We start from the raw sequence: 111,887 nt of genomic DNA, 5'->3' as shown, positions 1-111,887 counted from the left end.
TCGGCGGCGCGGCTGTTGCCTCTGCCGCCGTATCCGGGCTGAAACGCGGGCTGGAGGAAATGTTCGTGGGCGATGTCGCCAAGGACATTCAGGCCCGGCTGGCTGCCAACCCCAAGGCGGTCGAACGCGAAATGCGGCAGGGATGAGGAGCATCGCATGACCAATCCGTTGACCTTGCTTGTCTCGGCGCTCGGTTCCGGCGTGGTGGAGGTGGTGGACCTGACGCAGACCCTGCGCGAGGACAGCCCCACCATCGTGCTGCCGCCGGAATTTGGCGCCTCGGCCCCGGTGCGGATCGAACGCATCTCGCGTTACGATGCCAATGGCCCGGCGTGGTATTGGAACAATCTCAGCTTCGGCGAACATACCGGCACACATTTTGATGCGCCTGTGCATTGGTTCACCGGCCGCGACCTGCCGCTGAACACGGTCGATACCCTGCCGGTGGCGGATATGATTGCCCCGGCCTGTGTGATCGACTGCTCGGTGGAAAGCGCCGACCCGGATTTCCTGCTGACCATCGCCCATGTCGAGGCATGGGAGGCGAAACACGGTCGCATCCCGGCGCGCGCCTGGGTGCTGATGCGGAGCGACTGGTCGAAACGGCAGGGCGCGGCTTATGCCAACCTGCGCGACGATGGCGCCCATACCCCCGGCCCCGATGCCGCGGTGATGCGCTGGCTGGTCGAGGAGCGCGGCATCCTTGGCTTCGGCACCGAAACCATCGGCACCGATGCCGGGCAGGGCGGGCATCTGACGCCGCCCTATCCCGCGCATCACTATCTGCATGGCGCGGGGCGCTACGGGCTGCAATGCCTTGCCGCGCTGGACCGCCTGCCGCCGACCGGGGCGGTGATCCTCGCCGCGCCGCTGAAGGTTCATGAAGGTTCGGGCAGCCCGCTGCGGGTGCTGGCCCTGATCCCGAAGGAGGGATGAATGCGCATCTACTGGCAAAGTTTCATCGACGCCACGGCCAGCGCGGCCTATCTGGCGAAGCTCTCGTCCTATCTGAACGAGATCGCCAGCCCCGGCACCACGGTCGAGGTGCATGGCATCTCGCCCCCCGACCGCGGCTTCGGTCGACTGTCAGAGTTCCGCTGCGCCGTGCAGGCGGTGGATCAGGGCATTCAGGCCGAGGCCGACGGCTATGACGCCATCGTCATGGGGCATTTTCAGGACCCCGGCCTTTACGAGCTGAAATCGGCGGTGGGCATCCCGGTCATCGGCACCGGCGAGGCGACGCTGCATCTGGCGGCGCAGCTGGGGCGGATGATCGCGCTGGTCTCGCTGGACGACGTTTACCGCAACATGCACCGCGAACAGGCCGATCTTTACGGCCTTGGCCACCGGATCAGCCATATCGCCGGGTTGAACATTCTGCCGTCGGATTTCTCGGCCGCCTTCGCGGGCGACGAGGTGGCGAAGGCGCGGATGATCGACGGCTTCCGCAAGGTGGCCGAACCGATGGTGGAAGGTGGCGCCGATGTCATCGTGCCGGCGGGCGTGTTGCCGGGGCTGCTGATCGGCGGTGAATACGGGCTGAAAGTCGGCGCCGCGCCGGTGGTGAACTGCGCTGCCGTCGCGCTGATGCAGGCGGAAATGCAGGTGCGGCTACACCGGCTGAACGGGCTGGAGCCGAACCGAGGACCGCATTGCTGCCGCGCGCCGGAACAGGCGATGGGCGATTTCCGCCAGCTTGCGGCGCAGGGCTTCCGGCGCGGCTGATAAACCGCTGTGGTCATGTATTTCATACTTGAAATATTGACCACAGTCTCTAGTCTGATCCCGACGCGCGCCTCCATTCCCCCTGACCGACTGACCTATGGTCAGCCGCCTTTTTAACGAGGCTCCGATGACGCGACTGCATCCCTTGAAAGGCCCCAACAAGCTGAAGCTCGGTATCTTTGCGGCCAATGCCGACGGCGGGCTGGCGATAACCGATGTGCCCGAACGCTGGCGCGCGCTGTGGAATGACAACCTGTCGGCTGCGCAGATCGCTGACCGCGCGGGGATTGATTTCTTCCTGCCTATCGCCCGCTGGGCCGGGTTCGGCGGCAAGAACAAGGTGCGCGAATGGTCGTATGAGACCTTCACCTGGGCGGCGGGGCTTGCGGCGGCGACGCAGCGGATCGGGCTGTTCATGACGGTGCATGTGCCGATCGTGCATCCGCTTTACGCCGCCAAGGCGCTGGCGACGGTAGACCATATCTCGGGCGGGCGGGCCGGGCTGAACATCGTCTGCGGCTGGAACCCGAAGGAATTCGGGATGTTCAACATCCCGCTGGTGGAAAAGGGCTATGATCAGGCCTCGGAATGGCTGCAGATAATCGAGCAGGTCTATGCCGCCGAGGGGCCGATTGATTTCAACGGTGATTTCTACCAGCTGAAACAGGCGGTCAGTCGCCCCGCTAGCCTGCAATCTCCGCGTCCGGTGACGATGAACGCGGCTTTCGGTGGCCCCGGCCGCGACTTCGCGGCGGCGCATTGTGAATATCTGTTCACAACATTCACCGAGATTGCCGAGGCAGGCAAGCATGTCGCGGATATTCGCGGCCGCGCCGAAAAGGTAGGCCGTGATGTTGGCTGTTATACCGTCTGTCATGTGGTCTGCCGCGAAACGCAGGCCGAAGCGGAAGAGTATTACGAACGCTATGCCGTGACACTGGCGGATAAGGAGGCCGTCGATCAGCATATGGCCGGCAAGAAGGAATTCTCGCATTCCCACGACGCCGATGCCTATGACCGCTATCGCAAGCGTTTTGCCGGTGGGGCGGGCAGCTATCCGCTGGTCGGCACGCCGGAAAAGATCGTCGAGGAAATGAAGGCGATTTCCGAACAGGGCTATGCCGGGATTGCGCTGTCCTTCGCCAACTACCTGTATGAACTGCCCTATTTCTGCGACAGGGTTCTGCCGCTTCTGCAAAAGGCGGGTCTGCGCACATGACGACGATTGCCGCGCTGCTGGCTGAAAAGGCCGCCGAACGCCCCGATGCACCGCTGTTCCTGCTGCCTGCCTCGGTTCAGGCGCTGTGGGGCGCGAAAGCGTGCTGGAGCTATGGCGAGGTTCAGGCCGAAGTGGCGCGGCTGGCCTCTGCCTTCGCGGCGGCGGGCTATGGGCCGGGACATCGGGTGGCGCTGCTGCTGGAAAACCGGCCCGAGCATTTCCTGCACTGGCTGGCGCTGAACAGCCTTGGCATCAGCGCGGTGCCGCTGAACCCCGATGGCAGCGCCGAGGAGTTCGGCTATGTGCTGGGCCATAGTGGTGCGGTTCTGGCGATTGCGCTGGAAGCGCGGGCGGGTCATGTCCGCACCGCCGCCGCGCCGCTGGGCCTGCCGGTGATCGGGCCCGGCGAGGTGCCGCCCCCGGCCCCGGCTGCCCCCGGCGGCCAGACGGGCGAGGAAGCCGAGGCGGCGCTGGTCTATACCTCTGGCACGACGGGCAAGCCCAAGGGCTGCATCCTGTCGAACCTTTACTTCCTGAACTGGGGACGATGGTATGCCGCGCAGGGCGGCGCGATCTCGCTGCGTCCTTGGGCCGAGCGGTTGATGACGCCGCTGCCGGCGTTTCACGTCAATGCCTCGGGCCATTCCTTCATGGGGATGCTGACCACCGGCGGGGCGCAGGTGATCGTGGATCGCTTTCATCCCCGCAACTGGTGGTACGAGGCGGCAGAGACGGGGGCGACCTGCTTCCACTATCTTGGCGTCATGCCCGCCATCCTGCTGGAACTGCCGGAAGGCCCCGAGGATCGCGCGCATGGGATGCGGTTTGGTCTGGGTGGCGGTGTGCATCCCGATCACCATGCGGTGTTCGAAGCGCGCTATGGTGTGCCGCTGCTGGAAGGCTGGGCAATGACGGAAACCGGCGGTGCCTGCGTGCTGTGCGCATGGGAGGAGCCGCGCGTTCTGGGCAGCCGTTGCATCGGCAACCCTGCGCGCCCCGGCCCGGCGATGGAGGCGCGCGTGGTCGATGACATGGGCGCCGATGTGCCCGACGGAACGCCGGGCGAGCTTTGGGTGCGGGCGGCGGGGGACGATCCGCGCCGGGGGCTGTTCTCGGGCTATCTGAAGAACGCCGAGGCCACGGCGGAGGCATGGGCGGGCGGCTGGTTCCATACCGGAGATGTGGTGATCCGCGACGCCGGGGGGCGGCTTTACTTCAACGACCGCAAGAAGAACATCATCCGCCGCTCGGGCGAGAATATTGCGGCCATCGAGGTTGAGGGCGCGGTGGCCTCTTGCGCCGGTGTCGCACAGGTTGCCGTGGTCGCCATGCCCGAGCCGCTGCGCGGCGAGGAGGTTCTGGCCGTCATCGTGCCCAAGACCGGGCAGGACGAGGCGGCGCTGGCGCAGGCTGTGTTCGACCGGTGCGCGACGCAGCTCAGCTATTTCAAGGTGCCGGGGGTGGTCGTGTTCGTGGACAGCCTGCCCACGACCTCGACCCAGAAGCTGCGGCGCGCCGATCTGGGCGCGCTGGCCGAGGCGCCCTTGGCGGCGCCCCGCAGTCATGACCTGCGGGCGCGCAAGCAGGGCCTGCGCGCCCGGTCGGATCAGTAGCGTTTCGCCATGACTTCGACCGGCATGACGCGGATCTTGTCGGCGTTGCCAGCGGTGCCGAAAGCCTCGAACCGCTGCTTGCAGACCTCGGTCATCATGCCCATCGCCGCCTTCAGATATTTGCGCGGGTCGAACTCGGCCGGATCTTCCGCAAAAGATTTGCGGATCGCGGCGGTCGCGGCAAGGCGGTTGTCGGTGTCGATGTTGATCTTGCGCACGCCCGATTTGATGCCGCGCTGGATTTCCTCGACCGGCACGCCCCATGTCGGCTTGATGTCGCCGCCATAGGCATTGATGATCTTTTGCAGATCCTCGGGCACCGAGGACGAGCCGTGCATCACCAGATGGGTGTTCGGCAGGCGGCGGTGAATTTCCTCGATGACGTGCATCGCAAGGATGTCGCCGTCGGGTTTGCGGGTGAACTTGTAAGCGCCATGCGAGGTGCCCATGGCGATGGCCAGCGCATCGACGCCGGTTTCGGCCACGAATTTCTCGGCTTCGGCCGGGTCGGTCAGAAGCTGATCATGGCTCAGCTTCTCGGTCGCGCCATGGCCGTCTTCCTGATCGCCCATCCCGGTTTCAAGGCTGCCCAGAACGCCCAGCTCGCCCTCGACCGACACGCCGCAGGCATGGGCCATATCGACCACCGCCTTGGTGATGTTGCGGTTATAGGCGTAGTCGGCAGGGGTCTTGCCGTCCTCTTTCAGCGACCCGTCCATCATCACCGAGGTGAAGCCGTTCTGGATGGCGGTCGCGCAGGTGGCAAGGTTGTTGCCGTGGTCAAGGTGCATGCAGACCGGGATGTTCGGGTAGGTTTCGGTCAGGCCGTCGATCAGGCGGGCCAGAACGCGGTCACCGGCGTAAGAGCGGGCGCCGCGGCTCGCCTGAATGATGACCGGCGAATTGGTCGCCTTCGCGGCGGCCATGATGGCCAGCCCCTGTTCCATGTTCGAGATGTTGAAGGCGGGAACGCCGTAGCCGTTTTCGGCGGCGTGGTCGAGCAGTTGGCGAAGCGTGATCCGGGCCATGGAATCATCCTTGTCGGGGGTTGGGGGCGCCGAGGTAGGTGCCGATTGTATCGACCTCTTCCGCGGCGCCGAAGATCAAAGCGGTATTTTCGTGCAAGGCTTGCGGCTGCCGGTCGAGGATCGGCATCGCGCCATCGGTGGCCTTGCCGCCGGCCTGTTCCATCAGGAAAGCGATGGGCGCGGCTTCATAGACCAGCCGCAGGCGGCCGTTTTCATATCCCTTGCGGCGGTCGGCGGGATAGAGGAACACGCCGCCCTGCAGCAGGATGCGGTGTAGTTCGCCCACCGCCGCCGCCAGCCAGCGCATGTTGAAATCCTTGCCGCGCGGGCCTTCCTTGCCGGCGCGCAGGTCGCGCGCCCAGGCTTGCAGCCCCTCGGGCCAGTGCCGTTCGTTCGAGGCGTTATAGGCGATGCTTTTCGTTTCCGGCTTCAGCGTCACGCCCTCGCGGGCAATGCGAAAGCCGTTCAGCTCGCGGTCGAAGGTGGCGATGATCACGCCTTCGCCCAACGAGAAGCCGAAGTCGCAGCTATGCCCGAAAGAGGCATAGCCCGCCGCCACGATGGCGCGGCCGGTCCGCAGAAAGCCCTCGGGCGCGGCGGGCAGGATGGAAAACAGCATCCCCAGCGGCGCGCCGATTCCGATAGAGCCGGAGCCGTCGATCGGGTCGATGGCCACGTCGAAGGTGCCCTCGGGCGCAAGGTCGATCACCGCCTCGGCTTCTTCCGACAGCACCTTGCGCACACCGGCGGCGGCAAGGGCCGCCAGCATGTGATCATGCGCGGCAACGTCCAGCGCCTTCTGCTTGTCGCCGGAATCGTTGGTGCCGACGATGGTCTCGGGGTCGCCATGCAGGCGCCCGGCGGCCAGCCGGTCGGCCAGCGGTGGCAAGGCATGGGCGAGTGCCGCGACGATAGCCGCCGCCCCGCCGCGCGCGCGCAGGTATTCGTCCAGCGGCGTGCCGGTGGCAGCGCCGTCATTGGGCAGGCGAAGCATCATTGCCCCTTTCGGATTTGCAGGGGTGCGGGCCAACGCACCCCGTCAAGCTCTCTCATCAAGCGATTACCGCTTGTTGTACTTCGCGTCCACCTCATCAATGGCGCAAACATTGCTGGCGGACCGGCCATTCGCGTCAAAATTCATCGTTTCGGCCAACCATGCATCCGCAATAGCCTTCGCAAGCTCCGTTCCGATGACGCGGGCGCCCATAGTGATGATCTGCGCATTATTCGACAGCGCGGCGCGTTCGGCGGAATAGGTGTCATGCGTCAGCGCGGCGCGGATGCCCGGCACCTTGTTCGCCGCGATGCAGACGCCGATGCCGGTGCCACAGACAAGGATCGCCCGGTCATAGGTGCCGGCCAGAACCGCGCTCGCCACGCGGTCCGAGAGGTTGGCGTAGAAGGTATCGGGGCCGGCATCGGTGCGGCTGATCTCGGCCACATCGTGCTTGCCTTTCAGGTAGTCGGCCAGAACCTTGGCCAGACCTTCACCCGCGCTGTCGCCTGCAATTGCCAGTTTCATGTCGTGATCCTTCACAGTTTGGCGGCGCAGCGGGCCAGAATGTCGAGGTAACCTTCGACATTCCACGCCGAGCGCCCGATGAACAGCCCGTCGATATGCGGGCAGGAAATGAGTTCCTCGCAGTTGCCCGGATTGACCGAGCCGCCGTAGAGGCAGGGGATGCGGCGGCCGAGCACGTCTTCGGCCACCGCGATGATCTCGGCCTGACGCGCATCGGCGTAATCGGAGGTCGCGGGGATGCCGTTCACCCCGATGGCCCAGACGGGTTCATACGCCAGCAGGATCTGCGCCTGTTTCTGCGCCCCCGAAAGCTTGCCCAGGGCGCCACGCACCTGCGTCTCCAGCACCTCTTGCGCGCGACCTGATTCGCGCTCAGCCAGCGTTTCGCCGATGCAGATCAGCGGGATCAGCCCGTGACGCACCGCCGCCTCGGTCTTGAGGCCGACGGTCTTGTCGGTCTCGCCGAAATGTTCGCGCCGTTCGCTGTGGCCCAGTTCCACGATGTCCAGCCCGCAATCCTTCAGCATCAGGGGCGAAACCTCGCCGGTCCAGGCACCGTCATCGGCCCAATGCATGTTCTGCGCACCGACCTTGACGCTGGTATCGGCCAGCGCCGCCTTGACTTCGCGCACAAGGGTGAAGGGCGGTATGACAAAGCGCTGGATGCGCGGGTCGCGTGCGGCGTCGGCAGCGCGCAGCCCTTCGGCGAAGGCGCGGCCATCGGTCAGCAGCTTGTTCATCTTCCAGCTTGTGCCGATCCAGACTTGCGGTTCCATGTGTCAATCCTTGGCGATGGTCAGGGCGATCCCCGCGCGGTCCAGCGCGGCGCGATCCTCGGGCGCGGGGGCATCGTCGGTGATGATGGTGTCGAATTCCGTCAGGTCGGCCAGCACATGCAGCGCCGAGCGGCCGAAACGGGTGTGGTTTACCAGCAGGCAGCAGCGGGCCGAAGCCGCCATCATGGCGCGCTTAGCGCGCACCACGGCGTCATCCATGTGAAAGGCTTGCAGGCCCGAGACGGCAGGGGAGGAGATGAAGGCGATGTCGGCGCGCAGCCGCGCCAGCGCGCCCTCGGTCACCACGCCGAAAAAGCCGTTGAACTTGGCGCTGAACACGCCGCCCAGCGCGATGAGGGTGATCCCGGCTTCATTGCGCAGCCGGTCGATGATGGCGGCGTTGTTGGTAATGACGGTCAGCGGCCGCTTTTCCACCAGCGAGGCACCCAGCAGTGCGGCCATGGAGCCATCGTTGATCATCACTGTCATGCCCGGTTCGATCAGCTCCAGTGCTGCGCGGGCCATGCGGGCCTTGGCGGCGCCGTCCTGCAATTCGCGGATGCGGAAATCGCTTTCGAACTGGGTTCCCGCCTCGATGGTGGCGCCGCCGCGCACCTTGCGCAGCAGGCCCGCCTGTTCCAGATCGTCCAGATCGCGGTGAATGGTCATTTTCGACACGGCAAAGCGGTCGGCCAGGTCATCCAGATCGACGGCGCGCGCCTCGACCAGCAGATCCATGATCGCCTGTCTGCGTTCCTCGCGCTTCACGATTCCCTCCTGCTGCTGATGGCTTTCTAACATGGGCGCGGCATATCACAACATGATTATTGTTATTTTGTGATTTATGATGTGATTTTTGTTGTGAAATCACAGAGCGGAAGTTACGTTAGCGCAAACAGGAGGACGCCCATGCCGATGGACAACGCCATCGCGGCCAAGGCCGCGCTTGACCCGCAGAACTTTGCGCTTGCCAACTGCCTGCGCGCGCTGGCCATCGACGCGGTGGAGGCGGCGAAATCCGGTCATCCCGGCGCACCGATGGGGATGGCGGATGCGGCTGCCGTGCTGTTCCGCAAGCACCTGAAATTTGACGCGAAGAATCCCGGATGGCCGGATCGCGATCGTTTCGTGCTGTCGAACGGCCATGCCTCGATGCTGCTTTACGGGCTGCTGCATCTGACCGGCTATGAGGATATGACGCTGGATCAGATCCGCAATTTCCGGCAATGGGGCGCGATTACGGCGGGCCACCCGGAATATGGCCATGCGCAAGGGATCGAGGTCACGACCGGGCCGCTGGGGCAGGGCATAGCCACCGCCGTTGGCATGGCGCTGGCGGAACAGCGGCTGGCGGCCGAGTTCGGCGCCGATCTGGTGGACCACCATACCTATGTGTTTCTGGGCGATGGCTGCCTGCAAGAGGGCATCGGGCAAGAAGCGATCAGCCTTGCCGGACATCTAGGGCTGGGCAAGCTGATCGTGCTTTACGATGACAATGCCATCACCATTGATGGGCCAACGTCAGTCAGTTTCTCCGAGGATGTGCCTGCGCGTCTGCGGGCCTGTGGATGGCATGTGCAAAGCTGCGATGGCCATGACGGGCAGGCGCTGGATGCAGCCATCGCGGCGGCCAAGGCGGAAACCGCGAAGCCCTCGCTGATCGCCCTGAAAACCGTGATCGGCTTCGGTTCGCCCGGCAAGGCAGGCACCTATGCGGTGCATGGCGCCCCGCTGGGCACGGCGGAGGCAGAGGCGACCAAGGCGGCGCTGGGCTGGACTGCTGCGCCGTTTGAAATTCCCGCCGAATTGGGCGCCGAATGGCGGGCCATCGGGGTGCGCGGGGCTGCGGACCGTGCGGCATGGGAGGCACGCCTTGCCGCCCGCCCCGAGTCGGAACGCACCGAATTTCTGCGCCGCCTGTCGTGCGATCTGCCTGCCGGTTATGAGGCGGCACTGGCCAAAGCGCGTGCGACACTTTTTGCCCAGCCGAAGAAAGCCGCCACCCGCAAGGCCAGCCAGATGGCGCTGGAGGCACTGACCCCGGCGCTGCCTGAAATGATCGGCGGCTCGGCTGATCTGACCGGGTCGAACCTCACGCGCGTTCCGGCGGTGGACAGCCAGTATACGCGCGAGGCGCCGGGCCGTTACATCGGCTATGGCGTGCGCGAATTCGGGATGGCTGCGGCGATGAACGGCTTCGCCCTGCATGGCGGGTTCCTCCCTTATGGTGGCACGTTCCTTGTGTTTTCCGACTATTGCCGCAATGCGATCCGGCTTTCGGCGCTGATGGGGCTGGGGGTCGTCTATGTGATGACGCATGACAGCATCGGTCTGGGCGAGGACGGTCCGACCCACCAGCCGATCGAACACATGGCCTCGTTGCGCGCCATTCCGGGGCTGACGGTGTTCCGCCCCGCCGATGTGGTGGAAACGCTGGAAGCCTGGGATATCGCCATTCGCAACCGCCATGTGCCCTCGCTGATGGCGCTGTCGCGTCAGGACGTGCCGCAACTGCGTCTGGAGGCGGGAGCCGAAAACCTGACCGCGAAGGGCGCCTATGTGATCCGCCAGTTCGGCGAAGGGCGGGATGTGACGCTGATCGCCACCGGCACCGAGGTCGCGTTGGCGGTCGAGGCGGCCGAGGCGCTGCATGGCGAAGGCATGGCGGTCGCTGTCGTCTCGATGCCGTCGTGGGAACTGTTCGAGGCGCAGAGCGCCGAATACCGTGCCATTGTGATGGGCGATGCCCCCCGCATCGCGGTCGAGGCTGCGGGCAAGTTCGGCTGGACCCGCTATGTCGCATCGGAGGATGACGTGATCGGTATGCCCGGCTTCGGCGCCTCTGCCCCGGCAGAGCGGCTGTATCAGGAGTTTGGCATCACCAAAGAGGCGATCATGGCGCGGGCGAAGCTTTTGGCGCGGGGCTAGCCCGCGTCCGCCATCAATGCCATGGCGGTGGCCTCGTCGGTGATGAGGCCCCGCAACCGCCCGCTGTTCAATACCGCCCGCACAGCCGCCACCTTGCCCGGACCGCCTGCGATGGCGACGACATGGCTGCCCTCTGGCCCGTCCAGATCCACGGCCAAGGTCCGTGCCGTCAGCGTGGTTTCCAGCACATGCCCGGTGGCGTCGAAGAAATGGCCCAGCATCTCGCCCGCGCCGCCCGCCGCATTGATCTCGGCGATCTCGCGCGGCTCGATCATGCCCGAGGCAACAAGCTGTGCATCGGCGTCGGCGGTGCCGATGCCCACCACCTTCAGCCCGGCGCCGTTTGACATGTCGAACACCTCGCGCACGCCGGGTTGTGCCAGCAGGATCGCCCGGTCCTCGGCCGAATTGGCGAAGAAGGGCACCGGCATGACATAGGATTGCGCGCCGGTCTTTTCGGCCATGCGGTGCATCACGTCATGCGGGTTGGCGGCGTAGTTCCGCGTCAACCCGCCCAGAAGCGAGACGAAGCGCGTGCCCCCGGCGTCAAAGCGCGGCAGTTGCTGAACGGCGGCGGCGAGCGTTCGGCCATGGCCAAGGCCGATCACCGCATGTTCACCGCTTTCAATGACCCGCCGCAGGAAGCCCGCGCCCGCCAGGCCCAGCGCGCGCAGCGGCAGCCCTTCTTCCCCCAGATCGGGGGCAACCTCGCAGCTTTCCAGCCCGTAGCGGGTGGCCAACTGTTGCTCCAGTTCCACGCATTCGACAATCGCGCCGTCGATGGACACCTTGACCGCACCGTCCGCCACCGCCCGCGCGATCAGCCGGTGGGTTTTCACCGAGGGCAGGCCCAGCCGTTTCGCCACGGCGGCCTGTGTCAGCCCGCCCGCGTAATGCAGCCAGGCCGCGCGGATGGCGAGGCTTTCCTCGGGGTCAAGCGGGCTGCGGCGGGCCATGGGCTTCCTTTCAGGCGGCGGCGTCTTGGACGGCGACAAGATCGGCTTCCGACAGAGCCGCCGGATTGGCCTTCATCGAGGACGAAGTGGCGGCGGCCTGTGCCGCTGCGGCGCGGGCCTTTGGACCGATGCCTTGCGCGGCCAGGCCGGGCAGACCGGCGCTTTGCGACCATACAGACAGAGCCTGTGCGGCACTGTCCATGTCGGGCGCCGTGTCGAAGGCTGCGGCAAGCCAGCCTGCCACCCGGTCCAGCCGCGCCGGATCGGTCACCGCACGGCGATTGGCGCGCAGCACATGCGGCAGAAGCGCGCCGCAGATCGCGCCATGCGCGGCGCCGGTCAGCCCGCCAAGCGGGCCGGCCAGCCCGTGCACGGCGCCCAGCCCGGCATTGGCCAGCGCGAGGCCGCCGCACAGGCTTACCCAAGCCATTTCGTCGCGCGCCGGTGCGTCCTCGCCCTGCATCAGCCGTTGCAGCGCCGCCAGACCGCGCGGGATGGCATCGGCGCAAAGCGCATCGGTCAGCGGGTTGGCGCGGGTGCTGGTGAAAGGCTCGATTACCTGCGTGATCGCATCCAGCCCCGAGGCGAGCGTTATGGCGCGCGGGCAGCCATCGGTCAGCGCCGGATCGACCAGCGCCAGACGCGGCAGCATCCGCGCGTCGCGCAGGCTGACCTTGCGGGCGTGATCCGGCACGCCGATCACAGCGTTGCGCGTGACCTCGGCCCCGGTGCCGGCCGTGGTGGGGATGGCAACGAAGGGCAGGGGGGGCACATCCAGCGGCAGGCCAAGGCCCACGACCTCCAGATGGTCCAGCATCGGGCGCGGGGCGGGCACCATGGCGGCGATGGCCTTGCCCGCGTCGATCACCGCCCCGCCGCCGAGGGCCACGACGACTTCGGCGCCCGTGGTGCGGGCCAGTGCCACCCCGGCCTCGATCAGCGGCACATCGGGTTCACGCGGCACGGCGATATGCGTGACCGTGCAACCTGCTGCTGCCAGCGCGGAGGCCAGTGGCGCCGCACGGGCAGGTGTCGCCCCGCCAACCAGCAGGACACGCCGCCCCAAGGCCGCGATGCGGCCCGGTGCCTCGACCAGCTTTCCGCGTCCGAACAGGATTTCGGTTGCGGTGGCGAAGGCGAAGGCTTGGGTCATCGGCGGGCTCCGGGGTTATGCGACCTCAGATATTCAGGTTTTGCGCGCCGCTGTCGATATGCGGCGCCCAGAAAGCCACGCTTTCGGCGATCTGCGCGATCACCTGCCGGTCATTCGGCTCGCGTTCCTTGAAGCTGAGTTCAAGGCAGATCTCGTTATCCATCGCGCCGCCTTCGGCAAAGGCGGCCAGCAGCGGTTCGGGCTGGATCGAGCCTTTGGCGTTGAAGGCGGCCGTAAAGGGGCGGTGGCCCGATTTGTCCATCATCGACTGCTTGATATGGATGATCGGGCTGACCTTCGGCACCGCCCGCGCCCAGGCGTAAGGGTCGGTATCGGCGGGGTTGGGGCTGGTCACATCGCCATGGTCAATGTCGGCCATCATCCACATCGGCACGGCCATATGCGCCGCCGTCAGCCGGTCTTGCAGCGCCAGCGCGGCGGCGATGGTTTCGCCAAATTCGCGGCCCACGCTCATCGGTTCCCAGAACACATAGCGCAGCCCGGCGGATTTGGCGTGTTCCGCCACCTCGGCCCAGCAGTCGATCGCGGTCTGGATCAGCGCCTCGCGCCGCGCCGGATCGTCGTAATCCTGATAGGTGAAGATGGCGAATTGTGTGCCGACCGAAGTGCCGCCCAAATCGGCGGTGATGTCGGCGAAGGTCTTGAACCAGTCCATATAATAGCGCCGCACGTCGCGGTCGGGATGGCCGAAATGGTTGAGCCGCCCATAAGGCCCGGTCATGCCGCTGGTCACCCGCACCCCGGTGCGCGCCAGCGCGGCGCCCATCTGCCGGGTCAGGCGGCGGATCACCGGGGCGGGCCAGCTCGGGTTGATGAACTCATGCGTCAGTTGCAGGTCGCGGATGCGCAGGTCGCGCGCCACGGTGTCGATCAGGTCATCGGGATCGGCGAAGCGGTTTACCAGCGGATTGGTATTGAGCGAAAGCGTCAGGGCCATGGGAACCTCAGGCGGCAAGGCGGGCGGCGTCGAACCAGTCGGCAAAGGCGGCGCGCTGGTCGGCGGTCAGGTGCAGGTAATGCTTGGTGCGGCGATAAAGGATGTCCTCGGCCGTGCGGGCCCATTCCTTGGTGGTCAGGTAACGCACTTCGGCCTCGTAAAGGTTGCCGCCGAAATGACGGCCCAGCCCGGCCAGTCCAGTCGCCGCGCCCACCACATCATGGGTCCGCGCGCCGTAAAGCCGACCGTAATGCTGCACCAGATTGCGCGGCATCCAAGGGTAGCTGTCGCGCAGGCCGTTGGCGAAGGTCTCGTAATCCGCGCCGGGCATCTCGCCGCCGGGCAAGGGGGCATGCTGCGTCCAGTCATCACCCATTTTCGGGAAGATATGGCGCAGCCGGTGCAACCCACGCTCCGCCAGTTCGCGGAAAGTGGTGATCTTGCCACCGAAGACGTTCAGAAGTGGCGCGCCGCCGGTTTCGTCCAGATCAAAGACATAATCCCGCGTCACGGCCGAGGGGTTGCCCTTGCCATCGTCGAACAGCGGCCGCACGCCGGAAAAGCTGTGCAACACGTCGGAACGGCGCAGCTTTTCCTTGAAATAGCGGTTCACGGCGGCCAGCAGATAGTCGATTTCGGATTCGTCTGCCGCCACATCCTCGGCCCGGCCCTCATAGGCAATGTCGGTGGTGCCGATCAGCGCCTTGTCGCCCTCGTAGGGGTTGATGAAGATGACGCGCTTGTCGTGGTTCTGCACCAGATAGGCGTTCGATCCGGCCCACCATTTTGGCACGATGATATGGCTACCCTTCACCAGCCGGACATTGCGCGCCGAATTTGACCCGGCGACATTGTTGATCACTTCACTGACCCAGGGACCGGCGCAGTTCACAAGACATTTCGCGCGGAAGGTCCGGGTTTCGCCGGTGGCGCTGTCGCGGGTGATGATGGTCCAGCCGCCGTTTTCGCGCCGGGCCGAAATGGCAGGTGAGCGGGTCAGCACCTCGGCCCCCTTTTCCGCCGCGCCAAGCGCATTCAGTACCACAAGCCGCGCGTCATCCACCCAGCAATCGGAATATTCGAAACCGCGGGTGAACTGGTCGAGGATCGGCGTGCCCTCGGGGTCGCGGCGCAGGTCCAGCGTGCGGGTGCCGGGCAGTTTCTTGCGGCCGCCAAGGTGGTCGTAAAGAAAGAGGCCCAGCCGCACCAGCCATGCGGGCCGATCTTCGGGGCTGTGCGGCAGGACAAAGCGCATGGGCCAGATGATGTGCGGGGCTGCGTTCAGCAGCACCTCACGTTCGATCAGTGCCTCGCGCACCAGCCGGAATTCGTAATATTCCAGATAGCGCAAGCCGCCATGCACCAGCTTGCCGGAACGGGACGAGGTGCCCTCGGCCAGATCGTCCTTTTCGCACAGCACGACCGACAGGCCACGCCCGGCGGCATCGCGCGCGATACCGGCGCCGTTGATCCCGCCGCCGATGACGAACAGGTCGATCATTCCGGGTTCGGTGGTCATGTCAGTCTCCTTCATGGAACGACCGGGCGGCGGCCAGCGCGTCCCAGGCGGGGACAAGGCCACGCCGCGCGGCGGCAAAAGCGGGAAAGATGCGGCCATAGGCGGCGACCAGCCCGGGGTCGGGGGTCTCGGGCGCGCCCAGAAGCGGTGTGACCCAGTCGGCGATGCAGGCGTGCATGTCCGGGTAGGCGCCGATGGCGACGGCGGCCATCATGGCAGCGCCCGCCGCCCCGGCCTCTTCGCGGGCCGACACGCGCACCGGCGCGTCGATGGCAGCGGAGAGGATGCCACGCAGCCCGTGCGAGCGCGCGGCGCCGCCGGTCAGGCGCAACTCACCGGGCAGGCTGCCCATTGCGGCGTAACAGTCGCGCATGGCATGGCCCAGCCCCTCGGCCACGGCGCGCAGGATGTCGGGGTAACGGTGGTTCAGAGACAGGCCGGTGAAGCCCGCACGGGCATCGGCGTTGACGAAGGGACCGCGTTCGCCCGCGGCCGAGATATAGGGCATATAGACGATCTGCCCCGGCGCGCTTTGCGCCAGCCAACCGTCGATCCGGGCGACCAGATCGCGCGGGGCGGTGTCGTGGCCGAAGTCACGCAACACATCGGCGGCAAGACCCAGCGCCCAGTCGATGTTCAGCGTGGCGGCCATGTTGGTCTGCACCTGCGTGACCAGACCGGGCACCGGCAGACAGATCACATAGCCGGTGCCCTCGGCGTTCAGATGCACATTGCCTGCCGCAACCGCGCGCATGTGCACGCCGGTGGAGCCGACGGTGGAACAGGCTACATCGCCCGCCCCGCCCACGACGCCGGCGCCCAGTGCTGTCATCACCATGTCCACATAGCCAAGGCTGACCGGCGTGCCGGCCAGAAGCCCGGTCTGCGCGGCGGCCTCAGGTGTCAACAGATGGGTGACCTGCGTGCCGTCAATGATTTCGGGCAGCAGGTGGCGTTGCGCGGTCAGGCCCAGCGCGTCAATCACCGCATCGTCATAGGCGCGGTTGCGGAAATTGCCGAAGGTGAAGCTGGCCTCCGACGGATCGGTGGCGCGCACCCCGGTCAGGTTGAGATAAAGCCAGTCCTTGCAATGCAGCGCGACCTCGGCCTGTGCCAGAAGCTCGGGATGATGCGTCTGCATATGGGCAAGCTGGCTGCCCTGCTGGCAGGTGTTCAGCCCGGTGCCCGTCGCCTCGAATCTTGCGCGGTTCGCCGGGGTGGCGGCCAGTCGCGCAACAGTTGGTGCCGCGCGGGCATCCAGCCAGAGCCAGGCATCGCCTGCTGGCAGGTTGTGCGCCCCGACAAGCCATGTGCCATCGCCCTGCCCGGTGACGGCCAGCGCAGCGGTGCGGAAGGCCAGCCCTTCGACCTTCGCGCCCAGACCGCGCAGCGCGGCGGTGCAATCAGCCCAGGTATTGGCCAGCGATTGCGTCACCGCCCCGCCCGCGCCGTTGGCATAGCGATTCGGAACGGCCGCCGAATCGATCTGCCGTCCGGTCAGATCGAAGGCCACGGCCTTGATGACCGACGTGCCCGCATCAATGCCGATCAGCAGATCGCGCCCGGACCCTGACGATGCCCCGGAGTCTTCTGATGCCATACCCCTTGTCTCCCAGCTTCCACGCAGCACCAGAACGCCGCACGGTCGTTTCCCTTGCGCCCCCTCCGGCGCCGGTCATCCGTTTCATAGCACAGGTTTGCAGTGAATGTGTATTTTTTTGCGGACAGAGAAATTTATTTCAGTTAGGGTTGGAACTGTCAAGAATGGGCTGGCCGGGTTTCGCATTGCCGAAGGATGCGGCGCATCCGGGGGGAGACAGCCAGAACGACAGGTGCCGGGGAGGGGTGCATGCCGTTGAAAATGAAAGAAATCATGTCATATCAGGCAGGCCGCCGCACGGTTGGCGCCGGGCTGTATGTATCGGCCGGGTGCGCAGTTGCCGCGCGATTCGGTGGCTCGGGCCACCTGCATTCCGCTTGCCGCACCTCGATCAGGGAGAGCCGCTGATGAGCACCGTAAACACCCCCGCCCCCAAGGCGCCCGCCCCTTCACGCCGTGGTCTGATGATTGCTGTCGGGCTGGGCGTCGCGCTTCTGGCTGCCATGGCGCTGGATACCAAGGTGGTGCATCTGGGGTCTGATCTGGATGTCCGCCAGCAGGCATTTTCGCCCGACAGCTTTGGCGAGGCGGAATTCCCCCGCATTCAGGCCAATATCGAGGAGCGTGCGGTCGATGCGCTTCTGGTGGCGCCCGAGGCGCTGGCAGACAAGGCGGCGGCGGGTCAGAAATACGGCACCGTGTCTTCGACAGGGGCCATCATTCCGGTGAAGCTTTCGGGTGTGGTGGGCGAAGGCAAGTCAGGCGTCTACCAGCTTGCAGTCGAGGGTATGCCAGCGGAAATCAAGGTCCGGCTGCAAACCGGCCCGGCGATCAATGGCACCGATCTGCGCGATGCGCCGGGAGACATCGCTTTCGGGAATTTCAAGAACCAGATCGAATATCAGGACGCTGGTTCGGGCATAAACCGCGCCATGAAGAAGGCGGTGCTGGACGGGCTGGATACCGCATCGTTGCAAGGCAGGACGGTCGAGGTCATCGGCGCGTTCCGGCTGGTGAATCCGAAAAACTGGATGATCACTCCTGTTAGGATCACCGTGAAATGACCGATGTTCCGCAGCAGAAGCCGGATCTGGCCGAGGTCGTTCTGGCGGCCCGCAACGTGGCGAAATCCTACGGCAATGTGCACGCTCTGAAGGGCGTGAACTTCGACATCCATCGCGGGCAGGTGACCACGCTTTTCGGTGAGAATGGCGCGGGCAAATCGACGCTGATGAAGATCCTGTCGGGGGTGATCCAGCCGACCAGCGGCGAGATCATTCTGGATGGCAAGCCGGTTGCCTTCAACAATTCGACCGAGGCGCGGGATCGCGGCATTTCCATCATCCACCAGGAACTCAGCCTCGCCCCGAACCTGAGCGTGCGCGACAATATCTTCATGGGGCGCGAGATCATGGGCCCGACCGGCGTCGATTTCGCCGAGGAAGAACGTCAGGCCCGCCGCCTGATGGCAGAGCTTGAGGAAGACATCGACCCGCTGACCCCGGTGGAGGAGTTGCGCCTTGGCCAGCAGCAGATCGTGGAAATCGCCCGCGCCCTGTCGGTGGACAGCCGCATCCTGATCATGGACGAACCGACCAGCGCGCTTTCGGCCTCCGAGGTCGAGGTGCTGTTCAAGGTCATCCGCGACCTGACGGCCAAGGGCGTCAGCATCGTCTATATTTCGCACCATCTGGAAGAGGCGTTGCAGATCACCGATCATGCCGTGGTGCTGCGCGACGGCACCATGACCGCCTATGCGCCGCGCGCCGAGATCGACCTTGAGTGGATCGTCCGCAATATGGTGGGCGACAATTACGATCTGGGCAGCCCGCCCGAGGGGCATGTCTTTGGCGAAGTGGCCTTGTCGGTGCGTGACCTGACGGTGGCCGATCCCAAGGGCGGCGCCTTCAACGTGGTGGACCGGCTGTCGCTGGATCTGCGCGCGGGCGAGGTGGTCTGCATCTACGGGCTGATGGGCGCCGGGCGGACGGAGCTTCTGGAAACTGTGGCGGGCCGTCTGCGCGCCAGCAGCGGCGAAGTGGTGCTGGAGGGGCGCGAAATCTCGCATCTGTCCATCGCCGAACGCATTGCGCGCGGTCTTGCGCTGGTGCCCGAGGATCGGCAGCGCGACGGGCTGGTGCAGACCATGAGCGTGGGGGAAAACCTGTCGCTTGCCTCCATCGCCAGCTTTACCAAAGGGCTGTTCACCCAGAAGAAGGCCGAACGCGCGCTGATCGACGCCTCTATCCGAGAGGTGACGGTCAAGACTTCCGGCCCGGCCGCCGCCATCGGTTCACTCTCTGGCGGAAACCAGCAGAAGGTCGTCATCGGCAAGATGCTGGCCACGAAACCCCGCGTCATCATGCTGGACGAACCCTCGCGCGGCATCGACATCGGCGCCAAGGCCGAGGTGTTCAAGCTGCTGGCCGAAGAGGCGAAGCGCGGCCTTGCCGTGATCTATTCGACCTCGGAAGTCGGTGAATGCCTGTCGATCGCGCATCGGATCATCGTCATGCACAAGGGCCGCATCTCGGCCGAATTCGATTCCAACGTCAGCAAGGAAAAGATCATGGCCGCCTCGGGCGAGTCCGTGGCGGCCTGACGGCCGATCCTCAGCGACCAAGTAACGGAGCCATCCCATGTCGGATACCACACTCGCCCGCACGGCCGCCGCGAAACCCGCCTTCAGCCTTGGCCGGCTGCTGCTGGAAGGTCGCGCCTTCTTTGCGCTGATCCTGATCGTCGCCGTGTTTTCCTTTCTGTCGCCGAACTATTTCACGGTGTCGAACTTCCTCATCATGGCCAGCCATGTGGCGATTTACGGCATCTTGGCCGTGGGCATGCTGCTGGTGATCCTGAACGGCGGGATCGACCTGTCGGTCGGTTCGGTGCTGGCGCTTTCCGGCGTGATCGCCGGGGCGCTGATGCAGGGGGTGGAGATGCAGGCGCTGGGCGTCATCCTCTACCCGCCGGTCTGGGCGGTCGTGGTGCTGACCTGCGCGCTGGGCGCGGCGGTGGGCGCGGTGAACGGCGTGCTGATTGCCTGGTTCAAGGTGCCCGCCTTTGTCGCCACGCTGGGGGTGATGTATGTGGCGCGCGGCATCGCCCTGCTGATGACCAACGGCCTGACCTACAACAATCTTTCGGGGCGCCCGGAACTGGGCAACACCGGCTTCGACTGGCTGGGCTTCAACCGGCTGGCGGGCATTCCGATCTCGGTTCTGGTGCTGGCGGGAATTGCGGTTCTGGCGGGGCTGATGCTCAGCCGGTCGGCTTTCGGGCGCTGGCTCTACGCCTCGGGCGGCAATGAACGTGCGGCCGATCTGTCGGGCGTGCCGGTCAAGCGGGTGAAGATCACCGTCTACACCCTGTCGGGCATGCTGGCGGCGGTGGCGGGGCTGGTGCTGTCGTCGCAGCTCACCTCGGCCGGGCCGACCGCGGGCACCACCTATGAACTGACCGCCATCGCGGCGGTGGTCATCGGCGGCGCCGCGCTGACCGGCGGGCGCGGCACGGTGCGCGGCACCATGCTGGGCGCCTTCGTCATCGGCTTCCTGTCCGACGGGCTCGTGATCATCGGGGTCTCGTCCTACTGGCAGACCGTGTTCACCGGCGCGGTGATCGTGCTCGCGGTGCTGATGAACTCCATCCAATACGGCAAAGGGGCCCGCAAGGGCTGAGCCGGACCGACCTTCCCGACCGGGCCGGACCCAACCGGCCCGCGCGGAAAGCCTTGCCAAGACGGCAAACGACCAAACCAAGGGAGAGAGAACCATGCTGAAACTGACCCGCCGCGCCCTGATGGCCGCCGTGGCCGTGACCCCGCTGATGAGCTATGCCGCTGCAGCCGAGGGTCTGATCTCGATCATCGTCACCGACCCGGCGAACCCCTACTGGTTCACCGAGGGCGAAGTGGCCAAGGCCACCGCCGAAAGCATGGGCTACACGGCCAATGTTTCGGCCCACAAGGGCGACACGAACACCGAAAGCACGCTGATCGACACCGCGATCACCAACAAGTCGGCCGCCATCATCCTTGACCCGGCAAATGCCGATGGCTCCATCGGGGCCGTGAAGAAGGCCGTGGATGCGGGCATCCCGGTGATCCTCGTGAATGCCGAGATCAACCAGGAAGGCCTCGCCAAGGCGCAGCTCGTGTCGAACAACGCGCAAGGCGCCGCGCTGGGGGCGGAACAGTGGGTGGCCGATGTGGGCGACGCCGGCAAATATGTCGAGCTGTTCGGCAATCCGTCGGACAACAATGCCGCGACCCGTTCCAACGGCTATGAGACCGTCATCACCCAATACCCGGATCTGGAAAAGGTCGGCAAGGAAGTGGCGAACTGGGACCGCACCCAAGGGTATCAGAAGATGCAGTCGCTGCTGCAAGCCAACCCCGACATCATCGGTGTGATTTCGGGCAATGACGAGATGGCGCTGGGTGCGATTGCTGCGCTGAAAGAGGCGGGCAAGCTGGATCAGGTGAAGGTCGGCGGCTTTGACGGTTCGCCCGATGCGGTCGCGGCGGTGAAGGCGGGCGAGATGCAATATACCGTCCTGCAACCCGTCGCCGTGTTCTCGGCCGAAGCCGTGCGTCAGGCCGACAACGTGATCAAGACCGGCTCCACCGGCGCGGCGACCGAAAAGCAGCTTTTCGACTGCCTGCTGATCACCAAGGACAACGTGGACAAATACACTGCGGCCTTCACCCTGTCCGAGTGATTGATGGTCGGGGCGCTGCCGTGCGCCCCGACGTTCAGGCGGGGCCGGGTGCATCTGCATCCGGCCCCGATCTTTCCGAAAGGGATCTGCCATGGCTTGCCTGCTGGGTATCGACAACGGGTTGACCGTCAGCAAGGCGGTGATCTTTGACGAGGACGGACGCGAGATTGCCGCCGCGCTACGCCGCGTGCCACAACAGATACCGCAGCCCCGGCATGTGGAACGCGACATGGCCGGTCTCTGGCGCGCGACCGCCGCGGCGGTGGCCGAGGCGCTGGCGCGATCTGGCCGCGCACCGGGCGACATCGCGGCGGTGGCGGCGACGGCGCATGGCGACGGGGTTTATCTGCTGGATCAGGCGGCGCAACCGCTGGGCGCGGGTATCCTGTCGCTCGACAGTCGCGCGGCGGGGGTGGTCGCCGGCTGGCAGGCCGATGGCACCGCTGCAAGGGCGCTGGCGCGCACGGGGCAGGAACCGCATGCCTCTGCCCCTTCGGCGCTGCTGGCGTGGATCGCGCGGCATCAGCCCGAACGCTTTGCCCGGATCGGGCATGTTCTGGCCTGCAAGGACTGGATTCGTTACTGCCTGACCGGCAGCATCGGCACCGATCTGACCGAGGCCAGCACCTCTTTCACCGATGTCACGACACAGGGCCATGCGGCGGACATCTCCGCGATTTTCGGGTTGGGCGGCCTCAACCTACCGCAGATCGACCGCCCCGATCAGGTGGTGGGCCATGTAACCGAAGCCGCCGCGGCTTTGACGGGGCTGCGCATCGGCACGCCGGTGGTGGCGGGGCTGCATGATGTGACGGCCTCGGGTCTTGGCATCAGTGGCTATGGCGAGGGGATCGTGGCCATCGTCGCCGGCACCTATTCGATCAACGAAACCGTGACGCGGCAACCGCTTTGCGATGCGCGCTGGTTCTGCCGTAACGGCATCGCGCCGGGCGAGTGGAACGCGATGGCGATCTCGCCCGCCTCGGCCACCAATTACGACTGGCTGCTGGATCGCACCTTCGGGGCCGAGCGGCAGGCGGCCGAGGCTGCCGGTGACTCGATCCATCCGCAGGCGGCGGCCGAGCTGCAAGCCGCGCTGGCCCGGCAATCGACGCTGATGTTCCACCCCTACCTGTTCGGCTCGCCCCATGGGGCGGGGGCCAGCGCGGGTTTCCTCGGTCTGCGCGGTTGGCATGACCGGGGCGACATGCTGCGCGCCGTGGTCGAAGGTATCGCCTTCAACCATCGCCTGCATGTCGATGCGCTGCGCGAAGGTTTTGCCCCGCGCGAGGTGCGGTTGACAGGCGGCATTTCCCGCAATCCCGCCATCGCGCAACTCTTTGCCGATGTGCTGAACCTGCCGGTCACCGTGCCCGGCACCGGCGAGGCCGCCGCCTGGGGCGCCGCGCTTTGTGCCGGTGCGGGGGTGGGGCTTTACATCAGCCCGCACCACGGCCCGCCCGCCCCGGAAGGCGCCACCTTTGACCCGCAGCCCGCCCGCGCGGCCGAGATGGCCCACCGCTATGCGCTGCATACCGAGATTGCTGCGCGGCTTGCCCCGATCTGGCCTGCGCTGGAGGCCCTGGCCTCCGAGGAGACCGCCTGAGATGACTGCAACCCCCATCGACGTGCTGATCCTCGGCGCCGGGATCAACGGGGCCGGGTTATTCCGTGACCTGTGCGAACAGGGGCTGACCTGCGTGATCGCCGACAAGGGCGATTACGGCTCGGGCACCTCGGCCGCGCCCTCGCGGTTGATCCATGGCGGCATCAAGTATCTGGAAACCGGCGAGTTTCGCCTTGTCGCGCAATCGACGCTGGAACGGAACCTTCTCTTGCGCAACGCCCCGCATTGCGTGCATCCACTGCCGACCGTGATCCCGATCTTTTCGTGGCTCAAGGGCATCGGCGCGGCGCTGCGCACGCTGATGGGATCGACCACCGCGCCACGGGCACGCGGGGCGGTGCTGATGAAGATCGGCCTCGCGCTTTATGATTTCTATGGCGCGCGGGCGCAGGTCATGCCGCGCCATGCGCTGTGGGGCCGGGCGAAGGCGTTGGCCGAGATTCCGCCGCTGACGCCGCGTATCGTGGCGGCGGGGCGCTACTTTGACGCGACGGTGGCGCATCCCGAACGGCTGGTGCTGGAACTGGTGCAGGACGGGTTGCGAGCCAGCTCGGCCTCGCGCGCCTTCAACCATTGCGCGCTGCTGGGGGCGGAGGGCGCCACGGTGCGGCTGCGCACCGTCGATGGCGCCGAACTGGCGCTGCGCCCGCGCGTGGTGGTCAATGCAGCCGGGCCGTGGATCGACAGCGTGAACGCTACGCTGGGGCTGCAAACCCGGCTGATCGGCGGCACCAAGGGTTCGCATATCCTGCTGGATCACCCGGCGCTTCTGGCGGCGCTGAAGGGGCGGATGATCTATTTCGAGGCCGATGACGGGCGCATCTGTCTGGTGTTCGATTATCTGGGCCGTGCGCTGGTCGGATCGACCGACACCCGCGCCGACGACCCCGATACCGTGCGCTGCGAGGAGCCGGAGATCGACTATTTCCTGCAAAGCCTGCGCAGCCTGCTGCCGGGGCTGCATTTCGACCGCAGCCAGATCGTCTATGCCTATTCCGGCATCCGGCCGCTGCCGGCCTCGGACGGGACGGCGGCGGGGCTGATCAGCCGCGACCATTCCGCCCCGGTGATCGAGGCGGCGGGCGCGCGCGACTGGCCGGTGATCTCGCTGGTCGGCGGCAAGTGGACAACCTTCCGGGGCTTTGCCGAGGAGGTGGCGGATACGGTTCTGTCGCGCCTTGGTCGGGCGCGGCAGGTCAGCACGCGCGATCTGCCCATCGGAGGCGGGCGGGATTATCCGGCTGACCCGGCGGCTTGGGCGGCACAGGCGGGCGGGGCGCCCGGACGTGCCGCCACGCTGCTGGCGCGTTATGGCACCACGGCACGCGCCGTTCTGGCGGCAGAAGGCGCTTCACCCACCCCGCTGCAGGATGCGCCTGATTACACGCTGGAAGAATTGGGTTGGCTGACCCGGCACGAACAGGTGCAATGTCTGGAGGATCTGGTGATGCGTCGCACGGCGCTGGCGGTCACCGGCCAGCTGAGCGCGCGCGATCTGGAGCGGATCGCCGGGTTTGTGGCTGAAATCCTGGGCTGGGACGCCCCGCGACGCGATACCGAACTGGCGCAGGTGGTCGCCCGGCTGACCGGGCGCCACTATTCGCGGCTGTAGGCTCAGCCCGCCAGCCGCGTCTCAAGGTCCAGAAGCTGCCGCACCGCGCTGGCGGCCTCGGCGCCCTTCTTGACGAAATGGTCGCGGTAGAAATCGGTCAGCACATCGACCGGCTGGTAATTGTGCGGCGTCAGCGAGACCGACAGGCAAGGCACGCCGGTTTCAAGGCCCACGTTCATCAGTCCGGTCACCACGGCACCGGCGACGAAATCGTGGCGATAGATACCGCCATCCACCACGAAGGCGGCGGCGACCACAGCGTCGAAACGCCCGGTCTGCGCCAGTTTCTTCGCGGCAAGCGGCATCTCGAATGCGCCGGGCACGTCAAAGGTTTCCACCTCGGCACCGGGGATCAGCCGGGTGGCCTCGGTCAGAAAGCCCTCATGCGCGCGGTCCACGATGTCATCGTGCCAGCGCGCGCGGATAAAGGCGATGCGGGGGGTCTTGGTCGTCATGTTTTCGGAACCTTCCGTTCAATTGCGTCAGGTCCCAGAGCACGAGTCACACCCGGCCCGCGGGATGCAGGCCGTGCGCGATTCTCTTCCATCCGGACTATACCGTCGGCCCCGGAATTACACCGGATCTGCTGACCCTTCGTTGCCGAAGGCGCTCGCGGGCTATACCGCCGGTGGGGAATTGCACCCCGCCCTGAGAACACCTTTGCCTAGCCCGAACAATGTGGAAAAACCAGCCCGCAACCGGCATCGGCATGTCGGAAACCGGCGCCAGTTTCGGGGTGGTTCCGGCATTTCGCCTGCGAAACTGTCAAAGCGCCGGTCCCAAAGCGGTTGCATTTGACCATTTGGTCGGTCTTACTGGGGCGATCAAGGGCGCGTGATGAACGGCGCCCTCTTTGCCAAGGGGAGATGTTGGGTATGATTCATCAGAAATTCTTCGCGGGTCTCGCGCTGACGGCGGGCCTTCTGGCGGGCGCCGCGCAGGCGCAGGACATGGCGTTTTTCCGCATCGGCACCGGCGGCACCGCTGGCACCTACTATCCGATCGGCGGCTTGCTGGCCAATGCGATCTCGAACCCGCCGGGCTCGCGCCCCTGTGAAGAGGGCGGCTCCTGTGGTGTTCCGGGCCTGATCGCCTCGGCGCTGTCGGCCAACGGATCGGTCGCCAATATCAACGCCATCGCGGGTGGCACGCTGGAATCGGGCTTCTCGCAATCCGACGTGGCAACCTGGGCCTATACCGGCACCGGCATCTGGGAAGGCAAGCCCGCAGTCGAAAAACTGCGCGCCATCGCCAACCTTTACCCGGAAAGCATCCATCTGGTTGCCAGCGCGGAATCGGGTATCAATGGCGTGGCCGATCTGAAGGGCAAAACCGTGTCGCTGGACGAACCGGGCTCGGGCACGCTGGTCGATGCGCGGATCATCCTTGAAGGCTATGGCCTGTCGGAAGGCGATGTGAAGGCCGAGTTCCTGAAGCCCGATCAGGCCGCCGACCGGATGCGCGACGGCGCGATGGATGCCTTCTTCTTCGTGGGCGGCTATCCTGCCGGTGCGATTGCCGAACTGGCCAGCCAGCACGCCGTGAAGATCGTCCCGATCACCTGTGACGAGGCACCCGCGATCTGCGAAAAATATGGGTTCTTCGCGGCTGACACCATTCCGGGTGGCACCTATGAAGGCAATGCCGACGATGTGAAGACCCTTTCGGTTGGTGCGCAATGGATCACCAGCGCCGACCAGCCCGAAGAACTGGTTTACCAGATCACCAAGGCGCTGTGGAACGACAATACCCGCAAGCTGCTGGATTCGGGCCATGCCAAGGGCAAGATGATCACCGCCGACACCGCGCTGAACGGCGTTGGTATTCCGCTGCATCCGGGCGCCGAGCGCTTCTACAAGGAAGCGGGTCTGCTGAAGTAAAGGACCGGCACAAGACCGGCCAGAAGAAGGGGCCGCGCCGCGATGCGCGGCCCTCTCGCGCTTTGTAACAGTCAGAACAGGGGGCAAGTGACCTATGGCGAAGGTAGAGGAAGACGAGGTTCCGCGGCATCTGACCGCGGGCGAGCTTCAGGCGCTGGAAGAAAAGTTCGACCCGGAAATGCGGTTCCGCGAGGTTGCGCGGCCGCTGGCTATCCTGACTGCGGCCATTCTGTTCCTGCTGTCATGTTATCATTATTATACCGCCGGGTTCGGCATCCCGCAGGCGACGGTGCATCGCGGGCTGCATATGGGCGTCACGCTGGCGCTGGTGTTCCTGAGCTTTTCGGCCTTTGGTGCCAAGCGCACCGAGCCGGGCATTCTTGCCCCTTGGGGCCTGCCGCTGATTGACTGGCTTCTGGCCATCGCCGGGACCGTGGCGGCGCTTTATGTGCCATGGATCTATTCGGAACTCGCGTTCCGCGTCGGCAATCCGCTGCCCATCGACGTGGCGATGGGGACCGTCCTCATCGTCGTTCTGCTGGAGGCTGTGCGGCGGTCGATGGGCTGGCCGCTGCCGGTCATTGCGATCCTGTTCATCGGCTACGCCTATTTCGGGCAGTCTATGCCGGGTATCCTTGTCCATCCGGGGGCAAGCTGGTCGAACATCGTCAACCACCTTTATCTGACCTCGCAGGGCATTTACGGCACCGCGCTGGGGGTAATCGCCACCTATGTGTTCCACTTCGTGCTGTTCGGCGTGATGGCGACGCGGATCGGGCTGGGGCAGTTGTTCATCGACGTGGCTTCGGCGCTGGCCGGGCGTTATGCGGGGGGGCCTGCCAAGGTTTCGGTGCTGTCGTCGGCGCTGCTGGGGTCGATCTCGGGTTCCTCCATCGCCAATACGGTGACGACCGGATCACTGACCATCCCGGCGATGATCCGCATCGGCTATCCCCGCCATTTCGCGGCGGCCGTCGAGGCGGCATCCTCCACCGGCGGGCAGATCACACCGCCAGTCATGGGGGCCGTGGCCTTCCTGATGATCGAATATCTGGGCGTGCCGCTGACCACCATCCTGACCGCCGCTCTGGTCCCGGCCTTCATGCACTTCTTCGGCGTGCTGGTGCAGGTGCATCTTGAAGCGCGGCGTCTGGGCCTGCGCGGCCTGTCGGCCGAAGAGCTGCCAAATGCGTGGAAGGTGCTGAAGGCTGGCTGGCTGTCGGTCTTCCCGCTGATCCTGCTGGTGGCGGTGCTGCTGTCGGGCCGCACGCCCTTCGCTGCCGCCTTCTGGTCGATCACCGCCTGTATCGTGGTTCTGGCGATTCAGGAGTTCATGAAGGGCGGCGTGACGCAGGCCATCCGTGGTACCGCCCATGGCGTTTGGGAGGGTTTCTGCCTTGGCGCGCGCCAATCGCTGTCGGTGACCGCCGCCGCTGCGTTGGTGGGTGTGGTGATCGGCGTCGTCACCCTGACCGGCGTCGGCTTCAAGATCGCCTATATGGTGACGGGCGTTGCGGCGGGCTGGGCGGCCTCGGTCTCGGGCTGGCTGTCGGTGCTGCCGTTCGAGATCATGACGGTGCCGACGCTGACCCTGCTGTTCACCCTGCTGCTGACGGCGGTGGTTTGCATCCTGATGGGCTGCGGCATCCCGACGACCGCCAATTACATCATCATGGTGGCGGTGGCGGCGCCCATCCTCGGCATGCTGGGGATGGAACAGATCGTCGCCCATTTCTTCGTGTTCTACTACGGGGTGCTGGCCGACATCACGCCCCCTGTGGCCATGGCCGCCTATGCGGCGGCGGGGATCGCCGGGGCGAACGCCTTCAAGGCGGGGAACACGGCGTTCCGGCTGGGCATGGGCAAAGTGCTGGTGCCCTTCGTCTTTGCCTTCCAACCTGCGCTTCTCTTGGTGACCGAGGGCTTTACCTGGGGCGCCTTCTTCCTCGCGTTCTTCGGCGCGGTGATGGGCATCTATGTGCTGGCAGCGGCTGTCACCGGCTGGCTGTTCGCCCCCCTGAAAGGGTGGGAGCGGCTGGCGCTGACCGTGGCCGCGCTGCTGCTGGTGGCGCCGTCGATGACGCCTACGATCATCGGCCTCATCCTGATCCTGCCCGTGGCGCTGAGGCAATTGATGGGGCGCGGCGGGGTGGCTGCCTGATGGCCAGAAGTTTCGGTAAAGCCAGAAGTTTCGGTAAAGAGTGACAGGGCGCGGGGAAACCCGCGCCCCTTTTCAATCCAGTGTGCGGCGGAAGCGCGCCAGCGCCAGCAGGCCATAGACCAGCACGAAGGCCAGCAACGCCGCCATCGGCTGTGCAATGTCGGGCTGGCTCGCCCCTTTCAACATCACTGCCCGGATCAGCCGCAGGAAATGCGTCAGCGGGAAGACCTCGCCCAGCGTCTGCGCCCAGCCGGGCATGCCGCGGAACGGGAACATGAAGCCCGACAGCATCAAGGACGGCAGGAAGAAGAAGAACGTGAGCTGCATTGCCTGCATCTGCGTGCGCGCGAGGGTGGAAATCAGGTAGCCAAGGATCACCAGCGCCAGCACGAAGGTGAAGATGCCCGCGGCCAGCACGCTGAAACTGCCGACGAAAGGCACGCCGAACAACAGCCGTGCCGCCAGCAGAACCACCGCCACCTGCACCGCGCCGACGCCCATATAGGGCACCACCTTGCCGAGCATGATCTCGACCGGCGTGGCGGGCAGGGCCAGCAGGTTCTCCATCGTGCCGCGCTCGATCTCGCGGGTCAGTGCCATGGACGTCATCATCACGAGGATCATCTGAAGGATTACGCCCAGAAGCCCCGGCACGATGTTGTATTGCGTGATCCCCTCGGGGTTATAGCGCTTGTGAACGACGATCCCGACAGGCGGCTGCGTCGGGCTGGCCCCTGTTTCGCGTTGCAGGGCCTCTGCCGCGACAGTGCCAAGGGTGGAAATGGCCCCCGAAGCGACGGAAGGATCAGTCGCATCCGCCTCGATCAGGATTTGCGGCGCGTCGCCACGTTCGACCCGCCGTCCGAAATCCGAAGGCAGGGTGACGACGAAAGCCACAGCTCCGCGGGTAATCAGCGCCTCTGCCTCTGTCGCGGAAATGCCGACATGGGTGAAATCGTAATATCCCGTCAACTCCAGCGCCGAAACCATGGCGCGGCTGAACCGATCCTGCGTCGGTGCCACCAGCGCGGCAGGCAGGTGTTTGGGGTCGCTGTTGATGGCATAGCCGAACAGCACAAGCTGCATCAGCGGCACCAGCAGCATCATGGCGAAGGTGATCCGGTCGCGCCGCATCTGGATCAGCTCTTTGCGCAGCAGGGCGCCGAGGCGGCGAAGGGAAATGCCGGTCATGCCATGTTGTCCCTGCTCTGGCCCATCAGGCGGATGAAGACGTCCTCAAGGCTGGTTTCGCCGGGCTGGAAGCTTGCACCGGCCTCGGTCAGCGCGCGTTCCAGCGCGGCGCGGTCAGTGCCGGTGACGTGCAGAGTGGTGCCGAACGGGGCAACCTGTTCCACCCCCGGCGCGGCCCGCAGCCGTGCCGCCACCTCGCCCGGACGGTCGGCGGTGACCAGAAAGGTGGTCAACCCGGCCGAGGCGATGACCTCGGGCACCGTGCCGCGGGCAATCAACCGGCCGTAAGCGATATAGTTGATGCGATGGCAGCGTTCTGCCTCGTCCATGTAATGCGTGGATACCAGAACCGTCAGCCCGTCGGCGGCAAGACCGTGAATTTCATCCCAGAACTCGCGCCGCGCCTTGGGGTCCACCCCGGCGGTGGGTTCGTCCAGCAGCAGGAGCTTTGGTTTGTGCATGATGCAGGCCGCGAGTGCGAGCCGTTGCTTCCAGCCACCCGAAAGGCTGCCTGCAAGCTGACTGCGGCGCGAAGTCAGGCCCAGCCCCGCCAGCGTGTCGCGCACCGCCTGCGCCGGTAGCGCGTAAAGCCCGGCGACGAAGGCAAGGTTTTCCTCGATGGTCAGATCCTCGTAATAGGAAAACTTCTGCGTCATGTAGCCGACCTGCCGCTTGATGGCGCGGGCTTCGCGGCGGATGTCATGGCCCAGCACTTGCCCGTTGCCCGCATCGGGCGTCAGCAGCCCGCACATCATGCGGATGCAGGTGGTCTTGCCGGACCCGTTCGGCCCCAGAAACCCCGCGATCTCGCCCCGCGCGACGCTGAGCGAGACGTCATCCACCACCTTGCGACCATGGAAGGCTTTCGTCAGTCCGGTGACCTCGATCGCGTTCATGGCGCCGACAGGTCCACATCGACGATCTGGCCGGGCTTCAGCCGATCCGATCCGGGATCTGGGCGGGCCTCGACCAGAAACACCAGTTTCTGCCGGTTTTGCAGCGAATAAATCACCGGGGGCGTGAATTCCGGCGCATCCGACACATAGCTGACGGTCGCGCCTTGCCCGGTGCAGCCATCGCAATTGACCACCAGCCGCGTGCCGGGGCGGATATGGGCCACCGCTGGTTCGGGGACGTAAAGCCGCAGCTTAACTGCGCCGTCGGGCAGGAAGGACAGGACCGGGGCTGACGGTCCGGCAATCTCGCCGGGTTCACGCACGACATCGTAGATCGTGCCGGGCGCGGGGGCAGCAAGGGCGCGTTGCGACACCTGCCATTCCGCCGCCTCGCGTGCCGCCTGTGCCTGCGCCAACCCGGCGCGGGCGGCCTCGATCTCTTGCGCACGGGCGGGCAGGCGGGCAACGGCCAGATTGGCCTCTGCCTCGGCCACGCGGGCGGCGGCAACCTCGGCGGCAGTGCGGGCCTGATCCAGTTGCGCCTCGGGGCTGACGTTGCGGGCGTTCAGGCTTTGCTGGCGCGCAACCTCTTTCGCCGCCTCATTCGATTGTGCGCGGGCCGAGGTCAGCGTCGCCTCCAGCACACGGATTTCCTCAGGTCGGCGGCCTTCCTGAAGGTTGGCCAACTGGCTTGCGGCCCGCGCTTCTGCCGCGCGCGCTTCGGCCAGCGCGATTTCGGCATCGCGCTTTTCCATCGCCACCAGCGGCGCCCCCGCTTCCACATGATCGCCCCGCGTCACGGTGACAGCCGACACCTGCGCCACGGCAATCGGTGCGATCAGCACGAAATCCCCCTCGACATAGCCCGTCGCAAAGGGTGGTGGCGTATCGCAGGCCGAAAACAGGGCGGACAGCAGCGGAACGGCGCAGATCAGGCTCATGGCAGGCTCCTGTGAAGGATGGCGCGCAGATTGGCGGCCAGACGGTCGGCGATGGCCTTGGTTTCGGCGGCGGAATAGCCGGTCCAGCCCATGCGGCGGCAGATGACTGGTTGACCGATGCGGAAATAGACCGCCTGTCCCAGCAGCGAGAATACCAAAAGCCGGGTTTCGTCGGCCTCTGCGGGTTGGCCGGTGGCCATGCCGGTCAGGGCGCAAAGCTCGCGGTGCTTGGGCAGGAAAAATGCGTCATAAACCAGATCGAAGGTCGGGCCGCCTTCGGAAAGTTCGCGCAGGATGAAAGCCACGGTGTCCTGCGCCTGCGGGCCCTGGGTCAGGAAAACCACCATGGCGCGCAGCATCGCCTCCAGCCGGTCCAGCGCTTCGCCTTGTGTGGCTGGGAGTTGCGTTGCAGGTGGTCCGGTGACCTGCCCGATGCGCCGCGCGACCTCGGCCCCGCAGGCAAGGCGCAGGCCTTCCTTGCTGCCGAAGTGATAGGCGATCGAGGCGACATTGGTTTTGGCCAGCGCCGCCAGCGCCCGTGTTGGTGTGGCGGCAAAGCCCTGCTTGCCGAACAGGTGCAGCCCGGCGGCGATCAGATCGGCACGGGTGCCGGTGGGGGGATCATCCTGTGTCATGCGATAATTTAATCAAACGATTGATTTAATCGCAAGTCCGAAAAAAGCCCGCCCCGGAAAGGGCGGGCCTTGCCGTGAAACGGCGTTTACTTGGCGACGCGGGCGTTGCGCGTGGCGATCAGTTTCAGCCGCAAGGCGTTCAGCCGGATGAAGCCCGCCGCGTCTTTCTGATCGTAGGCGCCGGCGTCTTCCTCGAATGTCACATGCTTTTCGGAATAAAGCGAATGTTCCGACCAGCGGCCGACGCAGGTTGCCGACCCTTTGTAGAGCTTCAGCCGCACCGTGCCGGTGACGTGTTCCTGCGACTTGTCGATCAGGGCTTGCAGCATTTCACGCTCGGGCGAGAACCAGAAGCCGTTGTAGATCAGCTCCGCATAGCGCGGCATGATCGAATCCTTCAGGTGGCCCGCACCGGCGTCGAGCGTGATCTGCTCGATCCCGCGATGCGCCTCCAGCAGCACGGTGCCGCCGGGGGTTTCATAGATGCCGCGCGACTTCATGCCAACGAAGCGGTTTTCCACGAAATCCAGTCGGCCGATGCCATGCTTGCCACCCAGTTCGTTCAGGCGGGTCAGGATGGTGGCGGGCGACAGCGCCTCGCCGTTGATCGCGACCGCATCGCCCTTCTCGAAGGTGACTTCGATATATTCGGGCTCGTTCGGGGCATCCTCGGGTGCAACGGTGCGCTGATAGACGTAATCGGGCGCCTCGTCGGCCGGGTTTTCCAGTGCCTTGCCCTCGGAGGAGGTGTGCAGCAGGTTCGCATCCACGCTGAACGGCGCTTCGCCGCGCTTGTCCTTGGCGATCGGAATCTGGTTCGCCTCGGCAAATTCGATCAGCTTGGTGCGGCTGGTCAGATCCCATTCCCGCCAAGGCGCGATGACCTTGATCGACGGGTCGAGCGCATAAGCCGACAGTTCGAACCGGACCTGATCGTTGCCCTTGCCGGTGGCGCCATGGGCCACGGCATCGGCGCCATGGGCATGGGCGATTTCCACCAGATGCTTGGAAATCAGCGGCCGCGCGATCGAGGTGCCCAGCAGATAGAGCCCTTCGTAAACCGCATTGGCGCGGAACATCGGGAAGACGAAATCGCGCACGAATTCCTCGCGCACATCGACGATATGGATGTTCTCGGGCTTGATGCCCAGCAGTTCCGCCTTGGCGCGGGCGGGTTCAAGTTCTTCGCCCTGACCCAGATCGGCGGTGAAAGTGATGACCTCGCAGCCGTATTCGGTTTGCAGCCATTTCAGGATGATCGAGGTGTCGAGGCCGCCGGAATAGGCCAGCACGACTTTCTTGGGCTTGGACATGGAACGCTCCCTCGGGGTTTGGCCAGCGATTAAAGGCAAATGACCGCAAGGGCAAGCGCGGGCTGGGCCGCTTGACTCTGGCGGGGCAAGCTGACTCAATCGCCGCGTGCAAATGGCGAGGACCAAGATGAAGGCGTGGCAGATTTTCACCCATTCGGTGCGGCAGGTGTTCGGCAACCTGACCGACGCGCTGCGCATATCGGGCCTGCTTTACATTGTGCAGATGATGATTGTCGTGGCGATGGGGGTGACCTCGGGCGATGTCATGCAGATCAACCCCGCGAAAATGCTGCTGGTCGTCGCTGTGGCGCTGGTGTTTTCGCTGTGGATCGCCGTTGCCTGGCACCGTTTCGTGCTGCGGGGTGAGGGCGGCACCAGCCTGCTGCCGCCGTTTCATGGCCCGGAGGCTCTCCGTTATCTGGGTCGATCCCTGCTGATCGGGTTGGTCATCGCAGCGGTTGCCGCGGTTCTGGGCATGGCCATCATGCCGCTTGGGCTGATGCTGGCTGGCCCCCTGTTGGGCGCGATGATCGGTTCGCTGCTGCTCATGGTTCCCGTTTTCATGGTGATGCTGCGGCTCAGCATCCCGCTCCCGGCCATTGCCATGGGGGAAAGCATCGGTTTTAACGAAGGCTGGAAGGCAACCTATGGGGAAACCGGGGTCTTTTTCGGGCTGGCGCTGCTGCTGGCTGTCTTCAGCATCCTGCTGGGCGTGCCGGAATCGCTGTTCCGGCCGGATTCCATCCCTGCGCTGCTGTGGACGCTGACCTCCGGCTGGGTGCAGATGATGGTCGGCGTGTCGATCCTGACCACGCTTTACGGCCATTACATCGAAAAGCGCCCGCTGGTCTGAGCTTGCCAATCCCGGCGGGACGGGTCTAATCGGCGCATGAGTGATTTCACCAGCCGAGCCCGCCTGACCACCGAAGCCCTGCGTGACCTGTTTCCGGCCACGCCGTTGCAGCGCAATGACCACCTGTCAAATCGCTATGGGGCGGAAATCTACCTCAAGCGCGAGGATCTGACGCCGGTGCGCAGCTACAAGCTGCGCGGGGCGTTCAATGCCATGCGCAAAGTGCGGGCGACAAACCCGGATCAGGGGCATTTCGTCTGTGCCAGCGCCGGGAACCATGCGCAGGGCATGGCCTATGCCTGCCGCCATTTTGGCGTGCGCGGCACGATCTTCATGCCGGTGACCACGCCACAACAGAAGATCGACAAGACCCGCACCTTCGGCGGCGATGCGGTGCGCATTGTGCTGACTGGCGACTATTTCGACCAGACGCTTGCCGCCTCGCAAAAGTATTGCGCCGAGGAAGGCGCGCATTTCCTGTCGCCCTTCGACGACCCCGATGTGATTGAGGGGCAGGCGAGCGTGGGGGTGGAATTGCTGGACCAGCTTGGTGCTGCGCCCGATCTGGTGATCCTGCCGGTCGGCGGGGGCGGTCTGGCCTCGGGCGTGACCACCTATCTGCGCGATGCCGCGCCGGGCGTTGCCTTCCGCTTTGTGGAGCCGCTCGGCGGTGCCAGCCTCAGCGCGGCACTGGAGGCAGGTGGGCCGGTCACCTTGCCGCGCGTCAACAGCTTTGTGGACGGGGCCGCGGTGGCGCGGTTGGGGGCGCATACCTACGACTGCCTGAAATGGGTCGATCCGGCACAGGTGCTGCTGGCGCCAGAGGATCGCATCTGCATCACCATGCTGGAGATGCTGAACGTTGAGGGCATTGTGCTGGAACCCGCCGGTGCCTTGTCGGTGGATGTGCTGCCAGTGTTGGCAGAGGAGATTCGCGGCAAGACGGTGGTTTGCGTGACATCTGGAGGCAACTTTGATTTCGAGCGTCTGCCAGAGGTGAAGGAGCGTGCGCAGCGCTATGCGGGCAAGAAGAAATACTTCATCCTGCGCATGCCGCAACGACCCGGAGCCCTGCGCGAATTCCTGATGATGCTGGGCCCGGATGATGACATCACGCGGTTTGAATATCTGAAGAAATCGGCACGCAACTTCGGATCGGTGCTGATCGGGATCGAAACCAGCAGCGCGGAGAATTTTGACGCGCTGGCGGCGCGCATTGATGCCGCGGGGTTTTCCTACCGCGACATTACCGGCGACGACGCGCTGGCCGAATTTCTGGTCTGAGGTTTCAGGCTGCGGAATTCCGCTGCAATCCGTTTGTGAAAGCCGCCTTGGATTCGGTGTAAAGCCGGATCAGTGCCGCTATGTCTACAGCCGCGCCTGCCCCGGCGTTGCACATCCTTTCGCCTTCCTGACACCGCAGGGCCAGATCGCGGAACCCGAGGTTCAGTGCGCTGCCTTTCAGGAAATGCAGGTCGCGCGGCAAATGCGTAACCGCGCCCGTCCGCAGCCGCGTGACCACCTCGTCGGTTTCTTCCAGAAACAGCGCCGCCACTTCGGCAAAGCCGTCCTCACCCACTTCGGATTGCAGTTCTGCAACCCTGCTCCAGTCAATCATATCACACCCCGTCTGCGGCCGGATTGGCCGTCGGCTCCACGTCCCACACAGAAGCAGGATCATGGCTGGCGCTTAACAAGCGGTTAGGAAAACCTGCGAGTTCTCGTGCATTTTATGTTTCACATCATCTTAAGACAGGGTGCCGAATCTGCTGCTATATTCGTGCGGAGACAGCGGCGTGAGCCAGAACAGCCCGGTATTTATTAGTGACAGGCCCGGCGCTGCGGCGCGCGGACGGGTGCTTGTGGTTGATGACAGCCGGGCGCAGCGACGCATCCTGGCGATGTCGCTGCAACGCTGGGGCTATCTGGTGACAGAGGCCGCGACGGGGGAGGAGGCACTGCGCCTTGCGCGGGAGGCTCCGTTCGATATCGTCTTGTCCGACTGGGTGATGCCGGGCATGTCGGGGTTGGAATTCTGCAAGGCTTTCAGGGCCTTGCCGCATGAAAGCTATGGCTATTTCATCATGCTGACCTCGAAGTCCGAAAAGGGCGAGGTGGCGGACGGGCTGGACGGCGGGGCCGATGACTTTCTGACCAAGCCGGTCAGTGCGGATGAATTGCATGCGCGGCTGCGGGCGGGGCAGCGCATTCTGGGCATGCAGGCCGAACTGGTGGAAAAGAACCGGCTGATCCGTTCGACGCTGGATGAATTGCAGAAGCTGTATGATTCGCTCGACCGTGACCTGATCGAGGCACGCAGACTGCAACAGACGCTGGTGCGCGACCGGCACCACGATTTCGGGCGGGGGGCGGCGGCGATCCTGATGAAACCTTCCGGCCATGTCGGGGGCGATCTGGCGGGGTTCTTTGAAATCAGTGCCCGTCGCGTGGCGCTGTATTCGGTCGATGTGTCGGGGCATGGTGTGGCCTCGGCATTGATGACCGCGCGGCTGGCGGGGGTGCTGTCGGGGGCGTCACCCGATCAGAATATCGCGCTGACCGGCGGGCTGGACGGGCAGCGTGATGCCTGGCCGCCGGAAATGGTCGCGGCGCGCTTCAACCGGATGATGCTGGAGGAAATTCAGGTCGATCAGTATTTTACAATGGCCTATGCCGAGGTTGATCTGGTCAGCGGCCGGGTGCAGCTTGTGCAGGCCGGGCACCCCCATCCGCTTATCCTGCGCGCGGGCGGCCCGATTGAACGACTGGGCGCCGGGGGGCTGCCCATCGGGCTTTTACCCAATGTGGCGTTTCAGCGGATCGAGGCGCAGCTTGCGCCGGGCGACCGGCTGTTTCTGGTTTCGGATGGCGTTACCGAATGCCCCACACCCGAGGGCGAGGAGCTGGGCGATGACGGCTTGACCCGCATCTTGCAGGCCAATGCGGCGCTGGACAGCCCTGCGCTGCTGGAGGCGCTGGTCTGGAACCTCAACGCCCATGCCGGGGGCGGCGATTTCCCCGATTATGTGTCTGGGGTATTGTTCGATTACCGGGGGAATGTCGATTGAATGGCGCGCGCAAGAAACGCCCGGTCCCCAGCATTGCCCAGCAGATCCAGCGCCTCAACCGCCGGTAGCCAGGCCGCGCTGTGCCCTGCCTCTGTCGGCGGGCAAATGGAGCGCACGGGCCGGGCCAGATAGATGGTGCAGAGCTTTTCGGCCCAGAGGTCGTAATCCGGCATGTAGCAGAACCGCCGGAACGCGCCAAGGCGGCGGGTGACGCGGATGCTCCACCCGGTTTCCTCCATCACCTCGCGGTGCAGGGCCGCGATGGGCTGTTCGCCGGGGTCGATGCCGCCACCGGGCAACTGGAACTCGGGCTTCGGTTTTTCCTGAAAGGTGGTCAGGATCTGGTCGCCCTCCAGCAGCACGGCATAGACGCCCGGGCGCCGCCGATAGTGTTGACCTGCCTTCACCGCTTCGCCATACCGCCTGATCATGCCTTTGGTCCTGTGCTTGCCGCGCCTATATGATCGCGGTATGCCAAGACTGGCGCCTTCAGGAAACCCCCATGACCATCGGATCACAGATCGCCTGGGACGATACCGTCCTGCCCTTTCAACTCGACCTGTCGGACATCCGCGGCCGCATCGCGCGGCTGGATGGTGTTCTGGATCAGGTTCTGAAGCAACATGCCTACCCGCCGCAGATCGAAGCGCTGGTCAGCGAAGCGACGCTGCTGACCGCGCTGATCGGGCAGACGATCAAGCTGCGCTGGCGGCTGTCGCTGCAAATCCGCGGCACCGGCGCGGTGAAGATGGTCGCAACCGATTACTACGGCCCGACCGAGGGGGGCGAACCCGCGCGGCTGCGCGCCTATGCCGATTTCGACCCCGATCACCTGCCCGAGGTCGAACGCCCCTTCGATCTGCTGGGAGAGGGCTATTTCGTCATCGTGATCGACCAGGGGCAGGGGATGACCCCCTATCAGGGCATCACGCCGCTGACCGGCAATTCGCTGGCCGATTGTGCGCAGACCTATTTCGCGCAGTCCGAACAGCTGCCGACGCGGTTCGCACTGACTTACGGTCAGGTGCAGATGCCGGGTAGCGCGCCGCATTGGCGCGCGGGCGGTGTTATGATCCAGCATATGCCCAAAGCCTCGCCCTTCGCGGCGGATCAGGGCGGTTCGGGCGAGGGCGGTCTGCTGACCGCCAATGACATTGTTGACGGTGAGGACGGTGAGAACTGGACCCGCGCCAATCGCCTGCTGGAAACGGTGGAGGAGATGGAGCTGATCGGCCCTGCCGTCTCGCCCACCGAACTGCTGGTGCGGTTGTTCCACGAGGAAGGCCCGCGTGTTTTCGATGCGCAGCCCGTGCGGTTCGGCTGTTCCTGCTCGGCCGAGAAGGTGCGGTCCTCGCTGGGGATCTATTCGCAAAAGGATCTGCGGCACATGACGACGCCGGAAGGCATCGTGACGGCGGATTGCCAGTTTTGCGGCGCGCATTACGAGTTTGACCCGCTGACGCTGGGCTTCGACGCGCCGAAGGCGGCCCCGGATGGGGCCTGAGGCGCTGCTGGCGGCGCTGGCGCGGCGCACGGGGGAAAGCTCGGATTTCGATCTGAATCCGGGCACCGTGCTGCCGCCCGGACGCAAGCTGCGGCCCGCTGCCGTGCTGATCGCCGTGTGCGACGGGGCGGGCGGGCCGTCGGTCCTTCTGACCAAACGAGCGTCGGGACTGAAGCATCATCCCGGCCAGATCGCCTTCCCCGGGGGGAAGATCGACGCGGGCGATGCCTCGGCCGAGGCGGCGGCGCTGCGTGAGGCGCGCGAGGAGGTGGGGCTGGACCCCGCGCTGGTGCGCGTGCTGGGGTCTTTGCCTGCCCATGAAACGGTGACGGGCTACACCGTGGTGCCGATCCTTGCCCATGTCACCGCCCCTTTCATCCCGCGCCCCGAGGCTGGTGAGGTGGAAGAGGTGTTCCGCGTGCCATTGGCGCATCTGGCCGATCCGGGGAATTTCCGGGTGGAGCGCCGGATGTGGCGTGGCGACTGGCGGCGCTATTACGCCGTCCCCTATGGCCCCTATTACATCTGGGGCGCCACGGCGCGGATGCTGCGTGGTCTGGCCGAGAGGCTGGTATGAGGGTTTCCGGTCTCTGGATCGACGCAGCCGAAACGCAAGCAGTTTGCGCGGCGCTGACCGGGGCAGGCGCACAGGCGCTGTTTGTCGGCGGTTGCGTGCGCAATGCGCTGCTGGGGGCGGCGGTAAATGACATCGACATCGCCACCGATGCGCGGCCAGAAACCGTGGCCCGCGTGTGCACGGCGGCGGGGTTCCGGGTGGTGCCGACCGGGATCGACCATGGCACTGTCACGGTGGTTGCCAAGGGCGTGCCGCATGAGGTGACGACCTTCCGTCGTGACGTGGAAACCGATGGCCGCCGCGCCACGGTCGCCTTTTCTTCCGATGTGGCCGAGGATGCCGCGCGGCGCGATTTCACCATGAATGCGCTTTATGCGGCGCCTGACGGTCAGGTGATAGATCCGCTGGGTGGCTTGCCCGACTTGCTGGCACGGCGACTGCGTTTCGTGGGCGAGCCGGAGCAACGCATCCGCGAGGATTACCTGCGCATTCTTCGCTTCTTCCGGTTCCATGCCTGGTATGGCGACCCCGCACAGGGGATCGACGCGGATGGTCTGGCCGCCTGCGCCGTGCTGGCCGAGGGGCTGGAGACGCTTTCGGCAGAACGGGTCGGGGCCGAGATGCGCAAGCTGCTGGCCGCGCCCGACCCCGCGCCCTCGGTCGCGGCCATGGCGCAGACCGGGATCTTGCAGCGGGTTCTGCCCGGTGCCGACCCGATGGCGCTGGCGCCGCTGGTGCATCTGGAGGCCGGGATACCGCCACGCTGGATGCGGCGGCTGGCGGTGCTGGGCGGCGATGCGGTCGATGACCGCTGGCGCCTGTCGCGGGCGGAAAGCCGCGATCTGGCGCTGTTGCTGTCTGCGGTGCGCGAGGGGGGCAGTCCTGCGGTTCTGGGCTATCGGCTGAAAGCACTGGCCGACGACGCCATTCTGGCCCGTGCCGCGCTGCTGGGCCAACCGCCCTTGCCCGGTTGGCAGGCCGAGGTCGCGCGTGGCGCGGCGGCCATCCTGCCGGTGCGTCCCGCCGATCTGATGCCGCAGTATCAGGGGGCGGATCTTGGCGCGCGGCTGAAGGCGATCGAGGCGCGCTGGCTGCAATCGGATCTGCGGCTGGACCGGGCCGCGCTTCTGGCTCCGTGATTGCGAACCCCGTGAAACGCGAAACGCCCGCAGCCATAGGCCACGGGCGCTCCGTTAAGCTGTGCGAAAGCTCAGCGACGCAGGCCCAGACGCGCGATCAGCGACTGGTAACGGCCTTCATCCTTGCCCTTCAGGTAGTCCAGCAGCTTGCGGCGCTGGGCCACGAGCATCAGAAGGCCACGACGCGAGTGGTTGTCCTTCTTGTGGGTCTTGAAGTGCTCGGTCAGCGTCGCGATGCGCGACGACAGGATCGCAACCTGAACTTCGGGCGAACCGGTGTCGCCTTCCTTGGTTGCGTACTCCTTGATCAGACGGGCTTTTTCTTCCACGGTGATCGACATCGGGATCTCCTTTACAGGTTGGTGTGACGGCACAAGCCGGGATGTCGTCCAGCAGGGCCCTTGGTTCCGCCTTGCAGCGGATGCGCGCGTATAGGGGAAAACCGGCCGCGAGGGAAGATGGATTCGCTGCGGGGATTTCTTCCGACTTTAACCAAATTGCAATAAACCATCGCGGCCTCGTGGCGCGCTTGCCCGGATTGTGCCATGATCGGCGGGTTGAATATTCTGTGATGACAAGGGCTTGCGCGAAATATTGGTTAACGCCGGGTCGAAGTTTCGGGGTAAGTGGGGGAAAAGGCCATGTTGGGGCTGATCGGTTTGCTGGGCGCGTTGAGCGCGGGGCTGATGCTGGATGCTTTCGTCGCGCGGCCGGGACCGGATGACGATACCCCCGGCGCCGGAGAAGATTCGCCGCCCGAAGAAGACAGCAGCGCCGATTCTTTCGCGCATGGCGACCTGCTGGACCCGCCCCCGGCGGTCGAGGCTCCGGCACCGGAAGATGATCATCCGCCGGTTCTGGGCAGCCCCGGCAATGACAAGCTGACGGGCGGGGCCGAGGATGATCTGATCCGTGGCCGTGGCGGCATGGATCAGATCGTGTCGCGGGGCGGGGCCGATACGCTGGGTGGCGGCGCGGGACAGGATTACCTGTATGGCGGGCGCGGCGATGATGTTCTGTCAGGCGGTCTGGACGACGATCTGCTGCGCGGCGAAGCGGGGGAGGATGCGCTGTCTGGCGGAGGCGGCAATGATCTTCTGGCAGGTCATGGCGGGGCCGATACGCTTGACGGCGGGCGCGGCGCCGACTCGCTCCTGGGTGGCAGCGGCAATGACCTGCTGCAAGACGATCTGGGCGACGACTGGCTGAACGGTGGTTATGGCGACGACACGCTGTTCGGCGGCTATGGTGCCGATACGCTGGATGGCGATGTGGGCAACGATCTGCTGATTGGCCACGATCCGCAGGCACCGCAGGATGGCGATGCCGATTTCCTGAACGGCGGTCAGGGAGACGATACCATGATCGCGGGGGCCGAGGATTACCTGACCGGCGGCAGCGGGGCCGATACCTTCCGTCTGGGCGACTGGCTGGAGGAGGGGGATGGCGCGCGGATCATGGATTTTAACGCCCGCGAAGATGTGCTGGAGGTGCAATACGACCCCGAGGCGCATCCCGACCCGGTACTGGAACTGCATACGGACGCCAATACCGGCGATGTGGCGTTGCATCTGGATGGCAAGCCGCTGGCCGTCGTGGCGCATGGCGAGGGCTTGGATGTGTCTCAGATCAGGCTTGTTCCGCGGGCGGCGTGATTTCCCACGCCTGCACGGTCTGTGCCAGCGGCACATAAAGCGGATGGCGCGGCTGCCCGGCGAAGGTCAGGCCCAGATGCGTGACCTCTGCCCCGTTGACGCGCAGCAGGTCCAGCACCGCCGCATCGCGTCCCATCAGCCCGCCATGGTTGCCCCAGCCGCAAACCACCGGCCCCGAGACCCGCGCCGCCCAGCGCAACAGCCGGTCGTTCAGCGGGCCGACCGGATCGTCGGCGCGTTTCAGATCGGTGGGTTCCTTGCTGCGTAGGGCGAACAGGTTCACCACCGCAAAGCCGCCCGCCCCAGCCATGCGCGCGCGTTTCTCGCAACGCGCAAGCGTCTGGTCATTCTTGCGTTCCGTCGCGGTGGAGGGGTTGAGCATGACAAACAGCATCAGCTTCCCCTCCCCCCAACGCCGGCTGAGGTAATAGCGATAGCGGCTACAGCGCGAATAGACGGCGCGTGATTGCACGCCCGCCTCGGCATGGCGACGGATCAGCAGCATCGGCTTACAAGTTGAACACGCGGCTCGGGTGCAGTTCGCCCGACTGATAGCTGCCCACCGCAACCGGCTTCCCCTGATACGAGGCCCAGGCGGTTTCGCCGTAGTCCACGCCAGAGGCGATGACCATGCCGGGATTGCCATTCTTCAGCCGCGCCGCGCCTTCCGGCGTGGCGGGCAGTTCCGGCAGATCGGCCAGCCCCAGCTCCAGCGGCAACAGCAGCGTGTCAATGTCGTCGGTGCGGGCCAAACGCTCGATCTCGTCAAGGCTCACGCCCTTGTCGGCCTCGAACGGGCCGGACCAGACCCGGCGCAGCCATTCGACATGGCCGCCGCAGGCCAGTGCCGCCCCCAGATCGCGCGCGATCGACCGCACATAACCGCCTTTGCCGCAGACCATTTCCAGTTCCACATGGTCGGCATCGGGGCGGGCGATCATCTCAAGGCTTTCCACCCACAGCGGGCGGGCGGCCAGATCCATCGCCACGCCGTCGCGGGCGAGGTCATAGGCGCGCTCGCCCTCCACCTTCACGGCGGAAAACTGCGGCGGAATCTGCATGATCTCGCCCCGGAACGGCGCCAGCGCGGCGGCAATCGCCGCATCTTCGGGGCGCGCGTCGAAGGTGGCCAGCGTTTCGCCCTCGGCATCGTCGGTGGTGGTGGTCACCCCCAGCCGCACCATGAAGCGATAAGCTTTCAGCGCATCGGTGATATAGGGCACAGTCTTGGTCGCCTCACCCAAGGCCACCGCCAGCACCCCGGTCGCCGCCGGATCAAGCGTTCCGGCATGACCGGCCTTCTGCGCCTGAAACGCCCATTTCACCTTGTTCACGACCGAGGTCGAGGTGATGCCTGCCGGCTTGTCGATCACGACCCAGCCGGAAACTGCCCGGCCTTTCTTGCTGCGCGCCATATCCGCCCCGCTTCTTTCAGAGAACCCGCCTGCTATCCGCCCCGGGGGCAGGCCGTCAAGGCAGCGGCGCCACCAGCCCGACGATGGGCCCCATGGGAAAGCCAATATCCGCCCGTCCCAGCCCCGGCGCATAAAGCCGCGAGACTTTGCCGTCGAAATACAGCGCATCGGGCAGGCCGAGTTGATCACGGAACAGCCGCGCGAAGGTTTCAAAATTCACCGCAGCATCCGAGATGGCAAAGATCGCGCGCTTGCCATCGGCACTGACCCCCACGCCGTTGCGGATATAGGTGCTGTCGCTGCCCGGAATGAACTTCGGATGCAGCTTGCCGCCGATCACCAGCATCGGCCCGGATTGTGTGGCATAGCGGCAGTTGCGCGGCGCCTTGGCAAAGCGTCGTGATTCGATCACCGCGAATCGTGCCTTTCCGATGCAGAACACCCCGTTCGGCAGCATCCCGAAATTCCCGCGAGAGGCCGGCAGCACGATCCCGTGCCGCTGCTGCCCTTTCTCGATGTAAAGCCCCACAGGCCTGCGGTCGGGATGATACATCCCCGCGTTCATCGCAAAGACCAGCGCCTTGCCCTCGGGCGCCAGCGCCGTATCCACAGCGCCGAACGACCCCAGCAGATCGCCTGCATCATCGCTGTGAAACAGCCGCAGATCCGCGCCAGTCTGCACTTCGCAAAGGGTGAAGGGGATGCCCTCGAAACTTGCCTGTCGGCACGGTTCTGCCAGCGCCGGGGCGGCCAGCAGACACAGCGCCGCCAACAGCTTAAGCATCGTCGTCGTCGTCGCCCTCATCCGGCGTATCCAGATCGCGGCGCACCTTTTCATCGGCGAACAGGCGCCGCGTCTCGTCCAGTTGGTCGAAAGTCGCATCAGGGCGGAAGCGCAGGTCGGGCGTGTATTTCAGAGTCAGCGCCCCGCCGATACGGTGGCGCAATTCGGCCTTGTTGCGCGCCAGCGCGGCAATCGCATCCTCCACCGGGACCGATCCCATCAGCGGCATGACATAGGCCGTCGCCACCTTCAGATCGGGGGAACAGCGCACCTCACCCACGGTGATGGACATGCGGTTCAGATCGGGATCGTGGATCTCGGCCCGGTTCAGCACATCGGAAAGCGTGCGCCGGATCAGTTCGCCGACGCGAAGCTGCCGTTGCGAGGGGCCATCGCCCGAGGAGAAGCGGTTTTTCGACATGACTTCCATCTAAGCCTTCCCCGTCGCCGCCGCAACAGGGCTTGGCCGTCTCCGCGCTTTCACGCTATGGGAAGGCGACCAGACAGGAGGGCGCAAGATGGACGCATTGCCGGGTATCGTCATTGCCGGGGCTTCGGGCCGCATGGGCCGCATGCTGATCGGTACGGTTCTGGCCAGCGACAAGGCCCGTCTTGCCGCCGCCATCCAACGGCCGGGACATGACTGGATCGGCCGTGATGTCGGCGAATGTCTGGGCGGCGCGCCGGTCGGCGTGAAAGTCACCGACGACCCGCTGGAGGCTTTCGCCAAGGCCCGCGCGGTGATCGACTTCACCACCCCCGCCGCCACGGTGGAATTTGCCGCCCTCGCGGCGCAGGCGCGTCTGGTCCATGTCATCGGCACTACCGGGCTAGAGCCGGAACATCTGGCAAAGATCGACGCCGCCGCCCGCCATGCGGTGATCGTGCGTGCGGGGAACATGAGCCTCGGTGTCAACCTGCTGGTCACCCTGACCCGCAAGGTTGCCGCCGCGCTGGATGCCGACTGGGATATCGAGGTGATCGAGGCGCATCACAACAAGAAGGTCGATGCCCCCTCGGGCACCGCGCTGATGCTGGGTCAGGCCGCCGCCGAAGGGCGCGGCGTCGATCTGGACACCATGCGCGACTCGGGCCGTGACGGCATCACCGGCGCCCGGCGTCCCGGCGCCATCGGCTTCAGCGCCATTCGCGGCGGCGACATCGTGGGCGAACATGACGTGCTGTTCGCGGGGGCGGGCGAGCGCATCGTGCTCCGCCACATCGCCACCGACCGCGCCATCTTTGCCCGTGGCGCACTGAAGGCCGCACTCTGGGGGCAGGACAAGGGCCCCGGTGCCTATGACATGATGGATGTGCTCGGCCTCTGAGGCCCGGCACACCGCTGCCCATTGCTTCTTGCAAAAATACTCAAATTCCGACGCTGCCGCCCATGCGGCCTGTCGGGACAGGGGTCGCGTCAGAAATCGACTGCGATGCCCTTCTTTTCCCAATCGCCAAAGCGCACCGGCTCCGGCCCGTCGCGCCCGCCCAGTTCGGGCGGCAGGGTCTGATCCTTCGCGGCGCGACGACGTTCCTCGGCCTCGGCCAAGGCGCGCAGTGCTTCGGGCGGAAGGTCAGGTTTGTCCTCATTCATCGGTCGGGTTCCTTGCAGGCTTCCATGTCATGATATACGGGCGACTGTCGGATGAACAAGAGCAGGGCGGGTCATGGCGAGAACAGCGCGGGCGGCGGCGGTGGCAATGCTGGACGGTGTGCTGGGCGAGGGCCTGCTGCTCAGCCAGTGCGAAGCCGCATTGACCGGCCTTTCCCCCGCTGATCGCGCGCGGGCGCAGCGGCTGACGGCGCAGGTGCTGCGCCATGTCGAACCGACCGACCGCCTTCTGAAACCCTTTCTCCGCAAGGCCCCGCCGCTGACGGTGCTGAACACCCTGCGCCTCGCCACGGTAGAACTGGTGCTGGGCGAGGCCGCGCATGGTGTGGTGAACGAGGCGGTGAACATTGTCCTCCATCATCGCCGCCATGGGGCTTTGTCTGGGCTGGTAAATGCTGTTTTGCGGCGCGTGGCGGAAAACCCCAGCTTCGGCAAGCAACCGCCGCAGCGCCTGCCGTTCTGGCTGCGCAAGCCGCTGGTGGATGCATGGGGCAAGCCCGCTGTCACCTTGATGGAGGCTGTGCAGGCCGCCCCCGCGCCAGTCGATCTGACCCTGCGTCCGGGGCGGGATGTGGGGATCGAAGGCGCCGAGGCCTTGCCCACGGGCAGCCTGCGGCTTGCCCCCGGTGTGCAGGTTTCCGCGCTGCCGGGCTATGCGACCGGCGACTGGTGGGTGCAGGACGCCGCCGCTGCGCTGGCGGTGCCGCTGCTGGCGCCGCAGGCAGGCGAGCGGGTGCTGGACCTTTGTGCCGCGCCGGGTGGCAAGACCTTGCAACTGGCTGCCGCCGGGGCGCAGGTCACGGCGCTGGATGTGAACGAGTCGCGCATGACGCGGCTGCGTGACAACCTCGCCCGCACCGGCCTTGTTGCCGAGGTGGTGGTGGCCGATGCGCTGGACTGGCAGCCCGAGGCCCCGTTCGATGCCATCCTGCTGGATGCGCCCTGTTCCGCCACTGGCACCATCCGCCGCCATCCCGATCTGCCCTTCGTGAAGGACGGGACGGAACTGGAAGCATTGGTTACCCTGCAAGCCGCGCTGATTGACCGGGCGCTGGGCTGGCTGAAGCCGGGCGGGCGGCTGGTGTTCTGCACCTGCTCGCTTCTGCCGGAAGAAGGCGAGGCGCAGCTTGCCGCCGCGCTGGCGCGTCACCCCGGCCTGCGCGTTGACGATACGTTGCCGCCCGGCGCCGACCCGGCATGGCGCGCGCCTGCGGGCGGTTTGCGCCTGCGGCCCGATTACTGGGCCGACCGTGGCGGGATGGACGGGTTCTTCATGGCACGGCTGGCGCGCTGAACGCGGCGACCAGCCCCGGCAGCGCATCGTGATGGGCGAAAGCCGCGTCATGTGGCAGCGCCTCGACCGGGGTTTTGCGATAACCTTCGGTGAACAACAGGAAGGGCAGGCCCGCGTTCTGCGCGGTTTCCGCATCGACCTCGCTGTCGCCCACGAAAATCGCCGGGCCGCCGCCCATGCGTGTCAGCGTTTCCAGCAGCGGCGCAGGGTCGGGCTTCTTCACCGGCAGACTGTCGCCGCCGATTACCGCCGCGAACAGGTTTTCCAAGCCGAAATGGCGCAGAACCGCAAGTGTCGGCGCCAGCGGTTTGTTGGTGCAAAGCCCCAGCTTGCAGCCCGCTGCCTGCAACGCCTCCAGCGCCGCGCGGGTGCCGGGATACAGCACGGTCAGCGCCTGCGCCCCTTCATAGACTTCCAGAAACCGGGCCAGAACGCGGTCGAACTCCGGCCCCTCATGCGGCAGGCCCCGCGATTCGCACAGCCGTGCCACAAGGTTCGGCGCGCCGCGTCCGACAAAGCCCTGCACCTCGGCGCGGGTGAAGGGTGGCTGGCCCAAGGCGGTGAAAACGGTATTGGCGCTGGCATGGATATCGGGCGCGCTGTCAATCAGCGTGCCATCCAGATCGAAGATAACGGAATGGGTCATGCGGGCTCCTTTGCGGGCGGAGAATGGCCTGCCCCGGCGCCGGGGTCCAGCCCCCGGACCGGCTCACACGGGGTTTTGCGGTGACAGGGGGCGCCCGCGCGGCTATGGTGCGGCGCAAGACCCGGCAACGGGCCAGACAGGCATTTGTGGATCAGTGAGCGGGGCATGAGAGCGGTTGCGCGCAGCGCATGGTGGGCAGAGGCTTGGGTGCAGGCGATGAACCGCCTTGCCGCCCGCAAAGCCACGCGCGCCAAGCCTGCCGCCGGTTTCGTCTCGCAACCCGAACCCCGCACTATAGGTCTTTACGCGCGCGGCAAGCAGCTTGTCGCCGGGAATTTCCTGTTCGCGGGTCATCTGATCGAGGCGCCGGGCGTTGAAATCTGGGACATCGCGCGCCCTTCTGTGGCTTTTGGCGCGGAGCTTCAGGGCTTCGGCTGGCTGGACGATCTGGCGGCGGTGGGGGACCCCACCGCGCGCAAGCGCGCGCAGGACTGGACCTTTGGCTGGATCAACCGTTATGGGCGCGGCGACGGGCCAGGCTGGTCGCCCGATCTGACCGGGCGGCGGCTGATCCGCTGGATCAACCACGCCATCCTGTTGCTGGGCGGGCAAGACCGCGATCATTCTCTGGCCTATTACCGCGCCCTGTCGCATCAGACGGTGTTCCTGTCGCGGCGTTGGCAGGCGGCCTCGCCCGGCCTGCCGCGCTTCGAGGCGTTGACCGGGTTGATTTACGCGGGCCTTGCCCTGATCGGGATGGAAGCGCATGTCGATCCCGCCGCTGCCGCGCTGGCGCGGGAATGCGAGCGTGAGGTGGATGAGGAAGGTGGTATCCCGACCCGCAACCCCGAGGAATTGCTTGAGGTTTTCACACTGCTGACCTGGGCCGCGCAGGCGCTGACCGATGCCGGGCGGCTGGTGCCGCCGTCGCATCTGGCGGCGATCGAACGGATTGCGCCGACCCTGCGCGCGCTGCGCCACGCCGATGGCGGGCTGGCGCGGTTTCACGGGGGCGGGCGCGGGCTGGAAGGGCGGCTGGATCATGCGCTGGCCAGTTCGGGGGTGAAGCCGGTTCCGCCGGGCGGGCTGGCCATGGGGTTTACCCGGATGTCGGCAGGGCGCAGTTCGGTCATTGTTGATACGGCGATGCCGCCGGGTGGGCTGGCAGGTGCCTCGGCCCATGCCTCGACGCTGGCGTTTGAACTGACCTCGGGGCGGCGGCCGCTGATTGTGAGTTGCGGCAACGGGGCGCCTTTCGGCACCGACTGGCACCGCGCCAGCCGCGCCACACAAAGCCATTCGACCTTGGCTATCGACGGGTTTTCCTCGTCGCGCTTTGCGCATGACCGCCGCGAGGTGCTGGAGGATCGCGCCCGCATCACGCTCATGCGGCAAAGCCACGACGCCGAGGCACATCTGCTTTTGGCCGGACATGACGGCTGGCGCGGCACGCATGGGTTGGTGCATCTGCGCGACCTGTCGCTTTCGGCCGACGGGCGGCGGCTGGATGGCACCGACATGCTGGCCGCCGATGCGCCCGCTGACAAGGAGCGGCTGCAATCCGTGCTGCGCCGATCCGGTGGCGGCATCGGCTTTGCATTGCGCTTCCACCTGCATCCCGATGCCGATGCCGAAATCGACATGGGCGGGGCGGCGGTGTCCATCGCGCTGCGCTCGGGCGAGATCTGGGTGTTTCGCCATGACGGGCAGGCGGCGATGACGCTGGAACCCTCGGTCTATCTGGAAAAGGGCCGGCTGATGCCCCGTGCAGCGCGACAGATCGTGCTTGCGGCATCTTTGCAGGATTTTCAGGCCCGGATCGGCTGGACCTTGGCGAAGGCACAGGATACTCCGCTCGCCATCCGCGATATTGACCGGGAAGAGCCCCCCTCCCGCCCCTGACTCAGGAGTGTCCGATGCATACCGCCGCCGCCGCACCCGTGAACCTCGTGCCCGTGGGGCGCGCGCTCCTCTCGGTTTCCGACAAGACCGGCCTTCTGGATCTGGCACGCGCGCTGGCCGCGCGGGGGGTCGAGCTGATCTCGACCGGCGGCACGGCGCAGACATTGCGCACTGCGGGCCTTGCCGTGCGGGACGTGGCCGAGGTGACGGGCTTCCCCGAAATGATGGACGGGCGGGTGAAGACCCTGCACCCGATGGTGCATGGCGGCCTGCTGGCGCTGCGCGACGATGACGAGCATCTGGTCGCCATGGCTGCCCACGGGATCGAGCCGATCGACCTGCTGGTGGTGAACCTTTACCCATTCGAGCAGACCGTGGCGCGTGGCGCATCTTACGCCGACTGCATCGAGAATATCGACATCGGCGGCCCGGCGATGATCCGCGCCGCGTCGAAGAACCACAAGTTCGTCAACGTGATCACCGATCCGCAGGATTACGACGCCCTGCTGGGGGAAATGAAGGCCCATGACGGCGCGACCACCTATGCCTTCCGGCAGAAGCTGGCGCTGACCGCCTATAGCCGGACCGCCGCCTATGATGCCGCCGTGTCGGCCTGGATGGCCGGCGCGATCAAGGAAGACACGCCGCGCCGCCGCGCCTTTGCCGGGCAACTGGCGCAAAGCCTGCGCTATGGCGAGAACCCGCATCAGAAGGCCGCCTTCTACACTGACGGCACGCAGCGTCCCGGTGTTGCCACCGCGCAGCAATGGCAAGGCAAGGAACTGTCCTACAACAACATCAACGATACCGATGCGGCGTTCGAGCTGGTTGCCGAGTTCGATCCGGCAGAAGGCCCGGCCTGCGCGATCATCAAACATGCCAATCCCTGCGGCGTGGCGCGTGGCGCCACCCTGACCGAGGCTTACGGTCGCGCCTATGACTGCGACCGCACCTCGGCCTTCGGCGGCATCATCGCGCTCAATCAACCGCTGGACGAAGCCACTGCGCGGGAAATCACTGGCATCTTCACCGAAGTGGTCATCGCCCCCGGCGCCTCGCCCGAGGCGCGCGCGGTCTTTGCCGCCAAGAAGAACCTGCGCCTCCTGACCACCGACCGCCTGCCCGACCCGCAGGCCAAGGGGTTGGCGTGGAAACAGGTGGCCGGCGGCTTTCTCGTGCAGGACCGCGACAACGGCTTTCTGCGCATGGAAGACCTGAAGGTCGTGACCAAGCGCCAGCCGACCGAGGCCGAACTGCGCGACCTGCTTTTTGCATGGACGGTGGCGAAACACGTCAAGTCCAACGCCATCATCTATGTGAAGGACGGTGCGACCGTCGGCGTCGGTGCAGGGCAGATGAGCCGGGTGGACAGCACCCGAATCGCCGCCCGCAAATCGCAGGACATGGCCGAGGCTCTGGGGATCGCCGCGCCGCTGACCCATGGTTCCGTCGTGGCCTCGGATGCGTTCTTCCCCTTCGCCGATGGCCTGATCACCGCCGCCGAGGCGGGGGCGACGGCGATCATCCAGCCCGGCGGTTCGATGCGCGACGACGAGGTGATTGCGGCGGCCGATGAACGTGGGCTGGCCATGGTCTTTACCGGCATGCGTCATTTCCGGCACTGACATGCGGCGCGTCGCTTCGGTTGCCCTTGCGATTTTCCTGATCGACCAGATCACCAAACTGGTGGTGGTCTTTGGCCTTGACCTGCGTGCGCGGGGCGAGATCGACGTGCTGCCGCCCTTGCTCAACTTCCGCATGGCCTGGAACCGGGGCGTCAACTTCGGCCTGATGTCCAGCGAAGGCGAATTGATGCGCTGGGGCCTGATTGTCCTGTCGATCCTGATTGTCGGCTGGGTCTGGCACTGGTCGGCGAAATCGGCGCACGGGCCATTGGCGCGGATTTCGGCGGGTGTGCTGATCGGGGGCGCGCTGGGCAATGTGGTGGACCGCGTGGCCTACGGGGCAGTGGCAGATTTCCTCAACATGTCCTGTTGCGGTTTCGACAATCCCTATGCCTTCAACGTGGCCGACATCGCCATTTTCGCGGGCGCGGCGGGCCTGGTCCTGTTCACCGGGGATCGTGGCGCGGCCAGCGGTGGCAAGCCGCGGCCAAAGCGCCGAAAGACCCCGTGACGTGCCAGCGCCTTTGCGCTAAAGACAACAGGACGGGTTTTCTGGAGAGAACGATGCAGGCAGCACGGCGGGTAGCGCGGGGGGCCATCCTTGCAGGGGCGGCGGCGCTTTCGATGACGCTGGCAGGCTGTGGTTCCGACCGGGAGCCGAAGCTGATGTATCTGCGGTCCACCACCAACGGACCCGACGAATTCGGCATCCTGCCGCCCAAGGCGCTGCAAATGCCGGATAACCTGAAAGAGCTTCCGGCGCCGACGCCCGGTGGCAGCAATATCACCGATCCGACGCCCGAGGCCGACGCCATCACCGCGCTGGGTGGGCGACCCGGCTCGGGTGGCAGCGATGCGGCGCTGGTGGGCTACGCAACCCGCAATGGTGTGTCGCAGAACATCCGGGGCCAGTTGGCCGCCGAAGATCTGGACCACCGCCGCAAGAATGACGCGCGCCTGCTGGAGCGCCTGTTCGGCGTGAACGCCTATTACCGCGCCTACAAGGACATGTCGCTGGATCAGCATTCCGAACTGGAATACTGGCGCCGCCGTGGGGTGGCCAATCCTTCCGCTCCGCCGCGCAAGGAAGGCGAGCGCTGACGCACGGCCGGTAAAATCGGCGTCAGGGCGGCTTGACCTCGGCCCTTTACCGCGTAGGTGTGATGGGGCGTCCGAGGGAGGCTTCCATGCGCAATACCGTCACCGCCGCACTGCTTTGGTCGGCTTCCGCCACTATCGCGCTGGCCGAAGGGCCGGTGACGGATTTTACGCTGGATAATGGCCTTCAGGTCGTGGTGATCGAGGATCACCGCGCGCCGGTCGCCGTCCAGATGATGTGGTATAAAATCGGCGCGGCGGACGAACCGCAGGGCCATTCGGGCATCGCGCATTTTTTTGAACATCTGATGTTCAAGGCCACCGACGATCTGAAACCGGGAGAATTTTCCGACATCGTCGAGGCGCAGGGCGGCAATGACAATGCCTTCACCTCCTGGGACCAGACTGCCTATTTTCAGCGTGTCGCGGCGGACCGGCTGGACCTTATGATGACGCTGGAAGCGGACCGGATGCGCGACCTGCAACTGACCGACGATGTGGTGGCCACCGAGCGCAGCGTGATTCTGGAAGAACGCAGCCAGCGCACCGACAGCGACCCCGGCAGCCTGTTCATGGAACAGCTTCGGGCGGCGCAGTTCCTCAACCATCCCTATGGCGTGCCGATCATCGGCTGGCGGCAAGAGATCGAGGGGCTGGGCCGGGCCGAGGCGGAAGATTTCTACCGCACCTATTACGCACCCAACAATGCCATCCTGATCGTGGCGGGCGATGTGACCCCCGATGCCGTGCGCGCCATGGCGGAAAAACACTACGGCCCGCTGGCCCCTACCGCCGATCTGCCGGTGCGCCAGCGCCCGAAAGAGCCGCCGCAACTGGCAGAGCGCCGTCTGACCATGTTCGACAAGCGTGTGTCCGAACCTTTCATGATGCGCACCTATCTGGCGCCGAACCGCCGGACGGGCGACCAGAAGACCGCCGCCGCGCTGGTCTATCTGGGGGAATTGCTGGGCGGGTCAGGCACGACGAGCCTTCTGGCACGTAAGCTTCAGTTTGAAGACCCGAAGGCGGTTTACAGCTATGCCTATTATGATGGCACCGCGCTGGATTACGGCCAGTTCACCATCGGCATGGTTCCCTTGCCCGGTGTGAAGCCCGAGGAAGCCGAGGCCGAACTGGATGGCGTGTTGAAAGATTTCCTTGCCACCGGCCCCGATCCGGCCGCCTTCGCGCGGCTCAAGACGCAGCTTCATGCCTCTGAAATCTATGCGACCGACGATGTGGATGGCCTTGCACGGCGCTATGGCGATGCGCTGACCACCGGACTGACTGTGGCCGATGTGCAGGCCTGGCCCGAGGTGCTGCAATCCGTGACGCCCGAGGATGTGATGGAGGCCGCGCGGCAGGTGCTGGACCGTCGGCATTCGGTGACCGGCTGGCTGCTGACCGAGGAGGAAACCCAATGATCGGCCGTTTTCTGGCGCTGTTCCTGCTGCTGGCCACACCGCTGCGGGCCGAGATCGCCATTCAGGACGTGACCTCGCCGGGCGGGTTGAAGGCCTGGCTGGTAGAGGATCACTCGATCCCCTTCACCGCGCTTGAAATCCGCTTTCGGGGCGGCACCGCGCTGGATGCGCCGGGCAAGCGCGGCGCGGTCAATCTGATGACCGGGCTATTGGAGGAAGGCGCGGCAGAGATGAATGCCCAGAAATTCGCGGAAGCGCGCGATGCGCTGGCCGCCGAATTCCGGTTCGACAATTCGCGCGACGATGTGTCTGTTTCTGCCCGGATGCTGACCGAGAACCGCACGCAGGCGGCGGAACTGCTGCGCCTCGCCCTGACGCGGCCGCGCTTTGATGCCGATGCGGTGGAGCGGGTGCGCGGTCAGGTGCTGTCGATCATCCGCAGCAATGCCAAAGACCCGTCGGCCATCGCAGGCCGCACGCTGGACGGGATCGCCTTTGGCGACCACCCTTATGGCAGTTCCGGCGACGGAACCGAGGACAGCGTGCAGGCGCTGACCCGGGATGACATCCTTGCCGCCCACAAGGCCGCGCTGGCCCGCGACCGGGTCTATGTGGCGGCCGTGGGCGACATCACGCCTGAACAACTTGGTGCGCTGCTGGATCATCTGCTGGGCGATCTGCCCGCAACCGGGGCGCCGCTTCCCGGCGTGGCCAAGCTGGATCTGACCGGCGGGGTCACGGTTGTCGATTTCCCGACACCGCAGGCGGTGGTCAGCTTCGCGCAGCCGGGGCTGGAGCGGGATGACCCGGATTATTTCGCGGCCTTCGTGCTGAACGAGATTGTGGGCGGCGAACGCTTCGGCTCGCGTCTCATGCGGGAATTGCGCGAAAAGCGCGGGCTGACCTATGGCGCCCGCAGCTATCTGATCGACTATGATCATGCCGATCTGCTGGCCGGGCAATTCGCCACCGACAACAAAACCGCCGGGCAGGCCGTCGATGTGTTGCGCACCGAGTGGGCCAGGGCCGCCGAAGGTGTGACGGCCGAGGAACTCGCCGCTGCCAAGACCTATCTGACCGGCGCCTATCCGCTGCGGTTCGATGGCAACGGGCCGATTGCGAATATCCTTGTGGGGATGCAGATGACCGGCTTGCCGATCGACTATTCCGCAACGCGGAACCAGAAGATCGAGGCGGTAATGCTGGACGATATTCGCCGTGTGGCGCAGCGGCTGATCCGGCCCGATGCGTTGCGGATCGTGGTGGTGGGCCAGCCCGAGGGGCTGCGCACGGCGCCCTGACGCGCCGCTATTCCTGTGGCCGAATCTGCGCCCCTGTGCTAGGTCTTGCGGCATGAAGCTGGAAACCCCCAACATGGCGCGGCCGGTCATCCGGCAACTGGATGAAGCGGCGATCAACCGTATCGCGGCGGGCGAGGTGGTGGAACGCCCTGCTTCTGCCGTGAAAGAGTTGGTGGAAAACGCACTGGACGCCGGCGCGCGGCGCATCGCGGTGGATTATGCGGATGGCGGCAAGACGCTGATCCGCGTTACCGACGATGGCTGCGGCATGACGGGCGACGACCTGCCGCTGGCCCTGTCGCGGCATGCGACATCGAAGATCGACGGCTCGGACCTGCTGAACATCCAGAGCTTCGGTTTTCGTGGCGAGGCGCTGCCCAGCCTCGGTGCTGTGGGGCGGCTGACCATCACCTCGCGCGCGCAGGGGTTCGAGGGCGTCAGCCTGACGGTCGAGGGCGGGCGCATGGGCGATCTGCGCCCCGCCGCGCTGAACCGCGGCACTGTGGTCGAATTGCGCGACCTGTTCTATGCCACCCCGGCACGGCTGAAATTCCTGCGCTCTGACCGGGCCGAGATGGGCGCGATTTCCGATGTGATGAAGCGCCTCGCGCTGGCGGAGCCGCATGTCGGTTTCACCCTGCGCGATGTCAGCGGTGGTGGCGACGGGCGGCTTGTCTTCCGCGCCGATGCGGAAAACGGTGATTTCTTCGACGCGCTGCATCACCGCGTCTCGCGCGTGCTGGGCAGTGACTTCGGCGAAAATGCCCTGCGCATCGACCTTGACCGCGAAGGTGTGCGGCTGGTCGGTTATGCCGCGCTGCCGACCTATTCGCGTGGATCGTCAGTGGCGCAATTCCTGTTCGTCAATGGCCGCCCGGTGCTGGACAAGATGCTGCTGGGGGCGTTGCGCGCGGCCTATATGGATGTGCTCAGCCGTGACCGGCATCCGGCTGCCGTGCTGAATGTGGTCTGCGACCCCGAACGGGTGGACGTGAACGTCCATCCCGCCAAGGCCGAGGTGCGCTTTCGTGAACCGGCGCTGGTGCGGGGGCTGATTGTCTCGGGGCTGCGGCTGGCGCTGACCGGGGCGGGGCATCGCGCCTCCAACACCGTGGCGACCGAAACGCTGGAGGCGTTCCGCCCGGAACCCGCGGAGCCCGCGGCTGTGCCGCCGCGCATCTATCAGATGGATCGTCCATCGCAGGCGACCTTCGCCCGTGCTTTCGCGGCCCAGGCCCCCACGCCGCAACCCGGCTTTGCCGAGGCACCCTCGGCCCGCGTCGAAACGATCGCCGCGCCGGAACCCGATCTGACCGAACGTCCGCTGGGTGCGGCCCGCGCGCAGGTGCATGAAAACTACATCATCGCCCAGACGGCCAATGGCATGGTCATCGTCGATCAGCATGCCGCGCATGAGCGGCTGGTCTATGAGAGGCTGAAGGCACAGGCATCCGACAAGGGGATTGCCGCGCAGGCGCTGCTGATCCCCGAAATCGTCGATCTGTCCGAGGCCGATGCCGCGCGCCTGTTGGAGATTGCGGAGGATCTGGCGACGCTGGGGCTGCGGATCGAGCCGTTCGGTGGCGGTGCCATTGCCGTGCGTGAGGTGCCCGCGATCCTTGGCCGCGTCGATGCTGCCGCGCTGATCCGTGACATTGTGGACGATCTGGCCGATCTGGGATCGTCAGAGCGCCTGAAAGGCCGCATCGACGCGGTGCTGAGCCGGATGGCCTGCCATGGCTCGATCCGTTCCGGCCGCCAGATGCGGGCAGACGAAATGAATGCATTGCTGCGCGAGATGGAGGCGACGCCGATGTCGGGCCAGTGCAATCATGGGCGGCCGACCTATGTGGAGCTGAAGCTGACTGACATCGAACGACTGTTCGGGCGCAGATGATCCGGCTGGGAACCATGGAACTGGCGTGGAATGATCCGGTCGTGCTGATCGTGGGTGGACTTGTCGGGCTGATCGTCCTGCTGCTGCTGCTTGTGCTGCGCGCCTCCGGTCGGGCTGCGCAGCCGCTGGTGCAGGAACTGGGCTGGCTGGGGCAGCGGGTGCAAAGCCTTGCCGACGGGCAGGAGCGGCTGGCGGGCGGGCTGCATCATGTGTCTGAGGCGCAGGCGGTCAGCCAGACCGCCATGTTGCAGGTGATGGAACAGCGTCTGGCTGAGGTTCAACGCCAGATGGGCGAAAGCCTGCACGGCACGGCAACCCGCACCGCGCATTCACTGGGCGAGTTGCAGCAGCGTCTGGAAACCATCGACAAGGCGCAAGCGAATATCGAGAAACTGTCGGGGAATGTGCTGGGCTTGCAGGATATCCTGTCCAACAAGCAGACGCGCGGCGCCTTTGGCGAGATCCAGTTGCATGATATCGTGCTGAAGGCGCTGCCGTCGGACAGCTACACGATGCAGGCCACGCTTTCCAACGGGCGGCGGGCGGATTGCCTGATCCACCTGCCCAACCCGCCCGGCCCCATCGTGATCGACAGCAAATTCCCGCTGGAGGCGTATGAAGCCCTCCGCCGCGCGCAAGGGCAGGCTGATCTGGACCTTGCTGCGCGTCAGCTGCGGCAGGCGGTGCGCACGCATATCAAAGCGATTTCAGAGCGTTACATCCTTGAGGGCGAAACCGCCGATGGCGCGCTGATGTTCCTGCCCTCCGAGGCGGTCTATGCTGAATTGCATGCCAATTTCCCCGAACTGATCCGCGACGGTTTTGCCGCGCGGGTCTGGATCGTTTCGCCCACCACCTGCATGGCGACGCTGAACACCATGCGCGCGGTGCTGAAGGATGCGCGGATGCGCGAACAGGCGGGGGCGATCCGCAAGGAACTGGCGCTGCTGTATCAGGACGTTTCGCGGCTGGGCGACCGGGTGGCGAACCTTGACAGGCATTTCGGGCAGGCCGCGAAGGACATCGAGGAAATCCGCATCAGCAGCGAAAAGGCTGGTCGTCGCGCACGGCGCCTTGATAACTTCGATTTCGAGGAACTGGCGCCGGAAAGCCCGGCGATGATCGGGGGCGCGGAATGAGGCTGGGCCGGGCGGATTATACCGAAATGCCTTGGGCCAATGGCAAAGGCCGCACGGTGGAACTGTGGCGCGAAGACGGGCCGCAGGGGCTGCGCTTCCGGTTGTCGATGGCCTCGGTGGTGGAGGATGGCGATTTCTCGCTGTTTCCGGGCATTGACCGGGTGCTGACCGTGCTGTCTGGTCCCGGCTTTGGGTTGGTTGGCGACGGGATTGACCTGCGCTGTGACCTGTTGGTCCCGGCTGCCTTTCCGGGGGATGTGGCGCTGCGGGCCGTGGATGTGACCGCGCCGGTCGAGGATTTCAACGTGATGACCGCCCGCGACCTGCCGGCGCCCGAGGTGCGGGTGGTGCAGGCGGGGCAATACGTCCCACCGCAGGGCGGGCGGCTGTTCGTCTTTGATCTGGCGTCGCAGGGGCTTGAGATCAGCGAGGCGCCGGTGACGGCTTCGGGGCCGTCCCTTCTGGTTCTGACCCGGTTCTAGGCGGCAAATCGCAGGGCAAACCTTGCAATCCTGCCTTGGGCTGCCGATCTGGCGGGAATGAAACGACGTTTGATGCTGATAGCAGGGGCCGCCGTGGCGGTGGCGGCGGGCTGGCGCTGGTCTTCGCGCCATGACAGTGCGGCATTCGCAGCGCAATATGCGGCCTTGCCGCCTCGTCCCCCCGGATCGGTCTATCACCTCGGCCACAGCCTTGTTGGCCGCGAGATGCCCGCCATGCTGGCGCAGATGATGGGGCCGGGCTACCGCTACAACAGTCAGCTGGGCTGGGGGGCCTCGTTGAACCAGCACCGCGCGGGTGACGTTCCGGGCCATGCCGAGGAAAATGCCACCCCCGCCTATCGTGCGGCCGAAGCTGCGATCGGATCCGGCGATTATGACGCAGTTGTTCTGACGGAAATGGTGGAACTGCGCGACGCCCTGCGCTGGCATGACAGCGCGGTGGCGCTGGCGCATTGGGCAGCACTGGCGCGGGCAGCGCGGCCGGATGTGCGGGTGTATCTCTATGAAACCTGGCATCGGCTGGACGATCCGCAGGGTTGGCTCTCCCGGCTGGACGGTGACTTGCCGGAGTTGTGGGAGCCGCTGGTGGCCGAGGCCATGGCCGATCCGGCGACCGGCCCGATCCACATTATCCCCGCCGGTCAGGCGATGGCGGCGCTGGTGCGGCGGATCGAGGCGGGCGAGGTGCCGGGGCTGACCAACCGGCAGGATCTGTTCGCCCGCGATGCGGCGGGCGAGGTAGACCCCATCCACCTGAATGATCTGGGGGCCTATGTCGTGGCGCTTGTGCATTTTGCGGCGCTGACCGGCCGCAGCCCGCAGGGCCTGCCCCACCGTCTGAACCGGGCCGATGGCAACCCGGCCACGGCGCTGCCCGTCGATGCTGTGCCGATCATTCAGGCGGTGGTCTGGGACGCGGTGCGCGGCTATGCTCCGTCCGGTGTATCCGGTTGATAAGGCTTAAGCATGTCCCTCCTCGCGTTTCTGGCTGACATCCTTTTCGTGGGCCACAGCCTCGTTGGCCCCAATCTTCCGCCCCTGCTGGAAGATGGCCTGCGCGCGGCCGGGGTCGAGGAGGTGCGTGTCGAGGCGCAGATCATCAATGGCGCACCGCTGAAATATCAGTGGGATCACGCGGCCGGGGCCGAGGGCGCAAATGGCCGTGCCCGGCTGGAAACGGGCCAGATCGGCACGCTGATCCTGACCGAGGCGATTCCACTGGCGGGGCAGGCGGAATGGAATGACAGTTCCGGGCAGGTGGCCAACTGGGCCGGGCTGGCATGGGCGCAGAACCCGGCGACGGCGGTCTATATCTATGAGACATGGCACAGCCTTGTCTCCGGTCCCGGTGCGGTGATCGCGGATGATCCGGGGGCGGGCGTGCCATGGCTGGCCCGGATCGCGGCAGATCGCGCGGCTTGGCTGGATCTGGCTGCGGCGGCCGAGGCGATCCGGCCCGGCACTGCGCCGCCGGTGCGGCTGATCCCCGCCGGGCAGGCGATGGCGCTGGCCGCAGGGGCCGCACAGGCAGGCGCCTTGCCGGGGGTTGCCGACATCCGCGAGCTGTTTGCCGATGACATCCACCCCAATGGCAAGGGCCAGTATCTGATTGCGATGGTGCATCTGGCCATGCTGACCGGAGAAACGCCCGAGGGTCTCCCCCCAAAACTGGGCCGTCGCTGGCAAAGCCGTGACGCGGTAATCTCGGCGGAATTGGCCGCCGCGATGCAGCGCATTGCATGGGCGGCAGCGCAGCCGGAGCTTGCCCGCAAGCCTGAACCGCGCGCCATGACTACGCTGGAACCTGCGAACGGTGAACCTGTTCCGGCCGATGCGAAACCTGTCGTCAAAGAAACTATGGCACCCGCCCCTGCGCCCGATCCCGTGCCACCGGAGGGGCCTGCGGCCTTCACCCCGGTCACCAATCCCGCGCTGGCGCTGGGGCTTGTGGGGGTGAATGACTGGTCGGTGCAGCAGCCGTTTCTGGACGTGATGAAAACAGCCCGGCCATGGACGGGCCATCTGGCGGGCCAATGGGGCGGGATGGATCATGATGCATTGGCGACGGGCGGCTGGCTGAACGCGAATGGCTGGCCGATTGCGCTCCCCCCCGGCATCACCGGGATTTCCACGCTGGTGCTGACCGATCTGCCAGAGGACGCGGGCGGGGTCGCCGGGCGCTATCTGGTGCACTGGCAGGGGCAGGGTGAGCTGACGGTGGAGGGCCGCGCGCAGAACCTGACGCCTCTGCCGGGCGGCGGTCTGGCCTTCGACTATACGCCGGGCGAAGGGGCAGTGCTGCTGACCCTCACCCGCACCGAAAGGGATGACCCGCTGCGCCGCATTACCATTGTGCGCGAGGATCGCGCGGCGGATTTCGCGGCCGGGCAGATCTTCAACCCCGACTGGCTGGACCGTATTCGCGGCGTGCGGGCGATCCGCTTCATGGATTGGATGGCGACCAACGATTCCACGCTCTCCACTGTCGAGGCCAGCCCCAAGCCTGATGATTACACCTGGGCGCGCAATGGCGTGCCGGTGGAGGTGATGGTGGCGCTGGCCAATGACTTGGATGCTGATCCGTGGTTCACCCTGCCGCATCTGGCGGGCGATCCGCTGGTGCGGTTCTACGCCGAAAGCGTGGCGGATCTGCTGGAACCCGGACGCGTTGCTTGGGTCGAATATTCCAACGAGGTCTGGAACCCGCAATTCGCCCAAGGCCAATGGGCGCGCGAACAGGCGAAGGCGCGCTGGGGCGACGAGGGTGCGGGGCTGCAATTCTATGGCCTGCGCGCAGCCGAGGTCATGGGGATCTGGTCGGCGGTCTTTGGCAATGATGCAGCGAAGCGGCTGGTCCGCGTGGTGGCCACCCAGACCGGCGTGCCGGGGGCGGAACGCGCGATCCTTGACGCGCCGCTGGCGGTGGCTGAAGGCAAGCCCGCGCCGAAGGGCAGCTTTGACGCCTATGCCGTCACCGGCTATTTCGCGGCGCTGCTGGGCAGCGAGGCCAAGCAGGCCATGGTCAAGGGCTGGCTGGCCGATAGCGCGCAGGCCGATCCGCAGCAACCCTATGCGCAGGCCATCGCCGGTGCGGCAGAGGAGTTGCGTGACGGCAGGCACTCGGGCGTGGCCGAGGATACGCTGGACGACTTGTTGACTCGCGTTCTGCCGCATCATGCCGAAGTCGCAAAGGCCGAGGGTCTGCGGCTTGTGATGTATGAGGGTGGCAGCCATGTCGTCGGCTATGGCCCGGTGACCGAGGATGCCGAACTCACCGCTTTCTTTCAGGCGCTGAATTACGCCCCGGAAATGGGAGCGCTTTACGCCGTGCTGCTGAAAGGCTGGGCTGGGCTGACCGATGCACCTTTCAATGCCTTCGTCGATGTCTACCGCCCGACGAAATGGGGAAGCTGGGGCGCGCTGCGGCATCTGGGTGATGAAAACCCGCGCTGGCGGGTGCTGGCGAAAGGCTGCGACGGGTGCTGAGCGTCATCCTCCCCGCCTCGAACGAGGAAGCCTATATCGGCGCCTGTCTGGACGCGCTGCTGGCCTCCGACCCGGTGCCGGGCGGGGCCGAGGTGATTGTGGTCTCCAACGGTTCGCGCGATGCGACGGCGACGGTGGCCCGGCAACGGCAGACGGCGGCAGAAGCAACGGGCTGGCGGCTGGAGGTGCTCGATCTGGTTGAGGGCGGCAAGCCCGGTGCGCTGAATGCGGGGGATGCAGTGGCGCAGGGCGGGCTACGGGCCTATCTGGATGCCGATGTCATCGTCTCGCCCCCGCTGATGGCGGCGCTGATTGCGGCGCTGGAGGGCGACCAGCCGCTTTATGCCGGGGGCACGCCGGTTATTCCGAAGCCGCGCAGCGTTGTGACCCGCGCCTATGCGCGCTTCTGGCGGCGTCTGCCCTTCAACCGCAGTGTGGCGCCGGGCTATGGGCTGTTTGCGGTGAATGCTGCGGGGCGGGCGCGATGGGCAGAGTTTCCGGCCATCATCTCGGACGATACTTTCGTGCGGCTGCAATTCGCGCCGGGCGAAAGGGTGCAGGTGGCGCCCACATATCTCTGGCCGATGGTCGAAGGCTTTGCCGCGCTGACCCGCGTGCGGCGGCGGCAGGATGCGGGCGTGCGGGAGATTGCGGCGATCTGGCCGGATCTGCCCGCGCGCGAGGGCAAGGCGCGCCTTGGCAAGGCGGCGCTGGCGCGGCTGGCCCTGGCCGATCCCGTCGGTTTCGCGGTCTATGCGGCGGTGACGCTCGCGGTGCGGCTGCGCCGTCAATCCGGCGGCTGGACGCGCGGGCGTTAGCCGGTCGCCAGTTGCCAGATCAGCCGCAGCGCCAGCGCGGTGGAGCTGATCACCAGCAGCGGCTTGATGATCCGCGCCCCGATCCGCATGGCCAGCCGCGACCCCAGCCGCGCGCCTGCGATCTGTGCCGCCCCCATCGCCAGCCCCATTGCCCACCAAGGCGCCCCTTGCGCGGCAAAGATCAGCAGCCCGCCGATGTTGGAGGCGAAGTTCAGAAGCTTGGTATGCGCCGTGGCTTTCAGCACGCCATAGCCCGCCAGCAGGACGAAGCCGATCATATAGAAGGCCCCGGCGCCCGGCCCGATCAGTCCGTCGTAAAAGCCGATCAGCGGGACAATGGTGGCCGAAAATACCACTGCGGGCATCCGGGCGGTGCGGTCGGCATCGGTCAGCCCCGGTTTCAGCGCGAAGAACAGCGCAATGCCGATCAGGATGACGGGTAGGGCATAGCGCAGCCCCTCGGTCGGCAGGATGCTGACGGCCAGTGCGCCAAGGGCGCCTGCGGCAAAGGCCCCGATCGCCGCGCGGATCTGGTGGCGCGGGTTCACATGGCCCGCGCGGGCATAGGAAATCGCCGCCGTCGCCGCGCCGAAGGTGCCCTGCACCTTGTTGGTGGACAGCGCCTGCACCGGGCTCGCCCCCGCCAGCAGCAGGGCAGGCAGGGTAATCAGCCCGCCCCCACCCGCGATACTGTCCACGAAGCCCGCCGCAAAGGCCGCCACGATCAGCATGGCGGCAAGGTCGTAAGTGACCTCGAACATCACAGATCGAACCGGCGCGAGACGCGGCCGACGACCTTGCCGCTTTTCAACGCATAATCGGGGTCGGTCGCGTAATCGACAAAGCCGCGCCGGGCGTAATAGCCAAGCCCCGGCGTATTGTCGGCCCGGATCGTGGCGTTCAGCACGATCAACCCCGCCGCGCGGGCGGCGGGCACGGTAGCGGCGAACAGTGCCCCGCCTGCGCCGCTGCGCTGGCGGTCAGGGCTGACGAAGCTGCCGATGTCGCCCCAGCCTTCGGGTAGCGCCGGGTTGTGACCGACACATTGAAACCCGATCAGCCCGGCCTCGTCCTCGGCCAGATGGCAGCAGATCGGCTCGTCGCCTGCGATGTAGTGGCTTGCCACGGCCTCGGGCGTAAACGGGGTCTCATGCGCCGTGGTGCCGCCGATGGCGATGATGCGGTTCAGCAGATCGGTCATCGCGGGCGCATCGGCGAGGGTGGCGGGTCGCACGATCATGCCGCGAAATCCTCGCGCCGGTAGCCCTGGATATACAGCAGCGCCGTCAGATCGCCGTGGTTGATACGGATGTCGCATTGTGCCGCGACCGAGGGTTTGGCGTGCAGCGCGACCCCGGCACCTGCCCGGTTCAGCATCGCCAGATCATTGGCGCCATCGCCCACCGCCATCGCCTGTTCCGGCGTGATCCCCATGCGGGCCGAGATCTGCTCCAGCGCCTCAAGCTTTGCGGCCTTGCCCAGAATGGGCATGCCTACTTCGCCGGTCAGCACGCCGTCCGCGGCAATCAGCGTATTGGCGCGGTTTTCATCAAATCCCAGCGCTTCGGCCACGCGGGAGGTGAAGGCGGTGAACCCGCCTGAAACCAGCGCCGCATAGGCACCATGGGCGCGCATAGTGGCCAGCAATTCGCGCCCGCCGGGCATGAAGGTGATGCGGTCGGTCCAGACCTGCTCGATCACGCCTTCGGGCAATCCCTTGAGCAGCCCCACGCGTTCACGCAGCGCGGCCTCGAAATCCAGTTCGCCATTCATGGCGCGGCGGGTGATGTCGGCGACGTAGGCACCCACCCCGGCCTCGGCGGCCAGTTCGTCAATGCATTCCTGCTGGATCATGGTCGAATCCATATCCGCCAGCAGCAGCGCCTTGCGTCGCCCTTCGGCCGGTTGCACCACAAGGTCGATGCCGTGGGCCTGCAACTGCTCCCACATCTGCCAGCGATCGGCTGGCATCGCCTCCAACGTGAATTCCACCGCCACGCCGGGATCGAGCCAGAGCGTTTCGCCGCCATTCCATGCAGCGCGCAGGGTTTCGACGGTGGCGCGGTCCAGTATCGGGCGGTCAGGGGCGGTCAGCAGCGTGGCGATGAACATGGGGTCTCCGGTCGGTCGCAATCGCGGGTTGCCTTGCCGCATATGACAAATCGGCAGGCCATGCCAGCCCGTCAGCGCCCGGCCAGAAAGCTTTCGAAGGCTTGCAGCGTCTGATCCGAGACGTGATGTTCGATCCCCTCGGCATCCAGTTCGGCGGTTTCCTCGGGCACACCGACAGCCATCAGCAGCGCGACTACGGTCCGATGCCGGGCGCGCACCTTTTCGGCCAGCGTGCCACCCGCGTCGGTCAGGAAAACACCGCGATAAGGGCGCGAGATCGCCAGCCCCTCGCGCTTCAGCCGCGCTACCGCCTTGGTTGCGGTGGGCTGGGCCACACCCATCCGTTCGGCAATATCGGCTACCCGAGCTTCGCCCATTTCGGCGATCAGGTCGCCGATCATCTCGACGTAATCCTCCAGCAATGCGACCGACTGCACCTCACGCGCGCGCAGAAAGCGGTCTGCCTGTTCGCGGGCGGGGATGGGCGCTTGGGGGATGTCCTCGGTCACGGGGCGGCTCCGGCAGCGATCTTCGGGGAATGCGTTATAGCCAAGGCTGTGCCTTCGGGCCAGCCTTTTCGGAGTAGGGAAAGCCTCTTGCACGAATTATAGCCTAAGCTATATCTTGACCCGCAGGCTAACTCGGGATGCGCAGGAATGTCTTCTTATTCGGATCGGACGCGGCAGGGCATGTCGGCGGTTCTGGCGGGCGAGCGGCAGGGGCTACGCGGCAAGCTGTTGTTCGCAGGGCCTGCCATCATCGCCTCGGTCGCCTATATGGACCCCGGCAATTACGCGACGAACATTCAGGCCGGCGCGGGCTATGGCTATACGCTGCTGTGGGTCGTGCTTCTGGCCAATCTGATTGCCATGCTGTTTCAGGCCCTTTCGGCGCGGCTGGGCATCGTGACCGGCAAGAACCTTGCTGAACTGTCGCGCGACAATTTCCCGAAACCTGTGGTCTGGATCATGTGGGCGATCAGCGAGATCGCCGCCATGGCCACCGACCTTGCCGAGTTTCTGGGCGGCGCAATTGGCCTTGCGCTGCTGTTCAACCTGCCGCTGATCGTGGGCATGGCGATCACGGCGGTCGTCACCTACGGCATTCTGCTGTTTGAGCGGCAGGGCTTCCGCCCGATGGAACTGATTATCGGGGCGATGGTCGGCATGATCGGTCTTTGCTATCTGGCCGAAATGCTGATCGCCCCGGTCGACTGGGGTGCGGCGGCGGGCGGCATGTTCAGCCCGGCACTGCCCGACCAGACCGCGCTGATGATCGCGGTGGGCATTATCGGCGCCACCGTCATGCCGCATGCGATCTATCTGCACTCCGGCCTGACGCAGGGCCGCGCCGCCGTGCGCAGCGAGGCGGAACGCCGCAAGGTCTTGCGCTTTTCCAACGTCGAGGTGGTGCTGGCGCTGGCCGTGGCCGGGATGGTCAACATGGCCATGGTGATGATGGCGGCCAGTGCCTTCCATCAGGGCTATGCCGAGGTGGCCGAGATCGAGACGGCCTATCACACGCTGACGCCGCTTCTGGGCGCGGCGGCGGCAGGGATGTTCCTTGCATCGCTGATCGCTTCGGGCATTTCCAGCTCGGTCGTGGGGACGATGGCGGGGCAGCTAATCATGCAGGGCTTCCTGCATATCCGGGTGCCGATCTGGCTGCGGCGGCTTGTGACCATGGTTCCGGCCTTCGCAGTGGTGGCCGCCGGGGTGAACGCGACACAGGCCTTGGTGATGAGCCAGGTGATCCTCAGCATCGCGCTGCCGGTGCCGATGATCGCGCTGATCATCTTCACCTCGCGCCGCGACATCATGGGCGAGTTCGCCACCAGCCTTTTGGTGCGGTTGCTGGCCATTGTCGGCGCCGTCGCGGTGCTGGGGCTGAACTTCGTGCTGCTGGCCGGGGCGGCAGGACTTGACCTGCCGCTCTGACCCGGAAAGGGCGGGCCGAGGCACGCAGCCCGCCCTGCCCTTTACCGCGTATCGCCGCTGCGGATCACCTTCTCGTCTTCTTTCAGTTCCAGCCACATCGCGTTCATCACCGCGAAGATGGCTGCCAGCGGCAGGCCGAGCATCCAGGCGAAATACCACATGATCGGTTCCTTTCAGTAAACGGAATGGCTGTTTTCGGTCACGTCCTTCGCCGTCACCTTGCCCCAGAGCACCCGGTAGACCCAGGCGGTATAGGCAAGGATCAGCGGCATGAAGATCACCGTGACCACCAGCATGATGAACAGCGTGAGATGCGAGGACGAACTGTTCCAGACCGTCAGCGACGAGCGCGGATCACTGGAGGACGGCATGATGAAGGGAAACATCGTCAGCCCGACCGAGGAGATCACGCCAAGGATCGCGAGCTTGGAAAACAGCAGCGTCGTGACCTCGCGCCCCGCCCGCAGACCCGCGAAGGTCAGCAAGCCACCAAGGATACCCAGCGCGGGGGCAATGGCAATCCACGGCCGGTCGGCATAGGCGGAAAGCCAGCTTGCCGTGCGCTCGACCTGAAAATACAGCGGGTTGGACGGGCCATTGGCCGCCACCTCGCCGACGATCCGATACCCGCCGATGCCATAGGCCAGCCAGACGCCCGCCAGCGCATAGGTGGCCACCGCGACCAGCGCGGCGATGGAGCCATAGGCGCGGGCGCGTTTCTGCACCTCGCCCGTGGTCTTCACCGTCAGCCAGGCGCCGCCATGCATCACCAGCATCGACAGCGACACCACCCCCGCCAGCAGCGAGAACGGGTCCAGCAAGCCGATGAACTTGGCATACCAGGCGCCTTCATAGATCGTGTGCAGATCGTCGGTAAAGTGGAAGGGCACGCCCTGGATCACATTGCCGACCGCCACACCGAACAGCAGCGCCGGCGCCGCGCCCGAGACGAACAAGGCCCAGTCCCAGCGGTTGCGCCACGCAAATCCATCGCGTTTGGAGCGGTATTTGAACGCGACGGGCCGGACGATGAAGCAGGCCAGCACCGCGAACATGGCAAGGTAGAAGCCCGAGAAGCTGACTGCGTAAAGCGGTGGCCATGCGGCGAAGATCGCGCCACCACCAAGGATGAACCAGACCTGATTGCCCTCCCACACCGGGCCGACGGTGTTGATGACGATGCGGCGCTCGACATCGGTCTGGGCGGTGAAGGGCAAAAGCGCGCCCACCCCCATGTCGAACCCGTCGGTCAGCGCAAAGCCGATCAGCAGGACGCCCAGCAGGCCCCACCAGATCACGCGCAGCAGATCATAGCTGAGAAGTTCATGCAGGATCATGGCGATCACTCCGCAGGTTGGGCGATGGCATCGGCATTGCGCCGGCCCGCCAGTCGGTCGTGGTGGCGCGCCACCCAGGCCTCGGTTTCCGCGACATCCTGAAACGGACCCTTGCGGATGTATTTCAGCATCAGGCCCATCTCGATGATGAAGAGCACGGTGTAGAACAGCACGAACCCGGCCAGCGTCAGTGCGACCTCTGTCATCGACAGGGCGCTGACCGACATGGCGGTGGGCAGCACGCCGTCCACTGTCCAGGGCTGGCGGCCGAATTCGGCGACGAACCAACCCATCTCTGCGGCGATCCATGGCGCCGGGATCATCCAGACCGCGACATGCAGCGCCCAGCGGGGATAGCGCATCTGCCTGAACGAGGCGCGCCAGAAGAAATAGGCCATGGTTCCGATGAAGCCGAAGCCCAAGGCCACCATGATGCGAAAGGCCCAGAACAGCGGCCAGACCGTCGGCACGGTATCATTGGCGGCGGCCTTGATCTGCGCTTCGCTGGCTTGCCGTGGATCATCGACATATTTTTTCAACAGGAAGGCAAAGCCCAGATCGGCGGAATGATCCTCGAAGGTCTGCATCACCTCGGGCGGTGTCGCGTCGCGTTCGGCGCGCACCGTCATCAGCGCATCATAGGCAACAAGGCCCGACCGGATTCGCGTCTCAGCCTGCGCCACCAGATCGCTGATCCCCGGAATCTGGGTATTCAGCGACCGTGTGCCGATCAGCCCCATCACATAGGGCACATGGATCGCATAATGCGTTTCGCGCGCTTCCTGATCAGGGAAGCCGAAGGCGGTAAAGGGGGCGGGGGCGGGCTCGGTCTCCCACATCGCCTCGATCGCGGCCATCTTCATCTTCTGGTTCAGCGAGGTGTCGTAACCCGACTCATCCCCCAGCAGCACGACCGAGAAGGCCGAGGCCAGCCCGAAGGCCGAGGCGACGGTGATCGAGCGGCGTGCCAGTTCCGCGTGGCGGCCACGCAGCAGATACCAGGCTGAAACGCCGATCACGAAGACCGAGGCGGTCACATAGCCCGCGCTGACGGTATGCACGAATTTCGCCTGCGCCACCTCATTGAACAGCACCTCGAAGAAATCCGTCATCTCCATGCGCATGGTCATCGGGTTGAATTCCGCGCCGACCGGGTTCTGCATCCAGCCATTCGCGATCAGGATCCATAGTGCCGAAAAGTTGGAGCCGATGGCGACCAGCCATGCGACGACCAGATGCTGCACCTTGCTCAGCTTGTCCCAGCCGAAGAAGAACAACCCGACGAAAGTGGCCTCAAGGAAGAAGGCCATCAGCCCCTCGATCGCCAGCGGTGCGCCGAAAATGTCGCCGACGTAATGCGAGTAATAGCTCCAGTTCATGCCGAATTGGAATTCCATCGTGATGCCGGTGGCGACACCGAGGGCAAAGTTGATGCCGAACAACATGCCCCAGAACTTCGTCATCTGTCGCCAGATGGGGCGGTTGGTCATCACATAGACGGTTTCCATTATGGCGACGAGGATCGACAGGCCCAGCGTCAAAGGCACGAATAGAAAGTGATACATGGCTGTCATCGCAAATTGCAGGCGTGACAGCTCGACGATGCCGAATTCCATGTCCAGCACTCCGGGTTGGGGGTGGAAGGCGCGAGATACGCATTCCAGATAATGAATGTCTTTAGCCGTTCAGACCAGAGCGGCCTTGATCTGTGTCAATAACTCGTATCACTGCCGTAAGTTAAAGAACTGTGACCTTTCGAAGCGCCTGATCTGTTTCCGCATCCCGGTGCGAAGCCAGCAGGATGGCGGCCTGCGGCAGATGCGCACGGATGCCGTTCAACACATGGGTCGCGGTCGCGGGGTCCAGCCCTTCGGTCGGTTCGTCCAGCAGCAGAATCGCCGGGCGGCGCAGCAGGGCACGGGCCAACACCAGACGCCGCGCCTCACCGCCCGACAGGCCGGTGCCGCGGCTGCCCAGCCGCATCTCCAGCCCGCCCCGTGCGCGGATCGTATCGGCCAGTGCGGTCGCCTCAAGAGCCTGCCACATCTGGTCTCCGGTGGCCTCCGGCGCGGCAAGGCGCAGCGCCTCGGCCACGGTTCCCGCCATGAGGACGGAGCGTTGCGGCACCAGCGTCAGCAAGGCGCGCAGTGACGGATCATCCCACTCGGCCAGCGGGCGACCGGCAAGCATGATCTGGCCGGAGAGCGGCGGATGCAGCCCCGCCAGTGCCAGCAGCACGGTGGATTTGCCCGCACCGCTTGGTCCGGTCAGGGCCACGGTTTCCCCCGGCGCGACGGCAAAGCTTAGCGGCGCGGTCAGTGACAGGCTTTCGCCGGGACGGGCAAGGCGAAGGGTGCTTACCTGCAAGCCGCCGGTTCCGGTGACCGTGGCAAGTGTTGGCAGGGGGCTGACCAAACCGCCCTTAATGCGCCGGGCCGCATCGGCCATCCTGCCCAGATCGGCAACGGCCCGGCGCAGCGGCATCAGCGTTTCGGCAAGCGCCAGCGCGGCAAAGACCCCAAGGGCCGCAATAGCGGGGGTGAGCCGCCCGTCCTGCGCCATGGTCAGCCCCAGCCACAAGGTGCCGCCTGCCACAAGGGCGGACAGCCCGGCCAGCACCGCCCCGGCGCGGCGGTCTGTCCGGTCAAGGCCCAGACGCCATTCGTGCCGCCGCGCCTCGGCCGATCTGACTGCGACCTGTTGCGCCTCCAGATGGCCATAGACCGCCAGATCGTCACGGGCGCGGATCATGTCGATCAGCCGGGTGCGAAATGCCTGCGCTGCGGCCTCGGCCCGGCGCGAGGGGCGCAGGGTATGCCGCGCCATATGCCAGAGCACGAGGGCGCCGCCCGCCACAGAGACGGCCATAACCCAGACGGCGACCTGCCACCCCGTCAACATCCACAGTGCCGCGAAAGCCAGAAGCTGCGTCGCACCCCCGGCCAGCAGCGGCAGGGCCAGCCGCAGCGGCAACCCGTCCAGTGCATCGACATCGGCGGTCAGCCGGTTCAGCGCCTCTGCCCCGCGCAGCCGGATCAGCTTTTGCCACGGTGCCGCCAGATGCCCTGTCAGCAGGCGCAGCCGCAGGCTTTCCAGCGCGCGCAGGGTCGCGTCATGCGTCGCCAGCCGCTCGCCGTAGCGCGCTGCGGCGCGGCCCAGTGCCAGAAAGCGCACCATGGCCGAGGGGCGGAATACGTCGAAGGTGGCGCCAACCCCCGCCAGACCGGCCGCTGCTGCGGCGGTGATGAACCAGCCCGACAGGCCCAGAAGCGCCACGCCCATGGCCAGCACCAGCACGGCCAGCGCCGCGCCGCGCACCATGGCCGCGCGCTGGTCGCGCAGCATCAGGCGCAGGATCTGCCAAAGCGCGCTCATGCCGGATTTCCGATACGGATGATGCGGTCCATGCGAGCGGCCAGCGCCGGGTCATGGGTGGCGATGACCAGCGTGACGCCACGGTCTCGCGCGGCCAGAAGGCCATCGACAACAGCGTGGGCGGTTTCGGCATCCAGATCGGCGGTCGGCTCGTCGGCAAGGATCACGTCTGGCGCGGCCAGAAGCGCACGGGCCAGCGACAGTCGCCGTGCCTCGCCACCCGAAAGGCCGCCGCCGGTTTCGCCGGGGCGGGCGGTCAGGCGCGGGGTCAGGTGACCGGCGGCCGCAGCCTTCATCGCCGTCGCAAGATCGCCCTCGCGGCCCATCCGCAGGCTTGCGCCAAAGCTGGTGCCAAGGAAATGCACCGCCTGTGGCATCCAGCCGATGCGCGCACGCCAGCCGTCAGCGGCGGCATCATCCAGCAACTGCCCCCCGGCCACCCGCACCATGCCGGGGGCTGCGGGCACCAGCCCCGCCATCAGCCGCAGGGTGCTTGTCTTGCCCGCACCCGACGGCCCCACCAGCGCCACCGCCTCGCCCGCAGAAATGGCAATCTCGGGAAGTGCAGCGCCCGAGGGCAGGCGGCACCCCGTCAGGCGCAGGTCTGCCGGACCGGACAGGCGCGTCACGCGGGCACCCGCGCCCGGCCGGGCCGGGGTTGCCGCTGCCTGCCACAGGCCCAGTTCGTCCCGCAGGGCATCGGTGGCGGCGCGGTCATGCCATGCGGCCGCCAGATCGCGTAGCGGCTGATAGAACTCTGGCGCGAGCAGCAACAGGAAGATCCCTTGCGCGGGTGTCAGCGGCCCGCCCCATGTGCCGAAGCTCACCTCACCAAGCAGCGAGAAGCCGACATAGACCGCCATCATCGCCACGCCGATGGCGGCAAAGAGTTCCAGAACGGTCGAGGACAGGAAGGCCAGACGCAGCACCGCCATGCTGCGCTGGCGCAGGTTGGTCGCCTCGGCCGCGAAGCCATCGGCCACCTGCCGCCCGGCACCCAGCAGGCGGATGTCGGCCAGTGCCGACAGGCGCTCGACCAGCAGGTCGTTCAGGCTGCCGATGCCAGCCAGTTGCCGGGCGCTGGCATCCTTTGCCGCCATCCCGACCAGTGCCATGAAGACCGGGATCAGCGGGCCGGAGATCAGCAGGATCAGGCCCGCAGCCCAGGACAGGCTGAAGCTCAGTGTCAGAAGCACGAGGGGCGTAACCATGACGCGGGCACGGGCCGGGCCGTAGCGCAGCAGCCATGGGGCCAGCGTCGCCAGCTTCTCGCCCGCCAGCGCGGCCACCGCCCCGGCGCCCCCGAACGCGGTTTCATACGCACGCGCAGCTTCGGCTGCGATGATCTGGTTGCGCAGGCCGGTGATGACGCTTTCGGCGGCCTGCTGTGACAATCGGTCAGCCCACAGGCCCAGCGCGGCCCGGATCAGCCCAAGCGCGACAAAGCCCGCCGCCACCGGCAGCGGCGCCACCGGAACCCCGTCCAGCAACCGGCCAAGCGCCCGTGCCACCAGCACCGCCTGCCCCGGCCAGATCAGCGCGGCCAGCACCGAGACCGCCGCCGCGATTTGCAACCGCCGCGCCTGTGGTGCCATTGCCAGTTCCAGCATGTCGTTACGGCGAGCCGATGGCATCAATTCATCCCAAGTCGCAGAGCGGATACCACATTATCCGACCCGTTGTCTGATCTGGATCAGATACAAGGGCGCGGTTTCGTGTCACATGCGATAAAGTCGCTCATGCCACAGGACTTTCATGCGCCTGACAACCCGAACCAACCTTGCCACCCGTGTGCTGATGTTCTGTGCCGTGAACGAGGGCCGGACCGTCCGCACCGCCGAAATTGCCGAACGCTGCAATGCCTCGGTCAATCACCTCTTGCAGGTGGTGAACCTGCTTCAGGCTGGCGGGTATGTCGAAACGCTGCGCGGACGCGCAGGCGGGTTGCGGCTGGCCCGGCCGATGGAGGCGATTTCCGTGGGCGAGGTGTTTCGCAGCTTTGAAAGTGGTATGCCCTTCGCGGAATGTTTCGATGCGCAAAGCAATACCTGCCCGCTGACCGCGACCTGCCGCTTGCGCAATTACCTGATTCGCGCGCTGGAGGCGTTCTTTCACGAGCTGGACATGGTGACACTTGCCGATCTGGTGAAGGGCAACTGCGGTCTGGCCGCGCTGCTGGATATGTGTCCGTCACCTGATGCCGCCTGCCACAACGCGCGGGTGACGGCCTGAAGGATCAGCCTGCCCTGTGCAACAGGGCAAGCCCCGCGAGGATGCAGGCTTCTTCGGGCAGGATCTGCGCTGGCACCCCCTCTGCGGCCAGTGCGATGCGGTGGCTTTCGGGATCGGCCCCCACCAGAACCACGCGCTGACCCAGCCAATAGGGACGGGCAGCGGTCAGTTCCGCCCCCAGAAGCAGCCCTGACCGGCGCGACCGCAGGGTGCGGGCGTCGAGGCCCGAAAGCAGGGCTTCGGCTTGCAGGCTGGCAATCTGCGACGCCAGCCGCTCGGGGCGTGATCGGCTGAGGGTCAGCGCCTCTGTGAAGGCGGTGCTGTCCGGCGGCAGGGTGGATACCCCTGCCAGCGTGGCAAGCAGATGGCCGGTGACGAAGCTTTGGAAGCTGACGACCTCGCCCGCGCTGAGATGCGCCCAGACGGTCGTGCGGCCGGGCAGGCAGATCACCCCGTCGAAATCACCCAGCACCCGAAGCGCCCCGGCGATCCGCACCTCGGCGCCCTGTGTCAGATCTGCCGGGCGGTCCTGACGCAGGCCGGGCACAAGGCGCAGGCTCAGGCGGGGATCGACCATCGTTGCGGGCAGGGCGGTTGCGACCGGGGTGCAGGGCACGGCGCGCAAGGCGGTGACGGGGGCAAGGCCGCTGGCGATGACCTCGACCTGCCGCCCCTCGGCCAGCCATTGCGCGGCGAGTCTCTGTAGTGTCACCAGCGGCTCGGCCCCGGCGGGGGCTTCGGCGCGGGCCAGAACGCCATCCGGGCCCATGGCCCAGAGGCGCAGGTGATTTGCGGTGCAATCGGCGGCGATCCAGTCGGGGGTCATGCCTAGGCCTTTCCGTTCAGGTCAGGGCCGTCTATCAATCGCGGAACAGCGCGGCCAGCCTTTCGCGCCCTATGGCCCGGCAGATCTTGCCGCGTGGCTTGACGGTCGGCACGTCCTCGCCCGCGACCATGGCATTGACCACGGCCTCGTCCACCGCTTCGACCGCTGCCAGATAGATCGGGTCCAGATGATCGGGGTTCAATTCGGTCACCTGACGCAGCAGGTTGGCGCGCTCGGCCATGCTTTGGGGATTGGCGGTGCTAAAGGCGAGGAAGATGTCGCCCGAGCTATTGCCCCCCGGCGTGCCGGTGCGCCCGATACCGATGGCCGCGCGCTTCGCCAGCGCCCGCAGGGAAAGCGGCGACAGCGGCGCGTCGGTGGCAAGGATCACGATGATCGAGCCGGTCTCGCGTGGCAGCAGCCGGTCCTCGGACAGCATCTGCCCGACCGGCTTGCCGAGGATGGTCAGCCAGGGCCGGATGCCGAAATTCGCCTGCACCAGCGCGGCCACCGTCCATTCGCCGCCCAGATCGACCCGGCGCGAGGCGGTGCCGGTGCCGCCCTTGAACTCATAGGCGATCATGCCATTGCCGCCGCCCGTCGAGCCTTCTGCAACAGGCCCGGTGCTTGCAGCGTCCAGAGCGGCGCGGGCGTGATCGGGCGTCACGCTGAGGCGGGTGATGTCGTTCAGCACGCCATCATAGGTTTCGGCCACTACTGGCATGGCCCAGGCCGTTCCGGCGAAATGCTCGGCATAGGTGTCGATCATCCATTGCACGGCGCCGGTGTGGCAGGCGCCAATGGCATGGGTGTTTGAAATCACCACCGGCCCGAGGAAATAGCCTGCGTCGTCGATCCAGTGGGTGCCCGTCATCTCGCCATTGCCGTTCAGCGCATAGTGGCCTGCGGTGACGGGGATCGGCGTGGTGCCCTTGCCGCGTGGCAGAATGGCGGTGACGCCGGTGCGCAAGTCGCGGGCCGGATCGGTCAGCGTGCAGAAGCCGACCTCCACCCCCGGCACATCGGTGATGGCATTCAGTGGGCCGGGCGTGCCGGGGAAGGGCAGGCCAAGGTCGCGGGCGCGGGGCGGTCGGGTCATCGGGTTACTCCTTCGCGGGATACGGTGCGGCGGTCCGCAGGGTGTAAAGCGGCAGGGGGCCGAAGCTGCGGATGTCAGCCTCGCCCAGCGGGCGCACATTTTCGGGGCAGCGGCGGGCGAGTTCGGGGCCGATGCAGGTGGAGGTGCCGAAGCGTTTGTTCGCCTCTTGCAGGCGGGCGGCAAGGTTCACCGCCGCGCCATGGGCGGTGTAGTCGATGCGCCCGCCGTGCCCCACATCGCCCAGAACCGCCGGGCCGGTTTCCAGCCCGATCCGGGTGCGACCGAAGCCGCCATGTGCGGCGCGGAAGCTTTCCGTCGCCGCGATCAGATCGGCGGCACAGGCCAATGCGGCGGCCTCGTGCCCCGGCTGGTCCAGCGGCGCGTTGAACAGTGCATGCACCGCGTCGCCCACCAGCTTGTCGATCATGCCGCCGTGTTTCAGCACGATGCCGCAGGTCAGCGCGAAATAGGCGTCCAGCAGGGCAACCATCTCGCGCGGGCCCATTTCGGCGGTGGCGATGCTGAAGCCTTCGATGTCGGTGAACAGGGCGGTAACCTCGCGCAGCTCGCCCTCCAGCCGCATCAGGCGGGGGTCGGCGGCGATGCGGGAAACCAGCGCGGGCGGAACAAGCTGCGCCATGCGGGCGCGCAGGGCACGCTCGGCCCGGCTGGCCAGCGCGGCGCGGGAGAGCAGCGCCAGTGCCAGCGTCCCGAAGGCGGCCAGCAGCGGGGTTGCGGGGTCCAGCAGCATGCCGGTGCCGCGCCACAGAACCAGAGCCGCCCCAACCCAGAGCGCGCCTGACAGAGCCAGCGCGAGGCTTGCGGCAACCGGCGTCAGCGCGGACAGTAGCCATAGGCCAGCGCCACCCAGACCCAGCACAACCAGCGCCTCGGTGGCCGGGGCCCAGACGGGGCGCCATGGCACTTGGCCCGAAAGGATCTGTTCAACCGTGTCAGCCATGATCTGCACAGAAGGGGTGACAGGGCTGGCTGCGGTCGGCCGCAGGCCGCCAGCCTCTGGCAGGCTGGACCCGACAAGAATCAATGCCCTGTCAGGAAGTGTGACTGAGCCCGACAGCACCCCGGCAGCGGGCAGGCTGCGTTGCAGCCAGCGATCCGGCGGGCTGGGAATGAAGCGCAGCAGCCCGTCAGGTGCCCTGAGCTGCACATCGCCCAGCCGAAGTGCCCTTGGCAGCAACAGCGCCGGGGCGTCGCCCTGCACGCGACGGGCCAGGGCCACGGGCAGCGAAGGATGGGCAATGCCTGCCACCGAAACGGCCGCCGGTATGCGCCGCACCGCTGCATCGGCATCGCCGGGAAGGGCGATGCTTGCCACAGCCGAGGCCGCAGCGGTGAACGCGGGGCAGGGCGCTTCTGCACCGGCCGCGGGCCAGAGTGTCACATCCTCTGCCACCGCCAGATCGCCGGGGGGCAGGCTGCCTCCCGGTGTGGGTGACAAGAGGAAGCCGAGCACCGCCCCGGACTGCGCGAAGCCATGGGCCAGCGCCGCATTTACCGGCCGGTCGCAATTCCCGGAAAACACGATGTCGAAGCCGGTTGCACGGGGCTTTGTCGCCGCGATTCTGGCAACCAGACGCGCCGTGGCGGTGCGGTCCCATGGCTGGCCAAGGTCGTCGGTTGCACCGATGTCGATCACCGTCACCTGTTCCACAGGTTCAGATGGGGGCAGGGCTGTCATCATCCGGTCAAACACCCGGTCCTGCCACAGGATCAGCCACGGTGGCGCGATCACGAACAGGGCGGCCAAGGCAAGGCTGAGAGCCAGAACCGCGGCGGGCCATGGGTTGCGCGGCAAGGATCAGCCCTCCGGCTCGGCCAGATCTGCCAGCCTGGCGGTGCAGCATTGCCAGATGTCGCCTGCGCGGTGCAGTGCGCCCGCCTCCTGCAAGGCCATCAGCGCACGGTTCACCTTGGGTCGACTGGCCCCCAGCACGGCGGCCAGTTCGGTCTGGCTGATCTCCAGCCGCAGGGGCGCTTCGGGTGGCGGTTCCTCGCCATGGATCTGGCGCAGGGTGAACAGCAGAAACCGGGCCAGCCGCGCTTCAAGCTGATATAGTGCGATGCCTTCAAGCTGATCGGTGGTGTCGCGCAGACGGCGGCAGAAATAGCGTGCGGCAGCCATGCCAAGCGCGGGATGCGTTTCGGCCAGTTCCGCAAAACGCGCGCGATCCAGCAGCCAGCCTTCGGTCGGGGCGACGGCGGTGGCATCGGCGGAGCGGGGGTCGCCGTCGATCAGGGCAAATTCGCCCAGGGTATCGCCCGCCTCGGCATGGCGCAGGATCAACTCGCGTCCCTGCGGGGTCAGGAGTGTCAGCTTCACCCGCCCCTCTGCCAGTGCCAGCATCCATTCGCCCTGCTCTCCCCGCTGGAACAGCACTTCGCCGGGCTGCCAGCGGCGGCGTTGGGCAATGGCCGCCAGTGCCGCCAGTGCTTCGGGCGGCAGTGCGGCGAACATGTCGAAGGACCGCCAGAAGGCGGGCCGGGGCAAGGGGCTGTCCATCGTCCGCTCCGGGGTGATCGCCGACTCATGCTGCGCCGATCCGCGCCGCTTCGGCAAGCCTGTTCCGCCGGGAACAGCGCGGGGGCTGACGCAGAGGCAATGTGATCCCAGACGAACAACCCCGGCACGATGGAGAAACGATCATGGCCGACATCATTGGCAGCAATCTTGCGAACTTCCTGGACGACCGCTTTACCTTTGGCATCCCCGGCTTCCGCAACGACAAGATTTCGGCGCTGGGCGGGAATGACCGCATCCTGATCACCGATGGCGATGACACTGTTTTCGCGGGCAGCGGCAATGATGTCATCGAGGATGGCAGCGGTGTGGTCGGCGGTTCTGGCAACGACTCGATCCTCGGTGAGGCAGGCAACGATACGATCCGTGCCGGCGAAGGCCGCGACACCATCGACGGCGGGACCGAGATCGACCTTGTGGATTACAGCGGCTCGACCGCCGCGGTGAACGTGAACCTTGCCCGGACCGGCGTGCAGTTTGGCGGCTTCGCCGAAGGCGACGTGCTGCGCAACATCGAAAACCTGACCGGCTCGCGCCACAATGACCTTCTGACCGGGAACAGCCTGGCAAATGCGATCCTTGGCGGCGACGGCCGTGACCGGATTTCGGGTTCGGCGGGCAATGACACACTGGATGGCGGCACCGGCAATGACACGATCTATGGCGGCACCGAAAATGACCGCGTGATCGGCGACAGCGGCGATGACAGCCTGTTTGGCGACGGCGGTATCGACGTGTTGTTTGGTGGCACCGGCAACGATGTGATGTCCGGCGGCACCGAGAATGATGTGCTTTACGGCGGGTCGAACAACGATCAGCTGAACGGTGATGACGGCAATGACCAGCTGATCGGCGACAGCGGCAACGACATCCTGTCCGGCGGCAATGGCGATGACCGGATTTTCGGTGGCACCGAGAATGATACGATCCAGGGTGGCAGCGGAAATGACCAGATCGACGCGGGCACCGGCGATGATCTGGTGCGGGCCGACAACCGCTCGGACGCCGATTTCATCAATGGTGGCGTGGGCACCGACACCATCGACTTCAGTGCCTTCACCCAGTTTTTCACCCTTGTCGGGGCGACGAACACCATCGGCGTGAACGGGCGTTTCGCCAATACCCAGTATACCGGATTCGAGAATGTGATCGGCACCGGCAATGCCGATGCGATCACTGGCGACAGCCAGAACAACATTCTGGACGGTGGCAACGGCAATGACCGGCTGACCGGCGCGGCAGGCGCCGATACCCTGCGCGGTGGTGAGGGCAATGATGTGCTGGACGGCGGCGACGGGGTCGATCTGTTGCAGGGTGGCAATGGCAATGACCGCTTGCTGGGCGGGGCCGAGAACGATCGCCTTTTCGGGGACGCCGGGGCAGATGTGCTGGATGGCGGTGCGGGCAACGATATCATGACGGGAGGAACCGAGAACGATACGATGGCGGGCGGCGACGGTAACGACATCGTAAGTGGCGAGGTTGGCGATGATGTGCTGACGGGCGGCGCCGGGAATGACCTGATCTCGGGCGGTGAGGGCCGCGACATCCTGACCGGAGGTCTGGGGGCAGATGTCCTGTCCGGCGGCGCGGGCGCGGATCGCTTCGTCTTTGACTTCACGGCGGAATCGCCGAATACGCCCGGCGGGTTCGACCGCATCACCGACTTCAGCGATGCCGAGGATCTGATCTATCTGGGCCGGATCGACACCAATCCGGCACTGGCGGGCGATCAGGGCTTTGCCTTCGTGCAGTTCGGCAGCGGGGCGGGCACGGTGCGCAGCTTCGTGCAGGACGGCAATACCTTCGTGGAGGCGCATGTGGATGGCGACGGCGTGGCCGATCTGGTGATCCGCCTTGACGGCATCCACGAACTGACAGCAGCCAATTTCTTCCTCTGATCCCCTCGGAGGATGGGCTGCCGCCCCCGGCCTGCGGGCCGGGGGTTCGGCGTTTCAATCCTGATAACCCGGCCCCAGCGCCGCCCGCAGCGTATCGCGCGGGGTCAGGCCGAAGCGGTGGCGATAGCTTTCGGCGAAGCGGCCGAAATGCGCGAACCCCCAGCGCAGGGCCACATCGGTGACACGGGTTCCGGGCACAGCGGCAATCAGATCGGCATGCGCGCGCGTCAGCCGCCGGTCTCGCCAGAAGGCCAGCGGCGTGGTGCCGCGATACTGGCGGAAGGCGAGTTGCAGGTTGCGCGCGCTGGTCCCCGCGGCCTCGGCCACATCCTCCAGCGTGATCGGCTGATCCAGATGCGCCTCGATGAAGCTCTCGGCCAGCCTCAGGTGGCGGGGTCGCGGCGCGGAACGGCTGCGGCCCAGATGCGCGGCATAATCGTGGCGATGCGCGCCCAGCAGGCCGGAAAGCAGCGTTTCCTCCAGTTGCCGCCCCATCAGCCCGGTCAGGGGCGCCGCGCCGTCATCCGCCTCGGCCACCAGCCACAGCACCAGCCGCCGCAGCGCCGCCCCCGCCCCGCTGCGCAGATCAAGCGCACCCTGAAAGGTGACCGGCGCCGATGCGGGGGCGCCAAGCTGGCGCGACAGATGCGACTGCATCGCCGCCCGGTCGATGCGCAACAAGACCTGCCGGGTGCCTTCCTCCCAGATCATCGTGGTTTCCCGATGGGGGTTCAGCACCGCCGCGCGGCCCGGATCGCTGGTGTAGTGGTCGCCGCCGTTGACGATGGACGCCCCGCCACACAGCGGGATCTGCACCAGATAGAAATCGCGCAGCGCGCCCGGCGCGATCATCGTCTTCGCGCCGTATTCGATGTAGTTCAGCGACAGCTTCTCGCCCGGAAGATGGTGCTGGCGGGCGTGAAAGTGGCCGCGCACGGTATCGAGTCGATGCGGGCAGAACACGCGCGCAACCTTGTCCCGCGCCTCGTCCAGATCGCGGCTTTCGAACAAGAGATGCGCGGCCAGCGGCCGCGGCGCATGGTCCAGCATCGGGTGCCCTCCATGGCGAAGCGTAACACGCTTTGGGCGCCTACGCGCAGCATTCCCGTCGATTTTTTCGTTTTGCGGATAGTCCGCGCTTTTGGCGGATAGCGGGCGCGGGCGCGCTGCCGGAGGCTGCTTCAAATTCAAAACAAACGGGGAGAATGCCATGCGCGGATTGCAGGGAAAAACGGCCATCGTGCCGGGAGGCGCGACGAAGATCGGTCAGGCGGTGGTTGAACGCCTGCGCGCCGAGGGCTGCCGGGTGATGGTGGCGGATCTGGCCGAAACGGGCGCTGATGCCGCGGACCTGGGCTATTGCCGTTGCGACCTGCGCAGCGACGCGGACATCGCGGCTCTGGTCGCGGCGACGAAGAAACGCTTTGGCCGTATCGACTTTCTGGTCAATGTCGCCTGCTCCTATCTGGATAACGGTGCCGCAAGCCCGCGTGCCGAATGGCTTGAGGCGCTGGATGTGAACATCGTGGGGTCCGTCATGTTGATGCAGGCCGCGCGCGAGGAGCTGGCGCGAAACAAGGGGGCCATTGTCAACTTCGGGTCAATCTCGTCGCGGGTGGCGCAGACCGGGCGCTGGCTTTACCCGGTGTCGAAAGCGGCCATCCTGCAACTGACCCGCAATCAGGCGATGGATCTGGCGCCCGAGGGCATCCGGGTCAATGCCGTTTCGCCCGGCTGGACCTGGTCGAACATCATGGATCAGCTCACCGGCGGCGACCGTGCCAAGACCGACCGCGTGGCCGCGCCCTTCCACCTGCTTGGCCGCACCGGCGATCCCGAGGAAGTGGCGAGCGCCGTGGCTTTCCTTCTGTCGGACGAGGCGAGCTTCATCACCGGCACCGACCTTTGCGTGGACGGCGGCTACACCGCGATGGGGCCGGAACAGGCGGTGCCCGCCATCCCGAAACTCATGGAATAGGCGCCGGGCTGGCCCGTCGGCTGCCTCCGGCGGGGATATTTGAACCAAGATAAAGACAGGGAGATAAAAATGCGGAAAATCACCATCATTGGCGGCGGGCAATCGGGGCTGCAACTGGGCATCGGGCTGCTGAAGGCCGGGCATCAGGTGCGGATCGTGCAGAACCGGACGGCGGAGGATATCGCCTCGGGCCGGGTGCTGTCGTCGCAATGCATGTTCCATACCGCCGTGCAGAACGAGCGCGATCTGGGCATCGACTTCTGGTCCGACACCTGCCCGCCGGTCGAGGGCATCAGCTTTGCCGTGCCGGCGCCGGATGGGTCGGGCAAAGCGGTGGACTGGGCCGGGCGGCTGGATCGCAATGCCTATTCGGTGGATCAGCGCGTGAAGATTCCGCGCTGGATGGCCGAGTTCACTCGGCTGGGCGGCCAGATGGTCATCGCCGACGCCGGGATCGCCGAGCTGGAGCATTATACCCGCACCGACGATCTGGTGATCGTGGCTTCGGGCAAGGGCGAGATCGGCAAGCTGTTCTCCCGCGATGAGGTGAAATCGGCCTATGACAAGCCGATGCGGGCGCTGGCGCTGACCTATGTGACCGGCATGACCCCGCGCGCTGACCATTCGGCTGTCTGTTTCAACCTGATCCCCGGTGTGGGTGAATATTTCGTCTTCCCGGCGCTGACCACCACCGGCCCCTGCGAGATCATGGTGTTCGAGGGTATCCCCGGCGGCCCGATGGATTGCTGGGGCGATGTGAAGACGCCCGAGGCGCATCTGGCGATGTCGAAACAGATCCTTGAAACCTTCCTGCCGTGGGAGGCAGAACGCTGCCGCGACATCGCGCTGACCGATGACAACGGCATCCTTTCCGGGCGGTTCGCGCCGACCGTGCGGCATCCGGTGGCGACGCTGCCTTCGGGGCGCAAGGTGCTGGGTCTGGGCGATGCGGTCTGCCTGAACGACCCCATCACCGGGCAGGGGTCCAACAATGCCTCAAAGGCGGCGGCGGTCTATCTGAAGCGCATCCTCGCCCATGGCGACGGCGCCTTTGACGAGACTTGGATGCAGGGCACCTTCGACGCCTATTGGGACTATGCGCAATGGGTGGTGAGCTGGACCAACATGATGCTGCTGCCGCCCCCGCCCTACATTCTGGAGATCATGGGCACCGCCTGCGCCGAGCCGCGTCTGGCGCATCGCATCGCCAACGGGTTTGACGATCCGCGCGATTTCTTCCCGTGGTTTGCCGATCCGCAGGCAGCGGGCAGCTATCTGGCGGACCTGAGGGCGGCGTGATGGGTGTGGTCGATCCCGACAGCTTTCGCAGCGCCATGGGGCGCTTTCCGGGTGCGGTGACGATTGTCACCGCGCTGGGCGGGGCGGAACGGCGCGGCATCACCGCCACCGCCGTCTGTTCGGTGACGGCCGAGCCGCCCAGCGTGCTGGTCTGCCTGAACCGTGCGACGGGCACCTGCGCGGCGGTGGGCGAGGACGGGCGGTTCAACGTGAACCTTCTGTCAGACGCCGCCGACGCACTGGCGCTGCGCTTTGCCGGGGTCGGTGGCGTGACGGGAGAGGACAAGTTCACCGAAGGCGACTGGCAGGCCGACAGCCGTGGCCTTCCGGTGCTGGCGGATGCGACGGTCTCGCTGTCCTGCGACGTGGCCGAGGTGGTGGAGGCGGCAAGCCACATCATCTTCATCGGGCATATCGTCGAGATGCGGAGCGCGGACGGGCCGCCCTTGCTGTATGAACAGCGGCGCTTTCACCGGCTTTCGCCGTTGAAATGACGAAGGCGCCCTGCGGGGCGCCTTTTCTGTTTCCAGTGCAAACTTCAGGCGAAGCTGCGAATTGTGTCGATCGCGCCATCCAGCGCCTTGCCCTCTTCATCCAGCAGCGCCGCCTCGCGCAACCGGCGGGCCCAGTCGGCGGCATCCTCACGCGATTCAACCAGCGCGATCCCGGCGAGCACGCGGTCGAATTTCGACTGGCCGCGCGCATGGGTGTCGGAATAACCCTTCACCAGTCGGCGGCATTTGACGATTTCCACCGCCAGATCGTAATTCTGCCCCAGCACCGCCGTCGCCCGTGCCATCCAGCGGTCAAGATGCGCCATTTCCTCGGCATGGCGCAGCGATTTCAGCCGCCACCCGCGCATACCGCCCAGAACGTAAAGCATCAGGAAGCTGGGCATGGTGTCGGTGCGGACGCGGCGGCCCTTGTTGAACCAGCGGTCCAGACGGGCCATCCATGCCGGGCTGTCCTGCACCTTGCGACCGATGCCGGCGGGCAGCATACCGGCGATCTCGGCCGGGCCGGGGTGCATGAATTCGGTCAGATGCAGAAGGTTGCCGTCTTTCGCGCCCATCTCGCGGCGGATGCGGCTGAAGCGCTCGCCCCGCGTCTTGAGGTCGGCGACGCGGATCACATCATCGTAAGCCATGGCATTGGCTAGGTATTTCGCGGCCTCGCGGCTGAAGGCATGAGCCTTGTCGGCCCGATCCTGCCGGACCAGCGGCTCCAGCCGGTCCAGATAGGCGGCGCCATAGGCGAGATCCTGAAACTCCACCACCTTGCGCAGACCGGGTAGCGCCAGTTCGGCCACTTCAGTCGGCAGGGCGGCGATGCGGCCGGTCAGGCGGTTCCATTCGGCCTGAAGTTTGGCACTGCCCTGCGGCACGATCTGCGCATGGTTTTTGGGCGCTGCCACGGGTGCCGGTGCGACACCGGCCTGCGCGGCCTCATAACCCACGGCGAAGGCGCGGAGACTGGCCTCCACCCCCTTGCCGCCTGCACGGATCGCCTCCTCGAACGCCTCGCGCGGGAAGGGCAAGGCGCCCGATCCGGCGAGACCGCCGAAGAGGCTGGCCGAGATCACCGACCCGGCCTTGACCGCCAGACCTTCAAAATCCGCAAGGATCAGCCGCTGCGCCGCGACTTCGGCCGCCGCGCGCACCTCCTCGGACGAGGCGATGCCATTGCCGGGCACCATCTTTTCCGACACGGCCAGTGCCCGGTGGGTGGAGGCGATCAGCGTCGTGCGGTCCGGCGTGACGAAGCCGCGCATGATGGCGCGCCCGGCTTCCATCATCTCGGCCGAGATCATGATGTCCACATCGCCGGAGGCGGGGGCGAGCGAAAACACCGGCATCGGCCCGCCGCTATAGGGGGCCATCTCGACATAGTAGATCGTCGCGCCGGTGCGCTGTGCCACCCCGGCGACCGAGGTCGCCTGCGCCGCATAGCCATTGGCGCGGGCCAGATCCTCGATCCAGCCGGTCAGCACACCGCCGCCCTGGCCACCGACGGCCAGACAGGCGAGCTTGATGATCTGCCCCAGCGCGGGGTCGGGCTGGCGGGGCGCAAGGCTTTGCTGCACGGTCATGCGGTTTCTCCGAAAGTCAGGCGGCCGGCGGCGCGGCGCGATTGCAGCCAGCCGATGACGCGGGCGCGGAAGGCGGCCCAGCGGCTTTCCCATGCGCCGGGATTATGCACCACATCGGCGCGGTAGAAGCTGGGGCACAGCACGGCGGCATCCGCCACTTCGCCGCAGTTGCCGCAGCCGACGCAGGTCTGGTCGATGCTGGCGACTGGATCGTCGCGCAGGGGATCATCCAGCGTTTTCAGGGACAGCGAGGGACAGCCCGACAGTCGCATACAGGCGTGGTCGCCGGTGCAGACGGCCTCATCGACACCAAAGCGCGGTGCCTCGACCCGGCGACCTTCCTTGATGGCCTTGGCGCGCAGGGGCTTTTCGCGGCGCTGCTTGTTCAGCATGCATTCCGACGAGGCGACGATCACCTTCGGCCCCTTCTCCTCGGTCGTCAGCGCCTCGATGAACAGCTTCTTCAGCCCCGGCACGTCATAGGTGCGGTTGACCTGCCGCACCCATTTCACCCCCACGCCTTCCAGCGCGCGGGAAATCGGGTTGTTGGTGGCCTTGGTGTCGTTCTTCGCCCGGGACGACAGGATGTCCTGCCCGCCGGTCGCGGCGGAATAGTAGTTGTCCACCACCACCGCCACGGAATCCGACTTGTTGAACACCATGTTCCCGATCGACGACGACAGGCCGTTGTGCCAGAACCCGCCATCGCCCACGATGGACAGCGCGCGCCGTTCGCCGCCACCATCAAACGCGGCGTTGGAGGCGGGGCCAAGCCCGTAACCCATGGTCGAGCCGCCCACCTCGAACGGTGGCAGCGAGGCGAACAGGTGACAGCCGATGTCCGCCGTGATCTGCACCTTGCCGGTTTCCTTCTGCGCCAGTTTCAGCGCGGCGAAGATCGGGCGTTCGGGGCAGCCGGTGCAGAAGCCCGGCGGGCGGATCGGCACGGTTTTCGACAGGTCGGGAATGGCGGGCGCCGTGAAATTCGGCGCGCGCACCTGACCGGGCAGCAAATCCTCAGCCTCTTCGCGGAAGAAGGCGGTCAGGCTGTCCAGCAGCACCTGCCCGGTATATTCCCCGGCCATCGGCAGGATGTCCTTGCCATGCAGCCGCACGTTACTTTTGGCGCGGTAAAGATAGGTCGCAAGCTGCTGTTCGATGAATTCGGGCTGGCCTTCCTCGATCACCAGAACGGCGCGTTTGCCCTCGCAGAAATCCAGAAACTCGGACGAGACCAGCGGATAGGTCACGTTCAGCACATAAAGCGGCAGTTCGGTCTTGCCGTGCAGATCGGCAAGGCCCAGCCGCTGCAAGGCGCGGATGACGCTGTTGTACATGCCGCCCTGCACCACCAGACCGACCGGGCCTTCCTTGCCGAAACGCTCGTTCAGGCCGCGTTCGCGGATGAATTTTTCGGCGGCGGGCCAGCGCACGTCGATCTTTTCCTGCTCGTGCCGATAGGTCCATGGCGGCAGAACGACCCGCTGGAAATCGCTTTGCGGATTGGCCAGCGCATCGCGCACGGTCAGGGCAGGGCGCTGGTTGTCACGGGTTTCAAACGTGCCGGTGACGTGGCAGGACCGGATGCGCACGGTCAGCATGACCGGCGTGTTCGACGCCTCTGACAGTTCGAACCCGTCGCCCACCGCCTTGACGATGGAGGGCAGGTTGGGGCGCGGGTCCAGCAGCCAGATCTGCGATTTCATCGCGAAGGCGTGGCTGCGTTCCTGCATGATTGAGGAGCCTTCGCCGTAATCCTCGCCCACGATGACCAGCGCGCCGCCCTTCACGCCGGAATCGCTGAGGTTGGCCAGCGCGTCCGAGGCGACGTTGACGCCGACTGGTCCCTTGAAGGTCACCGCGCCGCGGATCGGGTAATGCACGCTCGCTGCCAGCATGGCGGCGGCGGCCGCTTCGTTGGCATTGGCCTCGAACCGGACACCCAGTTCGGTCAGCAGTTCCTCGGCATCGGCCAGCACATCCATCAGGTGACTGATCGGCGCGCCCTGATAGCCGCCGACATAGCCCACGCCGTTTTCCAGCAGCGCCTTGGTGATGGCGAGGATGCCCTCGCCCGTGAAGGTCTGGCCGGCGCCCAGCCGCAGATGCTCTACCTCCGCCTTGAAAGACCGTTCGGCCATTCGCGCTCTCCGTTCTTACTTGGAAGGTTCGGTGTTCGACCACAGGACAGGGCCACCGTCCTTTTCATAGGCCATGCCCTGCGGGAAGGAGATCAGCTCCATCTGCAAACCCCAGGGCGCATAGAAATACAGGATCGACTGGCCCGCCGCCGGGCCTTCGCTGACAGGCAGCGGGCCCATCAGGGTGCGGATGCCACGGGCCTTCAGATCCTCGGCCGCCGCTGCGATGTCATCAACGTAGAAGGCGATGTGATGCCCGCCGATGTCGCTGTTGCGCGGAGTGACGGTGGCCTGATCCGGTGCAGTATATTTGAACAGCTCGATGTTGGAGCCGAAGCCGCAGCGCAGAAGCGTGATCTGTTCGATCACCGCGCGCGGATCGACATCCAGCAGATCCTGCATGAAAGTGCCGGTGTCGTCGCGGAACGGGCCGAAGGACATGGCTTTCTGGCAACCCAGCGCATCGGTGAAAAAGGTCTCTGCCTCTGCCAGATCCGGCACGGTCAGGCCGATATGGTTTACCCCGCGCATGCCGGGCAGGGGGGCGGCGCTGGCTGAAGCCGCGACAAGCGCGGCAGAGACGACGGCGAGAGCGGCGAATTTCATTCCTAACTTCTCCTGTCGGGTGAACGGGCCGCTTCTTCGGGCAGCCTCAGAATTCGTGTTTTCGGATGTTCGCCAGCATCTGTTGAAGAGTGGCGACGAAGGCGCGGCGGTCCTTGTCGGGGATGCCGCGGAACAGGTTGCGCTCGGCCTCGACCATATGGGGCCAGAGGCTGTCGAAGGCGGCCCGGCCGGCGTCGGTGATGAAGATGCGGGTGGCGCGGCTGTCCTGCGGGTCGGCCTCGCGCCGCACCAGCCCTTCGGTGGCAAGCTGGTCCAGTGCCCGCGACAGCGTGCTTTGCTCGGTCACGGTATAGACTGCCAGATCGCGGATCACCGGACCGTCCACCACCGCCAACGAAGCCAGAACCCGCGCTTTCGGCGTGGTCAGGCCCAGCGCCGCCATTTCGTCGCGGAAGCCTGCGTTATACCGGCCCATGATCCGGTTCATCAGATAGGGGGCGAAATTCGTCAGCCCGATCTCGCCCAGCCGGGGAAGGGTTTCATCATCACTCATGCACCAAGCCTCTTTGCCGCGTTGAACCCCGATCCGCCGCCAAGGCCCGGTCCGGGATGTGTCGAGGCTCCGATATGATGGAGTCCCTTGATGGGGCAAGCGCCGGGGCTGTGGGCGAAGGGGCGCCAGAGGAAGAACTGGTCGATGGTGCAGCTGCCGCCATAGGGGTCGCCGCCGACAAGGTTCATGTTCATCGCCTGAAGATCGGCGGGGGAATAAGCCCGGCGGGCAAGCTTGATCGCGGCGAAATCCTTGATGTGACGCGACAGGATCGCCTCGATCCGGTCGGCGAAGGCTTCGCGCGTTGCCTCGGTCCAGTCGGCCCCGGCGGTGATTTCGCCCGCCGCATCGCCCTTGATGACACGCGGCGCGTCGGGGATTTGCAGCCAGAGCACGGCCTTGCCTTCTGGGCAGCGGCTCGGGTCCAGTTGCGAGGGCTGGCCCACGCAGATCGTGGGCACGGCGGGCAGCAGCCCGCGCTCTGCCTCGTTGGCCGACCGCGATACCGCGTCGATCCCGTCGCTGAGGTGGATCAGCGCGACCTGATCCAGACCGGGCGTCAGCCATTCCGGCGCGCGGTCCAGCGCGAAATGCAGTTGGAAATCGCCGCGCCCATGGCGGAAGGCGCGGGTGGCCTCGGCCTCGGCTGGTGGGGCATCTAGCAGACGGCCCCAAAGCTGCGACGGCGTGACCGAAGCCAGCACGTTCTTCGCCGCGATCTCCTCGCCATCGGCCAGCCGCACGCCGGTTGCGCGGCCGTTGGTGGTGAGGATGCGGGCCACGTCAGCGCGTGTGCGCAGTGTGCCGCCCTTTTCCTCGATCAGCTTGCGGAACGCCTCCGCCGCCTGTCCGGCGCCGCCCTGCACGATGGGGGCGCCTGCCGCCTCCAGCGCGAAGGCGATGACCTTGCCCATCTGGGCGGAATAGGCGCTTTCCGGGGTCAGGCCGCAATGCAACACCCAGGGCGCCCAAAGCGCCTGCACCAGCGGGCTTTGGTATTGCGTTTCCAGCCAGCCACGCGCCGGGGCAAGGGCGCTGCCGAACCATGCGGCCATGCCCTTCAGCCCGCGCCGCCGCACCTGACCCAGCATCAGCTTCAGCGTGGGCCAAGACCAGAGATCACCGCCCAGCAGCGAGAACAGGAAAGGCGCATCGGCCTCAATCGCGCCGACATCGGCGCCGTGGCGGGTGCCGTCCCCTTGGGCCAAGGCATTGAAACGGCGAATATTCTCGGCCCGGTCCATCGTCAGCACCAGCGCTTCGCCATCGGGGCGCAGCACGGCGGTCGGATGCGGGGAATGGCAATAGTCCATCCCGTGCCGGGCAAGGTGGGGGCCAAGCGCGGCCCCCGCCGGGGATGTCATGAACAGAACGAAGGTGGCGGCCATCACGTCATGGCTGAAACCGGGGATCAGTTCGTCTGTGCGCAGGCAGCCGCCGATGCGGTCCTCGCGCTCCAGCACCAGCACCTTGTCGCCTTTCAGCGACAACAGCGCCGCCGCGACCAGCGCATTGATGCCCGATCCGATGATGACATGATCGACCGCCATGGCGTTACGCCTTCGGCACCAGCGCCAGCGCGCGGATGGGCGAGCCGGTTCCGTTCTTGATCTTCAGGGGCGCCGCAATCAGGATCGCGCCCTTCGCTGGCAGCTTGTCGAGATTGGCAAGCGAGGCGAGGCCGAAGCGGTTGTTCTTGTGCAGCAGGTTATGCGCCGGGAAGGGCGGGTTCATGCCACCGGCCTGACCCGCATCGGTGCCGATGCACTGGCTGCCCCAGCCGACGATGCCCTTGGCGATCAGATAGTCGATGACCTCGGCGGTCGGTCCCGGCGTATGCGGGCCGGTCGCATCGGCATTGAGGAACTTCGCCTCGTCATCGGCGAAACGATCCCAGTCGGACCGCAGCACGACCCATTCGCCGGCCTTGATCTCGCCATGCGCGGCCTCCCAGGCCTTCACATGGTCGATGGTCAGCAGGAAGTCGGGATTTTCGGCGCATTCCTTGCTGAAATCCAGCACGTTGACCGGCGCGATCAGGCGCTGCACGTCCAGCGTGTCGGTATAGCCGTCCGAATAATCCTTGCCGGTGATCCAGTGATGCGGCGCGTCGAAATGGGTGCCGCTGTGCTCGCCCAGCTCCAGCCAGTTCCAGGCCCAGAAGGGCCCGTCCTGATCGTATTCGCTGATGCGGTGGATCTTGATCGGCGGCGTGTCCTTGGCCAGTTCCGGCGGCAGTTTCAGAAGCGGCGTTTCCGGGCCCAGAACGCCCGAGCAATCCACAACGTCGATCCCGCCCGACAGAATCATTTGGCCGAGCTGGCCCAGAAGAGCCTGAGAAGTCATCGCTATCTCCCTGAATGGCGACCGCATCTGGCGGCGGTCATCGCATGAGAATCACTCTAGACAGATTTACATGCATTTGCAAATATCATTGTCAGACAGGGAGCAAAGAACGATGGCGGAAAGCCTCGATGTCATTCTGGTCGGCGCGGGTCACAATGCGCTGGCCGCAGCCGTGCATCTGGCGGCTAAAGGTTGGAAAGTCGGCGTCTTTGAACAGGCGCCGGTGGCTGGCGGGGCCGTCAAGACCGGCGAATATACCCTGCCGGGGTTCAGGCACGACTGGGCGGCGATGAATCTGTCGCTGTTCGCCGGATCGGCCTTCTTCAAAAGATATGGCGCAGAATTGCAGGGCCATGGCCTTGAATTCGTGCCGGTTTCACGGCCCTTCGCGTCAGCGTTCCCGGATGGGACGTGGCTGGGTGTCAGCACCGATATGGCGGAAACGCTGGCGCGGATCGAGGCGGTCTCTGCCGCTGACGCGAAACGCTGGGGGGAGCTGGTCGCCGGTTTCGGGGCAGAGGCGCCGCATTTGTTCGGCCTGCTCGGCAGTCGCATGAATATGTATGCACTTGCATCGTTCATGTTCAAAACGATTCGCGCCAAGGGCGTGGGTGGCACGCTGGACATGGGGCGCTTCCTGCTGGAAAGCCCGCGGCGCTGGCTGGACCGGACGTTCGAGTCCCCGAAGGTGCGGGCGATGCTGGGCGCCTGGGGCATGCATCTGGATTTTGCGCCCGATGTGTCGGGCGGCGCGCTGTTTCCCTATCTGGAGGGGATGGCAGGGCAAGCCTTCGGCATGGTGCTGGGGCGCGGGGGGGCGGATACGATCATCCGCGCCATGGTAGCGATGATCCGGGCCAAAGGCGGCGTCGTGGAAACCGGCGCCCGCGTCGCGCGGATTGATCATCAGGGCGGCAAGGCGACCGGCATCACGCTGGCGGACGGCCGCCGCTTCACCGCGACGCGGGCGGTGGTCGCCGGGGTTGCGCCGCGCGCATTGCCGAAGCTGACCGGCGGGACCGAGCCGGGATTCGATCGGGCGATGACCGAATACGCCCATGCGCCGGGCACGATGATGATCCACATCGCCGCCAGCGACCTGCCCGACTGGGCGGCGGGCGGCGCGCTGCGCGATTTCGCCTATGTGCATCTGGCGCCCTCGCTGGATCAGATGGCGCGGACCTATCAGCAAGCGCAGGCGGGGTTGCTGCCGGACGAGCCGATCCTCGTGGTGGGGCAGCCGACCGGGCAAGACCCGACCCGTGCACCGGCGGGCAAGCATGTGATCTGGCTTCAGGTCCGCATGGCGCCGGGCACCATCCGGGGCGATGCGAAGGGCGAGATCGCCGCGCCCGACTGGACGGCGGCGGCCGAACCCTTTGCCGAGCGTGCGCTGGACATCCTTGAACGCTATGCGCCGGGTTTCCGGTCAAAGATCCTCGCGCGCCGTATCGTCACCCCGGCCGAACTGGAGGCGGAAAACCCCAATCTGGTCGGCGGCGATCAGGTTTGTGGCAGCCACCATCTGAGCCAGAATTTCCTCTTCCGCCCCGTCCGATCCCATGCGGACGGGTCAACTCCGATCCGGAACCTGTTCCTTACCGGCGCGGCCGTCTGGCCCGGCGCGGGAACCGGGGCCGGATCGGGCTTTCTTCTGGCGCAGAAACTTGCCGGAAAATAACGACATAAAAACAAGAACAAAGCCATCAACCAACAGGGAAAACCCATGAAGCTCAACCGTCGCAGCCTTTTGAAGCTTTCCGCAGCCGGGGCAGCGCTTTCGCTGACCGGCCTTCCGGCCTTCGCCGCCATTGACGAACTGGTCATTGCCTATAACGTCAACCTGCCGAGCTGGGACCCGACGGTCGGCCCCTCGGCGGTGAACCCGACGATCCAGGGCATCTACCAGTCGGTGTTCGACCAATACATCCTGCAACAGCCCGACCTCAGCCCCGCCCCCGGCCTGCTGACGGAATGGGGCTGGAACGACGACCGCACGCAGGTCTGGATGACCGTGCGCGAGGGCGTGAAGTGGCATGACGGATCGGATTTCACCGCCGAGGATGTGGCATGGAGCCTCGCCCGCGTCGCCAACCCCGACACCGGCTCGCCCATCCAGTTCGTCTGGGGCACGCTGAAGAACCACCGGGTCGAGGGCAACAAGGTCATCGCCGATGTGGCGCAATTCGACCCGACGATCTTCAAGTGGATGTATTTCCTGACCGGCTATGTGCTGCCGAAAGCCTATTATGAAAAGGTCGGCGCCGAGGGCTTCGAAGCCGCGCCGGTCGGGACCGGCCCCTATATGGTCGAGAAATTCGAGCGCAACGCCTATGTCCGCCTGAAAGCGAACGAGGCCTATTGGGGCGGCGCGCCCGAGTTCAAGACGGTGACCATCAAGTTCGTGACCGATTCCGCCGCCCGCGTGGCCGAGGTGGAATCGGGGAATGCCCACGTCACGCTGGAAATGCCCTATGAGGAATATGACCGGCTGAAGAACGGCCCGCTGGCCGGGGTGGCGACGCCGGTTTCCGATATCGGAATGATCTTCCTCAACGATATCGACGTCATGCTGGACCCGAATGTGCGCAAGGCCGCCGCACTGGCCATCGACAAGCAAACCATCATCGACCGGCTGCTTTCGGGCTATGGCGTTGCCATCGACACGCTGCAAACCCCGGAATACGAGGCCTATGACGCCTCGATCAAGGTCGGCTACGACCCGGAGAAGGCGAAGGAGCTGCTGGCGGCCTCGGGCTACAGCCCGGAAAATCCGGTGAAGTTCAAGATCCAGACCACCAAGGGTTTCAAGCCGAAGGATTACGAGATGGTGCAGGCCATTGTCGGCCTGTGGCGCAAGGTGGGGATCGAGGCGGAGATCGAGGTTTACGAGATCGCCAAGCATTATGAACTGCGCGCCGCCGACCAGCTTGCCCCCGCCGCCTTCTACAACTGGGGCAATTCGGTGGGCGATCCGACCACCTCGACCGGCTTTGCGATGTTCGGCCCCTCGCCGCATTCCGTCTGGGATGGCGCCGATCTGATCGAGAAGATCGCGCCGCTTTGGGGCGAGGCGGACGAAGCCAAACGCATCGCGGGCTGGAAAGAGGTGGATCGCTACATCGCCGAGAACGCGCTGGTCATTCCGCTGCTGCAATATGTGCAACCGATCCTGCATGCGCCGGGCGTGAAGGTGGTGCCGCATGCCTCGGGCGCGCTCTTGCCGCATCTGATGACGCGGGGCTGATCCGTCGGCCGTGGGGGACTTCACGTCCCCCACACCCCCTGTGGGATATTTGAACCAAGATGAAAGCAGGCCGCGTTCGGGCGTGGGCAGGAGAGGCATGTGTTCTGGCAGAAACTGATCGCGCGGATCGGCACGACGGCGGTGACCCTGATCGGGGTGGCCGTGATCGTTTTCGTCGTCATCCGCGTGGTGCCCGGCAATCCGGTGGCGATGATGCTGCCGCCGGGTGCGACCGAGGCGGATGTGGCGCGGCTGACCGCGCTTTACGGGTTGGACAAATCCATCCCGGCGCAATTCCTGATCTGGGTTCAGGGTGTGTTGCAGGGCGATTTCGGCACTTCGATCACCACGCGCCAGCCGGTGCTGGATCTGGTGCTGGGCCGTTTGCCCGCGACGCTGGAGCTTTCGATCATGGCGCTGGTGATGGCGGTCATCATCGGCGGCATCGCGGCGCTGACCGGCACGCGGCTGCGTGGCACCAAGGCCGAGGGCGCCATCGACGTGGCGAATGGCATGGCGCTTTCGGTGCCGGATTTCCTGTGGGGGCTGGCCTTGATCCTGCTGTTCGGGGTGTTGGTGCCGGTCTTCCATATCTCGGGGCGCGTCACGCCGTCGCTGGACCTGCCGTTCACCACCGGGTTCTACCTGTTCGAAAGCCTGTTCCGGCTGCGCTTCGATCTTTGGGCCGACATCGTGAGCCATATGCTGATGCCTGCGCTGGCGCTGGCCATTCCGCTGGCGGCGATCATCGGGCAGTTGCTGAAGCAGAGCCTGAAGGAAACCATGCATCTGGATTACGTCACGCTGAGCCGGACCAAGGGCTATGGTGAAAACCACGTCATCACCCGCGAGGCGCTGCCCAATGCGATCCTGCCGACGCTGACGCTGGTCGGCGTGCAGTTCACCTTCCTGATCGGCGGCACGGTGATCGTGGAGCGGCTGTTTTCCTATGAGGGCTTGGGCAACATGGCGATTGATGCGGTGATCAACCGCGACCTGCCGCTGATCCAGGGTATCGTGATCCTGTTCGCGGTCATCTTCACTGCCGTCAATCTGGTGGTGGACCTGCTGTATACGGTTCTGAATCCGAGGCTGCGTCATGGCTGATCTGACCGATGGCCGCGGCGCGGTGAAGCGCCGGATCGGAACGCGGCTCTGGCTGGCGGGGGGCTGGCTGACGCTTCTGCTGCTCGCGGCGGTGTTCGCGCCGCTGGTGGCGCCGCAAGACCCGTTGGCGCAGGATCTGTTCCTGACCCGTCTGCCGCCGTTCTGGGAAGAGGGCGCGGAGGCTGGTTACTGGCTGGGCACCGACAGCCTTGGACGCGATGTGCTGAGCCGCATCATTTACGGCGCGCGTCTGGCGCTGGTGGTGGCGCTGGTTGCGGGCAGCATCACCTGCCTGATTGGCTCGGCGCTGGGGCTGATGGCCGGGTTCCTGCGCGGCTGGGTCGATCTGGTGATTTCGCGCCTCATTGACATCTGGATGGCCTTTCCGCCGGTGTTGTTCTCGATCCTGCTGATCGCGGTGATCGGGCCGGGGCTGCATTCGATCATCCTTGCCATTGTCATCATCGATTGGACGCGCTTCGCGCGCGTGGTGCGGGCCGAGGCGATGGCGCAGGGCGCGATGGATTACGTCGCCTCTGCGCAGGTGGCCGGGCGCGGGCGCATCGGCACCATGCTGCGGGAAATCCTGCCCAATGTGCTGCCTACCATCGTGGTGCTTCTGACGCTGGAAATGGGCATCGCAGTGATCGTCGAAGCGATCCTGAGCTTTGTGAACCTGTCGATTTCCACCGACGATCCCACTTGGGGCGGCATGATCGCCGAAGGGCGCGCCAGCGTCTATCAGGCGTGGTGGGTGCTGGTTTTCCCGCTGATCACGCTGTTCCTGACCGTTCTGGCCTTTTCGCAACTGGGCGAGGGGCTGAAGGACCGCTTTGACCCGGTGCTGCGATGAGCTTTCTGTCTGTGAAGAACCTGACGCTGCGCCTGCGCGACAATCGCGCGCCCTTGCTGCGCGATGTGTCGCTGGAGGTCAGCGCGGGCGAGGTGCACGGGCTGGTGGGCGAAAGCGGCGCGGGCAAAAGCATGATCGGCAAGGCCGTTCTGGGCATCCTGCCGCGTGCGGTGGAGATCGCGGGCGGCGAGATCTGGCTGGACGGGGTGGACCTGCTGACGCTGCCGCCAGCCGCGCGGCGCAAGCGGGTGGGCGGGTTGGCCGCGCTGATCCCGCAAGACCCGCTGACCGCGCTGAACCCCTCGCGGCGGATCGGGCCGCAGATCACTGACCGGCTTGTGGATATTCTGGGCTGGAAACGAACCGAGGCGGAGGCGCGCGCGCTGGATCTGCTGGGCGAGGTGCAGATCAATGATCCGGCACGCGTGATGCGGCAATATCCGCACGAGCTTTCAGGCGGGATGCGGCAGCGTATCCTGATCGCCAGCGCCTTCGCGGCCGAGCCGAAGCTGATCGTGGCGGACGAGCCGACTACCGCGCTGGATGTGACGGTCCAAAAGCAGATCCTGCGGCTGATCGCGGGGATGCAGGCCCGGCACGGCACAGCGCTCTTGTTCGTGACGCATGATCTTGGCGTGGTGTCGAAGGTCTGCCAGAGCCTGTCGGTGCTTTATGCTGGCCGGATTCTGGAACAGAGCACGGTGCGCGATTTCTTTGCCGCGCCGACGCATCCCTATTCGGCCGCGCTGCTGGGGGCGACGCCGAAATACACCGATCCCGAAGGGTCGCTGACCCCGGTGCCCGAGGCCATCATTGCCCGCCTGCGGGCCGAGATCGCCGCTTATGACGAGGCGCATCATGGCTGAGCTTTACACGGTGGAAAACCTGCGCCTGTCGCTGGCCGACATGACGCGCAAGCCGCTTCTGGGTGCTGCGCCGCGGATCGAGGTGCTTCGGGGGCTGAGCTTTTCAATCGCCAAGGGCGAGATCATTGGTATTGTCGGTGGCTCCGGTTCCGGCAAATCGACGCTGGGGCGGGCGCTGATCCGGCTTCTGGAACCCTCGGGCGGCAGCATCCGCTTCGACGGGCAGGACATTACCCATCTGGGAGAGGAGGCGCTGCGCCCGCATCGGCGGCGGTTCCAGATGATTTTTCAGGACCCGATGTCGAGCCTCAACCCCCGGCACCGGGTGGGCCAGATCATCGCGGGCCCCCTGCGTCTGCACGGGTTCGACCGGGTAGAGGCGCGTGTGATGCAGGCGCTGGATCACGTCGGCCTGCCGCGCGGCTTCGCGCAGCGCTATCCGCACGAGCTATCAGGCGGGCAGCGGCAGCGCGTCGGGATCGCCCGCGCCATCGCGCTGGAGCCGGAGTTTATTCTGGCGGACGAGATCGTCTCGGGCCTCGATGTTTCCAGCCAGGCGCAGGTCTTGCGGCTGCTGGAGGATCTGGTGCGCGAGTTGGGGCTGACACTGGCCTTCATCAGCCATGACCTGAGCGTGATCCGCCGGCTCTGTCATCGCATCATGGTGCTGTATCGCGGCGAGATCGTGGAACTGCGGCAGACCGCAGAACTGTTTGCCGATCCGCAGGCCGCCTATACCCGCGAACTGTTGGAGGCAATTCCGCTGCCCGACCCGGAACAGCGCTGGATCTAGCAAAGAAAAACCCCCGCCGTGGGCGGGGGCATACTGGTTACGAAAAGCTTTCGGTTACGGCAGGCGCTTGGCCACCGTATCGGCAAAGGTATCGACCAACGCCTTGTAGTGTTCCGGCGCGTCGGTCATGCTGGTGATCGCAACAGCGCCTTCGGGCAGGAAGCTGTTCATCATCTCCATGGTCACCATGATTTCGTAGGTATCCATGTTGGTGCCGTCGGCATCATGCAGGCGCACCATGCCTTTCAGCACGGAATCCTGCGCCCCGATGGCGGTCTGGAAGCTGTTGGCCAGCGACACCTCGTCGATGTCAACGCCCACAGTCAGGCCCTCATCGGCCACGCGGTCCTGAATGCGGGCAAGAATTGCCGATTGCAGGTCAGCGGCCAGGTTACCGTAATATTCGGCCGCTTTCGGATTGGCGATTGCGGCGACATCGGTTTCCACTTCGACTGCCTTGATCGGTTTCGCATCCGCCAGAGCCATGCCGGAAACCGGCAGCGCAAGTGCGGTGGACAGGGCAAGAATATGCAGAACTTTCATGGTCAACCTCTTGATACAGAGCAGAAATTTTATCTCTGCCTTCTGGGGTGACAACGCGGGGTCTTGCCGGGTGGTTCCCGAAAATGTTTGAAATTCCGGCGCGCCCCTCCCGGTGCTGGCTGTCTTTCGGACAACAAGAAAGGGGGGGCGAAGCCCCCCTTGCCGCGCGGCCAGATCGTTCAGGCGCGCAGGGTCTCGGTCGAGGAAAAGAACATCGCCTGACTGACAGCCGAGCGCACCTGCGTTTCGGAGAACGGCTTGGTGATCAGGAAGGCGGGTTCCGGGCGTTCGCCGGTCAGCAGCCGTTCGGGGAAAGCTGTGATGAAAATGACCGGCATCTGTTCCCCCGAGGCGAGGATTTCATTCACGGCGTCGATCCCCGACGAATTGTCAGCAAGCTGAATGTCGGCGAGGATCAGGTCGGGCTGTATGCGGGCTGCAAGGGCCACGGCTTCGGCGCGGGTGCGGGCGATGCCGGTAACCTCGTGCCCGCAATCGGTGACGATATCCTTGATGTCCATGGCAATGATCGCCTCGTCCTCGATGATCATCACGCGGCCCGAGATCGAGTTTTCCATCTCGCGCAGGGCGATGGCCACCAGCTCGGCCGCCTCTTTCGCGGAAACCCGCAGGATGGCACCGATTTCGTCGGGGGTGAAACCTTCGATCACCGACAAGAGCAGCGCCTCGCGCGAGTTGGGTGTCAGGTCGCGCATATGGCGCTGGGCACGTTCGGCCAGCGGGCTGTCGGCCTCGCCCACTGGGGCGCCGGCGCTGGCCCAGACCAGATGGAAGACGTGAAACAGGGCGACCTTCACGCTGGCGGCCTCTTCCAGCGGTGACAGGTCTTCGAGCAGGGTTTCCAGTGTTGCGGCGGCAAAACGGTCGCCGCTGGTCTGGCTTCCGGTCAGGGCGCGCGCGTAGCGGCGCAGATAGGGCAGGCTGCCCCCTACCGCTGCGGCGAGATCGGTTTTTGCCAGGTCAGTCATTCAATGCTCCCCGATGTGACAAGCAGTTGCTTTTTTCGGGAACCAAACGCTTCGGACGGCGTTTGGTTCCAGAGAATCCGCATGAATGTCAAAATGACATGAGGCCCCCCCTGAAGGCATGATGAATCCAATGACAAACGCATCCCGCAAATCAAGCCTGCAACAGCAGATCGATGAGAACCTGAAGCGTGTCTACGAAGAGACGTTGAAAGAGGAAGTTCCCGATCGGTTCGTGCAGTTGCTGGAGCAGCTCAAGGCCAAGGAGCGCGAAAAATGAATGATGCTCCCGGTGCGGCCGATCCGCGGGAAGAGATCTTGACGCATCTTCCCGCGCTGCGGGCTTTTGCAATCTCGCTGACCCGCAACCCCTCGCAGGCCGATGATCTGGTACAGGACACCATCGTCAAGGCTTGGTCCAATATCGACAAGTTCACTGTGGGCACCGATCTGCGAGCTTGGTTGTTCACCATCCTGCGCAACACGTTCTTTTCCGACCGCCGCAAGAAAAAGCGCGAGGTCGCGGACCCGGACGGGCTGCATGCGCAGTCCATGTTTGACAAGCCGCATCACGACGGGCGGCTGGCCTTCGCCGATTTCACCCGAGCGTTCTATGAACTGTCGGACGAGCATCGCGAGGTGCTGATCCTTGTCGGTGCCAATGGTTATTCCTGCGAGGAAGCGGCCGAAATGATGGGGGTTGCTGTCGGGACGGTGAAAAGCCGCACCAGCCGCGCCCGTAATCGCCTGGCGCAATTGCTGGGGATGGAGCCGGGCGAGGATGTTCTGGGCGGCGACAGCGGCGCAACGCTGGCCGTGCTCAGCCGGTCGGGAACACAGGCCGCATGATGCCGACAGGGGGGCCGGTGCGGCGGCGTCTTTCCATCCTTTCACGGCTTGGTTTTCGGCTGATGGTCATGTTCGGCATCGTCCTGATGCCGCTGGCCGTGCTGAGCTATGTGCAGATCCGGCAATACCAGCGCGAAGCGACGGCCCGCACCGAAGTTGCGGTTCTGGGCCAGACCATGCAGGCCGCCACCCCGACGGTGGAACGCATCATGCGCGGGCAGGGGGCGGTTGCCGGGTTGGCCGTTGCACTGCCGGGCATGATGACGGACCCGGCGAACTGCCGGTCGGTGATGGAGGGTTTTCTGGCGCAGGAGGAAAATCGCGTCTATTCTTTCGCTGGCTTCATCGACCGCGACCTGCAAGTGCGTTGTTCGCCGCAGGGCGACCGTGACATGAGCTTTCGTCAGGATCTGAAGGAAGCCATGGAACTGGACAAGCCGACCATGCGGCTTCGCACACGCGGCGCGATCAGCGGCACCAGCGTTCTGGTTTTCCTGCATCCCGTGCATGACGCCGCAGGGACAGTGCTTGGTCTTGCGGCGCTGTCCCTGCCACATCAGGCCGTGCAATATGACATGCTTGGCGAGCGCGCCTTCAGCGGCGGGGCGGAACCCAATGCGCTGATGACCTTTGACGCCGAGGGCGAGATCCTGACCTCAAGCCTGCCGCTGGAGGACACGCGCAGCATGCTGCCGGTGTCTGTGCCGCTGTCCGATCTTGCGGATGGCCAGCCCCACAGCTTTTCCGGCAGCGCGATGTCGGGGCGTCAAAGCGTGTTTGCGGTGGTGCCGATCGCCGAGGGCAGCCTGTTCCTGCTGGGCAACTGGCCAGTCACGGTGACGGATGCAACGATCGTCGAAACTTCGATCCCCATTGTGGTGTTTCCGGCGCTGATGTGGCTGGCGAGTCTTCTTGTGGCGCAGCTAGCTGCAGAACATCAGGTGCTGCGCCATATCCGCACCCTGCGCGATTCCATCGTGGCTTTTGCCGATGGCGACCGCCGCCTGCCCGATCTGGATCTGGAGAGCGCCCCCAGCGAATTGCGCCGGGTCGGCATCGCGGTCGAGCGGATGATGGAAAGCGTTCTGCATGATGAGGCCGAACTGGAAGACATGGTTCACCAGAAAGAGGTGCTGCTGCGCGAGGTGCATCACCGGGTGAAGAACAACCTGCAACTGATCGCCTCGATCATCAACATGCAGATCCGCAAGGCGCGCAGCCCCGAAAGCAAGGGCCTCTTGCGTGGCTTGCAGGACCGGGTGATGAGCCTTGCGACGATCCACCGCGAACTTTACCAGACCAGCGGCCTGACCGATATTCGTGCCGACGAATTGCTGCAAAGCATCGTGACTCAGATCATGAAGATGGCTGGCCGTCCCGGTGATCCGTTGAAGCTGACGACCAGCTTCGCGGATATAAGGCTGACCCCGGATCAGGCCGTGCCACTGTCGCTTCTGGTTACAGAGGCGCTGACCAATGCGTTGAAATATGCCTCTGCCGCGCCGGGCGAACGACCGGAATTGCGGGTTTCGCTGCGGCGCGACGCAGAGTCGCAGGCCGAGGTCGAGATCGTGAACAGCATTGCGCCCGAGGATCAGCGCGCGTCACCGTCGCCAGACAGCGCAGCGGAAAGCACCGGGTTGGGCGAAGCCTTGCTGTCGGCCTTTGCCGGCCAGCTTGGCACACGGGTCGAGGTGGAAAACACCGGCCAGGAATTCGCGCTGCGCTTTGCCTTCATGCCGAACGCACTTGCCGATGCCGAGGAACGCGCGGTCACCTGAGGCATGGCCGCCCTGTGGATGGCAGGATGCCGACGCCTCAGGCGCTGATTTGGCGCAGCGTGATGCGGGCCTGTTCCACCTCTGCCCGCAGGCTGCGCAGCAGCGGGGCGAGCTCCGGCTCGACCCGCGATTCCGCAAGGGCGACATCAAAAAGCCGCAGCAGCTCGGCCTCGCGGGCCAGAAGGTGCTGAACACCGGACGGGCCGGAAAACTGGCTGCGTCGGCGCGGGCGGTCCTTTCGGCTCAGCCGACTTCGCAGCGTCATGGCAGCACGGCGACGGCGCACCAGAACACTGTATAGCAGCGGTGTCGGTGACCTGGCCTGCATATTCTCCATCTCTTCGAGGCTTGTCTCGAATTCGATCAGCAGGGCAACAAGGGCACGTCTCAATGGCATAGGCAAACTCGTTCTGGTCTTTCAGGCCAGTCGTCAGGGCCAGTCGTCAGGGATTGAAGGACAGATGGGAAACCCGATGTCTGGCAATCGGTTCCACCCAGCGCACAGGGTTGTGACGAAACTGTCAAGAAAAGTCGTCAGCCGCAGTCATGAAAACGCCACTCACCGGGAAAACTGGCTCTGAACGGAACCATATCGTGCCTCTGTCGTTGTCAGGGTGGAAGCGCCGAAAGGCGAAAACCGCACACAACAGGAGAAGATCATGCTTGGTTGGGCACTTACCTTTCTGATTGTCGCGCTGATCGCAGCGGCGCTTGGCTTTGGCGGGATTGCGGGTGCGTCCGCCGGGATCGCCAAGATCCTTTTCATTGTATTCATCATCCTTTTCGTCGTTGCGATGATCGCGCGCGCGCTGCGGGGGCGCCCGCCGGTCTGAGCCGTTCAGGGATGAAATTCCGAATGGGACCGCGGGCATTCCTGCGGCCCCATTTTATTTCAGGGCTCGTTTCGCTTCGGGAATGGACGACTGAGTGATGCTGACCCCGCCAACCCGAAACGCCACGGCATTTCGCATGCCCGGCTGATGCCGATGCGAGGCCCCGTCAGCACGATGACAGAACTCGATGCGGTATGAATGCAGAATTCCGGCTGGTCAAAGCTCCGGCCATCCATGTCCGGCCCGACGGCCAGTGCCTGACCCAGCCGACCCGGCCCCGCTGCCAGCATCTTGTCGGGCATCTCGCCGCGTCGTGCCCGCATCTGTGTAAGACCCAAGGTCGGTTCCATCCCGCGCAGCAGCACGGCGGAGCCTTTGGCGCAGACCACGTTCAGGCACCAGTGGATGCCATAGCTGCGATAGACATAGGCGTGACCGGCTGGCCCGAACATGGCCGCATTGCGCGCTGTTCTGCCCCTGAAGCTGTGCGAGGCGGGATCGTCGCGTGTATAGGCTTCGGTTTCGCAGATGATGCCGCCGCATCCGTGGATGGACAGATGACAGCCGATCAGGCTTCGGGCGATCTCCGGTGCCGGTTGGTCGAAGGCGGAAGTGGCAATGACGGTCATGTCTGCGCCGCGTGGACCGCGCGGCATTCATGGTCAAGAGCCTCTGCATATCCGTCATGCCCTTGCGACGCCCGCAACGCACAGTGGGCCGCGATGCGCCAGTGCAGCAGCGGCGCCAGAAGATCATACCGGGCCAGGACGTCGGCCATGCCATAGGTCGCGCGGAATGCGGCAATTTCATCCGCAGAAAGGCGGCTGCCGCGGTAAAGAAGCTGCATGCCGGGCGAAAGAAAAAGCGCGATATCATCGACCGGGTCGCCCAGAGCCGGGCACTGCCAGTCGATCAGCAGAGCCTTGTCGTCATTGCCGATGATGTTGCCGGCAACGGGGTCGCCATGCAGAAACGACAGGCGGACAGGTGCGGACGCCGGAACCTGCGGGAGCGGCGGCAAGGTTTGCCGCACCGCCCAGGTCATGGCGTCGGCCAGAATGGCTGTGTTGCCGGTTGGGGGGCGGCGGAATGGCAGGGCCGTCGTGGGTTGGCCATGCAACTGTGCCAGCAGGCGACCGATACTTGCGGCGCCCTGTCGCCAAGGCTGTCCCTCGACAAAGCGGTAGGCCAGCCAGTTGTCGCCTCCCGCGACTGGCGACGGGGCCAGGCCCGTGCCCTCCAGCAGCCGCAGGGCGGTGTATTCTGCTCCAGCGTCGTTTGGGAACAACGGGGACGCGGCCGCCGGGTGATGAAGCTTGATGACCAGTGCCCCGACACGCCAGACCCGGTTCACGCGCCCACCTGCCAGCGGCTGCCAAACCTGCGCCCTCAGGTCCGGCAACGCCGCACAGACATGTGCCGCTTCGCGGGGAGACATATGAAGGCTGGGCGGCGTCAGGGCTGTCATGTCGGGGGGCGAAGCTAGGCTGCATTCAGCGCGCAGGCAAGGCAGAGCTATTCGCGCAGCGCCGTGACAGCACCAACTGCAATCTCGGCACCACCAGCCATCTTCAGCCGCATGCCGTCAGTACCGCCGCGCACCTCGAGAATGCGGCCATAGACCTCCACCGGCGAGGGATCGAGTTGAGTTTCCCCCTGATAGTTTTCCAGAGAGAGGTGATACTGGCCATTCGGCAAAGGCTCTCCTGTCATGTCCACTGGCGCCCAGTCCAGTTCGGTGGCCTCGGGCGGCAGATCCAGCCGGTTCACGACGCTGCCGTCGGCATCTGTCACGACAAGGACCACGCGATTCGCGCCCGAAGCCGGGGTTGTCGCCAAAGTTACCGGGGCTCCGTCCCTGACATATAGCGGCATTTCGGCGCGCGCCTCGTTGCCGACCCAACCCGACATTTGCGCCATGCCCAGAAGACCGAACTGCGTCTGCATCGCCGCCAGCAGTTGATTGGTCTTGGTCTGCTGTTCGACGCCCGAGAAAGTTGCAAGTTGCACGGCATAATCCGCGCTGTCGATTGGGTTGAGCGGATCCTGATTCTTCATCTGCGTGGTCAGCATCTTGAGAAAGGTGTCAAAATCCGAACTGAGGCTGCTTGCCGTATAGCCCGGCGTCGTCGGGGCTGTCGTCCCGGTCTGAGCGATTTCCATGTGTCATCCTTTCACAATCTGAGATCAAGGCCGTCGCTGATCCGGGGTTTCGAGGCGGAAAGATCGGCAGAGGTGGTGGCGACTGCCGGGTCTGGCGGGTCTGATGGCGCCAGTGCGGCAGGGGTATGCGCATGGCGCTCCCCGCCCTGCGCCCATTGTCCAAAGTGCATGTCAGCCTGACGGAACCCGGCGGCCTTGAATTCGGCCAGCAACTGCTCGCCGTTGCGGCGCAGAAGATCCAGCGTTTCAGGTTGTTCGGCGCGGATATGCGCATGCACGCGATCCCCGTCGCTGTGCAGGGTCAGCCTCACACGGCCCAGTTCCTGTGGGGCCAGCGAAAGCTCGATCCCCTGTTTGGCCGCTGTACTGGCCGCGTCGGCATTGGCCTGTGTTGAAGGGGCTGCCGACATCTGTGCGTGTTGCAGGACAATAGGGGGTTTTGGGGGCGGGCGCTCTGTGCCCAGACCGGCGCTGGCAGGGGGCAGTTCTGTCGCGTCGCTATCGTGTGCTATGGTCATGTTGTCGTCCGAAGGCAGGGGGAAGGCTGTCTCGGGCGTGGCTGGATGTTGCACGTCTGCAGGGCGGATAGGCAGCTTCGCGTGCATCCGGGCAGGCGTGTGCCCTGCTTCAACATCCCGGTGACCGGGCGAGGGTGCTGTCATTGCCCCGCCCTCGGCCAAGGTTTCAGCGGTGCGTGGGGCCTGACCCGTGGGCAGGACGACTGCTGGTGAATCAGGTTTGGTCAAGAAGTATGGCTTGAAAGGCGGCGCAGGTTCCGGGGCAGGCAGTTGTTCCGCCGGCACTGTGCTGATGCGTAGGCGGGCAGCTTCGGCACCCGATACTGTTGCAGGCGCAGGGGCCGTCAAACGTGTCCTGGCAGGAAGCTCGCCAGCGAGAGTATCCAGCCCGTTTGCGGAATGTGGTCGTGCGCCCGTCAGTAGGGTGACGGACGGTTCTGTGGATGGATGTTCCATGAGCAGATGCGGGACGGTGCCCTTCGGGTGTTGAACTGGCGCCGGTTCGCTGCCCACAGGTTTGCCGGATCGTTTCGCTGTTACAAGCCCGGTATCCAGCGGATCAGCGAGCGTTGCAGTGGCGCCAGAAGCGGCATGCTCGGGGGCGGGAGAGTGATGTGCGGGATATTGCTCTGCTCGCTCCGACAGGGTCGCGTCGAAATGTGACCAGAAAGCGGGAGTGGGCAGATCATCTGTGACAAACGCCGACATCGCCGGCTGAACATCGAGCGGAGCATTGCCCGTCGGAAGAGCCAGATGCGGCGCGGCCATGACATCCGGTGATGTATGGTCCGGCGCGGCAGGTTCGGTCTGGTAGACTGCATATCCTGTGCCATGCGGGATTTCAGGGTCTGTCAGCGTGATGGCCGCATCATTGTCTGCTGCTGCGCAAGCTTCCAGAACAAGAGGTTCTGGCGTTTCTGCGGCTTCGTCTCCCGGTAGTTCATGGCAAGCTCTCTCTGGCGCTTTGCTTTGTGCATTTGTGCCAAGCGGCATTCGGGCAAGCGGTGTTACAGGCACTGTCTCGGCTTTGACACCATCGCCGGATTCGGGATCAGGGCGGCGATTCCCGTGTGATCTCAAGGGGGCCTGACAGGATATGAGGCTGTCCTGCTCCAGCGATCCCAGAACAGCCAGAAACGCCAGTTCCGCCCCGGCGACCGTCTGGTGAAGGGAAGTCGCCGTTTGTGGTGTGGCAAGGAGCAGAAGGGGCGGAATCACCGATGCCTCTCATTTTCGATCCAGCTTCGGTTATCGCGGCAACGGGTTACCGGATGTTTACCGCCTGAGCGCAATTTGCAGGAAACCTGTTTCAAGGAGATACGGATGGTTGTTTCCATATCCTTCAAAGAACCAAGCTTGCCGGTTCGTGCACCCGAGTCCCGCATACAAGCCCGTGCTGCGGAGCTCGAAACCGCATTCCTGTCGGAAATTCTCGGCTACTCCGGGCTTTTTGCAGCGGAAACGGAGTTTTCTGGCGGTCCGGGGGCGGCGCAATTCGCCTCTTTTCTGCGAGATGAATATGCGCGCGGGATCGTGGGCTCCGGTGGCCTTGGCCTTGGCCGGGCCTTTGTCGATGCGATGTGGCGGGGGCAGACCCATGGCAACTGAAGCGGCATTGCGGGTGCTGAACCGGCTGGCGATGATTCGTCAGATACTGCTGTCGGGTGATCTTCTGGCCTTGGCGGAGCAGGAGAATTTGTTGCGGCAGGAATTGCAGGGTGCGGTTGGCGCATTGACTCCGAAGGAGCGCGCGCGCTTGCAGGGGCAGGCGCGGGAAAACGAAACCCTGCTCAACGCGACGCGGTGCGGTATCCGCAGTGCCCTGCGCCGTATGGCAGAGATTCGTGCCGCCGCGACCGCTTTTGGCACCTATGACGATGCCGGAAAGCGGCAGGATCTGCCACATCGGGCATCTGGCGTGAACCGGCTGTTCTGAACTGCATCAAATACCGGATATTGCGTCGGGTATGGCGGGGCGGATTTAGGGAAGTGTTAGAGATTCCCACCCATCAATCGAGGGGCATCCTGACAGGGTGGCACGGCAAGGTGGAAGCCGCCGTATAGCGCAGAAGGCCGATCCAGCCGCGATGCGGCAACATGCCCGGCGCAAAGCGTCGGCCCAGGAAAGGAAATGACATGTCGTCCATTCTTACCAATACCAGCGCGATGGTCGCCCTTCAGACGCTCAAGGGGATCAACAGCAATCTCAATCAGGTGCAATCGGAAATCTCGACCGGGAAATCGGTCGCCACGGCGCGCGACAATGCTGCCGTCTGGGCGATCTCGAAGGTGATGGAATCCGATGTCGAAGGCTTCAAGGGGATCAGCGACAGCCTTGCGCTGGGTTCGTCCACCGTGGCCGTGGCGCGCGAAGCCGCCGAAACCGTGACCGACCTGCTGACGCAGATGAAGGGCAAGATCGTTGCGGCGCAGGAAGACAACGTTGACCGCACCAAGATCCAGACCGATATTGTCGCTTTGCGCGACCAGATCGCTTCGGTCGTCGGCGCGGCGCAGTTCAATGGGCTGAACCTCGTCGATGGTTCGCAATCGACGGTGGATGTTCTGGCCTCGCTTGATCGTTCCGGCAGTGGGGTCAGCGCCTCCAGCATCACGGTCAATGCGCAGAACCTGTCGGCGGGGAATTATGCGGCCAAGAATGTCTTTGGCACCTCGGACGGCGTTTCCGCCAATGGCGATACCGCAGGTTTCCAGCTCGACAATGCCACGGGCACCGGAATGATCGAGATTGATGATTCCGGCGCGGCCTTTGCTGCGGGAGACAGCGTTTCGGTCACGATCGGCGGAAAGACCGCCACTTATACGGTGACGGCTGACGACGTGGGCGCAACAACGCCCTCGGATATGGTGGCCGTCGGGCTGAAGAACGCCATCGACAGCCTCGGGGTCAGCGGCCTGACGGTGGATTACGACAGTGGCTCGCCCGGCCAGCTTGCCTTCACCAACGGCGGAACTAACGATCTGACGGTCAGCGCGCAGTTCAAGAATGCGGGTTCGGGCGGGCTGTCGGCGCTTTCGTCGGTGGATGTCTCCACTTCTGGCGGGGCGGCTGCAGCACTTGGCAATATCGAATCGATGATCCAGACGTCGATCAATGCGGCGGCCGATTTCGGTTCCACCCAGAAGCGGATTGACACCCAGGCCGGTTTCGTCAGCAGCCTGACCGATTCCCTGAAAACCGGGATCGGCAGCATGGTTGATGCCGATATGGAAGAGGCGTCGGCGCGGCTTCAGGCGTTGCAGGTCCAGCAGCAACTGAGTGTTCAGTCGCTGTCGATTGCCAATCAGTCGCCGCAAAGCATCCTGTCTCTGTTCCGCTGATGACAAGGGCGGCGCGGTAATCCGCGCCGCCACCCCCTGATTTCATCCCGCACAGCAGGAAGGATCTCCCGTGCTTGCCAGCCAGTTTGCGCGGTCTGCCTATGGCAGCCCCCATGCCCCCGTTCGTTCGGATCGCCAGAACGAATATGATCTCTTCGCGCGTGTGACGCGCGTGCTTTCGGATGCGGCGCAACATCGTCAGACCGACTTTCCGGGCTTTGCGGCAGCCCTGAATGACAATTTGATACTGTGGCGCACTCTGGCCGCCGATGTTTCCGACGATGGAAATGCTTTGCCACCTCCGCTGCGGGCGCGACTGTTCTATCTTTATGAATTCACTGCTGCGCATAGCCGAAAGGTGTTGGCTGGGCAGGCCGGGACGGAGATTTTGGTCGAGATCAATACCTCTGTCATGCGGGGCCTGCGCGGCGAAAGGGCGCCGACATGACCGGTCTTGTGCTGAAACTCGGACCACATGAGCGGGTTCTGATCAACGGTGCCGTGGTCGAGAATGGCGACCGCCGCTCGCGGCTTTCCATCATGACACCAAATGCCAACATTCTGCGCCTGCGCGACGCCATTCACCCGGCGGAAGTTACGACTCCGGTGCGGCGGGTCTGCTATATCGCGCAGCTCGTGCTGTCTGGCGATGCCGATCCGTCAGAGGCACGGTTGCAACTGTTGCGCGGGATCGAGCAATTGAGCCAGGTTCTGACCGATGCCGACAGCAGGCAGCAACTCGCCGCGGCAACCGATGCAGTGCTGGAGGATCAGCATTATCAAGCGTTGCGGGCGCTGCGTAGTCTTCTGCCGAGGGAGGAGCGGCTGTTTGCCGCGCGCCCGACATGACCTTTACGCCGGTCATCCCATTTTCTGGCTATGCAGGCTGGAGCTTCCTCCAGAGGACGCTGGATGTCCAGAAGGCAGCCTTCAACGCTGATGCCGGGATGCAACGCGAGGAGGCTTATTTTCGGGGTCATATCGGGAATATCCAATCAGCGGAGCAGCTTGTTGCTGATCACCGCCTGCTGAAAGTGGCGCTCGGTGCCTTTGGTCTGGAGGCGGATATTGGCAACAAGTTCTTCATTCAGAAGGTATTGAGCGACGGAACGCTTGATGCCGGTGCGTTGTCCAACAAGTTGTCCAACAAGCAATACAAGGCAATGGCAAAGGCTTTCGGGTTTGGCGACTTCAACACCCCAAGAACCAGGCTTTCGGATTTCCCCGATGAAATCCTTGCGAGTTTCCGCGAGAATCGTTTCGAGGTTGCGGTGGGGGAGAGTGATGCCGATATGCGCGTCGCGCTTTATGCGCAGCATGCTTTGCCGGATATTGCCGCAGGCACAATCAGCGAAGATGGAAAATGGTTCAGTATCATGGGGTCAGCCCCCTTGCGTAGCCTGTTTGAAACGGCATTTGGCCTGTCCTCAAGTTTCGGCGCGCTTGATATCGACCAGCAACTTGAAACCTTGAAATCCAAGGCAAAGACCGCATTCGGGGAGGATAGTGTCGCGCAATTTTTCTCGATAACCGCGCAGGAAAAGCTGACCCGGCTTTATCTGGTGCGCACTCAGATCCGGCCGGGCATGAATCCCGGGCTTCTGGGGCTGAACACTGCCTTGCAACTGATGCGGTCGTAACGTCGTCAGCTGGTGGATCAGCCAATCAATTCCCCCGGTCTGCGATATCATGCAGGGGGGGCGTCCCACTCTGTCCAGAATACTGAACAATTTTACCGGCTGAAAAGGTGGATGTTGCCTTCAGATTGCCGGGTTCCGAAAGCCGATCGCCAGCATGGCTGCAAAGCGATCTGGCTTCGGTTGTATTTGCCTCGGCTCCAGACTCATTGATCGTCAAAGCCAGAACATGACGGTTGCTGCGAGGGCGACAGCAGAGAGGAAGGTCTTGGCACATCTGTCGTAGCGGGTTGCGATGCGGCGCCAGTCCTTCAATCTGCCGA

Annotated in this window: 109 protein-coding genes, 1 pseudogene and 1 riboswitch (1 of these 111 running past the window's edge); of the genes and pseudogenes, 57 read left to right on the top strand and 53 right to left on the bottom strand. The window is 65.3% G+C overall.

All coding sequences use genetic code 11. The features are described 5' to 3' along the window. From D2N39_RS16200 to D2N39_RS16180, 5 genes are all read left to right on the top strand, one after another. A protein-coding gene (locus D2N39_RS16200; RefSeq protein ID WP_199725271.1) for an SDR family NAD(P)-dependent oxidoreductase crosses the window boundary here: on the top strand, positions 1-146 show its final stretch. Its footprint begins 1,090 nt before the window's first position; the window shows 146 of its 1,236 coding nt (coding positions 1,091-1,236); its start codon lies off the left edge, out of view; it ends in the stop codon at positions 144-146. Between the two features lie 10 nt (positions 147-156). Continuing rightward, a complete protein-coding gene (locus D2N39_RS16195; protein WP_119135826.1) occupies positions 157-936 on the top strand; it encodes a cyclase family protein in 780 nt (259 codons plus the stop codon). After that, the gene (locus tag D2N39_RS16190) at positions 937-1,725 is read left to right on the top strand and encodes an aspartate/glutamate racemase family protein (protein WP_119135825.1); all 789 of its coding nucleotides are present in this window, start codon (positions 937-939) and stop codon (positions 1,723-1,725) included. Between the two features lie 127 nt (positions 1,726-1,852). Continuing rightward, complete coding sequence (locus D2N39_RS16185; protein ID WP_119135824.1) at positions 1,853-2,944, top strand: LLM class flavin-dependent oxidoreductase; 1,092 nt, start codon at positions 1,853-1,855, stop codon at positions 2,942-2,944. Next, positions 2,941-4,557: an AMP-binding protein gene (locus tag D2N39_RS16180; protein ID WP_119135823.1), complete on the top strand. Its 1,617-nt coding sequence runs from the start codon at positions 2,941-2,943 to the stop codon at positions 4,555-4,557. The genes D2N39_RS16185 and D2N39_RS16180 overlap by 4 nt, the downstream gene beginning before the upstream one ends. Here the strand turns inward: D2N39_RS16180 and fba are convergent. From fba to D2N39_RS16155, 5 genes are all read right to left on the bottom strand, one after another. Next, positions 4,551-5,585 (bottom strand): class II fructose-bisphosphate aldolase, encoded by a 1,035-nt coding sequence (gene fba / locus D2N39_RS16175; RefSeq protein ID WP_119135822.1) that lies wholly within the window; start codon positions 5,583-5,585, stop codon positions 4,551-4,553. The two genes, D2N39_RS16180 and fba, sit on opposite strands and share 7 nt — an antisense overlap. A gap of 4 nt (positions 5,586-5,589) precedes the next feature. Further along, on the bottom strand, positions 5,590-6,582 hold the full coding sequence (locus D2N39_RS16170) for a class 1 fructose-bisphosphatase (protein WP_325048514.1): 993 nt from the start codon (positions 6,580-6,582) through the stop codon (positions 5,590-5,592). A 63-nt stretch (positions 6,583-6,645) separates the two neighbouring features. Then, complete coding sequence (gene derI / locus D2N39_RS16165) at positions 6,646-7,107, bottom strand: D-erythrulose-4-phosphate isomerase (RefSeq protein ID WP_119135821.1); 462 nt, start codon at positions 7,105-7,107, stop codon at positions 6,646-6,648. Between the two features lie 11 nt (positions 7,108-7,118). Next, a complete protein-coding gene (locus D2N39_RS16160; protein WP_119135820.1) occupies positions 7,119-7,883 on the bottom strand; it encodes a triose-phosphate isomerase in 765 nt (254 codons plus the stop codon). Positions 7,884-7,886: 3 nt separating this feature from the next. Beyond that, entirely contained in the window at positions 7,887-8,651 is a 765-nt protein-coding gene (locus D2N39_RS16155; protein ID WP_119135872.1) for a DeoR/GlpR family DNA-binding transcription regulator, read from the bottom strand. 141 nt (positions 8,652-8,792) lie between these two features. On the opposite strand from D2N39_RS16155, the gene tkt reads away from it, so the two are divergent. After that, positions 8,793-10,811: a transketolase gene (gene tkt / locus D2N39_RS16150; RefSeq protein ID WP_119135819.1), complete on the top strand. Its 2,019-nt coding sequence runs from the start codon at positions 8,793-8,795 to the stop codon at positions 10,809-10,811. Here tkt and D2N39_RS16145 read toward each other — a convergent pair. From D2N39_RS16145 to D2N39_RS16125, 5 genes are read right to left on the bottom strand one after another with little or no spacing between them, the layout of a single operon-like run. Further along, positions 10,808-11,767, bottom strand: a complete 960-nt coding sequence (locus tag D2N39_RS16145; protein ID WP_119135818.1) for a sugar-binding transcriptional regulator — start codon at positions 11,765-11,767, stop codon at positions 10,808-10,810. The two genes, tkt and D2N39_RS16145, sit on opposite strands and share 4 nt — an antisense overlap. A 10-nt stretch (positions 11,768-11,777) precedes the next feature. Continuing rightward, positions 11,778-12,920, bottom strand: a complete 1,143-nt coding sequence (locus D2N39_RS16140; protein ID WP_119135817.1) for an iron-containing alcohol dehydrogenase — start codon at positions 12,918-12,920, stop codon at positions 11,778-11,780. A 25-nt stretch (positions 12,921-12,945) separates the two neighbouring features. Continuing rightward, complete coding sequence (locus D2N39_RS16135) at positions 12,946-13,878, bottom strand: sugar phosphate isomerase/epimerase family protein (protein WP_119135816.1); 933 nt, start codon at positions 13,876-13,878, stop codon at positions 12,946-12,948. Positions 13,879-13,885: 7 nt separating this feature from the next. Beyond that, the gene (locus D2N39_RS16130) at positions 13,886-15,397 is read right to left on the bottom strand and encodes a glycerol-3-phosphate dehydrogenase (protein ID WP_119135815.1); all 1,512 of its coding nucleotides are present in this window, start codon (positions 15,395-15,397) and stop codon (positions 13,886-13,888) included. 1 nt (position 15,398) lies between these two features. Next, complete coding sequence (locus D2N39_RS16125) at positions 15,399-16,997, bottom strand: FGGY-family carbohydrate kinase (RefSeq protein WP_119135814.1); 1,599 nt, start codon at positions 16,995-16,997, stop codon at positions 15,399-15,401. A 407-nt stretch (positions 16,998-17,404) separates the two neighbouring features. Between D2N39_RS16125 and D2N39_RS16120 the strand changes: the two genes are divergently transcribed. The 6 genes from D2N39_RS16120 to D2N39_RS16095 all read left to right on the top strand — a co-directional run bounded on the left by D2N39_RS16120 (position 17,405) and on the right by D2N39_RS16095 (position 24,958). Beyond that, positions 17,405-18,061, top strand: a complete 657-nt coding sequence (locus D2N39_RS16120) for a DUF2291 family protein (protein WP_119135813.1) — start codon at positions 17,405-17,407, stop codon at positions 18,059-18,061. Further along, entirely contained in the window at positions 18,058-19,599 is a 1,542-nt protein-coding gene (locus tag D2N39_RS16115; protein WP_119135812.1) for a sugar ABC transporter ATP-binding protein, read from the top strand. The genes D2N39_RS16120 and D2N39_RS16115 overlap by 4 nt, the downstream gene beginning before the upstream one ends. A 37-nt stretch (positions 19,600-19,636) precedes the next feature. Then, positions 19,637-20,677 carry an ABC transporter permease gene (locus D2N39_RS16110; protein ID WP_119135811.1) on the top strand — a complete coding sequence of 347 codons (1,041 nt, stop codon included), beginning with the start codon at positions 19,637-19,639 and terminating at the stop codon, positions 20,675-20,677. Positions 20,678-20,771: 94 nt separating this feature from the next. Beyond that, a complete protein-coding gene (locus D2N39_RS16105) occupies positions 20,772-21,719 on the top strand; it encodes a D-ribose ABC transporter substrate-binding protein (protein ID WP_199725270.1) in 948 nt (315 codons plus the stop codon). A 91-nt stretch (positions 21,720-21,810) separates the two neighbouring features. Beyond that, positions 21,811-23,325: an FGGY-family carbohydrate kinase gene (locus D2N39_RS16100; RefSeq protein ID WP_119135810.1), complete on the top strand. Its 1,515-nt coding sequence runs from the start codon at positions 21,811-21,813 to the stop codon at positions 23,323-23,325. Position 23,326: 1 nt separating this feature from the next. Continuing rightward, positions 23,327-24,958, top strand: a complete 1,632-nt coding sequence (locus D2N39_RS16095; protein ID WP_119135809.1) for a glycerol-3-phosphate dehydrogenase/oxidase — start codon at positions 23,327-23,329, stop codon at positions 24,956-24,958. A 2-nt stretch (positions 24,959-24,960) separates the two neighbouring features. Here D2N39_RS16095 and D2N39_RS16090 read toward each other — a convergent pair whose 3' ends face one another. Further along, complete coding sequence (locus D2N39_RS16090; RefSeq protein ID WP_119135808.1) at positions 24,961-25,413, bottom strand: 6,7-dimethyl-8-ribityllumazine synthase; 453 nt, start codon at positions 25,411-25,413, stop codon at positions 24,961-24,963. 76 nt (positions 25,414-25,489) lie between these two features. Continuing rightward, positions 25,490-25,618, bottom strand: a riboswitch (FMN riboswitch). A gap of 215 nt (positions 25,619-25,833) precedes the next feature. On the opposite strand from D2N39_RS16090, the gene D2N39_RS16085 reads away from it, so the two are divergent. After that, complete coding sequence (locus D2N39_RS16085; RefSeq protein WP_119135807.1) at positions 25,834-26,838, top strand: TAXI family TRAP transporter solute-binding subunit; 1,005 nt, start codon at positions 25,834-25,836, stop codon at positions 26,836-26,838. A 94-nt stretch (positions 26,839-26,932) separates the two neighbouring features. After that, a complete protein-coding gene (locus D2N39_RS16080; RefSeq protein WP_119135806.1) occupies positions 26,933-28,999 on the top strand; it encodes a TRAP transporter permease in 2,067 nt (688 codons plus the stop codon). Between the two features lie 72 nt (positions 29,000-29,071). Here the strand turns inward: D2N39_RS16080 and D2N39_RS16075 are convergent, their stop codons facing one another. From D2N39_RS16075 to D2N39_RS16055, 5 genes are all read right to left on the bottom strand, one after another. Further along, positions 29,072-30,190: an ABC transporter permease gene (locus D2N39_RS16075; RefSeq protein ID WP_119135805.1), complete on the bottom strand. Its 1,119-nt coding sequence runs from the start codon at positions 30,188-30,190 to the stop codon at positions 29,072-29,074. After that, on the bottom strand, positions 30,187-31,086 hold the full coding sequence (locus D2N39_RS16070; protein ID WP_119135804.1) for an ABC transporter ATP-binding protein: 900 nt from the start codon (positions 31,084-31,086) through the stop codon (positions 30,187-30,189). Before D2N39_RS16070 ends, D2N39_RS16075 begins: the two co-directional genes overlap by 4 nt. Beyond that, complete coding sequence (locus D2N39_RS16065; RefSeq protein WP_119135803.1) at positions 31,083-32,027, bottom strand: HlyD family secretion protein; 945 nt, start codon at positions 32,025-32,027, stop codon at positions 31,083-31,085. Before D2N39_RS16065 ends, D2N39_RS16070 begins: the two co-directional genes overlap by 4 nt. Continuing rightward, positions 32,024-32,662, bottom strand: coding sequence for a CerR family C-terminal domain-containing protein (locus tag D2N39_RS16060; protein ID WP_119135802.1), 639 nt, complete (start codon positions 32,660-32,662; stop codon positions 32,024-32,026). The genes D2N39_RS16065 and D2N39_RS16060 overlap by 4 nt, the downstream gene beginning before the upstream one ends. Positions 32,663-32,748: 86 nt before the next feature. Then, positions 32,749-33,975: an argininosuccinate synthase gene (locus D2N39_RS16055; protein ID WP_119135801.1), complete on the bottom strand. Its 1,227-nt coding sequence runs from the start codon at positions 33,973-33,975 to the stop codon at positions 32,749-32,751. Positions 33,976-34,102: 127 nt separating this feature from the next. Between D2N39_RS16055 and D2N39_RS16050 the strand changes: the two genes are divergently transcribed. Both D2N39_RS16050 and ilvA read left to right on the top strand, forming a co-directional pair. Further along, on the top strand, positions 34,103-34,828 hold the full coding sequence (locus D2N39_RS16050; protein WP_119135800.1) for a hypothetical protein: 726 nt from the start codon (positions 34,103-34,105) through the stop codon (positions 34,826-34,828). Between the two features lie 36 nt (positions 34,829-34,864). Next, complete coding sequence (gene ilvA, locus D2N39_RS16045) at positions 34,865-36,112, top strand: threonine ammonia-lyase IlvA (protein ID WP_119135799.1); 1,248 nt, start codon at positions 34,865-34,867, stop codon at positions 36,110-36,112. 4 nt (positions 36,113-36,116) lie between these two features. Here ilvA and D2N39_RS16040 read toward each other — a convergent pair whose 3' ends face one another. Next, a complete protein-coding gene (locus D2N39_RS16040) occupies positions 36,117-36,446 on the bottom strand; it encodes an Hpt domain-containing protein (protein WP_119135798.1) in 330 nt (109 codons plus the stop codon). Positions 36,447-36,624: 178 nt separating this feature from the next. On the opposite strand from D2N39_RS16040, the gene D2N39_RS16035 reads away from it, so the two are divergent. Continuing rightward, positions 36,625-37,896: a PP2C family protein-serine/threonine phosphatase gene (locus tag D2N39_RS16035; RefSeq protein ID WP_233557210.1), complete on the top strand. Its 1,272-nt coding sequence runs from the start codon at positions 36,625-36,627 to the stop codon at positions 37,894-37,896. On the opposite strand, the gene D2N39_RS16030 is transcribed toward D2N39_RS16035, so the two are convergent. Then, a complete protein-coding gene (locus D2N39_RS16030; RefSeq protein WP_119135796.1) occupies positions 37,875-38,327 on the bottom strand; it encodes an NUDIX hydrolase in 453 nt (150 codons plus the stop codon). The two genes, D2N39_RS16035 and D2N39_RS16030, sit on opposite strands and share 22 nt — an antisense overlap. A gap of 71 nt (positions 38,328-38,398) precedes the next feature. On the opposite strand from D2N39_RS16030, the gene hslO reads away from it, so the two are divergent. From hslO to D2N39_RS16015, 3 genes are read left to right on the top strand one after another with little or no spacing between them, the layout of a single operon-like run. Next, positions 38,399-39,400, top strand: coding sequence for an Hsp33 family molecular chaperone HslO (hslO, locus tag D2N39_RS16025; RefSeq protein ID WP_119135795.1), 1,002 nt, complete (start codon positions 38,399-38,401; stop codon positions 39,398-39,400). Further along, a complete protein-coding gene (locus D2N39_RS16020) occupies positions 39,390-39,977 on the top strand; it encodes a CoA pyrophosphatase (protein ID WP_119135794.1) in 588 nt (195 codons plus the stop codon). Before hslO ends, D2N39_RS16020 begins: the two co-directional genes overlap by 11 nt. Further along, positions 39,974-41,116: a CCA tRNA nucleotidyltransferase gene (locus tag D2N39_RS16015; protein WP_119135793.1), complete on the top strand. Its 1,143-nt coding sequence runs from the start codon at positions 39,974-39,976 to the stop codon at positions 41,114-41,116. The genes D2N39_RS16020 and D2N39_RS16015 overlap by 4 nt, the downstream gene beginning before the upstream one ends. A 71-nt stretch (positions 41,117-41,187) precedes the next feature. Here the strand turns inward: D2N39_RS16015 and rpsO are convergent, their stop codons facing one another. After that, complete coding sequence (gene rpsO, locus D2N39_RS16010; RefSeq protein WP_119135792.1) at positions 41,188-41,457, bottom strand: 30S ribosomal protein S15; 270 nt, start codon at positions 41,455-41,457, stop codon at positions 41,188-41,190. A gap of 300 nt (positions 41,458-41,757) precedes the next feature. Here rpsO and D2N39_RS16005 point away from each other — a divergent pair, with 300 nt between their 5' ends. Further along, positions 41,758-42,771, top strand: a complete 1,014-nt coding sequence (locus D2N39_RS16005) for a calcium-binding protein (protein ID WP_119135791.1) — start codon at positions 41,758-41,760, stop codon at positions 42,769-42,771. On the opposite strand, the gene D2N39_RS16000 is transcribed toward D2N39_RS16005, so the two are convergent. From D2N39_RS16000 to rbfA, 4 genes are read right to left on the bottom strand one after another with little or no spacing between them, the layout of a single operon-like run. Beyond that, positions 42,746-43,276, bottom strand: coding sequence for a DUF1643 domain-containing protein (locus D2N39_RS16000; RefSeq protein WP_119135790.1), 531 nt, complete (start codon positions 43,274-43,276; stop codon positions 42,746-42,748). The genes D2N39_RS16005 and D2N39_RS16000 overlap by 26 nt on opposite strands. Before the next feature lie 4 nt (positions 43,277-43,280). Further along, positions 43,281-44,186, bottom strand: coding sequence for a tRNA pseudouridine(55) synthase TruB (truB, locus tag D2N39_RS15995; RefSeq protein WP_119135789.1), 906 nt, complete (start codon positions 44,184-44,186; stop codon positions 43,281-43,283). Between the two features lie 55 nt (positions 44,187-44,241). After that, positions 44,242-44,970, bottom strand: a complete 729-nt coding sequence (locus tag D2N39_RS15990; RefSeq protein ID WP_119135788.1) for a phosphodiester glycosidase family protein — start codon at positions 44,968-44,970, stop codon at positions 44,242-44,244. Beyond that, positions 44,963-45,391 (bottom strand): 30S ribosome-binding factor RbfA, encoded by a 429-nt coding sequence (gene rbfA, locus D2N39_RS15985; protein WP_119135870.1) that lies wholly within the window; start codon positions 45,389-45,391, stop codon positions 44,963-44,965. The genes D2N39_RS15990 and rbfA overlap by 8 nt, the downstream gene beginning before the upstream one ends. A gap of 97 nt (positions 45,392-45,488) precedes the next feature. Here rbfA and dapB point away from each other — a divergent pair, with 97 nt between their 5' ends. After that, positions 45,489-46,298, top strand: coding sequence for a 4-hydroxy-tetrahydrodipicolinate reductase (gene dapB / locus D2N39_RS15980; RefSeq protein ID WP_119135787.1), 810 nt, complete (start codon positions 45,489-45,491; stop codon positions 46,296-46,298). A gap of 89 nt (positions 46,299-46,387) precedes the next feature. Here dapB and D2N39_RS15975 read toward each other — a convergent pair whose 3' ends face one another. Then, on the bottom strand, positions 46,388-46,564 hold the full coding sequence (locus tag D2N39_RS15975) for a DUF1674 domain-containing protein (RefSeq protein ID WP_119135786.1): 177 nt from the start codon (positions 46,562-46,564) through the stop codon (positions 46,388-46,390). Positions 46,565-46,637: 73 nt separating this feature from the next. On the opposite strand from D2N39_RS15975, the gene D2N39_RS15970 reads away from it, so the two are divergent. After that, positions 46,638-47,876: an RsmB/NOP family class I SAM-dependent RNA methyltransferase gene (locus tag D2N39_RS15970; protein WP_119135785.1), complete on the top strand. Its 1,239-nt coding sequence runs from the start codon at positions 46,638-46,640 to the stop codon at positions 47,874-47,876. Here the strand turns inward: D2N39_RS15970 and gph are convergent. Then, entirely contained in the window at positions 47,854-48,522 is a 669-nt protein-coding gene (gph, locus tag D2N39_RS15965; protein ID WP_119135784.1) for a phosphoglycolate phosphatase, read from the bottom strand. The genes D2N39_RS15970 and gph overlap by 23 nt on opposite strands. 165 nt (positions 48,523-48,687) lie before the next feature. Here gph and D2N39_RS15960 point away from each other — a divergent pair, with 165 nt between their 5' ends. The 12 genes from D2N39_RS15960 (at position 48,688) to D2N39_RS15905 (ending at position 63,715) form a co-directional block, all read left to right on the top strand. Further along, on the top strand, positions 48,688-50,424 hold the full coding sequence (locus D2N39_RS15960; protein WP_233557208.1) for a heparinase II/III family protein: 1,737 nt from the start codon (positions 48,688-48,690) through the stop codon (positions 50,422-50,424). 14 nt (positions 50,425-50,438) lie between these two features. Further along, the gene (purH, locus tag D2N39_RS15955) at positions 50,439-52,049 is read left to right on the top strand and encodes a bifunctional phosphoribosylaminoimidazolecarboxamide formyltransferase/IMP cyclohydrolase (protein WP_119135783.1); all 1,611 of its coding nucleotides are present in this window, start codon (positions 50,439-50,441) and stop codon (positions 52,047-52,049) included. Between the two features lies 1 nt (position 52,050). Further along, positions 52,051-52,560 (top strand): signal peptidase II, encoded by a 510-nt coding sequence (gene lspA, locus D2N39_RS15950; RefSeq protein WP_119135782.1) that lies wholly within the window; start codon positions 52,051-52,053, stop codon positions 52,558-52,560. A gap of 53 nt (positions 52,561-52,613) precedes the next feature. Continuing rightward, positions 52,614-53,150 (top strand): DUF3035 domain-containing protein, encoded by a 537-nt coding sequence (locus D2N39_RS15945; RefSeq protein ID WP_119135781.1) that lies wholly within the window; start codon positions 52,614-52,616, stop codon positions 53,148-53,150. An 86-nt stretch (positions 53,151-53,236) separates the two neighbouring features. After that, on the top strand, positions 53,237-54,571 hold the full coding sequence (locus D2N39_RS15940; protein ID WP_119135780.1) for a M16 family metallopeptidase: 1,335 nt from the start codon (positions 53,237-53,239) through the stop codon (positions 54,569-54,571). Continuing rightward, positions 54,568-55,872 (top strand): M16 family metallopeptidase, encoded by a 1,305-nt coding sequence (locus D2N39_RS15935; RefSeq protein ID WP_119135779.1) that lies wholly within the window; start codon positions 54,568-54,570, stop codon positions 55,870-55,872. Before D2N39_RS15940 ends, D2N39_RS15935 begins: the two co-directional genes overlap by 4 nt. Positions 55,873-55,924: 52 nt before the next feature. Further along, the gene (gene mutL, locus D2N39_RS15930; RefSeq protein WP_119135778.1) at positions 55,925-57,769 is read left to right on the top strand and encodes a DNA mismatch repair endonuclease MutL; all 1,845 of its coding nucleotides are present in this window, start codon (positions 55,925-55,927) and stop codon (positions 57,767-57,769) included. Next, positions 57,766-58,908 (top strand): DNA recombination protein RmuC, encoded by a 1,143-nt coding sequence (locus tag D2N39_RS15925; protein WP_119135777.1) that lies wholly within the window; start codon positions 57,766-57,768, stop codon positions 58,906-58,908. The genes mutL and D2N39_RS15925 overlap by 4 nt, the downstream gene beginning before the upstream one ends. Continuing rightward, the gene (locus D2N39_RS15920) at positions 58,905-59,390 is read left to right on the top strand and encodes a HutD/Ves family protein (protein WP_119135776.1); all 486 of its coding nucleotides are present in this window, start codon (positions 58,905-58,907) and stop codon (positions 59,388-59,390) included. Before D2N39_RS15925 ends, D2N39_RS15920 begins: the two co-directional genes overlap by 4 nt. 72 nt (positions 59,391-59,462) lie before the next feature. Further along, positions 59,463-60,365 carry a hypothetical protein gene (locus tag D2N39_RS15915; protein WP_233557206.1) on the top strand — a complete coding sequence of 301 codons (903 nt, stop codon included), beginning with the start codon at positions 59,463-59,465 and terminating at the stop codon, positions 60,363-60,365. 12 nt (positions 60,366-60,377) lie between these two features. After that, positions 60,378-62,897 (top strand): hypothetical protein, encoded by a 2,520-nt coding sequence (locus tag D2N39_RS15910; RefSeq protein ID WP_119135774.1) that lies wholly within the window; start codon positions 60,378-60,380, stop codon positions 62,895-62,897. Beyond that, complete coding sequence (locus tag D2N39_RS15905; protein ID WP_119135773.1) at positions 62,882-63,715, top strand: glycosyltransferase family 2 protein; 834 nt, start codon at positions 62,882-62,884, stop codon at positions 63,713-63,715. Before D2N39_RS15910 ends, D2N39_RS15905 begins: the two co-directional genes overlap by 16 nt. Here the strand turns inward: D2N39_RS15905 and D2N39_RS15900 are convergent. The 4 genes from D2N39_RS15900 to mntR all read right to left on the bottom strand — a co-directional run bounded on the left by D2N39_RS15900 (position 63,712) and on the right by mntR (position 66,336). Continuing rightward, positions 63,712-64,476: a TSUP family transporter gene (locus tag D2N39_RS15900; RefSeq protein WP_119135772.1), complete on the bottom strand. Its 765-nt coding sequence runs from the start codon at positions 64,474-64,476 to the stop codon at positions 63,712-63,714. The genes D2N39_RS15905 and D2N39_RS15900 overlap by 4 nt on opposite strands. Next, positions 64,476-64,955 (bottom strand): GNAT family N-acetyltransferase, encoded by a 480-nt coding sequence (locus D2N39_RS15895; RefSeq protein WP_119135771.1) that lies wholly within the window; start codon positions 64,953-64,955, stop codon positions 64,476-64,478. Before D2N39_RS15895 ends, D2N39_RS15900 begins: the two co-directional genes overlap by 1 nt. Continuing rightward, a complete protein-coding gene (serB, locus tag D2N39_RS15890; protein WP_119135770.1) occupies positions 64,952-65,827 on the bottom strand; it encodes a phosphoserine phosphatase SerB in 876 nt (291 codons plus the stop codon). The genes D2N39_RS15895 and serB overlap by 4 nt, the downstream gene beginning before the upstream one ends. A 71-nt stretch (positions 65,828-65,898) precedes the next feature. After that, complete coding sequence (mntR, locus tag D2N39_RS15885) at positions 65,899-66,336, bottom strand: manganese-binding transcriptional regulator MntR (protein WP_119135769.1); 438 nt, start codon at positions 66,334-66,336, stop codon at positions 65,899-65,901. 147 nt (positions 66,337-66,483) lie between these two features. Between mntR and D2N39_RS15880 the strand changes: the two genes are divergently transcribed. Further along, positions 66,484-67,764 (top strand): Nramp family divalent metal transporter, encoded by a 1,281-nt coding sequence (locus tag D2N39_RS15880; protein ID WP_119135768.1) that lies wholly within the window; start codon positions 66,484-66,486, stop codon positions 67,762-67,764. A gap of 41 nt (positions 67,765-67,805) precedes the next feature. Here D2N39_RS15880 and cydX read toward each other — a convergent pair whose 3' ends face one another. The 5 genes from cydX to D2N39_RS15855 all read right to left on the bottom strand — a co-directional run bounded on the left by cydX (position 67,806) and on the right by D2N39_RS15855 (position 74,110). Beyond that, the gene (cydX, locus tag D2N39_RS15875; protein ID WP_119135767.1) at positions 67,806-67,925 is read right to left on the bottom strand and encodes a cytochrome bd-I oxidase subunit CydX; all 120 of its coding nucleotides are present in this window, start codon (positions 67,923-67,925) and stop codon (positions 67,806-67,808) included. 12 nt (positions 67,926-67,937) lie between these two features. After that, on the bottom strand, positions 67,938-69,101 hold the full coding sequence (gene cydB / locus D2N39_RS15870; RefSeq protein WP_119135766.1) for a cytochrome d ubiquinol oxidase subunit II: 1,164 nt from the start codon (positions 69,099-69,101) through the stop codon (positions 67,938-67,940). A gap of 5 nt (positions 69,102-69,106) precedes the next feature. Then, on the bottom strand, positions 69,107-70,717 hold the full coding sequence (locus tag D2N39_RS15865) for a cytochrome ubiquinol oxidase subunit I (protein ID WP_119135765.1): 1,611 nt from the start codon (positions 70,715-70,717) through the stop codon (positions 69,107-69,109). Positions 70,718-70,838: 121 nt separating this feature from the next. After that, positions 70,839-72,476, bottom strand: a complete 1,638-nt coding sequence (locus D2N39_RS15860) for an amino acid ABC transporter ATP-binding/permease protein (RefSeq protein WP_119135764.1) — start codon at positions 72,474-72,476, stop codon at positions 70,839-70,841. Then, positions 72,473-74,110 carry an ATP-binding cassette domain-containing protein gene (locus D2N39_RS15855; RefSeq protein ID WP_119135763.1) on the bottom strand — a complete coding sequence of 546 codons (1,638 nt, stop codon included), beginning with the start codon at positions 74,108-74,110 and terminating at the stop codon, positions 72,473-72,475. The genes D2N39_RS15860 and D2N39_RS15855 overlap by 4 nt, the downstream gene beginning before the upstream one ends. A 121-nt stretch (positions 74,111-74,231) precedes the next feature. On the opposite strand from D2N39_RS15855, the gene D2N39_RS15850 reads away from it, so the two are divergent. Beyond that, the gene (locus tag D2N39_RS15850) at positions 74,232-74,708 is read left to right on the top strand and encodes an RrF2 family transcriptional regulator (protein WP_119135762.1); all 477 of its coding nucleotides are present in this window, start codon (positions 74,232-74,234) and stop codon (positions 74,706-74,708) included. A 4-nt stretch (positions 74,709-74,712) separates the two neighbouring features. Here D2N39_RS15850 and D2N39_RS15845 read toward each other — a convergent pair whose 3' ends face one another. Genes D2N39_RS15845 through D2N39_RS15830 form a run of 4 tightly spaced genes read right to left on the bottom strand, consistent with a single transcriptional unit; the run spans position 74,713 to position 79,154 of the window. Beyond that, positions 74,713-75,534, bottom strand: a complete 822-nt coding sequence (locus D2N39_RS15845) for a 2-dehydro-3-deoxygalactonokinase (protein WP_119135761.1) — start codon at positions 75,532-75,534, stop codon at positions 74,713-74,715. Positions 75,535-75,568: 34 nt separating this feature from the next. Then, entirely contained in the window at positions 75,569-76,633 is a 1,065-nt protein-coding gene (locus tag D2N39_RS15840) for a DmpA family aminopeptidase (protein WP_119135760.1), read from the bottom strand. A gap of 4 nt (positions 76,634-76,637) precedes the next feature. Beyond that, positions 76,638-78,449, bottom strand: a complete 1,812-nt coding sequence (locus D2N39_RS15835; protein ID WP_119135759.1) for a CHASE2 domain-containing protein — start codon at positions 78,447-78,449, stop codon at positions 76,638-76,640. Positions 78,450-78,452: 3 nt separating this feature from the next. Continuing rightward, positions 78,453-79,154 carry a Crp/Fnr family transcriptional regulator gene (locus tag D2N39_RS15830; RefSeq protein WP_119135868.1) on the bottom strand — a complete coding sequence of 234 codons (702 nt, stop codon included), beginning with the start codon at positions 79,152-79,154 and terminating at the stop codon, positions 78,453-78,455. A 143-nt stretch (positions 79,155-79,297) separates the two neighbouring features. Between D2N39_RS15830 and D2N39_RS15825 the strand changes: the two genes are divergently transcribed. Beyond that, positions 79,298-81,073: a calcium-binding protein gene (locus D2N39_RS15825; RefSeq protein WP_119135758.1), complete on the top strand. Its 1,776-nt coding sequence runs from the start codon at positions 79,298-79,300 to the stop codon at positions 81,071-81,073. 54 nt (positions 81,074-81,127) lie between these two features. On the opposite strand, the gene D2N39_RS15820 is transcribed toward D2N39_RS15825, so the two are convergent. Then, positions 81,128-82,123, bottom strand: coding sequence for an AraC family transcriptional regulator (locus D2N39_RS15820; protein ID WP_158589854.1), 996 nt, complete (start codon positions 82,121-82,123; stop codon positions 81,128-81,130). A 160-nt stretch (positions 82,124-82,283) separates the two neighbouring features. Between D2N39_RS15820 and D2N39_RS15815 the strand changes: the two genes are divergently transcribed. The 3 genes from D2N39_RS15815 to D2N39_RS15805 all read left to right on the top strand — a co-directional run bounded on the left by D2N39_RS15815 (position 82,284) and on the right by D2N39_RS15805 (position 84,844). Further along, positions 82,284-83,051 (top strand): SDR family oxidoreductase, encoded by a 768-nt coding sequence (locus D2N39_RS15815; RefSeq protein WP_119135756.1) that lies wholly within the window; start codon positions 82,284-82,286, stop codon positions 83,049-83,051. A gap of 69 nt (positions 83,052-83,120) precedes the next feature. Further along, complete coding sequence (locus D2N39_RS15810; RefSeq protein ID WP_119135755.1) at positions 83,121-84,350, top strand: styrene monooxygenase/indole monooxygenase family protein; 1,230 nt, start codon at positions 83,121-83,123, stop codon at positions 84,348-84,350. Continuing rightward, a complete protein-coding gene (locus tag D2N39_RS15805) occupies positions 84,350-84,844 on the top strand; it encodes a flavin reductase family protein (RefSeq protein WP_119135754.1) in 495 nt (164 codons plus the stop codon). The genes D2N39_RS15810 and D2N39_RS15805 overlap by 1 nt, the downstream gene beginning before the upstream one ends. 44 nt (positions 84,845-84,888) lie before the next feature. Here D2N39_RS15805 and D2N39_RS15800 read toward each other — a convergent pair whose 3' ends face one another. From D2N39_RS15800 to D2N39_RS15775, 6 genes are read right to left on the bottom strand one after another with little or no spacing between them, the layout of a single operon-like run. Continuing rightward, positions 84,889-86,439, bottom strand: a complete 1,551-nt coding sequence (locus D2N39_RS15800) for an indolepyruvate oxidoreductase subunit beta family protein (protein WP_119135753.1) — start codon at positions 86,437-86,439, stop codon at positions 84,889-84,891. Continuing rightward, the gene (locus tag D2N39_RS15795; protein ID WP_119135752.1) at positions 86,436-88,580 is read right to left on the bottom strand and encodes a thiamine pyrophosphate-dependent enzyme; all 2,145 of its coding nucleotides are present in this window, start codon (positions 88,578-88,580) and stop codon (positions 86,436-86,438) included. Before D2N39_RS15795 ends, D2N39_RS15800 begins: the two co-directional genes overlap by 4 nt. A gap of 15 nt (positions 88,581-88,595) precedes the next feature. Next, positions 88,596-89,186, bottom strand: a complete 591-nt coding sequence (locus D2N39_RS15790) for a VOC family protein (RefSeq protein WP_119135751.1) — start codon at positions 89,184-89,186, stop codon at positions 88,596-88,598. Between the two features lie 46 nt (positions 89,187-89,232). Next, a complete protein-coding gene (locus D2N39_RS15785) occupies positions 89,233-89,700 on the bottom strand; it encodes a MarR family winged helix-turn-helix transcriptional regulator (protein WP_119135750.1) in 468 nt (155 codons plus the stop codon). Continuing rightward, on the bottom strand, positions 89,697-91,250 hold the full coding sequence (locus D2N39_RS15780) for a phytoene desaturase family protein (RefSeq protein ID WP_119135749.1): 1,554 nt from the start codon (positions 91,248-91,250) through the stop codon (positions 89,697-89,699). The genes D2N39_RS15785 and D2N39_RS15780 overlap by 4 nt, the downstream gene beginning before the upstream one ends. 4 nt (positions 91,251-91,254) lie before the next feature. Next, positions 91,255-92,046 (bottom strand): cyclase family protein, encoded by a 792-nt coding sequence (locus D2N39_RS15775; RefSeq protein WP_119135748.1) that lies wholly within the window; start codon positions 92,044-92,046, stop codon positions 91,255-91,257. Between the two features lie 112 nt (positions 92,047-92,158). On the opposite strand from D2N39_RS15775, the gene D2N39_RS15770 reads away from it, so the two are divergent. The 6 genes from D2N39_RS15770 (at position 92,159) to D2N39_RS15745 (ending at position 98,912) form a co-directional block, all read left to right on the top strand. Continuing rightward, positions 92,159-93,727: a phytoene desaturase family protein gene (locus D2N39_RS15770; protein ID WP_119135747.1), complete on the top strand. Its 1,569-nt coding sequence runs from the start codon at positions 92,159-92,161 to the stop codon at positions 93,725-93,727. 45 nt (positions 93,728-93,772) lie between these two features. Beyond that, entirely contained in the window at positions 93,773-95,293 is a 1,521-nt protein-coding gene (locus tag D2N39_RS15765) for an ABC transporter substrate-binding protein (protein WP_119135746.1), read from the top strand. A 99-nt stretch (positions 95,294-95,392) separates the two neighbouring features. Next, positions 95,393-96,400 carry an ABC transporter permease gene (locus D2N39_RS15760; RefSeq protein ID WP_119135745.1) on the top strand — a complete coding sequence of 336 codons (1,008 nt, stop codon included), beginning with the start codon at positions 95,393-95,395 and terminating at the stop codon, positions 96,398-96,400. Beyond that, complete coding sequence (locus D2N39_RS15755) at positions 96,393-97,253, top strand: ABC transporter permease (protein WP_119135744.1); 861 nt, start codon at positions 96,393-96,395, stop codon at positions 97,251-97,253. The genes D2N39_RS15760 and D2N39_RS15755 overlap by 8 nt, the downstream gene beginning before the upstream one ends. Further along, a complete protein-coding gene (locus D2N39_RS15750; protein WP_119135743.1) occupies positions 97,250-98,119 on the top strand; it encodes an ABC transporter ATP-binding protein in 870 nt (289 codons plus the stop codon). Before D2N39_RS15755 ends, D2N39_RS15750 begins: the two co-directional genes overlap by 4 nt. Beyond that, positions 98,112-98,912 (top strand): ATP-binding cassette domain-containing protein, encoded by an 801-nt coding sequence (locus tag D2N39_RS15745; RefSeq protein WP_119135742.1) that lies wholly within the window; start codon positions 98,112-98,114, stop codon positions 98,910-98,912. Before D2N39_RS15750 ends, D2N39_RS15745 begins: the two co-directional genes overlap by 8 nt. A gap of 54 nt (positions 98,913-98,966) precedes the next feature. Here D2N39_RS15745 and D2N39_RS15740 read toward each other — a convergent pair whose 3' ends face one another. After that, entirely contained in the window at positions 98,967-99,455 is a 489-nt protein-coding gene (locus D2N39_RS15740) for a hypothetical protein (protein ID WP_119135741.1), read from the bottom strand. A gap of 179 nt (positions 99,456-99,634) precedes the next feature. Beyond that, positions 99,635-100,444, bottom strand: coding sequence for a response regulator (locus D2N39_RS15735; RefSeq protein WP_119135740.1), 810 nt, complete (start codon positions 100,442-100,444; stop codon positions 99,635-99,637). Between the two features lie 130 nt (positions 100,445-100,574). On the opposite strand from D2N39_RS15735, the gene D2N39_RS22950 reads away from it, so the two are divergent. The 3 genes from D2N39_RS22950 to D2N39_RS15725 are packed head-to-tail and all read left to right on the top strand — an operon-like array spanning position 100,575 to position 103,071. Further along, on the top strand, positions 100,575-100,721 hold the full coding sequence (locus D2N39_RS22950; RefSeq protein ID WP_233557214.1) for a NepR family anti-sigma factor: 147 nt from the start codon (positions 100,575-100,577) through the stop codon (positions 100,719-100,721). Continuing rightward, positions 100,718-101,290, top strand: coding sequence for an RNA polymerase sigma factor (locus D2N39_RS15730; RefSeq protein ID WP_119135739.1), 573 nt, complete (start codon positions 100,718-100,720; stop codon positions 101,288-101,290). Before D2N39_RS22950 ends, D2N39_RS15730 begins: the two co-directional genes overlap by 4 nt. After that, a complete protein-coding gene (locus tag D2N39_RS15725) occupies positions 101,287-103,071 on the top strand; it encodes a sensor histidine kinase (protein WP_119135738.1) in 1,785 nt (594 codons plus the stop codon). The genes D2N39_RS15730 and D2N39_RS15725 overlap by 4 nt, the downstream gene beginning before the upstream one ends. 37 nt (positions 103,072-103,108) lie before the next feature. On the opposite strand, the gene D2N39_RS15720 is transcribed toward D2N39_RS15725, so the two are convergent. Continuing rightward, entirely contained in the window at positions 103,109-103,468 is a 360-nt protein-coding gene (locus D2N39_RS15720; RefSeq protein WP_119135737.1) for a hypothetical protein, read from the bottom strand. 262 nt (positions 103,469-103,730) lie between these two features. On the opposite strand from D2N39_RS15720, the gene D2N39_RS15715 reads away from it, so the two are divergent. Next, the gene (locus D2N39_RS15715; protein WP_082400959.1) at positions 103,731-103,904 is read left to right on the top strand and encodes a DUF1328 domain-containing protein; all 174 of its coding nucleotides are present in this window, start codon (positions 103,731-103,733) and stop codon (positions 103,902-103,904) included. Between the two features lie 59 nt (positions 103,905-103,963). Here D2N39_RS15715 and D2N39_RS15710 read toward each other — a convergent pair whose 3' ends face one another. The 4 genes from D2N39_RS15710 to fliK form a co-directional block, all read right to left on the bottom strand. Further along, the gene (locus D2N39_RS15710) at positions 103,964-104,533 is read right to left on the bottom strand and encodes a DNA-3-methyladenine glycosylase (protein WP_119135867.1); all 570 of its coding nucleotides are present in this window, start codon (positions 104,531-104,533) and stop codon (positions 103,964-103,966) included. Further along, a complete protein-coding gene (locus D2N39_RS15705; protein ID WP_267899583.1) occupies positions 104,530-105,342 on the bottom strand; it encodes a phosphotransferase family protein in 813 nt (270 codons plus the stop codon). Before D2N39_RS15705 ends, D2N39_RS15710 begins: the two co-directional genes overlap by 4 nt. Before the next feature lie 77 nt (positions 105,343-105,419). Beyond that, positions 105,420-106,067 (bottom strand): flagellar hook capping FlgD N-terminal domain-containing protein, encoded by a 648-nt coding sequence (locus D2N39_RS15700; protein WP_119135735.1) that lies wholly within the window; start codon positions 106,065-106,067, stop codon positions 105,420-105,422. Between the two features lie 11 nt (positions 106,068-106,078). Beyond that, positions 106,079-106,585 carry a flagellar hook-length control protein FliK gene (gene fliK / locus D2N39_RS22945; RefSeq protein ID WP_158589851.1) on the bottom strand — a complete coding sequence of 169 codons (507 nt, stop codon included), beginning with the start codon at positions 106,583-106,585 and terminating at the stop codon, positions 106,079-106,081. A gap of 1,323 nt (positions 106,586-107,908) precedes the next feature. On the opposite strand from fliK, the gene D2N39_RS15690 reads away from it, so the two are divergent. From D2N39_RS15690 to D2N39_RS15665, 6 genes are all read left to right on the top strand, one after another. After that, on the top strand, positions 107,909-108,193 hold the full coding sequence (locus D2N39_RS15690) for a chemotaxis protein chel (protein WP_119135733.1): 285 nt from the start codon (positions 107,909-107,911) through the stop codon (positions 108,191-108,193). Then, entirely contained in the window at positions 108,183-108,521 is a 339-nt protein-coding gene (locus tag D2N39_RS15685; RefSeq protein WP_119135732.1) for a hypothetical protein, read from the top strand. The genes D2N39_RS15690 and D2N39_RS15685 overlap by 11 nt, the downstream gene beginning before the upstream one ends. 200 nt (positions 108,522-108,721) lie before the next feature. Further along, a complete protein-coding gene (locus D2N39_RS15680; protein ID WP_119135731.1) occupies positions 108,722-109,927 on the top strand; it encodes a flagellin N-terminal helical domain-containing protein in 1,206 nt (401 codons plus the stop codon). 70 nt (positions 109,928-109,997) lie between these two features. Further along, entirely contained in the window at positions 109,998-110,375 is a 378-nt protein-coding gene (gene flaF / locus D2N39_RS15675) for a flagellar biosynthesis regulator FlaF (protein WP_119135730.1), read from the top strand. Further along, positions 110,372-110,776 carry a flagellar biosynthesis repressor FlbT gene (gene flbT / locus D2N39_RS15670; protein ID WP_119135729.1) on the top strand — a complete coding sequence of 135 codons (405 nt, stop codon included), beginning with the start codon at positions 110,372-110,374 and terminating at the stop codon, positions 110,774-110,776. The genes flaF and flbT overlap by 4 nt, the downstream gene beginning before the upstream one ends. Next, positions 110,773-111,567, top strand: a complete 795-nt coding sequence (locus D2N39_RS15665) for a DUF1217 domain-containing protein (protein ID WP_119135728.1) — start codon at positions 110,773-110,775, stop codon at positions 111,565-111,567. Before flbT ends, D2N39_RS15665 begins: the two co-directional genes overlap by 4 nt. Before the next feature lie 213 nt (positions 111,568-111,780). On the opposite strand, the pseudogene D2N39_RS15660 reads toward D2N39_RS15665, so the two are convergent. Beyond that, positions 111,781-111,887 (bottom strand): annotated as a pseudogene (locus D2N39_RS15660) (IS5/IS1182 family transposase); the annotation flags it as partial.

Origin of the sequence: Gemmobacter lutimaris (assembly GCF_003570715.1) — a bacterium.
GTDB lineage: Bacteria > Pseudomonadota > Alphaproteobacteria > Rhodobacterales > Rhodobacteraceae > Gemmobacter > Gemmobacter lutimaris.
This window is presented reverse-complemented; position numbering and strand designations above follow the sequence as displayed.

Bases quoted from the DNA above. Each gene is read 5' to 3' on its own strand.
- D2N39_RS16070 (WP_119135804.1), bottom strand. From the start codon at position 31,086: ATGAACGCGATCGAGGTCACCGGACTGACGAAAGCCTTCCATGGTCGC.
- D2N39_RS16180 (WP_119135823.1), top strand. From the start codon at position 2,941: ATGACGACGATTGCCGCGCTGCTGGCTGAAAAGGCCGCCGAACGCCCC.
- dapB (WP_119135787.1), top strand. From the start codon at position 45,489: ATGGACGCATTGCCGGGTATCGTCATTGCCGGGGCTTCGGGCCGCATG.
- D2N39_RS15860 (WP_119135764.1), bottom strand. From the start codon at position 72,476: ATGAGCGCGCTTTGGCAGATCCTGCGCCTGATGCTGCGCGACCAGCGC.
- D2N39_RS15705 (WP_267899583.1), bottom strand. From the start codon at position 105,342: ATGTCTCCCCGCGAAGCGGCACATGTCTGTGCGGCGTTGCCGGACCTG.
- purH (WP_119135783.1), top strand. From the start codon at position 50,439: ATGCATACCGCCGCCGCCGCACCCGTGAACCTCGTGCCCGTGGGGCGC.
- D2N39_RS15840 (WP_119135760.1), bottom strand. From the start codon at position 76,633: ATGACCCGACCGCCCCGCGCCCGCGACCTTGGCCTGCCCTTCCCCGGC.
- D2N39_RS15680 (WP_119135731.1), top strand. From the start codon at position 108,722: ATGTCGTCCATTCTTACCAATACCAGCGCGATGGTCGCCCTTCAGACG.
- D2N39_RS16005 (WP_119135791.1), top strand. From the start codon at position 41,758: ATGTTGGGGCTGATCGGTTTGCTGGGCGCGTTGAGCGCGGGGCTGATG.
- D2N39_RS15855 (WP_119135763.1), bottom strand. From the start codon at position 74,110: ATGCCATCGGCTCGCCGTAACGACATGCTGGAACTGGCAATGGCACCA.
- D2N39_RS15880 (WP_119135768.1), top strand. From the start codon at position 66,484: ATGTCTTCTTATTCGGATCGGACGCGGCAGGGCATGTCGGCGGTTCTG.
- D2N39_RS16085 (WP_119135807.1), top strand. From the start codon at position 25,834: ATGATTCATCAGAAATTCTTCGCGGGTCTCGCGCTGACGGCGGGCCTT.
- D2N39_RS15745 (WP_119135742.1), top strand. From the start codon at position 98,112: ATGGCTGAGCTTTACACGGTGGAAAACCTGCGCCTGTCGCTGGCCGAC.
- hslO (WP_119135795.1), top strand. From the start codon at position 38,399: ATGACCATCGGATCACAGATCGCCTGGGACGATACCGTCCTGCCCTTT.
- D2N39_RS16145 (WP_119135818.1), bottom strand. From the start codon at position 11,767: ATGGCCCGCCGCAGCCCGCTTGACCCCGAGGAAAGCCTCGCCATCCGC.
- D2N39_RS16095 (WP_119135809.1), top strand. From the start codon at position 23,327: ATGACTGCAACCCCCATCGACGTGCTGATCCTCGGCGCCGGGATCAAC.
- D2N39_RS15775 (WP_119135748.1), bottom strand. From the start codon at position 92,046: ATGACTTCTCAGGCTCTTCTGGGCCAGCTCGGCCAAATGATTCTGTCG.
- D2N39_RS16130 (WP_119135815.1), bottom strand. From the start codon at position 15,397: ATGACCACCGAACCCGGAATGATCGACCTGTTCGTCATCGGCGGCGGG.
- D2N39_RS15790 (WP_119135751.1), bottom strand. From the start codon at position 89,186: ATGAAATTCGCCGCTCTCGCCGTCGTCTCTGCCGCGCTTGTCGCGGCT.
- ilvA (WP_119135799.1), top strand. From the start codon at position 34,865: ATGAGTGATTTCACCAGCCGAGCCCGCCTGACCACCGAAGCCCTGCGT.
- D2N39_RS16195 (WP_119135826.1), top strand. From the start codon at position 157: ATGACCAATCCGTTGACCTTGCTTGTCTCGGCGCTCGGTTCCGGCGTG.
- D2N39_RS15960 (WP_233557208.1), top strand. From the start codon at position 48,688: ATGAGAGCGGTTGCGCGCAGCGCATGGTGGGCAGAGGCTTGGGTGCAG.
- D2N39_RS16170 (WP_325048514.1), bottom strand. From the start codon at position 6,582: ATGATGCTTCGCCTGCCCAATGACGGCGCTGCCACCGGCACGCCGCTG.
- D2N39_RS16140 (WP_119135817.1), bottom strand. From the start codon at position 12,920: ATGACCCAAGCCTTCGCCTTCGCCACCGCAACCGAAATCCTGTTCGGA.
- D2N39_RS15725 (WP_119135738.1), top strand. From the start codon at position 101,287: ATGATGCCGACAGGGGGGCCGGTGCGGCGGCGTCTTTCCATCCTTTCA.
- D2N39_RS15900 (WP_119135772.1), bottom strand. From the start codon at position 64,476: ATGTTCGAGGTCACTTACGACCTTGCCGCCATGCTGATCGTGGCGGCC.
- D2N39_RS16135 (WP_119135816.1), bottom strand. From the start codon at position 13,878: ATGGCCCTGACGCTTTCGCTCAATACCAATCCGCTGGTAAACCGCTTC.
- D2N39_RS16105 (WP_199725270.1), top strand. From the start codon at position 20,772: ATGCTGAAACTGACCCGCCGCGCCCTGATGGCCGCCGTGGCCGTGACC.
- D2N39_RS15665 (WP_119135728.1), top strand. From the start codon at position 110,773: ATGACCTTTACGCCGGTCATCCCATTTTCTGGCTATGCAGGCTGGAGC.
- D2N39_RS16090 (WP_119135808.1), bottom strand. From the start codon at position 25,413: ATGACGACCAAGACCCCCCGCATCGCCTTTATCCGCGCGCGCTGGCAC.
- fba (WP_119135822.1), bottom strand. From the start codon at position 5,585: ATGGCCCGGATCACGCTTCGCCAACTGCTCGACCACGCCGCCGAAAAC.
- D2N39_RS16120 (WP_119135813.1), top strand. From the start codon at position 17,405: ATGAGCACCGTAAACACCCCCGCCCCCAAGGCGCCCGCCCCTTCACGC.
- D2N39_RS15740 (WP_119135741.1), bottom strand. From the start codon at position 99,455: ATGAAAGTTCTGCATATTCTTGCCCTGTCCACCGCACTTGCGCTGCCG.
- D2N39_RS16050 (WP_119135800.1), top strand. From the start codon at position 34,103: ATGAAGGCGTGGCAGATTTTCACCCATTCGGTGCGGCAGGTGTTCGGC.
- D2N39_RS15685 (WP_119135732.1), top strand. From the start codon at position 108,183: ATGGCAACTGAAGCGGCATTGCGGGTGCTGAACCGGCTGGCGATGATT.
- cydX (WP_119135767.1), bottom strand. From the start codon at position 67,925: ATGTGGTATTTCGCCTGGATGCTCGGCCTGCCGCTGGCAGCCATCTTC.
- D2N39_RS15805 (WP_119135754.1), top strand. From the start codon at position 84,350: ATGGGTGTGGTCGATCCCGACAGCTTTCGCAGCGCCATGGGGCGCTTT.
- rbfA (WP_119135870.1), bottom strand. From the start codon at position 45,391: ATGTCGAAAAACCGCTTCTCCTCGGGCGATGGCCCCTCGCAACGGCAG.
- D2N39_RS15910 (WP_119135774.1), top strand. From the start codon at position 60,378: ATGTCCCTCCTCGCGTTTCTGGCTGACATCCTTTTCGTGGGCCACAGC.
- gph (WP_119135784.1), bottom strand. From the start codon at position 48,522: ATGACCCATTCCGTTATCTTCGATCTGGATGGCACGCTGATTGACAGC.
- D2N39_RS15895 (WP_119135771.1), bottom strand. From the start codon at position 64,955: ATGATCGTGCGACCCGCCACCCTCGCCGATGCGCCCGCGATGACCGAT.
- D2N39_RS15795 (WP_119135752.1), bottom strand. From the start codon at position 88,580: ATGGCCGAACGGTCTTTCAAGGCGGAGGTAGAGCATCTGCGGCTGGGC.
- D2N39_RS15815 (WP_119135756.1), top strand. From the start codon at position 82,284: ATGCGCGGATTGCAGGGAAAAACGGCCATCGTGCCGGGAGGCGCGACG.
- D2N39_RS15940 (WP_119135780.1), top strand. From the start codon at position 53,237: ATGCGCAATACCGTCACCGCCGCACTGCTTTGGTCGGCTTCCGCCACT.
- D2N39_RS16055 (WP_119135801.1), bottom strand. From the start codon at position 33,975: ATGTCCAAGCCCAAGAAAGTCGTGCTGGCCTATTCCGGCGGCCTCGAC.
- rpsO (WP_119135792.1), bottom strand. From the start codon at position 41,457: ATGTCGATCACCGTGGAAGAAAAAGCCCGTCTGATCAAGGAGTACGCA.
- D2N39_RS15710 (WP_119135867.1), bottom strand. From the start codon at position 104,533: ATGACCGTCATTGCCACTTCCGCCTTCGACCAACCGGCACCGGAGATC.
- D2N39_RS15690 (WP_119135733.1), top strand. From the start codon at position 107,909: ATGGTTGTTTCCATATCCTTCAAAGAACCAAGCTTGCCGGTTCGTGCA.
- derI (WP_119135821.1), bottom strand. From the start codon at position 7,107: ATGAAACTGGCAATTGCAGGCGACAGCGCGGGTGAAGGTCTGGCCAAG.
- D2N39_RS15750 (WP_119135743.1), top strand. From the start codon at position 97,250: ATGAGCTTTCTGTCTGTGAAGAACCTGACGCTGCGCCTGCGCGACAAT.
- D2N39_RS15780 (WP_119135749.1), bottom strand. From the start codon at position 91,250: ATGGCGGTCGATCATGTCATCATCGGATCGGGCATCAATGCGCTGGTC.
- serB (WP_119135770.1), bottom strand. From the start codon at position 65,827: ATGTTCATCGCCACGCTGCTGACCGCCCCTGACCGCCCGATACTGGAC.
- D2N39_RS16015 (WP_119135793.1), top strand. From the start codon at position 39,974: ATGAGGGTTTCCGGTCTCTGGATCGACGCAGCCGAAACGCAAGCAGTT.
- D2N39_RS15925 (WP_119135777.1), top strand. From the start codon at position 57,766: ATGATCCGGCTGGGAACCATGGAACTGGCGTGGAATGATCCGGTCGTG.
- D2N39_RS15920 (WP_119135776.1), top strand. From the start codon at position 58,905: ATGAGGCTGGGCCGGGCGGATTATACCGAAATGCCTTGGGCCAATGGC.
- D2N39_RS16185 (WP_119135824.1), top strand. From the start codon at position 1,853: ATGACGCGACTGCATCCCTTGAAAGGCCCCAACAAGCTGAAGCTCGGT.
- lspA (WP_119135782.1), top strand. From the start codon at position 52,051: ATGCGGCGCGTCGCTTCGGTTGCCCTTGCGATTTTCCTGATCGACCAG.
- D2N39_RS15970 (WP_119135785.1), top strand. From the start codon at position 46,638: ATGGCGAGAACAGCGCGGGCGGCGGCGGTGGCAATGCTGGACGGTGTG.
- D2N39_RS15915 (WP_233557206.1), top strand. From the start codon at position 59,463: ATGCTGATAGCAGGGGCCGCCGTGGCGGTGGCGGCGGGCTGGCGCTGG.
- D2N39_RS16060 (WP_119135802.1), bottom strand. From the start codon at position 32,662: ATGACACAGGATGATCCCCCCACCGGCACCCGTGCCGATCTGATCGCC.
- cydB (WP_119135766.1), bottom strand. From the start codon at position 69,101: ATGATCCTGCATGAACTTCTCAGCTATGATCTGCTGCGCGTGATCTGG.
- fliK (WP_158589851.1), bottom strand. From the start codon at position 106,585: ATGACCATAGCACACGATAGCGACGCGACAGAACTGCCCCCTGCCAGC.
- D2N39_RS15800 (WP_119135753.1), bottom strand. From the start codon at position 86,439: ATGACCGTGCAGCAAAGCCTTGCGCCCCGCCAGCCCGACCCCGCGCTG.
- tkt (WP_119135819.1), top strand. From the start codon at position 8,793: ATGCCGATGGACAACGCCATCGCGGCCAAGGCCGCGCTTGACCCGCAG.
- D2N39_RS15755 (WP_119135744.1), top strand. From the start codon at position 96,393: ATGGCTGATCTGACCGATGGCCGCGGCGCGGTGAAGCGCCGGATCGGA.
- D2N39_RS15785 (WP_119135750.1), bottom strand. From the start codon at position 89,700: ATGAGTGATGATGAAACCCTTCCCCGGCTGGGCGAGATCGGGCTGACG.
- D2N39_RS15720 (WP_119135737.1), bottom strand. From the start codon at position 103,468: ATGCCATTGAGACGTGCCCTTGTTGCCCTGCTGATCGAATTCGAGACA.
- D2N39_RS16190 (WP_119135825.1), top strand. From the start codon at position 937: ATGCGCATCTACTGGCAAAGTTTCATCGACGCCACGGCCAGCGCGGCC.
- D2N39_RS15845 (WP_119135761.1), bottom strand. From the start codon at position 75,534: ATGACCCCCGACTGGATCGCCGCCGATTGCACCGCAAATCACCTGCGC.
- D2N39_RS15990 (WP_119135788.1), bottom strand. From the start codon at position 44,970: ATGCTTAAGCTGTTGGCGGCGCTGTGTCTGCTGGCCGCCCCGGCGCTG.
- D2N39_RS15770 (WP_119135747.1), top strand. From the start codon at position 92,159: ATGGCGGAAAGCCTCGATGTCATTCTGGTCGGCGCGGGTCACAATGCG.
- D2N39_RS15810 (WP_119135755.1), top strand. From the start codon at position 83,121: ATGCGGAAAATCACCATCATTGGCGGCGGGCAATCGGGGCTGCAACTG.
- D2N39_RS16030 (WP_119135796.1), bottom strand. From the start codon at position 38,327: ATGATCAGGCGGTATGGCGAAGCGGTGAAGGCAGGTCAACACTATCGG.
- D2N39_RS22950 (WP_233557214.1), top strand. From the start codon at position 100,575: ATGACAAACGCATCCCGCAAATCAAGCCTGCAACAGCAGATCGATGAG.
- truB (WP_119135789.1), bottom strand. From the start codon at position 44,186: ATGGCGCGCAGCAAGAAAGGCCGGGCAGTTTCCGGCTGGGTCGTGATC.
- mutL (WP_119135778.1), top strand. From the start codon at position 55,925: ATGAAGCTGGAAACCCCCAACATGGCGCGGCCGGTCATCCGGCAACTG.
- D2N39_RS15825 (WP_119135758.1), top strand. From the start codon at position 79,298: ATGGCCGACATCATTGGCAGCAATCTTGCGAACTTCCTGGACGACCGC.
- D2N39_RS16040 (WP_119135798.1), bottom strand. From the start codon at position 36,446: ATGATTGACTGGAGCAGGGTTGCAGAACTGCAATCCGAAGTGGGTGAG.
- D2N39_RS15935 (WP_119135779.1), top strand. From the start codon at position 54,568: ATGATCGGCCGTTTTCTGGCGCTGTTCCTGCTGCTGGCCACACCGCTG.
- D2N39_RS16160 (WP_119135820.1), bottom strand. From the start codon at position 7,883: ATGGAACCGCAAGTCTGGATCGGCACAAGCTGGAAGATGAACAAGCTG.
- D2N39_RS16020 (WP_119135794.1), top strand. From the start codon at position 39,390: ATGGGGCCTGAGGCGCTGCTGGCGGCGCTGGCGCGGCGCACGGGGGAA.
- D2N39_RS16115 (WP_119135812.1), top strand. From the start codon at position 18,058: ATGACCGATGTTCCGCAGCAGAAGCCGGATCTGGCCGAGGTCGTTCTG.
- D2N39_RS16000 (WP_119135790.1), bottom strand. From the start codon at position 43,276: ATGCTGCTGATCCGTCGCCATGCCGAGGCGGGCGTGCAATCACGCGCC.
- D2N39_RS16125 (WP_119135814.1), bottom strand. From the start codon at position 16,997: ATGGCATCAGAAGACTCCGGGGCATCGTCAGGGTCCGGGCGCGATCTG.
- D2N39_RS15700 (WP_119135735.1), bottom strand. From the start codon at position 106,067: ATGGAAATCGCTCAGACCGGGACGACAGCCCCGACGACGCCGGGCTAT.
- D2N39_RS16075 (WP_119135805.1), bottom strand. From the start codon at position 30,190: ATGACCGGCATTTCCCTTCGCCGCCTCGGCGCCCTGCTGCGCAAAGAG.
- D2N39_RS16080 (WP_119135806.1), top strand. From the start codon at position 26,933: ATGGCGAAGGTAGAGGAAGACGAGGTTCCGCGGCATCTGACCGCGGGC.
- D2N39_RS15765 (WP_119135746.1), top strand. From the start codon at position 93,773: ATGAAGCTCAACCGTCGCAGCCTTTTGAAGCTTTCCGCAGCCGGGGCA.
- D2N39_RS15820 (WP_158589854.1), bottom strand. From the start codon at position 82,123: ATGCTGGACCATGCGCCGCGGCCGCTGGCCGCGCATCTCTTGTTCGAA.
- D2N39_RS15865 (WP_119135765.1), bottom strand. From the start codon at position 70,717: ATGGAATTCGGCATCGTCGAGCTGTCACGCCTGCAATTTGCGATGACA.
- D2N39_RS15735 (WP_119135740.1), bottom strand. From the start codon at position 100,444: ATGACTGACCTGGCAAAAACCGATCTCGCCGCAGCGGTAGGGGGCAGC.
- D2N39_RS16065 (WP_119135803.1), bottom strand. From the start codon at position 32,027: ATGAGCCTGATCTGCGCCGTTCCGCTGCTGTCCGCCCTGTTTTCGGCC.
- D2N39_RS15850 (WP_119135762.1), top strand. From the start codon at position 74,232: ATGCGCCTGACAACCCGAACCAACCTTGCCACCCGTGTGCTGATGTTC.
- flbT (WP_119135729.1), top strand. From the start codon at position 110,372: ATGACCGGTCTTGTGCTGAAACTCGGACCACATGAGCGGGTTCTGATC.
- D2N39_RS16110 (WP_119135811.1), top strand. From the start codon at position 19,637: ATGTCGGATACCACACTCGCCCGCACGGCCGCCGCGAAACCCGCCTTC.
- D2N39_RS15975 (WP_119135786.1), bottom strand. From the start codon at position 46,564: ATGAATGAGGACAAACCTGACCTTCCGCCCGAAGCACTGCGCGCCTTG.
- D2N39_RS15830 (WP_119135868.1), bottom strand. From the start codon at position 79,154: ATGGACAGCCCCTTGCCCCGGCCCGCCTTCTGGCGGTCCTTCGACATG.
- D2N39_RS15730 (WP_119135739.1), top strand. From the start codon at position 100,718: ATGAATGATGCTCCCGGTGCGGCCGATCCGCGGGAAGAGATCTTGACG.
- D2N39_RS15945 (WP_119135781.1), top strand. From the start codon at position 52,614: ATGCAGGCAGCACGGCGGGTAGCGCGGGGGGCCATCCTTGCAGGGGCG.
- D2N39_RS15715 (WP_082400959.1), top strand. From the start codon at position 103,731: ATGCTTGGTTGGGCACTTACCTTTCTGATTGTCGCGCTGATCGCAGCG.
- D2N39_RS16100 (WP_119135810.1), top strand. From the start codon at position 21,811: ATGGCTTGCCTGCTGGGTATCGACAACGGGTTGACCGTCAGCAAGGCG.